Below are 115,343 nucleotides of genomic sequence, written 5' to 3'. Positions count from 1 at the left end.
CGAGTTCATCCTTGAATCAAAATGTATGCGGAATAACATTGCGCTTCTACGAACATACTGGGGAGCCAAAGACAAGGGCGTCGATTCTGGTAAAAAGGAGTTAATAGAGTTCACGCAAGCCGATAGAAGGAGTATGGCCCCTGCGCTCTTTCAGACGCTCAGTTTGCTTACCCCAGTGATTTCTTCCACGTTTGCGTCGATTGGCCGCATGTTTGAGGACATTCAGATTGGGAAAGACCCTTTATTTGGCCTGCTGATAATAGATGAGGCGGGACAGGCGGTGCCGTATGCTGCTTTGGGCGCCCTTGCTCGCAGTCGACGTGCAATGATTGTCGGTGACCCCTCTCAGATTGAGCCTGTGATCACAGGGGATGTTAAGGAGCTCCGCGCTGTCCTCGGTAAAAAAGTATTACTACCTTATAAGGGGGATATGGCTTCGGTCCAGCGACTTGCCGACGCCGTTAACCCCTATGGCCACCTGCGCAGCAACGGCGAGGATGATCAATGGATTGGCTGCCCGCTTGTGGTTCACCGTCGCTGCATATCACCCATGTTCGATATTTCAAATGAGATCTCGTATCAGGGCTCCATGCTTAACGAGACGGCTAGCCCAAAAAAGGATCTCGCTGACAGCTTTTATCTAAAGTCCTCACAGTGGATCAATGTTACGGGATTTGAACGTGGCAATCGCGATCATTATGTTGATGCCCAGGGCGATAGAGTGTTCGAGATTGTCAAGGACGCTTTTGATAAGGCCGTAGCTACGGCTGAGAAAAAAGCTTGCGAATCGGGCAAGTCCGAGGGAATTGTTATTCCAAGTCTCTATATTATTTCTCCGTTTAAAACCGTTGTCAGGGGGCTTCAGGACCGGCTGTTAAGTGCTAGGACTGAAGTGGCTGACAAAGATGCATGGCAATATTTCGCAAAGCATAATATTGGTACGGTTCATACGTTCCAAGGTAAAGAAGCCCATCAAGTGGTATTTGTCTTGGGGTGTGATACAAGGCGCAGTTGTGAGGGCGCAATCAAGTTTGTAAACCCAAATATCGTGAATGTTGCGGCAAGCCGAGCCAAGTATCGCCTCTACGTAATTGCCGACTATGCAGCGTGGAAGATTAACGAGAACGTTGCAACGATGAAGCGCATTCTCGATACGGCATGGGTTGTGCATTGGGAAAATTACCAGAAAACCGGCGCTATTGAGGAACTCAATGCAGCCAAGGATATGCTGCCGCGAGGAGAATCTCTTCCAAGGGAGACAGCTGGCGCGGACGAGGAACATATCAATGAAGACGACAAGAAAGATGACAATAAAGATGTTTGGTGCCCTGATGTAAACACCGATTCCTATTTGGACAACGTGGGCGAAGCGTTCAAAAGCTTTAATCTGGATGCAGAAGACTGTCGAATCATAGGCTTTTCTTCGCGCGAAGCTCTTCAAAGCGCATTCGCTGATTGCGAGTGCGACCAAAATGGCAAAAATAGGGTGCTTGAGAATATCGAGCAGGGGCTTCTTCTGTGCAAGATATTTGGCATTGGCAGTGTTGGCACCGATAGCGATTCAGATTGCGCATTTTGCCTGCTAATGTTCTGCCGTGCGGCGGAGAGATACTTGCGTTTGAAATTGCTGCCGACCTTGAAGGCCATTGCTCCCGATTATGTTGTTGCAAGAAAGCCACTCAAGGAGCTTGAGGGCCTTAACCTCGGTCAATACAAAAGGTTAATTGAAAAAAAGAGTGAGCTACTGGCATCCTCTGTTCGAGTTGAAAATGCTGAATTGACGCAGGCGTCAAAGGGGGACTGGTGGAGGACACTCGGCGAAACACTGGGTCGATTTACTGAATTTCGTAATAGCGCCTGTCACACCGACCGAAAAGAGATGGTTAGCGCGGGCGAGGTCTGGCTGGCGCTTCGATGCCTTTTCGTTGCTTTTCAGCTTGATGAATCTGGTCATAAGAGTGTGGAAATCATGCGAGAGGGTATTGCTTACGAAGCGGCTTTTGCGGGGGCCGAGCGTTTGCCGGTCTGTTACTCAATGGATCAGGCAAGCGCTAAGGGCTATGCCTCGATTTCGAAAATACTGAGAGAGGGTGGCTCAGGGATTAGGGCTGAAGATGCCAACACTATTCTGATGGAACAAGGGTATCTGCGACTTTTCGATGAAGGCGAAGAGAGCGTACAACAATGCAAAGTTCCGTCCGCTAAAGGCTTGGGGCTGGGCGCAGTCTTTGTGTGCGGAGAAAAGAACGGCGACGTATTCTACTACGCGCAGTATCCCCTGGCGAAAGCCAAAGAGATATGCGACCTATTTGAATCTAAGTCGTAATTTGGCCCAAGGCTAAGTGCGCTTTATGGTTTAACCCGCAATCTACCGCTATATAGCGGTAGATTGCGGGTTGCTTTTTATCTCTTTTCACTATTCTGCAGGTGTCAGTTGTTCGAAGGGAGATTCAAAGATGCTTGAGTCCGATTGTATTTATATTTGCGACGAGTCGAGTGAGGCGGATCTCACGTGCACGCTTTTGCAGATGAGGCAGATAGTTGACGAGGCAATTGATCTTGCCTATGAGCTCGAGGACTCCTCTGTTGCTTACAAGGGAGTTGTTGACGGCTTGTTGGCCACGTGGGAGTCGTTGTGCTACCGCAATGCCGCTGTCCATGAGCTTATTCAATCTGTTCTGCTTGAGCGTAATGAGATCCTGCGATTTGATGAATTACAGATGCGTAATGATGAAGTACCCGAGCGGCCAATATGCCGATAGCAACGTTTGTTTGTCTCTGAGGGCAACAGTCTTGTTCAATCCCTCGAAGACAGTGTTTTCTTACATTAGCTTGCGAACGTAGCCTTCTTTGAAAGGAAGATCATGAACACTTCTATCCAAATTTCGGCCAGCACCGTTGAAGCTTCACCCCGCACCGCCAAGGGCGAGGTCGTCAAGCTCGTGCAGGGCGCACCGCTTATTGTCGTTGCTGCGGTTGCCGTTGCCGGCATCGCCTCCGTCGCCGCTCCGTTTTGTGTTTGGAAGGGCGAGGTCGCGCTGTTTCTGAACGAGTCGTTCCACACCAACTGCTCAGTTTCTGCGATCGCGGAGTACGCGTCAGCGGCACCCGGATCCGATTGGGCGTCGCTGCTCGTGGCCGTGCTCATCGCGGCCTACCCTGCCTACCATGCCGTCTGGCGCGTTCGCGAGGGGTTTGGGCTCAGCTGCAAAGCTCCGGTGTTCAGCAGGCGCGTGTCGCGCTCTCTTGCCGCGGTAAGCGCCTGCCTGCTGCTGGCGATGCTGTTCATGGGCTATGGAACGAGTTGGCTCATCAACGGCAGCGCGATGGGTGACCAGAACCTTGTTGAGTCGGGGCACAATGTATGGACCGTTTCCATCATGATCATGCTGGGCTGCGCCCTGATGTGCCTGTTCAAGTGGTTCCTTGCCAAGGGCCCTGGCCGTAATTTCGGCAGCGGCTTTGCCGTCGAGCTTGTCCGCCTTGCCGACGTCCTGCTGAAGCGCGCGAGCTCGAACCTGGTGTTGTGCTACGTGGCCGAGCTGCTTGCCTGCCTGCTGGCGCTGGCCTTCATTGCCGTGGCCTATGTCGTCGCGAGCGTGGCCATCGCGCTTGCGTTCGCGGCCGTAGCCTTGGTGGTGTGCCTTGCCGGGATTCCCATTATCCTTGCTGCCTCGTGGCGCAGGTAGCGGGGCGATCATGCGAGTTCTTATCGCAGCGTGAGAAGAACTTGCAGAAATCGCAAGTTCTTTTCACGCGATGAGAAAAACTTGCAGATTGGCGCGAGGACGACGTCCCTCCGCGCGAGCGCGGTTTCGATATTGGTCATTAATGTGTCCGAACGATTGATTGGAGACAAAATGTATCCGGACTATGAGTGCAACAACTACCCCATGAGCGTTACGGATGAGGATGGTCCGTTCCTGATCATGGAGGCGGAGCTGTCTGGCGATGTCGAGCTCAATGATGAGTTTAAGAAAGACGCCAGCTATAGATATTCGTGTGCGACTGTTTCTGCGGCGATTGATCTTTGCAGGTCAATGACGGACGGCGATGCCGATCCTTGGTATGAAAGTTGGGAGAAGGCGGTTGAGCGTTATCCGCTCGAGAAATGCGAGGATGCGACAACGCTGTATTGGATTGAGCCGACCGATCCGCACAAGGCGCTGTGCGCCTTCCATCCCCATCCCGATCTTGAGCGGTACGTGGCTGAGGCAATTGGCGCCGTTGACACCTATCTGCTGGAGCGCGAGTACTGTCCCTTTGCGGTCAGCCACTTAGATCTAAAGGATGTTGACGTCCTGCTCAGCGCCGCTTGGGGATTGGCTCGAGTCCTTAAAGATATTTGGGGAACTTGCGACCCTGATGTTATGGAAAAGATTGAGGATGCTACGTACGGTGCGCATATAACGGTTAGGGACCTGATCGCGGGCGAAGAGGCAGCCAAAGCCAGCGCAAAGTCCGATGACAATTTCTAGCCGCCGCGCTGAATGGCGCGCCTGATTGACAAGCCGTCGGAAAAGTCCGGACAGTCTGCCAATCTCGGTCGCTACATCGTTCCCTTGCTCGCAGCGTAATGTTCCGCCTGCTTAAGGGCGTCCTCGTAGGCGCGCTGCTTTGCTTCGTACTCTAGCGCGTAGCGCTCCTGCTCCGCTCGCCCGGGAACAGGCACGGTCATGCTTCGCAGGTCCATTGGGGCAAGTTGCACAAGCGCGTCTCCGTGCGAGGTGTCCGCCAGTTTCTTCTGCCCCTCATCGGACGACAGGTATGCCAGGACAAACTGGGCAAGCAGCTCGTCCTCAAAGGTAGCGCAGAACATGGCGTCGCAGGGGACAATGCTCTCAAACAAAAGACCGCGCTCCACGGGGCGCTCAGAACCGACAGAAAAGTGGCCTGGCGTGATGAGGGCAAGCTTGAATGGAGGCCCGACGCGTGATATGAGAAGGCTCGCCTCGCGGGCGTCGATCGGTTTGGCCTTCCGAAAATCTTCGTAGTCTACACGGCTTACATCGTAGATATCTGTATCGGGGACACGCTCAAGTACATCTTCTGCGGCAATGATTGCGCCATCATGAAGATGCTTTAGCGACAGGTAGTAGCAGTCGTGCTGTTGGTAACTGTCTGTCGGATCTGATTCGGGCAGTTTGGTTACAACGCTGCGGGCGGTGCCGCGGTAGATTGGCGCTAGCGACCCAAGGGGGATGAACATTCTCTCGTCGAACGATCCGCTCTTTGTATTGGGTAATAGGGGATAGATGCCGTTGCCCTGATCCTCGAGCCGATGCCAATAGACTGGATTCTTTTGATCGCCGTAGGCTCGGTCGACGGAATCGAGGAGCTGGTGCAGAATCTCATCGGTCATTTGCTTGTCGTCAAAGCTCCTGCCGTCAAAAAGGAAATACGGATCATTGGGCTCGCCGTCGCCAATAAAGAGCAGCGCGCGACCCTCGGCCTTTTTGGCAATGGTGTTGGGAAGAAGCACAATGCTCTTTAGCAGGCCGAGGTCACAAAGAAGGCGACGTCCATCTACGGCTCGCGCCAGATTGAACAGACGGTCCGAAATCTGAATGACGGCCGTGGCATGGGACTGAGAGCAGGCAATGGATGCCGCAAGAAAGATGTAGTACCACTCAGTGACCGAAAGCAGATCGGGGATGCCTGCGCTGCGTTGCAGCTGCTTCGAGCGCGTTCTGAGGAAATCCAGGACTCGCGCATTTGCCGCATCGATAGATGCCGGGAATTGGGATAGCGGTCGTAGCTCGGGGGGCCTGCAGTAAATGAGTGCTGATTCGTACGTGTGAGAGGCTGCGTCCTGCTCGTAGTCGTATAAAAAGATATTCTCCTCGATGGCAGTAAACGTCGACGTCGGGACTTTGACTCGGTTTTTGCAAACGCAAGCGGGCACATAATCCCATTCGTCGGTTGCTTCGTTGTAAACGCGGTCCTCAAACTCAAACGAGGCGGCCGAAGGTCGCTTGAGGTCAATCCCCAAAACAGACCACGAGGGGCCATCGACGTGCTCGCTCGAAAACTCAAAATCGCGACAGCACAGTTCAATGAGCCTTTTCGTTCTCGACGAAGGCTGATATTTCTCGACCATATGAGACACAAGATCCGATAGATATCGGCTCATATATGGCTTGAGATCTTCGTTTAAGCGAAGAGTTGCAAATTCTGCTTTAGTTTTGAGCATGCGCACCTCCTGCATATTCCCTATATTGCGCGGTTCGCTGACTGGCCCGTCGCGGCTCAATTGCCTTCAGTCTACAAGAAGAGCAGTTGCGGCGTTTTTCAGACGGGGCACTCAAATGAAAAAGAAAAAAATCGAATGGTGCGTATGAGGCCGTACGCATTGGGTAATATTTCGCTAGATACTAACACTAAGAGATTTGCATATCTCCTAGTTGTATCAAGCTACAGTGGATAAACCAACTAGTTGTTTCAGCAACGAAAGGACAGTTAATGAACGGATACGACATGTACAGAATCGAGCCGGACGCCCCCAAGAAGCCAACGGCGATGAATATTTTCGGCATGATTCTGCAAACCGTCTTTGCGGTTGTACTCTACGTGGTCGCCATCGACATGATGTGCTTGCTGACGACGTGGCTCGGCGGGTTTATGTTCGAGATTAGCGAGAGCAACACGGTGATCCCGCTCCATTCATGGCGCCTGGTGGCGTTTAGGGTGTACTGGGTTGTGCTGGGCGCGGCGTTTGTTGCGGCGCTTGCCCACAAATGGATCGTGCTGTTAACGGGAGGGCGCGAATCCGACATGTGCGAGCTGCTCGGTGCAATCGAGAGCGCGGGCGCATTTGCATCCGTCGTCTGCGCGATCGTCTGTTTGCTGGGCTATACCGCGGCATTTGATTGTTGGGCTGGCGTCACCGGAAAGATGGCTTCGGATTCCCGTGCAAATGATTACCTGCTTTGGGCGGTTGTCTTAACCATCGGAACGATTGTCGAGTGGCGAATTGTCGAAGGGGTCCTTAACGCTCTATTTCCCGATGAGCACAAGTTCCACGGGCTTCGCTTTGCATCCGCCTGCGTGGTTACTCCTCTGCTTGCGCTTGTACCCACCACGCTGGTCATCATCGTGTGCGCGCTGGTGGTGGGCCTTTTTGCCGGGATTCTGTTTGCATCGCTTGCGATCCCCGTGGTTATCACGGTTATTGGCATTGCCATCGCTATGAGTCGCTAACCCACAACGCAATCCAAATATCTCGCATGAAGAAAGGAACGACCATGTCGGTATTCTCTAACGCTCAAAAGCTTCTGCTGCTTGCCATACTTACCGCTCTTATGGCTGGTGCCCTGATGTACGAAGTGTTGCATCCCACACTGTTTCCGCTGCTCAAGCAGGGCATTTTGCAGCTGCTCTACCACATTCCGGTCTTTACCCAGCCGGGCAACGTGATCTATCTGGAGTCGGCGACATCGCTGGCACTGTAGTGGTTTAAGGGCTCGGCCCACATCGAAGGAAAGAAAACCAATATGGAAAGGAAGGCGCCCATGACTCAGAAGCAGTATCGAAACATCGATCGCTACCAGGACTTGCTCAATCGAATTGCGCCTACGCGTCTGGTGGAGCAGACGCGTCAGAGTGTTATTGGCCACGAAGGAAGCTTGGAGGCCTTTGTGACGGCGCTGAGCTTTGAGGTCAACCGCTGCGTGATGTTGGCACGCGGCGCCGACCCGCGCGACGTTCTTTCGCCCGCTGCCATTTTGGTGATGGGCTCCACTGGCACGGGAAAGACCCACACCATCAAGGCCGTGGCGGATGCCGCGGGGCTCAAGCTGTTTGTGTTCGATGTCTCCACCATGACGGGCGAGGGCTGGCGCGGTGCCAGCATGAGCAACTGCCTGTCGCAGGTCGCGGACTATCAGGCTGCCAATCCCGGCGATATCTGTTTGGTGCTCTTTGACGAGTTTGACAAGGCAGTTCGTGCCGAGCCCGATGGGGGCGAAGTTGCATCAAGCTTTAGTCCATCGCAGTCGTTCCTTAAGCTCTTGGAAGGCGGGGAGATGCCGTTTGAATGCGATACCTCCAAGAGTGCGGCCATTAAGACGCTCAACCTCGATCAGGTTGTTTGCATTTTGGGCGGCGCCTTTATGGGCTTGGATGCTCTGGTGCGCAAGCGCCTGAGTGACAAGTCTGGCACCACGGTCGGCTTCGGATCCTCGTATGCCGCCGTGTGCACCGCCGCAAAATCGGCAAACGAGCTGCGAGACAGTGCGACCATCGAGGATGTTGAGACTTGGGGTATTATGTCCGAGCTGTGCGGGCGCATTGGCTCGGTGATTAACTTTAACGCCTTGAGCGTGGACGATCTGGTCCAGATTGCGTATGAACAGTACCTGCCCAAGTACAACAACATGATGGGAAATGGCGCCAAGATGGAGCTGATGGCAGATGCTGCTCGCCTTGCGGCGAAGCGCGCGGTTAAGGAAGGTGCCGGCGCGCGCGGCATGCTCCGTCAACTGCGTCCCCTTATGATGTACGCCTGGAGGGACATGCGGGAAGATACCTATATTTCCCGTGCGACCTTGGTCGTGAGCGACGGGGAACTTGCGGTTGCGTACGAGCGCTCTCATGAGCCGCGGGGCTTTTTGCAGGAAGAGATGGGGGAGAATTCGCCCTTTCTGAACGGGAGAGAGATTGAAGCCCTGGCGTTGGTAAGCGACTGGATGGAGCATGAGGACGAGGACGAGCATAAGCCGTATCAGCCTGAGTTTGCTTGGCTGGCGGATTTGGTGGACGGTTCGGCGCTCGACAAGATCGTGCAGGGCGGCAAGGCATTCGATCTTGCTGGGGTGTTGTTGCGCGGCGTTCCGTTTGATGGGCCGGAGCGCATTGCCGCCCACGAGCTGCTTAAGGCGTGCGCCTGCTACAACGACGTGCTCTATGCCGACAAGGAACAGTATCGCAACCTTGCTCAGGTGCTTACGCTCACCAAATTGGTGTACAAAAAATCGCCCGATTGCTTGCTGAGCCCGCTCGATGTGGTTATGAACGGCACGACTACGGGCAACGGTTTTCAGGGTCTTGGCGAGTGGGTCGATGCCATGAGCAGGTCCGAAAAGCCTTCGTTGGAAAAGTGGCAGTACCTGGCGGCCGGGGAGGCCCTGCGGATTTACGACCACTTTAGCAAGCGTCCCGACCAGGTAAAGGAGCTTGCCGCCGATGTGTCCCTGATGCGTGTCGCCCTCGCGGTGATCGACGCTGAGGAGCGCGAGGCGTTGGAATGCGATCTTGAGAAGCTGCTCGCTTCGTGCGAGTAGTCGCCGACTGCTTCTCTTTCCTTTCTTTTCTCAAGCGGCATAGATGCCATCGCTCAGCCGCCCTGCGTGAGTTTTTGTCCGCACGGGATGGTATTCAACACATGTAACAAAACAAGTGAGGGAGCGGCGGGGGAGAGCGAGGCGGTTTACAGAAATGAACATCCGTTATATGCGTTAGAAAAATAAAATTGTTCTTGCAACATACAAGCGGAGCGCATATACTGCAGTCATAGCGTATGAGATGGGGTCTCTAAAAGAGGCCAAGCACAGCAATTTGAGTTTATGTAGACGGGACTTGAGCATGAGCACCAGCAGTTTCTCCTTTAACAACGATAATAGTAGTTACATTAATCTCGAGACTATCCTTGGTTGCACTGTCGGTTCTCGCGCAGAGAACGGGCTTGTATTTCTAGATGAAGAGAAGCCATGCGGCGAAGAACTCGAGTATTTAGATGAGATTGAGCGCGAGCGGAACTATGAGTTTGGCTTTTGCGGAGATCAGTTTCATCACGATTCAATTCGCTCAATTTAATTACCCCGTTATCACCTCTTTTTAGCGGGGCAAGTTAGATCGACTATCTGTGTCAAACAACGGCTCACCGTGGGAAGGAATCGGCAATGAGCAAGAACATGAACAAGGACATGAACGGCAAGGCCTTGGGTAAGGCCAGGGCGGCTGGGCGCGTGGCGACGGTTGCTGCGGCGACGATTGCCATGACGGGCGGCTCGCTGCTGTCGCCTCTGACCGCGGCGGCGCAGGGTGCGGATGGCATTGGCGCCGCGGGCGCAACGGCTGCGGTGATGTCGCCGCTGACGAGCGCTGCGGCCGCCGGTACTGGCGCGGGTGCCGTGTCTGCAGCGCAAAAGGTCGCCGACCTGCAGGCTGCAGTTGATGCGGCGCGCGCTAAAGCTGCTACCGCCAAGGCCGATCTGGAAGCGGCTGCCGCTCCCTACGATGCTGCCGCCGTCAACCAGCAGCAGGCGCGGGGCGCCTATGACGCGGCCCGCGGTGCGAGCGATAGCGCGGCCTCCGCTGCTTCGGCCGAGCTGGAAAAGCAGCTGGGCGCTGCGCAGGACAAGGCCGATCAGGATGTCAAGGCGTTTGAGGACGCTCAGGCTGCGCTCGATGCTGCCAAGAAGGAGCTGGCGGACAAGGATGAAGCCCTGACTGCTGCCCAGAGGGCATCCCGTGATGCCCAGTCTGCGCTTGAGGCCGCACAGGCTGCTGCATCCGATGCTACGCCCGAGGCTGTAGCTGCCGCCCAGGCTGCCGCAGGGCAGGCTGCGAGTGACCTGGAACAGGCGAAGCAGCAGGTCGTTGATGCGCAGGCCAAGCTCTCGAATGCTCAAGACGCTGCCACTGCCGCCGCTGCCAAGCAGCAGGACGCGCAGGGCAAGCTTTCGGCAGCTCAGCAGGCAAAGGCCGCGGCAGATGCGGACGTGGATGCCGCGCAGACGAGCTATGACGCGGCCAAGGCCGATCTGGATCGAGCCGAGCAGGGCGCCGCGGGCCCGGAGTACGAGGCCGCCAAGGCAAAGGTGGCTGCTGCGTCCGAAGCGCTGACGGCCGCCAAGGCCGCGCAGTCGAAGTGCGAGAGCGAGCTTGCTGCCGCTGAGCAGGACGTTGCCGCCGCCGAGGGCGAGGTTCAGACTGCTCAGCAGGCAGTTGCCGATCAGCAGCAGGCCGCTGCCGATGCCCAGTCAAAGCTGGATGCCGCCGCTGCTGCCAAGACCGCTGCCGACGCCGCTCTTGACCAGGCCAAGACCGATCATGCCAGTGCGCTCACGGAGCTGGCCGATGCCCAGGCCAAGCTTTCGGCGGCCAAGGACGAGAAAGACGCTGCCGACAAGGCGCTCGATCAGGCGAAGGCCCAAAAGCAGCAGGCCGACCAGGCTGTGGCTCAGGCCCAGGCAAAGCTCGATGCCGCTCAGGCAACGGCGAATGCATCGGCGGAGAACTACCGCCAGGGTGCCATCGCATTCTTTAAGAGTGTGGGTGCCGACGATGCGGCGGATATCATCCTCAACTGCAAACTCGCTGGCTACAACAAGGTGGGCGAGGAAGTCGACGCGACGAGCCTGACCAATATGAAGCAGGCGGTTGTGTGGCTCAAAGCGTGCAACGAGTATCGCGCAAGCGTTGGCCTAGGCGAGCTCAAGGTGACATATGCCATGATGGCGACCGCCATCGCCGACGCGAACTTCTCCGATACGAAGGTCGCGCACGCTCAGCAGTTTAACGTGGGCGAGAATGTGGCGTGGAACTACGGAAGCAATCCGTTTAAGCAGTGGGTCGATCAGGAGAAGGCCATCTTTGATGCTGCCGCCGCCTCGCTGGGCGCGTCGGGCCTTACGGGAAAGGCCGCTTACGATTTCTATACAGCGCATAGCTCCCAGATTGATAACTACGCCGCACTGCACGGTGGACCAAACCCTTCGGTCGGACATTACATCAACGTGATCAACCCCGATTACACCGTGACGGGCATGGGCGTTTGCACGCGAGGGACGCTGTACGGGAGTACACAGGCGCAAACATTTGTATATTCTGGTCAATGGTATAAGCCGTATAACCTCAATCCGATGACGGTTGCAGAGTATGAGGCTGCGTTGAATGCGTGGTGTGACTCGTTGGCAAATCCCGAGCAGGGCGTGGATGCGGCACGCAAGGAGCTTGCTGTGGCGCAGGGCGTTGCCGACGATGCCGGCAGCAAGGTGAGTGCAGCATCGCAGGCCGTTGCAGCAAAGCAAACCCAGGTTGAGCGCGCTGCCGCTAACGTTGATGTCGCGGCAACCAAGGCCTCGGAGGCCCAGGCTGCCGTGGCGCAAAAGCAGGCTGCAGCTGACGCCGCCGCGCGTGCCGTCAGCGATGCCCGCGCCGATTTGAGCGCTGCCAACGCCGCTGTTGCGGCAGCGCAGGACGCCGTGGCCGCCAAGTCTGGCGAGCTCGACATTGCCAAGGGCAAGGTGGCTGCTGCCAAGCGCGCACTGGACGCCGCTCGTGCCGGTGTTGGCGACAAACGGGATGCACTTGCCGCGGCCCAGGATGAGCTAGCGGCGTACTCAGCCGATATCGCCGCTGCTCAGCGTGCGTTTGATGCGGCGTCGTCTGCACTCGAAAGCGCGCGTGCCAATCAGCGCGAGGCGGAGGCCGAACTTCTTGCCACCCAAGGCGATGCCGATCAGGCAGGCATCGATGCTGCTGCCACTCAGGTGGAGCTCGATATGGCGCAGCGGGCTGCAAGCGATGCCGACGCCGTCGTGGCAACGGCTCAGGCAAAATCTGATGCAGCTGCCGCCCGCGCCTCTCAGCTTAAGAATGCCGCCGCAGCACTTGCCAAGGCCACTGGGGACAAAGCGACTGCCGATGCCGCGCTCGATGCAGCGGCGATGGCCGTGAGCGATGCCGAGTATGACGTGGTGGAGGCTGACGATGCCGTGGTGGATGCGACTGTCGCGCGCGACGCCTCTGCCGCCGCGGTTGCCCGCCTGCGCAGAATCAATATTGCCGAAGCCATTGTCAACGGCAGCACTGACGATGCGGACGAGGTACTTAACGCCAAGATCGCTGCGGCCCACGATGCCGCCGAGCGTGCCGCGACCGCCAAGGCCGAACTCGATGACGCCGTGGCTGCGACGGATGCCGTGGCGCCGGCATACTTGGAGGCGCTCGCCAACTACACCGCCGCCAAGGTCGAGCTCGACCAGGCTATTGCCGAGCTTAACGCCGAGATCGCTCGCCAAGAGGCCGCCGACCGCGGAAACGGCGAGCAGACCCAGCCCGTCACGCAAGTGACGTACCAGGCCAAGCATGCGGAGGCAAAGACCGAGGCCACGACTTGGCAGACGGCGATGCCCGCCACGGGCGATGCGTCCGAGCTGCTGGGTGAGACCTTCGTGATCGGCGGCACGGTCCTGGTGGCCGCCGGCGTATTCCTGTCCGATAAGCGCCGCCAGCTGATCCGTTAGGGACAGGGAAGCGCGCTGTTTTTGGCGCGCACCGCAGGGGCATGGGCTCTGCGGCGCGCGCCGCCTTTTTCTTCAAGATTGATTAAGGAGGGATATATGCAAATAAGAGGAGAGGCCGCGATCGCCTGCGGATTCATGGCGGGTCTGGCAACGGGGTTGCTGTTCGATGGATGTTTCGACAGCTATATCAATCGATTCTGCGATTTTGGTTTTTCGAGAGGCAAGCCTTGGAAAACAGCGCCAGCTCGTCAAGAGGTGGCTGCGCCCATCGAGCCCCGCAGCGTGGATACCTCAAAAATCAAGGTAATCGTCACTAAGAACGGCAAGATTTACCACCGTTCTACGGGGTGCAAAAGCCTTCCTCAAAACGCCATTAAAACAAGCGTACCATTAGCGGCTGCACTCAAGCGAGGCAAGACGCCCTGCCCAACATGCTGCCCGCCAACAGTGTGCTCGATCTAGTTTTTTGGGTGTTTGATCCGTTTGGATGGAAGAACGAAGGGTAAGCCCTAAGGGATACAGATGCCGGCCCGGCCTGCAATTTCTTCCATTGATTTGTCCAGAGTCGCACAGCACGGAGGTGTTGTTTGATGTCTATTTTCGTTACCGGAGACGTTCACGGTGTTGCCGAGTATGGGGCGAGTCGCTTCTCGTCGCGCGTTTGGCCATTGGGTCGAACGCTGACGCGCGATGACGTTGTCATCGTTGCCGGCGACTTTGGCTTTATATGGAGCGGCTCGAACACCGACAAATACTGGCTCGACTGGTTTGAGTCCAAGCCCTGGACCACGTGTTTTGTCGACGGCAATCACGAGAACCATCATCTGCTGGCGGGGCTGCCAATGCGTGAGTGGAACGGGGGCCTCGTTCACGAGGTTCGCCCGCACGTGCTGCACCTGATGCGCGGCGAGGTGTTCGACATCACGGGGACCACGGTGCTCGCCATGGGTGGCGCCGCGAGCCATGACAAACAGTGGCGTCAGGAGGGAAAGACGTGGTGGCCCGAGGAGATGCCGAGTGAGCGCGAGATCAAACACTGTCGCGCCTCGCTCGATCGCGCGGGCTGGAAGGTCGACTATGTTGTGACGCACGAGGCGCCGGTCGATTTGGCTGACGAGCTGTGCATGGAGTGCAATCGCGAGTTCTACGACGATTCGCTGCAGGCCTTTTTGGGCGAGCTCGACGGGCGGCTCGACTACCGCACCTGGTTCTTTGGCCATTACCATGACGATGAATGGCGCGATGACAAGCATCGCCTTATCTACCAAGATATCGTGCCGATCGAAGCGCGATGTGCCGATGGGCAGGATGAGACGGCGAGTGACTATTTTGAGCAAGAGCGTTAGGAGGTCCCCATGATCTGGTTTACCAGCGATACCCACTTTGGGCACGAGAACATGCTGCGGCTCGCCGACAGGCCTTGGTCGACTGTTGGGCAGATGAACGACGCCATGGTCGCTAGCATTAATAGCAAGGTCGCTGCGGATGACGAGCTTTACATTTTGGGTGACTTCAGCTTTAAGATGACGGTCCAAGATGCCTACGAGTTGCGCAAAAGCATTGCATGCAAGCGCATCCATCTGCTGCCCGGCAACCACGATAAAGACTGGACGCAGCCTGCGGTGGCGGATGCTTTTATCGTCGAGCCGCCCATTTGCGTGCTCAAGATCGACCGTCAGAAAATCGTGCTGAGCCACTATCCCATGGTCGACTGGCAGGGTATGTCGCACGGCGGCTGGCATTTGCACGGGCATATCCACAGCTGTGGCGACGCGTATAACAAGTTCAACCTTCGGCAGGGGCTGCTGCGCTACGACGTGGGCGTGGACGCCAACGGCTACGCCCCGGTGAGCCTGGAGGAGCTCAAGTCGTGGTTTGCACAGGTAGACGAGCCGGTGTGTTGCGTTAAGTGGCCGTGGTGGGTCAACGCCACGGGCGACGAGCAGGTCGAGCGCGATCTCGAAACCTATAAGAGGGAAGTGGTGATCCGATGACGGTCTATGTGACGGGCGACGTCCATGGCGGCGCTGACATGCAAAAGCTGCGCGATTGGGATCTTGGGGAAAGCCTGACGAGCGACGACTATCTCATCATTGCCGGCGACTTTGGCCTTCCGTGGGATTTCTCTGCCGAGGAGTGCGCCGACATCGCTTGGCTGGAGTCGCGCCCCTATACCGTGCTGTTCGTCGACGGCAACCACGAACGTTTCGACCACTGGGCGGAGCGACCCATGGAGTTGTGGCACGGCGGACTGACACAGCGCCTGTCGGACACCTCGCCCATACGGCGCCTGACGCGCGGCGAGGTTTTTGAACTCGACGGCTCAACGGTCTTTACCATGGGCGGCGCCACGAGCGTGGACAAGGAATACCGCATTCCGTATTCCAGCTGGTGGCCGCAGGAGCTGCCGGACGAGCGCAACTTTGAGGAGGCGCGGACAAAGCTCGACGGCGTGGGCTGGAAGGTCGACTACGTGGTCACCCACACCTGCTCTACGCGCATGCTTTCGCCCACGCTTTATCCGGCGCCCGGCTGGAATTGCCCCGCCGTTGATCGGCTTACGGCGTTTTTCGATGAGCTGGAGGACCGCTTGGACTACAAGCGCTGGTACTACGGGCATTTTCATCGGGATGCCAACCCGGCCGAGCGCCATACCGTGCTCTACGACTGCATCGTTCGCCTGGGCGACGAACTCCAGCCCTGGGATGTTGCGTAGGGGTGGGGTGCCTGATTACTCAGCCGTTACGGTAATGTTCTCCCTGTGCTTGCGGATAACATCCCAGCTAAAATGCTCGACCAGCTGCTCGGCAGAGCGCGGCGTGGTGCCCGGCGCGATGCCTGTTTGTCCGGCGAGCCAACCCAGCAGCGCTTCGGGCGTGCCAAAGCGGGCGCGGAGTTCGCCCAGGTCCAGATCGCGGTCTCGTTTGGAAAGGCGGCGGCCGTCCGGTGCCATGAGCAGCGGAATATGTGCGTAGTGCGGCGTGGGCAGTCCCAACAGGTGCTGCAGATAGATCTGGCGCGGCGTGGACCCCAGCAGGTCGCATCCGCGCACGACCTCGGTGACGCCCATGGCAGCGTCGTCGACCACCACGGCTAGCTGATAGGCAAACACGCCGTCGCTGCGGCGCACCAAAAAGTCGCCGCACTCGGTGGCGAGTGCTTCGCATTGGGCGCCGTACGTGCGATCCACAAATTCGATCACGTCGTCTGCGAGGTCGTCGACGGTGGGCACGCGCAGACGTGTGGCCGGCGCGCGCAGGGCGCTGCGGCGGGCCACCTCCTCGGCCGAAAGACTTCGGCAGGCGCCACGGTAGATGGGCGTGCCGTCGCTCGCGTGCGGTGCACTCGCGGCGTGGAGCTCGGCGCGTGTGCAAAAGCAGGGATAGGTGAGGCCGGCGTATTGCAACTGGTGCAGGGCGTCCTCGTACAAGTCCAGGCGGTCGTGCTGGTAGTAGGGGCCTTCGTCCCACTCCAGCCCCAGCCAGGCCAGGTCGTCAATCAATTGAGCGGCAAGTTCGGGGCGCTTGCAGCGATCGTCCAGGTCCTCAATGCGTAACACGATGCTGCCGCCCTGGCTGCGGGCCGAAAGCCACGCGCACAGGCAGCTGAACACGTTGCCCAGGTGCATGCGGCCCGAGGGTGACGGGGCAAAACGGCCCACGACAGGCGCGGGGGCGGGGACGAGCTTGCTGTTGGTCGCCGTCGACGTGGCCACGGCGGGCGTTGCTATGTTGCATGCGTTGATATCCATGCGGACGAGTATAGCGCGGGGTGAGGTGAGGGGAGGCGTCGTCGATGCTCGCAAGTTGCCGCGGCCACACGTTGCGCGTGCCGGACCACCGGCTCGGCGCCTTAATCGTCGTCAATCAATCTAGCCCTCAAACGACAGAAACCCCGGCAGCTCTTCGCAACTGCCGGGGTTTCCGCGGAAAAGGGGGACATGATCCTCAAGCGGACGGCAAAGGGGCAAACCGTTTTCGCTCAACTGCTTTATGCCCCTCAACTGGCGGCTCAATCAGCGAATGCCGCGCCCACACAAAGCCGCTACACCTGTGATGGAGCTATGAAGTGGTATCTATTGCCGGAGCGGGCTATGCCAAGGAGTGTTCCAGATTACCGGCAGATAGGGAACGTCACCAGGTGCCGGCGGCGGGCGTGACTTTTGTCCCGTTTTGACGCTCCGCTGACTTAGATGTTCGTCACATGAACCCGCAAACGTGGGACAATGACGCTACTGGTACCACAGACAAAGGATGTGCCTATGAACGCCCCCGTTGCCCAGCCCTGTCGGCAGCGCCGCCTGTTTGCGCGGTTCGCTTCCGTCTGCGCACTCGTCGCGCTTGCGTTGTTGCTGCTGCCTGCCGTCGCGCACGCCGACGGCTACTCCATGAGCCAAACCTATATCGGTGCCACGGTTGAGGCCGATGGCTCGCTGACCGTTGTCGAGGGACGCCAGTTCGATTTCGACGATGACATTAACGGCGTGTATTGGGATATCAATACAGGCTCTAACCAGCAAGGCGGCTCGGTGGTCGTCAATGTGCTGAGCGTCGAGGAAGACGACACTGCGTTTAACAAGGTCGACAGCGCAAATAAAGGCGACGACGGCGTTTACACGGTGGAACAGTCCGACGACGGCGTAAAGATTAAGGTGTTCAGCCCTCACGAGAGCGGCGACAGCGCAATCTACTACGTGAGTTATTCCATGACCGGTGCGGTTATGAACTGGGCCGATACCGCCGAGCTCTACTGGAAATTCGTCGGCGACGGCTGGTCGGCGGACTCCGATGACGTCGAGATGGAGGTCTACTTTGCAAATGCCGCTGCCGGGACGGCTGCCGTCAAGGGCGATAACTTCCGCGCATGGGGCCACGGCCCGCTGACGGGCGACGTGTCGCTCGATGCGGACGAGCCCATGGTCACCTATACCATTCCCTGCGTGCACCAGGGCGAATTCGCCGAGGCACGCATCGCCTTCCCTAGCGACTGGGTGCCGCAGCTTGCCGCTTCGGGCGAAGAGCGCATGTCAACGATCCTGAGCGAAGAGAAGGAATGGGCCGACGAAGCTAACGCCCGCCGTGAGCACGCGCGTGCGGTTGCCAGCGCGATTGCCGTGGTGTGTGTTGTTGTGGCGGTTGCCTATACCGGTGTAATCGTGATGCTCAAGCTGCGCAGGCCCAAGCCCAAGCCGCTCTTCCAGGACGAGTACTTCCGCGATGTGCCCTCCGCCGATCATCCCGCGGTGCTTGCAACTCTTATGAGCTGGAACGACGTGCCCGATCAGGCATATATCGCCACGCTGATGAAGCTGACCGACGACCGCGTGATCAAGCTGGAAGAAGCGACCGAGACCAAGAAGAAGGGTCTGCTCCGTCGCGAAAAAGAGGAGCAGACGTATCGCATCACAGTGACCGACGAGGCCTGGAAGGCTGCCAAGAAGGACGGCATCGATCGCGACGTGCTCAAGGTCTTCTTCGCTGGCGTTAAGCCCGATAAAGACGGCGTCCGTTCGCGCACGTTTAGCGAGCTGGAGGAGTATGCCAGCGAGCGTACTGAATCTGTTGGCGACAAGCTCGAGGACTATCAGAGCACGGTTAAGGGCAAGCTGGAGGAGTGCGAGTTTATCGCATCGGATGGCACTATCGCGATGGTGGCCGGCCTGGTTCTCGGCATCATCATTGTCTTTGGCATTTTGGGCTCTCTGTTCTATACCGACTTTGCGGACGCCAATGTCGGCGCCGCTATGATCTCGATCCCCGTCACGATCGTGGGCTTTGTCCTGAGCTGCACCTTCCGCCGTTACACGCCGGAGGGCGCCGAGGTGGCGGCTCGCTGCAAGGCGCTCAAGCATTGGCTCGAGGACTTTACGCGTCTGAAGGAGGCCGTCCCCAGCGACCTGATCTTGTGGAACAAGTTTCTGGTGATGGGCGTTGCCCTGGGCGTTTCGAAAGAAGTGCTGCGACAGCTGGCCGAAGCCGTGCCTGCGGACCTGCGCAACAGTGACGATTTCTACGACAACTACCCCTGCTACTGGTGGTATTACCATCACTACGGCAACGAGTCCCCGCTCGATTCGTTCAACGATGTGTACCACGAGACCATCCGCGAGCTGGCTTCGAGTTCCGATAGCTCGAGCGGCGGCAGCGGTGGCGGCTTTTCCGGTGGCGGCGGTGGCGGCGTCGGCGGAGGCGGCGGCGGAACGTTCTAGCGAGCGCTTGCTTTGGGGTGGATCTTTCTGGGCGGTTGCCAGGGAAGATTCATCCCATTTTTGTGCATCGAAACGGGTCAAACTTTCCGCTGAGGACCTTCGCGCAAGGGGCAATGGACAAAAAATGCCAAATATGAGTACTGTTGCTGCGTTGGTCACATATGTTTGCACATAATAATGGGCTCCTAATGAGAGTACTTCTCGTTAGGAGCCCATTTTATTGAACATTTGGGGAGCTACGTCAGCTCATGCAGCTGGTCGTCATGCCTACAAGCGTCAAAAATGTCCCAAATCGCTGCTACTAAAAAGGTAACAGTACTCATATTTGATGTTTTTTGACCAGGGCTATCTACAAACCCCCTAGGCCACTCATTGGGGACAGACTTAAATGACTAGTTGTTGGGGATCAGTCATTGGGGACGTTCTTAAATGACTAGGTGTGGCTGCTTGGGCTAGGCTGTTAGGTCGAGTTCGTAGAGGAAGCTTTCGCGCGGCATGGCGTGGCGGCGTTCTTCGCGGTTGGCGCGGTGCGTGGCGGTGCGCTTAAAGCCGTGCAGCTCGTAGAACTTCCACGAGCAGTTGGAATCGGTGTACAGGTGTGCGCTGGTCGCCCCGCACGAGGACAGATGCGAGATTGCGGCGTCGAGCAGCACCGATCCCACGCCCAGGCCGTGGACGTCGGGGTCGACGGCGAGCAGCGTGACCTCGTTGTCATGCGGCAGTGGGCTTTTCTCGAGCAGGCGGTTGTTGGTTCGAATAGTGGCGCGCACAAACGAGAGATACTCGGCGCACGATTCGGGTTCTAACTCACGCATCTGCGACAGCAGTGCACGCTCAGTATCCATCCAATGTTCCCTGACGGCGGTGCCGGAGCTCTGTCCCGCACGCGCAAGCGAAATGCCGCGTGCCTCGCCATCTATAACTGCAACCTGCGAAAACGTCGAGGAAGAAAGGCAGTAGGCAAGGTCGCACGCGGCTTCGAGGCGGTTGTACTCATCGTTATCCGAATTGTTATGCCAAAGCTGCTGCAGAATCAGCGCGATGGCGTCGAAGTCTTCGGTGTCAAACGGTCGGTAGAGAACCCGCGAGACCATGGTGCCTCTTTCTATTGCGGATACATATCGAGCACAGTTCTACCACGCTATTGGCATCTAATTATGGTGCCCCTGTGTTCCATGAACTCACCGTGCCCGATGCCGTGTCCATCCCCTCCGCTCGCAAACTTTTTCTGCACAGCCGTGCGTTGCGGGGTGCATCGATGCGCTCGATGCGCTACATTGAATCAGTATTTTCAATGCCGCTGCGCGAGCGCTGCAGATCGACGTATCACCGACTCACAGAGCACGGCGGCGTACCAGACAGGAGGACTGCATGGGATCTGATGTGAAGATCGCACGCGCGTTGATCTCGGTTACCGATAAGACGGGCGTCGTCGATTTCGCACGGACGCTGGTTGACGACTTTGGCGTCGAGATCATCTCTACGGGCGGCACGGCTCGTGCCATCGAGGACGCGGGCGTTCCCGTAACCCCCATCGAGGAGTTCACGGGCTATCCCGAGATGATGGACGGCCGCGTCAAGACGCTGCACCCCAAGGTCCACGGCGCGCTGCTGGCCCGCCGCGATTCCGAGCAGCACATGCAGGAGGCCGCTCAGCACGGCATTAAGCTGATCGACCTGGTCGTCGTCAACCTGTACGAGTTCGAGAAGACCGTCGCTAACCCCGAGGTCACCTTCGCGGATGCCATCGAGCACATCGACATCGGTGGTCCCTCCATGCTGCGCTCTGCCGCCAAGAACGCCGCGAGCGTTACCGTCATCTCCGACCCGGCCGACTATGATGCCGTCCTGGCCGAGATGCGCGAGACCGGTGGCTGCACCACGCTTTCCACCCGTCGTCGCCTGCAGGTGAAGGTCTACCAGACCACCGCCGCCTACGACACGGCCATCTCCCGTTGGCTTGCCGCCCAGGCAAGCGACGTGGCGGACACTTCTGCCAAGCTCGAGATCTCGCTGGAGAAGGTCGACGACCTGCGCTATGGCGAGAATCCTCAGCAGAAGGCTACGGTCTACCGCTTTGCCGAGGGCTGCGAGAACACCGCGAGCTCGCAGTTCCCGCTCGTTGGCTCCGAGCAGATCCAGGGCAAGCCGCTCAGCTACAACAACTATCTGGATGCCGATGCCGCTTGGAACCTGGTCCGCGAGTTCGACGAGCCGGCCTGCGTGATCCTCAAGCACCAGAACCCCTGCGGTTCTGCCGTTGCCGAGGACATCACGGCTGCCTACGACCGCGCCTTCGCCTGCGATCCCAAGAGCGCCTTCGGCGGCATCATCGCCTGCAACCGCGAGGTTCCCTATGAGCTGGTCGAGCACTTTGCCGATCAGAACAAGCAGTTCGTCGAGGTCATCATCGCCCCGAGCTACACTGCCGAGGCGCTCGAGCGCATGGCCAAGCGCCCCAACCTGCGCGTGCTGGCTACCGGCGGCGTGGACCACGGCGCCCAGGTGGAGCTGCGCTCCATCGACGGCGGCATGCTGGTGCAGGAGGTCGACCACGTGACCGAGGACCCCGCGACCTTTACGTTCCCCACCGACCGCAAGCCCACCGACGCCGAGATGGCCGAGCTCGAGTTTGCCTGGAAGGTCTGCAAGGGCGTTAAGTCCAACGCCATCCTGGTCTCCAAGGGTAAGGCCGGCATTGGCATGGGCCCGGGTCAGCCTAACCGCGTTGACTCTGCGCTGCTTGCCTGCGAGCGCGCCGAGGACTTCTGCGAGCGCGAGGGCGTGGAGAAGGGCGGCTTTGCCTGTGCAAGCGACGCGTTCTTCCCGTTCCGCGACAACGTCGACGTGCTTGCTGCACACGGCGTGACCTGCATCATCCAGCCCGGCGGCTCCAAGCGCGACGACGAGAGCATCCAGGCCTGCAACGAGCATGGTATTGCGATGGTCTTCACGGGTGCCAGGCATTTTAGGCACTAGGGCTTTCCCAAGCACCCGACCTTGCCCCTCAAACCGTCGCTTGCGTACATTTAGTACGCGGCGCTCCTCTTTCGGGGCAATCTCGGGCACTTGGAAAACCCTTAATGGGATGTTGTTCTATCCCATTAAGTTGATCGGTCGCCTGACCATATCGTCAAAATAATCTCTGCAAAAGACGGTCGCTCCGTTTGGAGGGCCGTCTTTTTGGTATAAGAGGACGGAATGACTAACACGAAAGGTATGACCATGCCCCAGATTGATGATGCCGAGCTGTTTGGCAATGCCGAGGACCAGCGTGCGTACGAGGACTTTTGCGCCAATCAGGAGGCGGTCGAGAAGTTCACGCTCGACAAGCCCGCGCTTGTCTGCCGTTGGCGCATGTCCAACAAAAAGGTGCCCATGCTCAACCGCCACATTCGCGCGCTATCCGAGCGCCTGGTGCAGGGCGAGCCGCTTACCCATAACATGCTCAGCTGGGCCAAACAGCACGTTGAGTGGTCGCTTGCCGAAGGCGACTACACCGCACGCGACGGCGTGCTCATGCTGGTGATCGACATCAACGGCAACGCCGCCATGACGGTGGGGGAGTACGAGCCGCTCGCCGATACGTCGGCCAAGGCGCTGCGTGCCCGCTCTGCCGAGGCCCGCTCCGAGGCTGACGAAACTGGTGTGGCGCCCGAGCTGCTCGCCGCCGTCAACAACGGCGAGCTCGCCTTTGTGGCGCCGGCGGACGAGTTCCTGTGCGGCACGGCGACGCTCATCGAGCAGCTGGCCCAGACCAAGGGCATCCCGGTCACGCGCGTAGACATTCCCGCACAGCTCAAGGGCGCCTTGTTCCTGGTAAGCGACGAGCACGGCGTGGTGCCTGCCACCGACGCCGACGCCGCCGAGTCTGATGCCGCGACGGTCGCCTTCTTCGCCGACGGCTACGAAAAGCTTCGCGCCCGCCGCTAAATGATTATTCTGGGACGGGGATTAAAGAATCATTTTGGTTCCCGCCACCGCTGCGAGTGCGAGGCGGACAAAACGCCCCCGCTCGCGAACAGTTCTGTCACCTTGGCGACGTGCGTGGCGCGCACCTGCAGTTTCGCAGCCATAATGGTGGCAAGACAACCAAGAGGGGAGCGGAATCCATGGCGCTGATTTATATCGTTGAGGACGACGAGCCCATTCGTCGTGAGCTTATCGACATCCTTGCCCGCGCCGGGTTTGAAATCGAGGCCTGCGAATCGTTCGAGCATGTCTCGCGCGATATTCTCGCCGCCGCGCCCGATCTGGTGCTGCTCGACCTCACGCTTCCCGTCAAGGACGGCCAGCATATCTGCCACGAGGTTCGCCGCGAATCCGAGGTCCCCATCATCGTCCTCACGTCGCGCACGACCGAGATCGACGAGGTCATGGCCATGACGCTCGGCGCGGACGACTTTGTTCCCAAGCCCTATAGCGCCCGTGTGCTCGTGGCGCGCATCAATGCCTTGCTGCGTCGCACCGCGGCGGCGGGCGAGCGCAGCACGCTCGTCCACAAGGGACTGGAGCTCGACCTCGCACGCTCCATGGTCACCAACACGCAAACGGGCACCAGCACCGAGCTCACCAAAAACGAGCTGCGTATCCTCTCGCTGCTTCTGAGCCGCGCGGGCAAGATCGTTTCGCGCTCGGCCATCATGCAGGACCTGTGGGACTCCGACGCCTTTGTGGACGACAATACGCTCACCGTCAACATCAACCGTCTGCGCACCACGCTCGAAAAAATCGGCATCAAGGGGTATTTGACCACGCATCGCGGCCAGGGCTATTCGGTCTAGGGGCTGGTCATGTCGTTTGCCAAGTTCTTTAAAGACGCGCTGCTTCCCGTCGCCGTGTGGGCGTGCGGCGTGCTGCTGAGCTGCTTTGTGCTGACGGTCGCCGGCGCACCCGTTTCTATCGTGGTCGTGGCGGTCGGCGTGTCCTTTATCTTTGGTATGCTCGGCATCGTGATCGAGTACGCGCGCCGTCGTCGTTTTCTGCGCCAGCTGGAGCGTGCGGCTGAGGAGCTCGAGAGTCCCGCATGGGTGCAGGAGATGGTGCAATGCCCGACCTATGTCGAGGGCGAGCTCGAGTACGAGGTCCTGCGCCGGGTGGGCAAGGCGGCATGCGACGAGGTTGCCGAAGGCCGGCGTCAGACCGATGACTATCGCGACTATATCGAGAGCTGGGTCCACGAGGCCAAGCTGCCCCTGGCGGCGGCCCATCTGATTTTGGAAAACCTGGATGGCAGCGAAGACGACCTGTCGCGTGTGGATGACCTGGGTCGCGAGCTGGCTCGCGTGGAGCGCTATATCGACCAGGCACTGTACTACGCGCGCTCGGAAGTCGTGGAGCGCGACTACCTGATTCGTCGCTGGAATCTCAAGACCTTGGTGACGGGCGCGATTAAAGCCAACGCGCGCGAGCTTATCGCGGCGCACGTGGCTCCGGTGTGCGAGAACCTCGACTTTGAGGTCTTTACCGACGAGAAGTGGCTCGAGTTTATTCTAGGCCAGCTTATTCAGAACAGCATCAAATATGCGCGCGAGGACGGCGCAAAGATCGTGTTTTCGGGCGCGTTGCTGGACGAGGGCCTGGCGAGCGAACGCATCGAGCTTACCGTCGCGGACAACGGCTGCGGCGTGAGCGCGGCCGACCTGCCGCGCGTGTTCGAGAAAGGTTTTACCGGCGACAACGGCCGCACCACCAAGCGCGCAACGGGCATCGGCCTCTACCTGGTTGCGCGTCTGTGCTCCAAGATGGGTATCGATGTCACCGCGGCATCCGACTCCGGCGAAGGCTTCGTCGTAACATTCGCGTTTTCAACGAATAAGTTCCAATATTTCGAGTAACGCACGCGGCAGACGTCCGCCCAAACAAAACGTGCCACCCCAAACGGGGCGGCACGCCATCTTTTATCAGCCAACTCGCTGAAGTAAGGCTGCGAAGGCCGCGGGGCCGGGAGGGGTTTCCTAAGGGCATATCCCGCAGCCGCAACGCGGCGAGGACGTGCCCGTGGAAACCCCGCAGGCCCCGCGGCCGGTGGGAGCAACGCTACTTCACAACCAAAATGTCGCAGTCCGTATTGCGCAGCAGGAACGTCGAAATTGAACCCAGCAGCGCATACTTGATCGAGGACAGGCCGCGGGCGCCGCAGAGCACCAGGTCGGGCTTAACCACGTCGAGCATCTCGTCCTTGAGCGTCTCGCGAATGCGGCCGGCGCGAATCATGACCTCGACCTCGGGAATGTCGGGATTGGCCTTGGCCTCTTCGAGCTGCTTGGCGATGGAGTTCTTAAATGCCTCCTCTAGGCCGTTGACCAGGTCGACCGGATAGGAGCCGGCGCTCTCGAGTGCCGTGGAATCGATAACGTGGCCGATAATCAGCTTGGCGCCGTTGTTCGCGGCGACCTTGATGGCGCGTGCGAGCACAAAATCCTGCTGCTCAGTACCGTCGAGTGAAACAAATACCTTGGTGTAGCCCTCGTTCATGGTTTCCTCCTTGGTCTATCGCACGGGCGCGGGGCTCGTGCGTCGGGCGGGCGCGGGTGCGTTGACCGCCGGACACTTTATCTTGTTGCAGTTATACCCAAGGATTTCGGTTTAACTGCTCGCAATTCTGTGAACGGGCGAGTTTTTTGGTAAGGGTAGGCGCGGTCGCACCGCCAACGGTTGATAATGGGACATCGCCCGCATCGTCCGCAGAACATCTACCGGCGGGTGTCTAACGAGGGGGTCCCTTTGGATATTATCGAGCTTCTAAAATCTGCCTTCATGGGCCTGGTCGAGGGCATCACCGAATGGCTGCCCGTTTCGTCGACGGGTCACATGATCTTGGTGGACGAGTTCGTCAAGATGAACGTGAGCGAGACGTTCTGGAATATGTTCCTGGTCGTGATTCAGCTCGGCGCCATTCTGGCCGTCTGCGTGCTGTTTTTCCACGAGCTCAACCCGTTCTCGCCCAGCAAGGGCAAGGAGGGCCGTCGCGACACCTGGGTGCTGTGGGGCAAGATTGTGCTCGGTTGCATTCCTGCGGCGGCGATCGGCCTGCCGCTCAACGACTGGATGGAGGAGCATTTCTACAACGCTCCCGTCGTGGCGCTGGCGCTCATTGTGTACGGCGTGCTGTTTATCGTGATCGAGAACTGGCGCGCAAACAAGCGCGAGGAAATGGCCGTTGCCGGTTCGTTTGGTTCGCGTGCTGTGGTGTCGGGTGGACGTCCCGCCGGTGCGCACTTTGCGGCGCCCGCCACGGCTACCGCTGAGGATGAGGACGATGACGAGAACCTGGACTTTGGCTCCATCGCCACGCTCGAGGACCTCAGCTGGAAGACTGCGCTGGGTATCGGCTGCTTCCAGGTGCTTTCGCTGGTGCCCGGTACGTCTCGCTCCGGTTCTACCATCATCGGCGGCCTGCTTTTGGGCTGCACGCGCTCGGTGGCGTCTAAGTTCACGTTCTTCCTAGCCATCCCTGTCATGTTTGGCGCGAGTGCGCTCAAGCTGGTCAAGTACTTCATCAAGGGCGGCACGTTCGGCACCAACGAGATCGCCATCTTGGGCGTGGGCTGCGTTGTTGCCTTTGTGGTTTCGCTCATCGCCATCAAGTGGCTCATGGGCTTCGTCCGCCGTCACGACTTTAAGTGCTTCGGTGTTTACCGCATCATCCTGGGCATCGTAGTGCTCGCATACTTCTTCGTTCTGGAGCCGATGCTCGGCCTTTAACTTAGTCGACGCTGCGCGGCGGCCAGAGCGACAGCTTGTCATTCAAAGAGGGTGGCATGACCAAAAGGTCTATGCCGCCCCCTTTTCATGCCAATTTGTTCGCCCTGACCGTCGCTCGCTGCTGCTGCCATGACATCGGCGGTTTCGTGATTGTCAATAGATTGGTGCAAAGTAACCTGACCCCATTGCGCCAAATCCGCTGGGGCGGGCCTGACGGTGGCGCACGGAGTCGTGGTGTGATTTGCGTCGGTGTCCGCGCGGCTCGGTATACTGGTACGGCTCAAACTATGGCGCTGCCCGCAGGCGCGCCGTCCGTCAGATGAGGAGTCGCCCATGACCCAGCCCTTGCCCTGGGAAAAGAACGCCGCGGTACCCGTGCCGCCTGCGCCGGAACCCGTGCCGCTCGATGCATACACCGCCCCCGCTGCGCCGGAGCCCGAGCTCGTTCCGCTCGACATCTACGACGCCCCGGCTCCGGCGCCCAAACCTGCCAAGCCGCTCGTCGATATCGATAGCCTTAACCCCGCCCAGCGCGAGGCGGTCCTGACCACCGAGGGCCCGCTGCTGGTCCTTGCCGGTGCTGGCTCGGGCAAGACCCGCGTCCTGACCTTCCGCATCGCTCATATGCTCGGCGACCTGGGCGTTAAGCCTTGGCAGGTTCTTGCCATCACGTTTACCAACAAGGCCGCTGCCGAGATGCGCGAGCGTCTGGCGGCACTCATCCCAAGCGGCACTCGTGGCATGTGGGTGTGCACCTTCCATGCCATGTGCGTGCGCATGCTGCGCGAGGACGCCGACCTGCTGGGCTATACCGGTCAGTTCACCATCTACGATGACGACGACTCAAAGCGCATGGTGCGCGACATTATGCAGGCGCTCGGCATTGAGCAAAAGCAGTTCCCCATCAACATGATCCGCAGCAAGATCAGCTCGGCCAAAAACGCCATGATCGGGCCCGAGGACATGCTCAAATCCGCTGACAGCCCCAATGACAAAAAGGCCGCGCAGGTCTACTTGGAGCTGGAGCGCCGCCTGCGCGCCGCCAACGCGATGGACTTCGACGACCTGCTTGTGCGCACGCTCGAGCTGCTGCGCACCCGCCCCGAGGTGCTCGACAAGTATCAAGAGCGCTTCCGCTACATTAGCGTCGACGAGTATCAGGACACCAACCACGTCCAGTACGAGATCGCCAACCTGCTGGCCGCCAAGTACCAAAACCTTATGGTCGTGGGCGACGACGACCAGTCCATTTATAGCTGGCGTGGCGCCGACATCACCAACATCCTGGACTTTGAGCAGGACTTTAAAAACTGCAAGACCGTCAAGCTGGAGCAGAACTATCGCTCTACGGGCCATATCCTGAGCGCCGCCAATGCCGTTGTTCGCCACAACTCGCAGCGCAAGGACAAGCGCCTGTTTACGGCCGAGGGCGATGGCGAGAAGATTCAGGCTTTCCAGGCAAGCGACGAGCGCGACGAGGGTCGCTGGATTGCCGGCGAGATCGAGAAGCTGCATGCCAAGGGTACGAGCTACGACGATATCGCCGTGTTCTACCGCACCAACGCCCAGTCGCGTATCCTCGAAGATATGTTCCTGCGCGCGGGCGTGCCCTACAAGATCGTCGGCGGCACGCGATTCTTCGACCGCGCCGAGATCCGCGATGTCATGGCCTACCTCAAGATGATCGTGAACCCGGCCGACGAGATGAGCGTCAAGCGCGTCATCAACACGCCGCGCCGCGGCATCGGCTCCACTTCGATCCAAAAGATTGAGCAGCTGGCGCGCGACAACCGTTGCTCGTTCTTCCAGGCCTGCGAGATCGCAACAGCCGAGACGGGCATGTTTAGTGCCAAGGTGCGCAACGGCCTGTCGAGTTTTGTGGCGCTGGTGCGCGAGGGCCGTCGCATGGACGGCGAGCTCAAGGATGTCGTCGAGATGATTGTCGACAAGACGGGCCTGCTGCAGGCGTTCCGCGCCGAGGGCACCATGGAGTCCGAGAGCCGCGCCGAGAACATCCAGGAATTCCTGGGCGTCGCTGCCGAATTTGAGGAGACGCACGAGGATATCGAGGGCACGCTCGAGAGCTTGGAAGAGCTGCGTGCAGCCGGTGTTGCCGATGTGCCTGTCAGTGCCGAGCCCGAGCCCGTCGTGGTGAGTGCGCCCGCGCCCGAGCCGGGGCCGTCCGCTCCGGCATCCTCGTTTGAGGCACTTGTCGGCGCTCGTGACGCCGCGGGCTCCAATCCGCTCGATAGCCTAGCCGCCCCGGCGTTCTCGCCGCAGGATGCCTTGGCCGCCGCCATCGCGGGCAACGCCTATGCCGCACCGACGGAGCTGCCGGCGGGTGCTGTACATGCCGACGAGATCGAGCGCACCTATGGCCCGCTCACTTGCAAGGCGTTGCCGGCGCTCATGGAGTGGCTGGCCCTGCGCTCCGACTTGGATTCCCTGGCCGGCGAGACGCATGCCATTACCATGATGACCATCCACTCCGCCAAGGGCCTGGAGTTCCCGGCGGTGTTCGTGGCCGGCATGGAGGAGGGTATCTTCCCGCACGTGCACGACTTTGGCGGCAGCGATGACCCGGGCAAGCTCGAGGAGGAGCGGCGCCTGGCCTACGTTGCCATCACGCGTGCCCGTAAGCGCCTGTTCCTGACCTATGCGGCCACGCGTCGCACCTACGGCTCGACCTCTGCCAACCCGCGCTCTCGCTTCCTCAACGAGATTCCGTTTGAGGATATCGAGTTTAGCGGTATCGGTTCTGCCGGTTTTGAGGGCACGGGCTGGGAGAAGCGCGGCGACCGTCACGGCACCTTTGGCTCGGGCATGGGCTCGGATATGTATGGCGGCAAGGTGTTCGGTTCGCATACGCGCTCGACCGGCGGTTCCGGTTCGCGCGGCGGATCGAGCTTCGACGATTTCTTTGGTGGCAGCACCTATGGCACCGAGCGCCATCGCGGGGTTTCGCCCGACGCCGGCCGTGTTGCCTCGACCTTTGGTTCGGGCGCGCCGCGAGCTAAAAAGCCGTCGTCCAAGGTGTCGCCGACGGTGGAGCGCAAGGTCGATCGCGCCAGCGCGTCGCAGGACTTTGCCGCGGGCGATACCGTGAGCCACAAGACCTTTGGCACCGGTACCGTGATCTCGGTCGCCGGAGACATGATCGAGGTTCAATTCGAAAAGACCGGCCAGACCAAAAAGCTCATGAAGGGCTTTGCACCGATTGTCAAGCTGTCGTAATCCCGGCGGCCCCGGACAGGCGCCAAGGACAACGTCGCCTGCTCGGACAGTCCTGCGCAAGACGGAGGCCACATTAAGTGGCCTCCTTTGCGTGCGGAACTCGCGATCGACGTTGTCCTTGCCGCCTGTCCGGGGCCTTGGGTAGCGTTGCTTGCGAGCGTCGCTCTGCCTGTTCGCTTTTTGGTCTGGAGAGCCGGGTGGGCTGATATATGGATATGAGTAGGGGCTCTCCCGCACATGAACGAGGGGCCCCTTGTGCTTTGGCCTTTGATGATTGAACGTTTTATGCTGCTCAGCATCATTTCAATTAGTTACTAAAATGTTTATGAAATGAGGCAAGGGGCTCTCCCGTATGTGGACGGGGGAGCCCCTTGTTGCGTTTGGGTTGTTGTGGTGGCTTACAGGTGCGAGATGATCAGTTCCATTTTGCCTTCGAGGTCGATGGAGGTGACGGTGCTGGGGGCCAGCAGGTGGCTTCCCTTGTGGACTGCCTCGCCGCAGACGGTGCCTTCGCCGTCGATGACCGACAGACACATGAAGGGCCAGTGCTGGTCGAGGGTCTTGCTGCCGTTGACGCGCACGCGATCGACGGTGTAGCAGGGGTTGGACTCGAGCTCGGTCACGCCGTCGACCTCGGGCGCGGTCACGGTGCCGTCGGTCGGAGCCTGGACATTAAAATCGATGCAGTCGAGGCTCTGCTCAATGTGCAGCGGGCGCAGCTTGCCGTCGGTGCCGGGGCGGTCGTAGTCGTACAGGCGATAGGTCACATCGCTCGACTGCTGCGTCTCCAAAATGAGCGTGCCGGTCTTGATGGCGTGCACAGTACCGGAGTCAATCTGGAAAAAGTCGCCCTTGTGGATTGGCAGCACGTTGAGCATGTCATCCCAGCGGCCGTCCTCGATCATCTGTGCGGCCTCGGCGCGGTCATGCGCGCGCTGTCCGACGATGATTGTGGCGCCGGGCTCGCAATCCAGCACGTACCAGCACTCGGTTTTGCCCAGGCTGCCGTTTTCGTGCTCGGCGGCGTACTCGTCGTTGGGATGAATCTGGATCGAAAGGTCGTCCTTGGCGTCCAGAATCTTAATGAGCAGCGGGAACTCCTTGCTCTCGCAGTTGCCAAAGAGCTCACGGTGCTCGGACCACAGCCACGACAGCGTGTGGCCGGCATACGGGCCCTCCGCAATCTGGCAGTCGCCGTTGGGGTGGGCCGAGATGGCCCAGCACTCACCGATGGGGCCCTCGGGAATGTCGTAACCAAATACGGTTTCGAGCTGGCGGCCTCCCCAGATTTTTTCGTGGAAGATCGGCGTCAGTTTAATCAAATCGGACATGTTCATACCCCCATTGTGTTGCGCGGCCGCCCACTCCAAACGAGCCATAGTGAGCGCCCGTATGACTACAAAAACTTATGCCAGCGTTACGTTGTGCAGCTCAAAGCGGTCGCCTACGTTGTGCGAGATAGAATATTCAAACGCGGTGCCGCTATCCAAGAAGCCAATCTGGTTGAGTTCGAGCAGGGGAGAGCCGGGTTTGGTATCCAGGCGCTCAGCCTCTTCCTCAGTTGCCGCGACAGCGCGAATGGTGCGATGGAAGCTCGAAATCTTCAGCCCGCATTGCTCGCGGATAAAGCCGTAGACCGATCCGTACAGGTCCTTCTTTTTAAGGCCCGGGATCAGTTCGAGCGGCATATAGGTGTACTCGATGACGATGGGCTTCTCGTCGACCTGGCGCACGCGCACGATGTGATAGGCGAAGTCATCCTCGGCCATTCCCAGCTGGGTCGCAACCTCTGCCGGTGGATTGACGATCGAGAAATCGTAGACCACCGAGGTCACCTTTTCCCCGCGGTGCTCATACGAAAAGCCCTGGGCACGGTCGTTCTTGCCTTGAAAAAACACCTGGCCGGGAAGCCCCGCCGTGTCCTTGACGTAGGTGCCCGATCCGCGCCGGCTGGTAATAAGGCCTTCCTCGGTGATCTGCTCAATCGCTCGTTTGACGGTGATTTTGGAAACGCCATAGAGCTCACAGAACTCAACGACGGTGGGCAACTTATCGCCCGGTTTAAGTGCGCCGTCCTCGATGCTTCGACGGATATCTGCAGCTATCGCCTCGTATTTGGGAATCATGCAATCCTCCCTTCATATTTGCGTCGATATTTAGAAAGTATACCTACTTAAAAAGCATCCATATGGCTTTCATGAAAGAAGTTCGATAAAGAAAAATGAAAAAGACGCTTTACATAGAAAATTAGAGCGCTATGGTTATAGACAACAAGCGAGATGCATTGGCGTTTCCTTGTACTGTTTGAGGACGGTTTTGTTTTGGCGGGTTGGATATCGGTATGACCGGTGCGCGCCCGCGCCGGATAACCTGCCAGAGCAAACCCGTCTCCAACCGGAAGCTCTAAGACACGAAAGCGAGGACTTTGATGGCTCAGTATCAGCTGCCCAGCGACTTCTTCTTTGGCGCCGCTATGTCCGGCCCGCAGACTGAGGGTCAGTGGAACCAGGGCGGCAAGCTCGAGAACCTGTGGGACACCTGGTCCATCCAGGATCTGGGTTCGTTCTACAACTGCGTTGGCTCTTATGCCGGTAACGACTTTATGACCAAGTACCAGGAAGACTTTCGCATTCTGAAGGACTTGGGCCTGGATACCTATCGCACTTCCATCCAGTGGAGCCGTCTGCTCGATGCCGACGGCAACCTTAACGAGGAGGGCGCCGCGTGGTATCACGAGCTGTTCCGCGCCTCTCGCGAGGCCGGCCTGGAGCCGTTTGTCAACTTGTACCACTTTGACATGCCCACCTACCTCTTTAACCGCGGCGGCTGGGAGAGCCGTGAGGTCGTCGAGGCTTACGCGCATTACGCCGACGTCGCCTTCCACGAGTTTGGCCAGGAGATTAAGTACTGGTTCACCTTTAACGAGCCCATCGTCGAGCCCGAACAGCGCTATCAGGAGGGCGTGTGGTTCCCGCAGCTCCACGACTTTAGCCGCGCCCGCACCGTGCAGTATCACATCTCGCTGGCACATGCGCTGGCCGTGGCCAACTATCGTCGCGCCTATGACGAGGGCGTTATTCGCGCCGATGCCAAGATCGGCATGATCAACTGCTTTACCCCGGTCTACACCAAGCAGAACTCCAGCGAGGCAGACCTTGAGGCCGTGCGTATGACCAGCGGTATCAGCAATCGCTGGTGGCTCGACCTTATTACCAAGGGTGAGCTTCCCGCCGACGTGCTCGACAGCCTGGCCGAGGGCGGCGTTAAGCTCCCGTTCCGTGCCGGCGACCAAGAGATCCTCAAGCAGGGTGTTGTCGACTGGCTCGGCTGCAACTACTACCACCCCACGCGCGTTCAGGCGCCGGCGAGCAAGATCGACCAGTACGGCCTGCCGCACTTTGCCGACGAGTATGTGTGGCCCGACGCCGTTATGAACGAGAGCCGCGGCTGGGAGATCTACCCGCAGGGCCTCTACGACTTTGGCATGGACTGCGCCAAGAACTACCCCGATCTTGAGTGGTTCGTTTCCGAGAACGGCATCGGCATCATGGACGAATACAAGAACCGTGACGCCGAAGGAACCATCCAGGATGACTACCGCGTCGACTTTGTGCGCCAGCACCTGGAGTGGGTTGCCAAGGCAATCGCCGAGGGCGCCAAGTGCCGCGGATACCATTATTGGGCCGTCATCGATAACTGGTCTTGGGCAAATGCCTTTAAGAACCGTTACGGTTTTGTCGAGGTCGACCTTATGGACGGCTACAAGCGCCGCCTTAAGAAGTCGGCAGCTTGGCTCAAGCAGGTCGCCACGACCCACGTGGTTGACTAGCGACCGGGCGAACGCCCAGACCGTGCGCCGCCGCGCGCAACACATGGCACATCTGGTGGCAGAGGGCGACAGGCCACCGTGCGTATAGGAAAAGGCCGGATTTGAAAGTTAGGAGCAATCATGGCCAGTGACAACGGAAAGAGCTTCCTCGACAAGTTTGCCGAGGTCTCTGCGAAGGTGGGAAACCAGGTTCACCTGCGTTCCCTGCGTGACGCCTTCGCGACCATCACGCCGCTCTATATCCTTGCGGGTATCGCGGTTCTTATTAACAACGTCGTGTTCCCTCTGTTCCCGCTCGATGCGGCGGGCCTTGCCAATCTTCAGACGTGGGGTTCGGCAATTACGCTGGGCACCCTCAACGTCTCTGCCATTATCTTGGCCGGATTGATTGGCTACAGCCTCGCTAAGAACAAGCGTTTCGATAACCCGCTCGCTTGCGTGGTCGTCGCCATCTCTGCTTTCGTCATCATGATGCCGCAGCAGATCACCGCCACGCTTGCCGCCACGAGCCCGCTGCTCACCGACAAGATCACCTCCGCCGAGGTCACGGGCGCCCTTTCGACTGCCAACACCGGCACCAACGGTCTGTTCTCGGCTATTATCATCGCCCTGCTTTCCGTCTCGCTCTTCATCAAGATTTCTGGCGTCGAGAAGCTCAAGGTTAAGCTGGGCGAGGGTGTGCCTCCCGCGGTCTCCAACTCCTTCAACGTCATGATCCCGATGCTGCTCAACCTCGCAATCTTCGCTCTTGCCGCAGCCCTGCTCGCCGTGTGCGCCGGCACCGATCTGTGCGACATCATCTCCACGTGCATCTCCAACCCGCTCAAGAGCATCATGAACGCCGGTCCGTGGGCTGTTATCCTCATCTACACCCTTGCTAACCTGCTGTTCTGCGTTGGTATTCACCAGTCCACCATCTCTGGCGCTACCGTCGAGCCGATCCTGACCATGCTCATCGTCGACAACATGGCTACCTTTGCCGCCGGTGGCACCATCCAGCCCGATCACTACATGAACATGCAGATCGTTAACAGCTTCGCCCTCATCGGCGGCTCGGGCTGCACCCTCATGCTTCTGCTCGACACGCTCCTGTTCTCCAAGAACAAGGCTTCCGAGACCGTTTCCAAGATGGCTATCCTGCCTGGTCTGTTCAACATCAACGAACCGGTTATCTACGGTTACCCCATCGTGTACAACCTGCCGCTCATGATTCCGTTTGTCCTCCTTCCCGATCTGTTCATCGGCATCACCTATGGCCTTACCTGCGCAGGCATCATCAGCCCCTGCATCGCCCAGGTGCCCTGGACTATGCCTCCCGTCATCAATGCCCTGCTCGCTACGGGCTTTGACTGGCGCGCCGGCGTGTGGCAGGCTCTCGAGATTGTCATTGGCATGGCCGTCTACCTGCCCTTTATGAAGATTTCCGAGAAGGCAATCGCCAAGCAGGAGGCTCTCGCCGAGTAGAACGCCTAACGTTCGTCCCTTTCACCTTTGCGGGCGCCGGTACGCGGTGCCGGTGCCCGCAGCTCTCTCCCTTGCGTAAAGATGCAGGGGGGTGGGAACAATAGCCGCAAAGAGTGAAACCAGTCGTCGTCTGCGCGCCGCGCAGTTATAAGGAGGAAACCATGAAGAAGATCATGCTCTGCTGCAATGCCGGTATGTCCACGAGCCTGCTGGTCCAGAAGATGCAGGCCGAGGTCGCGAACCGTGGCTTGGAAATTGAGATCGAGGCTCGCCCCATGAACGAGGCCCACGATCACCTGGACGAGTGCGACATGTTGCTGCTTGGCCCGCAGATCGGCTACACCAAGGGCGATTTTGAGAAGGAGGCCGCTGGCCGCTTCCCGGTCGAGGTCATCAACATGGTCGACTACGGCCGCATGAACGCTGCCGGCATCATCGACCACTGCGTCAGCGTGATGGGCTAGGTGCAGCATATGGAGGATATGAACGAGTTGCAGATGACCTGCTTCGAGATCATCAGCTACGTCGGTACCGCCAAGAGTATGTACATCAATGCCGTGCAAAAGGCCAAGGAGGGCGATTTTGACGCTGCCGAGGAGCTTATCAAGCAGGGCGACGAGGCCTATAACGGTGGCCACGATGTCCATATGGGGCTCCTTAAAAAGGAGGCCAACGGCGAGCGTAACGGCGAGGCCCCGTTGATTCTGCTGCATGCCGAGGACCAGATGGCCGGCACCGAGACCATGCGCGTCATGGCGACGGAGCTCATCGAGATCCACAAGCAGCTGCAGGCGCTTCAGGCCTAGTCGGCGTTATCGCCGCGATGGACCGTGCAGTCCAACAGACAATACAGTCCCTTTCACGGGCGCCGGGAGCCTCCGCCTCTCGGCGCTCGTTGTTTTTGGCAAAGGTTTACGCGGCCTGTTGGCTGGTACCGCGTGTTTCCCCAGATAAAACCTACCAAACAAACCTGTCCCTTTTTGGTAGGTTTTTGCCTTGGGAGCGGTACCATACAGGCAATGTTTAAACGAGAAAGGTGGGCTCCCATGGAACCTAAGCAGTACTATATCGGCATTGACGTCGGCGGCACTTCGGTTAAGGAGGGCCTGTTCGACGAAGACGGTAACCTGCTTGCCAAGGCCAGCGTGCCTACGCCTCCCATCGTTGACGCTGCGGGCTTTGCCGCGGTGACCGAGGCTATCGACCAGGTGGTTGCCAAGGCGCAGATTCCGCGTGCCTTTGTGGCGGGCATTGGCCTGGCTGTTCCGTGCCCTATCCCGGCGTCGGGCGATGCCAAGGTCAAGGCCAACATTGCCATTAACCTGCCCGAGCTTAAGATCGCCATCCAGGAGCACTGCCCCGACGCGGTCGTTAAGTACGAGAACGATGCCAACGCCGCTGCCATGGGCGAGGCCTGGCTCGGCTCTGCCAAGGGCGTGCAGAACGTCGTGATGGTCACCATCGGTACCGGCGTGGGCGGCGGCGTTATCGTTAACGGCGACGTGGTGTCGGGCGTTGTGGGTGCCGGCGGCGAGATTGGCCACATGTGCCTGAACCCGGCTGAGGAACGCACCTGCGGCTGCGGCGGCCATGGCCATCTGGAGCAGTATTCCAGCGCCACCGGCGTGGTGAGCAACTACCTTGCCGAGTGCGAAAAGGCGGGCGTCGAGCCCATCGAGCTGACCGGCCCCTCCGATTCCAAGGACGTGTTCCAGGCCTGCCGCGAGGGCGACAAGCTCGCGCTGGCCGCGGCCGATACCATGGCCGACTATCTCGGCCGCGCACTGGCGCTTATTGCCAACGTGGTTGATCCCGAGATGTTCCTCATCGGCGGCGGCGCCTCCGCCTCGGCCGATGTCTACCTCGACAAGGTTCGCGAGCACTTTAAGCAGTACGCGCTTTCCGCCTCGCGCGAGACGCCCATTAAGGTCGCTTCGCTCGGAAACGACGCCGGCATCATCGGTGCCGCCTACGTAGCCCTGCGCGCCGCCGGCAAATAGCTGGTGCAAGGGGGACAGGTTACTTTGCACCAACATGGTGCAAAAGGGACAGCCTTGGCCCCCGTGCCTGCGCCCCAAAATATGCCGTGGCCCTTCCGTCTGCGAAGGCTCGGCATCGGCGTGCTACCATAGCTACGTCCAAGTACACATATCAAGTGGAGGATATCCATGGCAAACGTTCTTGTCTTTGGTCACCAGAACCCCGATAACGACGCCATCATGAGCGCCGTCGTCCTGTCCCAGCTGCTCAACCAGGTTGAGTATGCCGGCAACACCTACGAGGCCTGCGCCCTTGGTCAGCTTCCGGCAGAGTCCGCCAAGCTGCTCGCCGACGCCGGCATTGCCGAGCCCCGCGTGATTGAGTCCGTCGAGGCCGGTCAGCTTGTCGTCCTCACCGACCACAACGAGTCCGCCCAGTCCGTCGCGGGCCTTAAGGACGCCACGGTCTTTGGCGTCGTCGACCATCACCGCATCGGCGACTTCGAGACCGCCGGCCCGCTGCATTACATCTGCCTGCCCTGGGGCTCCAGCTGCACCATCGTCACCAAGCTCGCCGGCGTGCTCGGCGTTGAGCTTTCCGACGTACAGGCCAAGCTGCTGCTCTCGGCCATGATGACCGACACGCTCATGCTCAAGAGCCCCACCACCACCGATGTCGACCGCGCCGTCGCCGCCAAGCTCGGCGAGCAGGTGGGCGTCGACCCGGTCAAGTTTGGCATGGAGGTCTTCCTCACCCGTCCGTCCGGCTCCTTCACTGCAGCCGAGATGGTCGGCAACGACATCAAGATGTTCGAGCCCGCTGGCAAGAAGCTGCTCATTGGCCAGTACGAGACCGTCGACAAGAGCCGCGCACTCGGCATGATCGACGAGATCCGCGAGGCCATGCGCGCCTACGCCGCCGAGAAGGGCGCCGACGGCATTGTCCTGTGCATCACCGACATCATGGAGGAGGGCTCGCAGGTCCTGCTCGAGGGCGAGACCGAGGCTGCTCAGAAGGGCCTGGGCATTGCCGATGAGTACGACGGCGTCTGGATGCCGGGCGTCCTCTCCCGTAAGAAGCAGGTCGCTGCCCCCATCATGGCCGCCTGCTAGGTTTAGTTGACCGAACGCCACGACCGGATCGCGGACGCCCCGCGCTCCGGTCGTTTTTTGTGCACGGCGCCGCGTCGTCTCCCGGACAGGCGTGCCCGTGCCGTTGAGCAAATAATGTTCAACCTGTGGTTCCGCTTTTCGGCCACGCCTGCGTGCTTGTCGCGCAGGGTAGGCTAGATGCAAGCGTAATACGTTAGAGCGCGGCGCCGCCACTTGGGCGGGCCGTGCTTTTTTAAGACGGGAGCTTTCCCGTGAAAGGAGCCGCCCATGGCAGCACCCGAGCAGCTGTTCAACGTTCGTGAACGCAAGCGCTTTGAACGTCACGACATCTGGGAGCGCATCGCCGAGAACGGCACGATTTCCGCCGCGGTTATGGTCATCGCCGCCATCGCCGCCGTCATTTGCGCCAATACCGATGCCTACGAGGCCATCCATCACTTTTTGGAGACCCCGCTGTATGTGGGTCTGGGGCATTTGACGGCTGGCCTCACCGTTGAGCTTTTCGTCAACGACTTCCTCATGGCGATTTTCTTTTTGTTGGTGGGCATTGAGCTTAAGTACGAAATGACGGTCGGCGAGCTCAAGAATCCGCGTCAGGCCATGCTTCCCATGCTGGCGGCCGTGGGCGGCGTCGTCGTTCCCGCCTGCATCTACCTGATCTTTAACCATGCCGGCGCCCGCAACGGTTGGGCCATCCCCATGGCAACCGATATTGCCTTCGCGCTGGGCGTGCTGTCGCTTTTGGGCAATCGCGTGCCCAACGGCGTGCGCGTGTTCTTCTCGACGCTCGCCATCGCCGACGACCTCATCTCCATCGCCGCCATCGCCATCTTCTACGGTCAGAGCCCCAATCCGTTTTGGTTGGGCGCCGCCGCGCTTGTGACCTGCGCGCTCGTGTGGCTCAACAAGACGCAGCATTACCGCCTTGCCCCGTATTCGGTACTGGGGCTGCTGCTGTGGTTCTGCATGTTCAAGAGCGGCGTACATGCCACGCTTGCTGGCGTCATCTTGGCCTTTACCATCCCGGCCAAGTGTGGCGTCAAGCTCGATAGCCTCACCGATTGGCTGGGCGAGTGCCTGCCGCTGCTCGATGACCGCTACGATGATGAGGCACACATCCTGGGCCAGCATGACTTTACCGTCTCGACAACCAAGGTCGAGCGCGTCATGCACCGCGTGACCCCGCCGCTTATCCGCATGGAGCGTCTGATCTCCACGCCGGTCAACTTTGTGATCCTGCCGATCTTTGCGTTCGTAAACGCTCAGGTTCGCTTAGTGGGCGTGGACATGAGCACGCTGCTCACCGACCCGGTGACGCTCGGCGTGTACTTTGGCATGCTGCTGGGCAAGCCGATCGGCATCTTTGGTATGACGTTTGCCCTGGTTAAGCTTAAGGCCTGCGAGCTGCCGCACAATGTCAACTGGCACATGATTGCCGGCGTGGGCATTCTGGGCGGTATCGGCTTTACCATGTCGATTCTCATCAGCGGCCTTGCCTTCCCGACGGCCCAGTTTGAGGTTCTTGCAGCCAAGGCCGCTATTCTCGCCGGTTCGGTCACCGCAGCCGTGCTCGGCATGATCTACATGAGCGTGGTCTGCAAGCATCTCTCGCCCAAAGACGAGTAAGAGCGCGAAAACCGGCTCCAGAACCGATTCGGGCGCGTTCAAAATGCGGATTCGGGCGGTGCTTGCCGCCTGCCAGACACGCCAGTGGTCAAAAAACGCCGTTTGTGAGTACTGTCACAAACGGCGTATCATTTTAGGTGCGGAAAATAATGAACAAAGTTATAAGAACTGTACGTTAATGAGTGACCATCGAATTCCAATTTGGCGCTAGCTGACGGTGATTAGGAAGTTTCAAGTCGAGTTTTGCCGATTTCGACCAAGAATCGCTGCTACTAAAAAGGTAACAGTACTCATATTTGCCCTTTTTTGGCCACAAGCCCTAAAACAAGCCTCGCCAAGGTCGGGAAGCGGGCCAAATCGCCGGCCTCGAGGCTTATTCCACCGTTCCGTAGACGGCGCCCCAGCCGTGGGCGGCCAAGGCGGAGTTGAGCTGGTCGCAAAGTGACTGGCGGTCGTAGTAGCCGGGCGGCAAAAGGTTCACGATCTCCATGAGGTCGGGCGCCAGGTCCAAGATTTCGGCCTGTACGATCAGATCCAGGCGGTCGATGGCGTGGCGGTCGTAAAACAGTCCGTCGACCAGGCGCTGCAAGTCGCCGAATTCCTCGGCCTGAAACGATCCGTACTCCATAGTGCCTCCTTGGGCGCCCCACGCCGGCATGCGCGGCGATTCGTAATTCATTGCGATGAACTTAATCTATCACGGCTTCATACCGTTGCGGCGGTGGCGGTCTATACTTAGACGAACTGCAACGTACCGCTTCGCGAAAGGTCGCACCCATGCAGACGATCTACCAGAAGATGGAAACCACCGAACTCGATGCCGCCATCGAGGCGCTTAAAGCCGAGGTTGCCGAGGTCAAGGCCAAGGGCCTGGCGCTCGACATGGCGCGCGGCAAGCCGTCGCCCTCCCAGGTGAACATTTCTCGCCCCATGCTCGATATCCTCAATGCCGATGCCGATCTGCACGACGGCAATGTCGACTGCTCCAACTACGGTTGCTTCGAGGGCATTCCCTCGGCACGCAAGCTGGCGGGGGAGTTCCTGGGTTGTCCTGCCGAGCAGACGCTCGTACTGGGCTCATCGAGCCTGCTGATCGAGCACGATATCGCCGGTATGTTCTGGCGTTGCGGCTCGTGCGGCAGCGACCCTTGGGAGGCTTACGAGGCAGCGCACGACGGCAAGAAGGTCAAGTTCCTGTGCCCCGTTCCTGGCTACGATCGCCACTTTGGCATCACCGCCGACTTGGGCATCGAGAACGTCCCCGTCGCGATGACCGACAACGGCCCCGACATGGACGAGGTTGAGCGCCTGGTTGCCACCGACGACTCCATCAAGGGCATCTGGTGCGTGCCCAAGTATTCCAACCCCACGGGCATCACCTTTAGCGAGGACACTGTGCGTCGCCTGGTCGAGATGCCCACGGCCGCGCCCGATTTCCGCATCTTCTGGGACAACGCCTACTGCGTGCACGACCTGTACGACGAGACCGACGAGCTCGCCAACATCTTCGATCTTGCCCGCGCGGCGGGCACCGAGGACCGCGTGGTGGCCTTTGCCTCGACGTCCAAGATCACCTTCCCGGGTGCCGGCATCGGCTTTATCGGTGCGAGCCCCGCGGTCATCGCCGAGTTCTCCAAGCGCCTGAAGGCCGGTCTTATTAGCGCCGACAAGCTCAACCAGCTGCGTCACGTGCGTTTCCTTCCCACCATCGAGGCGGTCAAGGAGCACATGAAAAAGCATGCCGAGTTCCTGCGCCCGCGCTTTGAGGCCGTTGAGCGTAAACTCACCGAGGGCTTGGGCAACACGGGTTGCGCCACTTGGACTCATCCCCATGGCGGCTACTTTGTGAGTTTCGATGGCCCCGAGGGCTCGGCCCAGAAGGTCGCCGCGCTTTGTGCCGACCTGGGCGTCAAGCTCACGCCGGCTGGTGCCACCTGGCCTTATGGCAAGGATCCGCGCGACACCAACATCCGCATCGCGCCGAGCTATCCCACGGTCGAGGACCTGGAGGCTGCGCTCGATGTGCTGGTGCTGGCTGTCAAGCTCGTCGCTGCCGAGCTTGCGCGTACCGAGCGCGCCTAACGCGTAGGGCCCCGCAAGTCCGCGCCTAGTACTATCCGCACTTTCGATACGTAAAGGAGCGTATACATGGATTTGGGTATTTCCACCAACCCCACGCCAGAGCTCTACACCATTAAGGTGACCGGTGAGATCGATATCTCTAACGCCGATAGCCTGCGCAATGCCATCGACCTGGCGCTCGAGCAGCCCACTGAGGCCGTTGAGCTCGATTTTGCCCAGGTGAGCTACATCGATTCGACAGGCATTGGCGTGCTTGTGGGCGCCGCACACCACGCAGCTGATCATGGTAAGCGTTTTAGCTGCGTCAACGTGCAGCCCCCGGTGATGCGCGTGGTTCAGCTGTTGGGTGTCGACCAGGAGATTTCGATCACCGCTGCATAATCTTTGCCCCCAAAAGGGCGTGCCGTTTGGCATATGTTTGTGATGCGCTCGGACGTTTTGGCGTCCGGGCGCTATACTTGACCGAATGAATAGACGAGTTCCGGCCGAATGGCGCGGTGCGGGCTCGACTCACATCGAGCCTTGGAGGTATGTGTGTTTGGTATTGGAGAGGGTGAGCTCGCGATCATCGTGGTCTTCGGCTTTTTGCTGTTTGGCCCGGATAAGCTCCCGCAGATGGGCCGCACGATCGGCCGTGCCATCCGTCAGTTCCGCGAGACGCAGGAAAAGATGACGGCCGTTGTTCAGTCCGAGATTATCGATCCGGTGAGCGAGGCCGCGTCGGCCCCGGTCAAGCCCAAGAAGACTGCTGCGACCGACGACGATTCCGATGCGGACGAGGATGCCGCCGAGACGGCAGCGCCCGCCAAGAAGGAGACCTTTGCCGAGCGTCGCGCCCGTCTTGCTGCCGAGAAGGCCGCAAGCGAGGGTGCTGCTGAGGGCGAAGGCGCTGTTGATGAGGCCGAGGGTACAGAGCCTGCTACTGCCGTCGAGCCCGAGCCTGCTGCAGAGCCCGAGCCCGAGCCGGCAGAGCCCACGACGGCTGACCTCTACGCCCGCCGTCCCCGCAAGCGCAAGGCTGTCGTCGACCAGCTCGCTCGCGAGCTCGAGGCCGAGGACGCTGCCGAGACTGCTGCCGCCGATGCCCCGAAGGGAGGCGATGAGTAATGCCTATCGGACCTGCGCGTATGCCGCTCTTCGATCACCTGGGAGAGCTCCGTCGCCGCCTGACCATCGTGGTCGTGTCGGTGTTTGCCGCCGCCATCGTGCTGTACTTTGCCACGCCCGTGGTGCTCGATATCCTCGAGGATCCCATCCGCTCGTTTGTGCCGGACGGTAAGTTCTACATCACCACCACGCTCGGCGGCTTTGGACTGCGCTTCTCGCTGGCCATCAAGATGGCCGTGGTCATGTGCACGCCCATGATCATCTGGCAGATCCTGGCATTTTTCCTGCCGGCACTGCGCCCCAACGAGCGCAAATGGGTCGTACCCACGGTGCTCGCCTCGACGGTGCTGTTCTTCCTGGGCGCCATCTTCTGCTACTTCGTCATTATTCCGGCGGGCTTTGAGTGGCTCATCGGCGAGACCTCGGCCGTCGCAACCGCGCTGCCCGACCTGGAGAACTACGTCAACATGGAGCTGCTCTTTATGATCGGCTTTGGTGTGGCGTTTGAGCTGCCGCTCATCATCTTCTACCTGTCCGTCTTCCATATTGTGTCCTATGCGGCCTTCCGCAGCGCCTGGCGTTACGTATACGTTGGCCTGCTCGTGGGCTCGGCTGTGATTACGCCCGACGGCTCGCCCGTTACGCTGGGTCTCATGTATGGCGCCCTGCTCTCGCTCTACGAGATTTCGCTTGCCATCGCTCGCGTGGTCATTACCGCGCGCGAGGGCAAGGAGGGCCTGTTCGTGAGCCGTCTGGACCTGTTCTCGGACGACGAGGAGTAAATCGGTATGCACGAGGTTGGCATTGTCAACGGCATGCTCGATACAGTGATTCGCGCGGCGCGTGGGGCGGGGGCCTCGCGCGCCGTTTTGGTAACGCTTCGTATCGGGGATATGACCGAGGTCGTGCGCGAGGCGCTCGACTTTGCGTGGGAGACGTTTCGCGATGAGGACCCGCTCACGCGCGGCTGCGAGCTTGCCGTGGAGGAGGTCCATCCACAAAGCGAGTGTCTGGACTGCGGCGAGGTTTTCGACCACGATCGCTTCCACTGTCGCTGTCCCCAGTGTTGTGGTGCCAACGTGCGCCTACTGCACGGCCGCGAGCTCGATATCGCAAGTATCGAAATCGAAACCCCCGACGATTAGCCCGCCAGCCACCTGGGAACGGGGTATAAAGGGGCCAAAGTAAGGAGCGCTAAGTATGGCCGAGAAAACGATTGATATCGCGTCGCCGATTCTGTCGCGCAACGAGCGCCTGGCAGATCAGCTGCGTCAGCGATTTGAGCAGACGAACACCTACGTGATCAATGTGCTGTCGAGCCCCGGCTCGGGTAAGACCACCACGATTCTGGGCACCAACGAGCGCCTGCGTGACAAAGCCGGCCTGCGCTGTGCCGTCATCGAGGGCGATATCGCCTCGGATGTCGACGCCATCACCATGAAGGAAGCCGGCATGCCCGCCATCCAGATCAACACGGGCGGCCTGTGCCACCTCGAGGGCAACATGATCATGGAGGCCGTCGACGCCTTCGACCAGGCCGTCGGTCTGGAGAACATCGACGTCATCTTTATCGAAAACGTGGGTAACCTGGTCTGCCCGGTCGACTTTGACCTGGGCGAGAACCTGTCCATCATGATTCTCTCGGTGCCCGAGGGCGACGACAAGCCCATCAAGTATCCGGGCATCTTCCAGCACGCCGGCGCGCAGCTGCTCAACAAGGTCGACGTGGCCCCGGCTTTCGATTTTGACATGGATAGGTATACTAAGACACTCGATGACCTCAATCCGCAGGCGCCGCGGTTTGCCGTGAGCGCGCGCAAGGGCGAGGGCATGGATGCCTGGTGCGATTGGCTCATCGGGCAGATTGAGCAAGCAAGGGCGTAAGTCGGCCGCCATAAGCGCGGGCGCAGCCGCAGAGATATGAGATAGGAGCCTCTTTTGAAGCTCATCATCGCCGAGAAAAACGACGCCGCGCGTCAGATCGCCGAGCGGCTGTCCACGGACAAGCCCAAAAAGGACAAGGTGTACAACACCGCCATCTACCGTTTTGAGTGGAAAGGCGAGGAGTGCGTGACGATCGGTCTTGCCGGTCACATCCTCGCGCCCGATTTTTGCGACAGCGTGCTGTTCGATAAAAAGCTGGGCTGGTATTCGGTTACCGAGGACGGCGAGATGCTGCCGGCCGACATGCCCGATGGCCTGGCTCGTCCGCCCTACGACACCAAGCGCAAGCCGTTCCTTGCCGACGGCATTTCCATCAAGGGCTGGAAGCTCGAGAGCCTGCCTTACCTCACCTGGGCGCCCGTCATTAAGCTACCGGCCGAGAAGGAACTCATCCGCTCGCTCAAGAACCTCGCCAAAAAGTCCGACAGTGTCATCATCGCCACGGACTTCGACCGCGAGGGCGAACTGATCGGTTCGGACGCCCTCAACAAGGTGCGCGAGGTTGCGCCCGACTTGCCGGTCGCCCGCGCCCAGTATTCTTCGTTTACCAAGGCCGAGATTACGCAGGCCTTCGATAATCTTGTCTCGCTCGACCAGAATCTGGCCGACGCCGGCGAGAGCCGCCAGCACATCGACCTCATTTGGGGTGCGGTGCTCACGCGCTACCTGACGCTCGCCAAGTTTGGCGGCTTTGGCAACGTGCGCTCCGCCGGCCGCGTGCAGACGCCGACGCTCGCTCTGGTGGTCGAGCGCGAACGCGAACGCATGGCGTTTGTGCCCGAGGACTATTGGCAGATTCGCGGCATGGGTGCCGCTCAGGGTGCTGCCGAGGATGACCGCTTTAAGATTGCGCACAAGACGACACGTTTTACCGACAAAGATGCTGCCGAGACGGCGTACGGCCACGTCGACGGCGCTACGACGGCAACCGTCGCCGCGGTGACCAAGCGCTCCCGCAAGCAGCAGCCGCCCACGCCGTTTGCGACGACCTCGCTGCAGGCTGCCGCCGCGGCCGAGGGCATCTCACCTGCACGTACCATGCGCATCGCCGAGTCCCTCTACATGGCGGGCCTCATCAGCTATCCGCGTGTCGACAACACCGTGTACCCTGCGACGCTCGATCTGGGCGCCGTGGTGAGCGACCTGGCAAAGATCAACCCGGCGCTGGCGCCCGTGTGCAAAAAGGTACTCGCCGGCCCCATGAAGCCCACGCGCGGCAAAGTCGAGACCACCGACCACCCGCCCATCTACCCCACGGGCGAAGGCGATCCGTCCACGCTCGATGGCGGCCAGCGCAAGCTCTACGACCTCATCGCCCGCCGCTTCCTGGCAACGCTCATGGGGCCCGCGACCATCGAGAACACCAAGCTCGAGCTCGACGTCAACGGCGAGCCGTTCGTGGCTTCGGGCGACGTGCTCGTGACCCTGGGCTTCCGCGAGGCGTATCCGTATGGACTTAAGCGCGACGAGCAGATGCCGCCGCTGGAGCAGGGCGATACGGTCGACGTTTTCGACATTAAACTCGAGGCCAAGCAGACCGAGCCGCCCGCGCGCTACAGCCAGGGCAAGCTCGTGCAGGAGATGGAAAAGCGCGGCCTGGGCACCAAGTCCACGCGCGCGAGCATCATCGAGCGCCTGTATGCCGTGCGCTATCTCAAAAATGATCCCGTGGAGCCGAGCCAGCTGGGCATCGCCATTATCGATGCACTGTCGCAGTTTGCCCCGCGCATCACGAGCCCCGATATGACCAGCGAGCTCGACGGCGACATGACCCGCGTGGAGCGCGGCGAGGACACCGAAGAACATGTCGTGACGCACTCGCGCGCGCTGCTGGCCGGCGTGCTCGACGAGCTGCTCAAACATACGCAGGAACTGGGCGACGCCATCAGCGACGCCGTCACGGCCGATGCGCGCGTGGGCGCTTGTCCCAAGTGCGGCAAGGACCTGGTTATGAAGACGAGCGCCAAGACCCGCGGCAGCTTTATCGGCTGCATGGGCTGGCCCGACTGCGATGTGACCTATCCGGTGCCGAGCGGCGTCAAGGTGAGCCCGCTCGAGGGCGAGGCGGCCGTGTGCCCCGAGTGCGGCGCGCCGCGCATTAAGTGCCAGCCGTTCCGCCAGAAGGCCTTCGAGATTTGCGTGAACCCCACGTGCCCCACCAACTACGAGCCTGACCTTAAGGTGGGCGAGTGCAAGGTGTGCGCCGAGGCCGGACGCCATGGCGACCTGATCGCGCACAAGAGCGAGAAGAGCGGCAAGCGCTTTATCCGCTGCACCAACTACGATGACTGCGGCGTGAGCTATCCTCTGCCGGCGCGCGGTAAGCTCGAGGCGACGGGCGAGACCTGCCCCGAGTGCGGCGCCCCCATCGTGGTGGTCAACACGGCGCGCGGTCCGTGGCGCATCTGCGTGAACATGGACTGCCCGACCAAGGAGAAGAAGCCCGCCCGCGGCCGCAAGACCACAACCAAGGCGAGCACGGCGAAGAAGACAGCGGCGGCCAAAAAGACGACGGCTAAGAAAGCCACTGCCGCCAAGAAGACGACCGCGAAGAAGTCAACTGCGAAGAAGTCGACTGCCAAAAAGACCGCTGCCGACAAGTAGCCGCACGGTCGAAACATCACCTAGAACAAAAACGAGCGAGGACCTCAAGATCCTCGCTCGTTTTTTATCCGGCAGTTAGGGACGTTCCTTTTCTGCCGGGCGGCGAAAGAGTGCGCCCAACGACCAGCCGTTTAAGAGCGCCCCCGATACATAGTTGTCGGAACCTGGTCGTCTGTTGATAAAAAAGAAACCGCTAACGGACAAAATGGCGCCTTTTGCGGATTAGTTGCTGTGCCGGAAAATAAATTGTCAGAACCAGGCGATAATTAAATTGCCGCGGCTGTCGTTACATATGACACGTGACAGGAGGACATGATGAAAAAAATGCCCAAGTTGTTGTTAGCAATGGTTGTCCTATTTTTCGCCACCGGATTTATTTTATTGCCCTCCGCAAATGCTTCTGAGTATTTGACGCCCGCCGACGCATGCTTCGATTTGAATGATGGGCCGAAACAAGAACGTACTATCGAGCTGTCAGATGGCTCTACAGGTGTTTTTGGGATAGAGAAAGAGCAAGCTGATGTTGCCCCGATTTGGGACGGCTACTACAACGCTACTGATGGGAATTGGAAGGTTTATTTCTATACTGGAGTGCTCGATGCTGAGTACTGGATATCAATCAAGAACTACAACATTACATCGTGGTGGGGCCATAAAGCATCTTCCGTTGGCGGTGCCTTATCGAATTTCAGTAAGAGTTTTTCTTCCAAACGAACAAAGTGGAGCTTTCTTTTTACCGGAGTAGGCGGTATGGCGTCTGCGACTTATACTCTTGGAGCTGAAATAAATGGCTCTCGGCTGCATACATATCTAGCGTGATTCAATATGGGCGTGTTGGGCAAGATCAACATTGGCGGAGAGGTTTCCCTCCTGGCAATAGTTCTGGTTGAGATCGGGATCGTCGCTGCGGTGATCTATCTCGTTTGCAAGTTGATAAAGGCTCTCAAAAAGGTTATTGAACGAACCAAACAAGAGTAGGCGGTCAGTCCGCTCGATTTCGAATCCATTTCAGCGGGTGCCATCCTCTCTGTCTGCTTATCTGTGGGCGGAGAGGATTTTTCTATGACTGAGACCGCATCAGCGCCAAATCCACGCCTATCCACGACCCGTCACCTGGGGACGTTCCTTTCCAGCCGGTGCTTGGGGAGACTCCTTGCCACCCGGTCGTCGTGGATGTTCTTAAACGACTAGCGATCGGGGACAGCCCTTGCCGATTGGCCGGTTTGCCGTCCGGGTTGGCAAGGACTGTCCTTTTCTGCCGGCAGTTTAGGAACGTCCCCAACTGCCGCCTCAGGTAGTCATTGGGGACGTTCTTTAATGACTAGTCGTTTAAGAACGTCGCATGCGACTAGTTCACCTCGACAGGCTTAGCGCCGGGATAGCGCTCCTCAAAGTCTAGGCGGTACTTATTGTCATTGGTGCCCGCCACGTTGTCGCGCGCCAGCGGCGCCACGATCTCATTCTTGTGGTCCGCAGGCTTGGCGTATTTCAGGCTGATCTCCCAGGCATCACAGATTGCGTCAATGCGGTGATCCAGGTCGTCGTACAGGGCGATGATATCCTTCCAGGAGCTGTAGTTCTTGGAGCTCGTCGGGACGTCCAGGTCCTCGACGATGTCGTAATACTGCTCGATGGTGTCCTCCGTGCGCTCGGCGACGTCGGCGAGATTTTGACGGGTGGTTCGATCCTCTTCCAGATAGTTGCCGTTGAAGTTCTGCGCGCAGCCACGGACCTGGCTGTCGAGATCTTCGAGCAGGTCGTAGTATTCGCTCAGGCGACGGTAGAGGTTCTGCTCGGAGAGCGTTGCTTCGCCGCCATCCTCGTCGTCATCGTCATCATCGTCGTACAGGCTGTTGGGATTGCCGAGAGGCTTTAGGTCATCGTCGTCGACGTCATGGTGCAGCTTAGCTACCTCGGCAGTCGTCTGCGTGGCGGCGTTGTCGAACGGTCTGATCGCAAAGAAGATGACCAGGGCGATGATGATCGCCACCAGCACAACGATAACGGCGATAAGCGGCCCGGTGCCGCTCTTTTTGGGAGCGGGGGTCTGTGGCGAAGCGGGCGCGTATGCGGGAGCCGGCTGCTGTTGGGGCGAGCCGCTCGCGACGGGTATGCGCTGCGTGGTCTCGACGGCCTCGGTCCTTGCGGCGGGGTCGGGGCTATAGGCGAGGGGGTCGTCCGCCTTGGCTTGCGGCGTATCAAGGGAGCCGGTCTGCTCAAAAGCGGGCTGGCTATCGCTCGCGGCTGTTTGCTCAACGGGTGCACCGCACGAGGTGCAGAACTTGGCATTATCTTCAAGAAGCTTGCCGCACGAGGCGCAATACCGAGACATTGCCACTCCTTTCGCCACATTTCAATGCAATACGACGATTATACCCACTGCCCCAAGAAGCCGGCAGTTAGGGACGTTCCTTATCTGCCGGCAGTTTAGGAACGTCCCTAACTGTCGGCTAATCGTTGGGGCGCGCCTGTCCCTGGGGTATCATGGCTTGGTTGATATATCCGCATTTACGCGCCTTGTAGGAAGGGGCTGCGTCCATGGCTTTTGAGCCCGCTCAACATAGCTTTATCACGCTCGAGGGCGTCGACGGTGCCGGCAAGTCCACGCAGGCGCGCCTGCTTGCTCGCGCGCTCGAGCTCGCTGGCCACCAGGTTGTGAGCCTGCGCGAACCGGGCGGCACCGCCATCAGCGAAAAGATCCGCGCCCTGCTGCTCGACCCCGCCAATATGGCGATGGGCGATACCTGCGAGCTGTTGCTCTACGAGGCCGCGCGTGCCCAGCTGGTGCACGAGGTCATCGCGCCCGCCCTCGCTGCCGGCAAGGTGGTCCTGTGCGATCGCTTCTACGATTCCACGACCTGCTACCAGGCGTTTGCCGACGGCCTCGATCGCCAGATGGTGCGCGACGCCAACAACCTGGCCGTCGCGGGAACGCACCCGGCGCTCACACTCGTCTACCACATCACGCCCGAGCAGGCGGCGCTACGCATGGCAGCCCGTGGCGCGGCAGATCGCATGGAGGCTAAGGGCATGGCATTCCAGGAGCGTGTCTACGAGGGGTTTTGCGCCATTGCTGCCGAGGAGCCAAACCGCGTAAAGCTCATCGACGCCACTACGACCGTCGAGGTAGTTTTCGAGAAGACGGTCGAGCAGGTTCGCGCGTACGGTCTCGATATCCCCCAGGATGCTGTCGCCGCCGCGCTTGCCAAGGAGGCCGAGTAACATGGCCCCCGCTCAGGCAAGCCTGCTGGCCAAGCTCGACACCCAAGAGCGCGTGCGCGACTTTTTGACCAATGCCGTCGCCAGCGGCCGTGCATCGCACGCCTACCTGTTTTTGGGCGCGCCCGGCGCGGGCAAGCTCGATGCCGCGTGGGCGCTCGCCCAAGCCTTCCTGTGCGAGCAGGACGGCTGCGGCGCATGCGACAGTTGCGTGCGCGTCTCTCGGCATACGCATCCCGACGTGCACTATTACACGCCCGAGAGCGCCACGGGCTATCTTATTGCCCAGACCCGCGAGCTGCTCGATGACGTGCCGCTGGCACCCATTCGCGCCAAGGCCAAGGTCTACATCATCGACCGTGCCGAGCAACTGCGCGCCAACACCGCCAACGCACTGCTCAAGACACTCGAGGAGCCGCCCGAGGGCGTTATGTTCATCTTGCTGGGCACCTCGGCAGACGTGATGCTGCCCACCATCGTGAGCCGCTGCCAGTGCGTGCCGTTTCGGCTGGTGTCGCCCGCCGTCGCCGCGCAGGCCGTGAGCCGCGCCACCGGCCAGGACCCCGCGCGTTGCCGCATGGCGGTCGCCGTGGCGGGAAGCCCCACACGCGGCATCGAGTTTCTTAAGAGCGCCGAGCGCCAGGACGCCCGCCGTCAGATGGTCCGTGCCATCGACTCACTCATTGCCGCCGACGAGGCCGACGTGCTCAGTCGCGCCAAGTCGCTCATCGTCGCCGTCAAGGCGCCGCTCGCCGAGGTCAAGTCCACGCAGGAAAAGGTACTCGAGCAAAATGCCGACTACCTGTCGCGTGGAGCATTGAAGCAGCTTGAGGACCGCAACAAGCGCGAACTCAACGCGCGCGAGCGTTCGGGTATCATGGAAGCGCTGGCGAGCGCGCGGACGCTCATGCGCGACGTGCTGCTGACACTTCAGGACGAGGCGGCCGACGTGGTGAACGAAGACGTGCGTGACACGATCGGTCGGCTTGCCGCTGCGACGAATGTTGCGGGTGCCACCCAGGCGCTCGAGGCGGTCGCAACCGCCGAGCACAACATCGCCAGAAACGTTACTCCCCAGCTGGCCATCGAGGTCATGCTGTTCGATATCAGGAAGGCACTGAAATGCCGTTAGTCGTACCCGTTAAGTTTACCTACGCCTCGCGCGACCTGTGGTTTGACCCGCAGGACCTGGATATCCTCGAGGCCGATTATGCCATTTGCTCCACCGAGCGCGGAACCGAGATCGGCTTGGTTACGGCCGATCCCTTCGAGGTGCCGCAAGACGAGATCGGTCAGCCGCTCAAGCCCGTGCTGCGCGTGGCGAGCGACATCGACCTGCAGCTTGCCGACGATCTTGCCATCCAGGGCGACGAGGCCATGGTCGATTTCCGCCGTCTGGTCAAAGAACTCGACCTCGAGATGAAGCCGGTGGGCGTCGAGTACCTGTTTGGCGGCGAGAAGGCCGTGTTCTACTTTGCGGCCGAGGAGCGCGTCGATTTTCGCCAGCTCGTCAAGGATCTGTCCTCGACGCTGCACATTCGCGTCGACATGCGCCAGATCGGCGTGCGCGACGAGACTCGCCTGGTGGGCGGCTATGCCCAGTGCGGCCAGGAGCTCTGTTGCACGCGCTTTGGCGGACAGTTTGAGCCCGTCTCGATCCGCATGGCAAAAGAGCAGGACCTGCCGCTCAATTCCTCCAAGATCAGCGGCGTTTGCGGCCGCCTGATGTGCTGCCTGCGCTATGAGTTCGAAGCGTACAAGGACTTTAAGAGCCGTGCGCCCAAAAAGAAGACGCTCATCGATACGCCGCTCGGCAAGGCGCGTATTCAGGAATATGACACGCCGCGTGAGCAGCTGGTGCTGCGCCTGGAGAACGGCAAGGTCTTTAAGGTCAACCTGGCCGATATGACCTGCTCGGAGGGCTGCAAAAAGAAGGCCGCCGAGCAGGGCTGCAACTGCCGCCCCGACTGCGTGACGCGCGACGTGCTCGAGCGCATCGAGTCGCCCGAGATGCGTCTGGCGCTTATGGAGCTCGACCGCGAGAACGGCGTCGACGTGGGCGATGGCCTGTCGAGCGCCGACCGTCTGGCCGGTACGTCGATGCCCAAGCGCCGTCGTCGCGATGCTGAATCCGATGCTCGCGCCGGTCAGGGGCAGGGCGAGGGCCGTGGCCGCGGAAAGGGCCGCAGCAAGGCCGAGGCGCCTGAGGTCGAGGATACCGCCGGTGGCCGTCGCCGCCGCAAGCGTGCGGGCTCTGCCGATGCCGGCGAGGCCGCAGCCGCCGGCAAGAACGGAGCTCGCGAGCGCGAGGTTCAACAGCCCCAGCAGCAAAACCGCGGCGGTGGCATGAACCCCACGCGCCGTCGTCGCCGTCATCTGTCGAGCGAGGAGCGCGAGGACGCCTTCCGCGCCGCAGCTGCTCGCGAGGCTGGTGCCGCTTCCAAGGGCGCCTCGGCCTCCGACGCGCCTGCCGACAAGGGCGGCAAGTCACGTGGCGAGGAGGAGCGCGCGCCGCGTTCGCGCCGTCGCCATTCCTCGGGCGCGCAGCAGAAGCCCTCAGTGCCCTCCGTTGCCGATCAGGTCTCGGATGGCGAGGTCAAGGTCACGCGCCGTCGTCCCGGAGATGGCGGGGGAGCGGCTGCCAAGGCTTCGCGTGGCGCCGCTCGCGACGAGCGCGAGCCGCGCGAGGATCGCGGTGGCGAGGGCTCGGCCGACCAGGGTCAAAAGCGCCGTCGCCGTCGCCGTTCCCGCAAGCCGCGCCAGGATGGTGGCGAGGGCTCGGCCCCGTCTTCGTCTGCACCACAACCGCCTGCCGGCGAATAACGCCCGCGAGCGGATTTAACCAGCCTTGCCCCAATCGCGTCGGGGTACCATAGCGCTGAATCAACAACCCTCCCTGCGATCGAACGTAGGGAGGGTTGTGTCGTGAAGAGACATTTGAATGTGTTGGGATGCCTGCAAGGTGCCGGCGCCCTACCGTTTGCGGACGGATTGCTACCGTTTGCCGAGCGGGCGGCACGCGAGGCGCTCGAGGCATTGTCGCCAACACGATGTGCCGGCTGCGAGCGCGCCGGTGCGCTTATTTGCCAAGACTGCCTGGCTGCGCTCACGCTCATCGACCCACGGCATAGCTGCACCCGATGTGGCGCCCCGTTTGGGGATTTGCTGTGCACTGAGTGTTCGGTCGAGGGCACGTCCTCGGCAATGGCGGAGGCACTCGACCGGTGCCTGGCGTGCTCCGTCTATGCGCATCCGCTGCCGCGCATCATTAAAGCGTACAAGGACGCGGGCGAGCGACGCCTGGCGCCGTATCTGGCGGAGCTGCTCTACGACACCGCCCTGCATGCCCAGGTCGTAGCGCCCGAACGCTTGGGAGGTGTGCTGTCCGGTGCGGATGCGGTGGTGTTTGTGCCTGCGACGGCGGCAGCGTTTCGGCGGCGTGGCTTTGATCATATGGAGGCCATTGCGCGCCCATTTTGCGAGCTGTCGGGTGTTCCCCTGCTCGATGCCCTCGTCAAGTACGGGCATGGCGACCAGCGCGAACTCGGTCGTGAGGAGCGTCGCGAGCGTGCCCAAGGCATGTACGAGACGGTTGAGGACGTGCACGGCCGCCGCTTACTGCTTATCGATGACGTTATCACCACGGGCGCGACCATGGCAGCAGCCTCGGCGGAGCTCAAGCGTGCCGGCGCTGCGGCAGTCGATGGCCTTGCTATCGCACGTGTTTGGTAGGGGTGGTTTTGTGGCAGTGAAGATTGAGCGGCGCAACGAGCCGACAGGCGAACAGCTAGCGGCTTCCGTAATCCTAACAGGCGCTTCAGCGCTGCGCATGATGCGCGCCGAGCGCCGGCAGATGGGCTATATCAGCTGGAAGGACCTTAATCTCGATGAAGAGCGCCGTGTGCTGCGCACGTCGTCGCCCTCGACCGAGGATATCTATCTTCCTGACTTGGTGCGAATTGGAGCCAAAAGTGGCGAGGTGCAAGAAGATCTGTGCTTGCTGGTGGGATCTGCGGCGCAGCGCCGCCGCATGCCTGGCGTAGGCTGGTCCGTGTGTTCCAGGTTGCCCGCAGGCTCGATTCTAGAGGTGGAACCGGGGGTGTACAGCCTATCTCCCGAGGCCCTTTGTGTTGCCGTTGCGCGCGAGGTCGGCTGCATCCAGGCGTTTGCCCTGGCCCAGGAGCTGTGCTCCAAGATTTCACTGAGCGATCGCGGGAAGTATCTGCCTCCCTACACCTCGCCTGTTACGAATAAACTTGCAAAGGACAAGGACCAGCCAGCAGACGTGGGCTACTTTGAAGTCGAGCCGGTGCTGATGCCCGATCGTCTGGCAGATTGTCTCGCGGTATACAAGGGGAACACGGCCAAACAACTGCAGCGTCTGTGTCCCTATCTTTCGGAAAACCTGCGCTCACCCATGGAGTGCATCATGCTCGCTTTGTTTTCGCTTCCGTTTTCCTATGGCGGTTTTGCCTGCGGTCCCTTTAAGACCGACTACAAGATCGAGTTCGATGACCGCGCGCAGGCAATCTCGGGGATGCCTCATGCAGTTTGCGATGCGTATCAAGAGGCAGCCCGGTTTGACCTGGAATACAACGGTGAGCTGGGCCATTCGTCTCGCGGTGGGCGCATTCACGACGAAAAGCGTAATACGGGCTTTATAGCTATGGGGATCGAGGTCGCAACGGTCAATAACGAGATGCTCTGCGACATGGAGGCGATGGAGGCACTCGCATGGCGCATATACCAACGCATGGGCAAGCGGTACCAAAACCGCGTGGAGGCTCGTCGGAAGAAGCAAGACGCGCTGCTGAATACGCTCCGAGCATGTTTTGGGCTTAAGCCAGCATAGATGTTGGTTTTGAGAGGGGGTCTGTTTATAGGTGCTGTGCAAAAAGTGGCAAAAATGAGTACTGATACAAAATTAGTAACAGCAAAATCTGATATTTGCGGATCGAGAAACGGTAAAAATCGCGAAGATAATAAACAAATGTGGGAAATCAAGGCGCTAAGCAGGGCTAAATGAGCTCGAAACCGGCTCACGAGGTGGAAAATCGCTGCTACTAAATTGGTAACAGTACTCATATTTGCCGTTTTTTGCACACGGCCCCTAAAACGGGCGTCTCGAGGCTCCCCATAGGGGGCGACGAGCTCAATCTGGCCACGTGCAGCCCGTCCTGACCTGCGAAATCTGTACTCGCGATGCGAATGACGCCCCTAACCTTAAACTTTAGCTTGAACTTAGCTATAATGCGCTACGTTCCTACCAGGCTGTGGTTGCGGACGGACGAAATGCCCGTCCTAGTCCAAGACAGACGCGGTCAAAGGGATCCACGTAAGCGACCGCGTGCGCGCGGCGCGATCATGGCGCGTCCTAGATGTAAGCCGCACCGTCCGTTCTACTTTCTTTGGGGCAATACCGCCTCGCGGGCGAGCGGGCCAGTCGTGAGGGTGGCTGCGGCCTCCCGAGCAAACACCCCGGTGCGCAAGTGTGGGGTCAAATACCAGGTCAGCTGGTGGGAACAACCCGATATTCCGCGCAACGCACGGATCGTATACGACACAGAAGGCAGGGTAGTGGACATGGTGAGGGGCAGCTTGATGCACGCGGCTCGGTTAGGTGCTGGGACCGCAGCGGTCATTGCCGTTTTGGGCCTGAGCGGATGCGCGTTCAACCCGCTGTCTACGTTCACGACTCCCACGATCGACCAGATCGAGTACGAGACCGTCACGCCGGCGGTGTCGGACGATGCCCTGGTCACTCCCGGAACCCTGACGGTCGCCCTCGATACTTCCGATGCGCCGCAGGCAATGCAGGGCGCCGACGGCGAGCTTACGGGGTATGCAGTCGATGCTGCCCGCGCCCTCGCAAGCCGCATGGGCCTTAAGGTCGCCTTTGTCGATGCGTCCTCGGCAGGTTCCGCGCTCGGCGACAAAAAGGCTGATATCTTTATCGGCGAGATCAACTCCACGGACGGGGACGTTAGCTCGCTCGGCACCTGCCTGTACGATGCCGCTTCCGTGTTCGGTAAAACCAGCGATGGTGGGTCGCTAAGCGTTTCCACCGATACCCTTAACACGTCTACTCTGGGTGTCCAGATGTCCTCGGCCTCGCAGGAGGCGCTTGCTAAGCAGAGCATCACCGCCAACCAAAAGACCTACTCCAACATCAACGAGTGCTTTGAGGCGCTCGAGTCTGGCGAGGTCGACTATGTGATCTGCGACTCCACAGCCGGCGGCTATCTTGCACGCCTGATGAGCGAGGTCTCCTATGTCGGTGCGCTCGAGGCGCCCTCGACGCTTGGTGTTGCGGGCCTCTCGTCCAATGACGAACTGTGCCGTGCCGTGAGTGATGCCCTCGACGACATCACGGTCGACGGCACGCTCGAGGCGGTTCACTGCGTCTGGTACGGCCAGATTCCCTACGACCTCACCACTAAGACGGTTTCGGGCGCTAACGTGCAGCCGGGCGACTCTGAGTCCAGTGAGACCACGTCCTCCGGCAGCGAGTCCTCCGATTCCAACAATGAGACCGCATCCTCCGAGGACAAATCGTCCAGCCAGGAAGGCACCATCACTGACGACGACATTAACAAACTTAATAGCTAGTTATTGCTAGGGGTGGTGTCTCCTATACGTTGGAAAGGACACCTCTTCACGGTTTCAACACGCACTGCCGGGTTTCCCCAATAGGGGAGCCCGGCTTTTTTATCCCTATAAAACCAGCAGGTCAAAGCCAATTTTCGGGACCAAATAAAAAGTCGCCGACGCCCTCCCATAGCGCACTTTGCCACAGAAAAGTGCGAGACTTCGGTATGCGGTATTAAGCAATCGTTATTCGGGTCTTTAGGAATCCGCGTGATTAAATGCACGGCAATGGGTACATAGCCAGTACAGTAAGTCCCCGAGGCAGATTGGAGCCACGTATGGATATCAAGGTTTCTGGACGCAAGACGACGGTAACCGATGCTCTGCGTGCGCATGTGGATGAGAAGATCGGCGAGGCGCTCAAGGTTTTCGATATCGAGCCCATGACAGTCGACGTCGTGCTTCGTTATGAGAAGAACCCCTCGAACCCCAACCCGGCAATCGTCGAGGTCACGGTTCGTGCCCGCGGCTCTGTGATTCGCGTTGCCGAGCACGGCGCAGATATGTATGCCGCCATCGACCTCTCCGCCGATAAGGTTACCCGCCAGCTGCGCAAGTTCAAGACTAAGGTCGTGGACAACCGCCAGGGTGGTGCCAGCGCCGCGGATGTCGCACCGGTCGAGCGCGTCGAGGATCTGGCCGACCTGCTGCTGCCCGAGGAGGAAGACGACCTGCTCGTCCGCGAGAAGGTTATCGACGTCACTCCGATGACTGAGGAGCAGGCGCTGGTGCAGACCGATCTGCTCGGTCACGACTTCTACGTGTTCGAGAACGCGACGACCGGCCTTATCAATGTGGTGTATCACCGTAAGAATGGTGGATATGGCATCATCAAGCCCCGCATCGAAACACTTGACGAGTAAAATACGTTAACTTGCATGAGTTAACGGCTGGCGGCCATCCCATGCGGGTGGCCGCCTTTTTACGTAAGGAGTCGCTTTGATGGACAAGGCCGCATCCGCCGGTCATTCGGACCGTTGCCGCATCGTCGTCGATACCTGCTGCGACTTTAGCCCCGAGGTCGCCGCGAACCTCGATGTCGATATCCTGGGTTTCCCCTTCATTATCGATGGCGAAGAGCGCACGGACGACATCTGGTCGAGCATCACACCCAAGGAGTTCTACGACCGTATGCGCGCCGGTGCCCGCGTGTCCACCTCGGCTGTGTCGCTCGGTCGCTATATCGAGTTCTTTACCGAGTGCGCCAAAGAGGGTACGCCTACGGTCTACCTGTGCTTTACCTCGGCGCTGTCGTCGAGCTACAACTCCGCGTGCCAGGCGGCGGACGCCGTGCGCGCCGAGTATCCCAACTTTGAGCTGTACGTGGTCGACAACGCTCTGCCCTGTGCGACCGGCGAGCTCTTGGCGCTTGAGGCCGTGCGCCAGCGTTCGGCGGGACTGACCGCCAAGCAGCTGGTCGACTGGGCAAACGAGGCCAAGACCTATGTCCACGGTTACTTTACGCTCGAGAGCTTTGACGCGCTGGCTGCCGGCGGCCGCATTCCGCCCGCGGCGGCACAGCTCACGGCAAAGCTCGACGTCAAACCCGAGCTGTCCTACGACCTGGCCGGCTCGCTGTCGCTGATCGGCGTCAACCGCGGTCGCAAGAAGGCGCTCAAGTCCATCCTCAAGTCGTTCCGCGAGAACTATGTGCCCGATCGCACCATGCCCATCGCCATTATGACGGCCGATGCCGAGAAGGACGGCGACTGGCTCGAAGCTGCCATCCGCAAGGAGGAGGGCTGCGCCGACGTCACGATCATTCGCAGCTCCGTGGGTCCCACCATTGGCTCGCACGTGGGCCCCGGCATGGTGGCCTGCGCGTTTTGGGGTAAGAACCGCGCCGACAAGGCGTCGCTTTCCGATCGCATCGCCCGCCGCGTGCGCGGTCAGTAGGCAAGTAACGCGTCCGTAATCGCCCTCGACTCACAGCTCAAACGCTGGCACCGAGTATTCAACCTGGTAATAACACCCAACCTAAAAGGAAAGGTTTCATGGCAAACAAGCTCTCTGTCGCATTTATCGGCACCGGAATCATGGGTGCCCCCATCGCCGGCCACATCCTGGATGCCGGCTATCCCGTCACGGTCAACAACCGTACCAAGTCCAAGGCCGCCGCGCTTATCGAGCGCGGTGCCGTTTGGGCCGATACGCCGGCAGATGCCGTGGCGAACGCCGACGTCGTCTTTACCATGGTGGGTTATCCCTCCGAGGTCGAGGAGCTCTACCTGGCGGGCGACGGCCTGCTCGCGTGCACTAAGCCCGGCGCGGTCCTGATCGACCTCACCACAAGCTCGCCCGAGCTGGCGCGCGACATTGCCGAGGCCGCCCAGGTTTCTGGTCGCATGGCGTTTGACTGCCCCGTCACCGGCGGCGAGTCGGGTGCTATCGCCGGCACGCTTACGGCTATCGTGGGCGCTACCGAGAACGACATCGCGCCGGTCCGCGACATCCTTGCCACCTTCGCGGCCAACATCTGCTGCTTCGACGGCGCTGGCAAGGGCCAGGCTGCCAAGCTCGCCAACCAGGTGTCGCTGGGCGCCTGCATGGTCGGCATGGCCGATGCGCTGGCGTTTGCCGAGCTGAGCGGCCTTGATCTGGAGAAGACCCGTCAGATGATCCTGGGCGGCACCGGCAAGTCCGGCGCCATGGAGAGCCTGGCGCCCAAGGCGCTCGATGGCGACTACAAGCCCGGCTTTATGGTCGAGCACTTCATTAAGGACCTGCGCTTGGCGCTCGCCTATGCCGACGACCGCGAGCTCGCGCTGCCCGGCGCCGACGTTGCCTTTACGCTCTACGACATGCTCGACGCCATCGGTGGTGCCAAGCTGGGCACCCAGGCCATCACGGTTCTCTATAAGGAGGAGGCCGACGCCATCGCCGCCGGTCTGGACTGGTCGCAGTATCGTCCCGAAGAGCACGGTGCTCACGAGGACGGCTGCGGTTGCGGCGAGCACGGCGACGACCATGAGTGCGGTTGCGGCCACCATCACGGCAAGGACCACGAGTGCTGCGGCGGCCACGGCCATGACGACGGCCACGAGTGCTGCTGCGGCCACCATCACGGGGAGTAGCGCCCATGAACTGGACGTTCGTGGTGCTTGCGCTGGTGCTCTTTCTCTTTGCGATCTACATCGGCTTTTTGTGCGGCCAGTGGGCCTGCGAAAAGCGCGTCATCACCAAACGCGACTACTGGATCGCCAACTTTGCAGGAGCGGCGGCAGTCGTCCTGCTGACCTGGGTGTTCTCGCTGTTCCCGCTGGTGCAGTTTGCGCCGATCGGCTGGCTCGGCGGCTTTATCGCCGGCCTTAAGATGAGCTTTGGCGAGTCCGTCGGTCCGTGGCGCAAGCACGACGAGGTCTTTAACGTCAACAAAGCCCATCGTGCCGCCGCCGACGCGGGCGATGCCGAGGAGCGCCGCCGTGCGCGTCGCAATGGCGCGGCCGACCGACAGCTCATCTCGATCACCGATGACAGCAAGGGTGCCGACAAGCACGCTAAGAAATAGTAAGAAGAGGTAACTATGGCAGAAAACAAAGACGAACAGCTCACCGACGAGGAGCTGGCACAGCTTCAGCTGGCAGAGGAGAACGAGAACGCCGTCGACCGCCTGGTCCAGGAGCTCGGCTGCCCCACGCGCCGCATCCGCCAGTTTGCCGCCCGCGTGCTGCACTTGCTTGCCGAGCGCGATCCGCAGCGCGTCGTGCCCTGCGTGCCCGCGCTGATCGAGGCGCTCGATCGCCCCGAGGCGCAGACCCGCTGGGAGGCCCTCGATGCCTTGGCGGCGCTCGCCACCACCTGCCCCGAGCAGCTGGGCGATGCCTTTGAGGGCGCCGAGACCGCGCTGTTCGACGAGATTTCCTCCACGCTGCGCTATGCCGCCTTCCGCCTGCTGTGCGTGTGGGGCGCCACGAGCGTCGAGCGTTCGCGCGAGGCTTGGCCCATCCTGGACGAGGCCATCCAGTGCTACCACGGTGACCTTGAGTATCGTGACATGCTCGGTTGCCTGTACGAGTTTGGTCAGGGCGAGATCGACGCCGAGGTTGCCGAGAAGCTTGCGCTGCGCCTTAAGTTCGATGCCGAGAACGGTAAGGGCAGCTATCTCAAGGCCCGTTCGAGCGAGATTTGCGAAATGCTTGTTAAACGTTTTGGCCTGGATCTCTCCAAAAAGAAGAAGCGTGCTAGCGTAAAAAAATCTGACGACGCCGAAGACGAGGAGTAACAGATTATGGCGCACGATGTAGTCCTGATTCCCGGTGACGGTATCGGTCCCGAGATTACGCAGGCCATGCGCCGCGTGGTCGAGGCCACCGGTGTCCAGATCAACTGGAACGTCCAGGAGGCCGGTGCCGGCGTCATGGACGAGTTTGGCACGCCGCTGCCCCAACATGTGCTCGATGCGGTCGCCGAGACCAAGGTTGCCATCAAGGGCCCCATCACCACGCCGGTCGGCACGGGCTTCCGCAGCGTTAACGTCGCCCTGCGCAAGCACTTCGACCTGTACGCCTGCGTGCGCCCCTGCCTGTCGCAGCCGGGCGACGGCTCGCGCTTCCGCGACGTCGACCTGGTCATCGTGCGCGAGAACACCGAGGACCTCTACGCCGGCATCGAGTTCGATGAGGGCGCTGCCGAGGTCGAGGAGCTCTCGCAGCTTGTCGAGCGTTCGGGCCAAAAGACCTTCGCCGCCGATTCCGCGATCTCGATCAAGCCGATCTCCATCGCCAAGAGCCGCCGCATTGTGGAGTATGCCTTTGAGTATGCCCGCCGCTGCGGCCGCAAAAAGGTGACGGCCGTGCATAAGGCCAACATCATGAAGGCGACCGACGGCTTGTTCCTGCGCGTAGCGCGCGAGGTGGCCTCCAACTATCCCGATATCGAGTTCAACGACAAGATCGTCGACGCCACCTGCATGGGCCTGGTCCAGAACCCCAACGACTTCGATGTCTTGGTGCTGCCCAACCTGTACGGCGACATCGTGAGCGACCTGTGCGCCGGCCTGGTTGGTGGCCTGGGTATGGCTCCGGGTTCCAACATCGGTGCCGATTGCGCCATCTTTGAGGCAACGCACGGCTCCGCGCCCGATATCGCCGGTCAGGATATCGCCAACCCCACGGCCGAGATCCTCTCTGCTGCGATGATGCTCGATCACCTGGGCGAGAACGATGCTGCCAATCGCATTCGTGCCGCCGTCTCCGCCACGCTCGACGAGGGCGAGCAGGTTACCGGTGACGTGCGTCGTGCCCAGACCGGCTCCGTTGAGGGCGCTGTGGGCACGCAGGCCTTTGCCGATGCCGTTATCGCGCACCTGGCCTAAGGTATGCACGCTGCAAACGCCTAAATAGTACTTAAGTGTTTGCGTATAACCTAAGAATCAATACGCCCGGCGCCTCGTCGGGCGTATTCTATTGGGGACTATGTTTCCTAACAAGGAGTAATTGATATGGGTCTGATTCAAAAGAAGGACGAGAAGGACGAGATCGACGGCATCCAGATCATCGAGCGCGGCGAAGGCCCCGACGGTGACGAGGACGAGAAGATCGATCTGGTCGCCGGTACGTCTGCCGAGCACATTGCCGCCGGCACGACGGCCGAGGAGGAGGACGCCCGACTGGAGGCTCAGATTGCCGCGGATGCCGCTGACGAGAACCTCATGCCCGAGGAGCAGGACGAGGACGACGACTCCGACGTGGACGACCACGCTTGCAAGCACAAGAAGACGATGATTGCCATCTTTGTGGTCGCCGTCGTGATCGCTGCCGTGGTCGGCTTCTTTATCGGCAACGGTGGTTTTGGCGGCAAGGGCGTCGGCTCGGCGACCCTGACCGAGGACAAGCTCGATTCGACCGTGGCAAGCTATAGCTACAACGGCAAGAAGAGCGACATCACCGCGCGTGAGGCCATCGAGAGCCAGTACAGCCTCGACACCGTCAAGGATAGCGATGGCAACTACACCGCTCCTTCTGCTGACGTCATCCTGTCCTACGTGCGCAACCAGATTCTGCTGGACGCTGCCGAGGACGAGGGCGTTACCGTTTCTTCCAAGGAAATGAAGCAGTACGCCGAGGATTCCATCGGCACCTCCGACTACAAGACCATGGCCACGCAGTACGGCGTGTCCAAGGACCAGGCCAAGCAGATCGTCCGTCAGTCCGCGACGCTGCAGAAGCTCTACAAGAAGAAGGTGGGCGATAGCTCCGCAAGCATGCCGACCGCCCCGACCGAGCCTGCTGACGGCAACGAGGAGACCGCGAGCAAGGACTACGCCGACTACATCATCAACCTTGCCGGCGATGAGTGGGATAGCGAGAAGGGCACCTGGAAGGACGCCGATGGCACCTACGCCAAGGCATTCGCCGACGATGCCTTTACGGCCGATAGCGCGACCTATAAGCAGGCAATGACCGCCTATTACACCGCTTACCAGCAGTATTCTTCGCAGGCTTCGAGCGCCAGCTCCAAGTGGACCGAGTACGCCAACAGCCTGTACGCCAAGGCCAACATCAGCATTTACGGCCTGTTTGCGTAAGATCTGCCTGAGCTTACCGATCGCGTAGCCGAACTATCTGAATAAGCCCGCTAGAACGATATCCGTTCTAGCGGGCTTATTACGTCGGAGGTACCGGTAGTTAAATAATCTCAATTAATCTTTAAGTCCAAAGAGGTTATCGGCTTCATCGTCAGGCATATATTCTAGTACATCGCCCGGTTGGCAGTCGAGTGCCCGGCATATCGCGTCAAGAGTTGAAAAGCGCACGGCAGAAACCTTGCCCGTCTTGATGCGCGACATATTGACCTGGGAGATGCCCACGCGTTCCGCAAGCTCTTTGGATGAGATCTTGCGTTCGGCGAGCATGCGGTCGAGCCGCAGAATAATCATGGATTCCCCCTAGAGCAACTCGTCATCTTGTATTTGCAGGATACACCCGTACTGGAAGACGCTGGCAATCAGGCTAATAATCAGGCCTGCAAAGACCATAGAGAGGTCGAGGTGCTGGCCGCCAAGCGCATCCGTAAAGTTGCCGCCAAATCCTGAGAGTATCAGCCCCGTGACTATGGCACCAAGAAGCTTCACAGCAACGCCGCCAATAAGGAACAAATGTCCTACTTGACGTAGTATGCGGATGCATTCGAGGTCAAAGGGCCTGCCCGCCTTTTCAATGGCGGAGAAAAACCTGTATGCGCTTAGCACAATGGCAAGCGCAAGGCATGTCATCATGGCGCTCCCTATGGCAGTATGACCGTCGTGCGCGACAAGCATAAGAGGGGTCTGTTCATTGGCGCCGACGAGAGCGAGAGATGGCCCTTCGCCGGCATTAAGCTCTACGGATTGGAGGCAGAACCCTTGGGAGAGGCTAGGCAATATGAGTAGAAGCTCGATTGCAATGACTGCGAGAAGTCCCAGAGCGAGCGCTACGGCGGTGCAGATTGTGGCCCATTTGCAGATGTGAGCGAGCTTCCTCAGATCGGCTATTGCCTGTTCGCGGTTGATGGGTTCATTCGATTTGGATACGTTCCAGCGGATCATAGCTCCTCCAACCAATGTCTAGGATGATATTTAAATCTTATAACATACTTAATGATAAACGATAAACAATTACAGATTAGAGTAAGTTATGTTTGTAAGACGAATAGCGAGAGCTTATGGCATATTTAGGGAGTGAGAGTTTGGCACGTGGGGGATGGACGAGTATCGAAATTTCCCGCAACCGCGCAAGTGCTTCATCGGGTCTCCCTAATTCATATGGAAAAGGAGCTGCAAACGATTGGAAATAACCGCTGAGCGGTCGAAAACTACCGTTCACCGATAATTTCTAAACTGGTTCTAACTGGTATTAAGTCAAAAAGACCAATTCACAAATCTTCACAATGACCTGCATTTTTTCTACATGCTTTTTTGGCCACCCTGCGTTGTTTAGACACAGAAAAGGTTCCGATCTTTCGTCAAAGTATTTCGAAACGATTTCAAAACCGCAGGTAGAAGTGTTAACGAGCGGTAAACGGTCGATTTATCGCCGTGAGCGGTGCAAAAACGTTTACTGCGTGAATCAGCGAAAGCGACCTCTTCTGTGATGATATAGTGACAACAACACGTCACGTGGTTACTACCAGTTGAGAGACCACTGGTCTTCAAAGAACGCTTTCCAAGAAGCTTTAAGGGCGTCCGCCCGCTGGCTTCCGAAAACATCGGACTCAGATCGTACACACCTTCGGAAGGGAAATTTGAATGGTTGGCTTTATTCTTACCGGTCATGGACAGTTCGCACCCGGCCTCGCAAGCGCTATCGCTATGGTCGCCGGTGATCAGCCCGCTTTTACCGTCGTTCCTTTCGAGGGCGACCAGGCTGCTTCCTACGGTGAGGATCTCCGCGCCGCTATCACCGCCATGCGCGAGGAGTGCGATGGCGTGCTCGTCTTTACCGACCTGCTTGGTGGTACCCCGTTCAACCAGGCAATGATGATTGCCCAGGATGTCGACAACGTCGAGATTCTGACTGGCACGAACCTTCCCATGGTTATTGAGCTTCTGTTCCTCCGCGGCAACGCTACGCTCGCCGAGCTTGGCGAGCAGGCCGTGACCGTTGGCCAGACGGGCATCACCGCCCAGACGGTCGCTTCCGTCGCTGGTGCCGAGGAAGAGGATATCTTCGGCGACGAGGACGGCATCTAATGGCCGATTTCGGAGCCAGTGTTCTGAGTTCCTCGGTCGCTCTTTTGGGCCTGCTTGTCATCATGGGCTTGATTTACACCATCTGGTCGCAAATCAACATGAAGAAGAAGCAGAAGTACTTCAAGGAGCTGCACACGGAGCTCAAGCCGGGTCAGGAGGTTCTTTTCGCCGGCGGTATCTACGGAACCGTCAAAGGCATCGAAGGCGAAAAGGTCCAGATCAAAGTCCGATCCGGTGCCGTCGTAGATGTTTCGCGTTACGCGATTCAGGAGATTAAGTAACTGTCGTCAGCAATCAACGAAAGGAAGCTGATCAACATGGCAGAACCCAACATTCTTCTTACCCGCATCGATAACCGACTGGTTCATGGTCAGGTCGCGACCCAGTGGAACTCCACCCTGGGCTCCAACCTCATCCTCGTCGCCAACGACGATGTGTCGACCAACACCATGCGTCAGAACCTCATGAAGATGGCCGCTCCCGCCGGCGTCGCTACGCGTTTCTTCTCCCTGCAGAAGACCATCGACGTCATTGGCAAGGCGAGCCCGCGCCAGAAGATCTTCATCGTGGCCGAAACACCGGAAGACGTGCTTACGCTCGTCAAGGGCGGTGTGCCTATAAAGAAGGTAAACATCGGCAACATGCACATGTCGGAAGGAAAGCGCCAAGTCGCCACCTCCGTCGCAGTTAACGACGAGGATGTCGCTGCGTTTAAAGAGCTGCAGGAATTGGGGGTGGAGTTGGAGATCAGGCGCGTTCCGAGCACGCCTGTTGAGGACACGAGCAAGCTCTTCTCGTAATCCTCATGATCCACGTTGTCAGGAATGAAACCCTGACATTCTGTACGTGAAATCCAAAGTGCGTACATACATTTTGAAAGGAGGAGCAAGATGGAATACTCGATCATCCAGGTCGCTCTGGTCTTCATCGTCACGTTCGTCGCGGCAATCGACCAGTTCAACTTCCTCGAGTCTCTCTATCAGCCCATCGTCACCGGCGCCGTCATCGGTCTTATCCTTGGCGACCTCAACACCGGTCTTCTCGTGGGTGGTACTTATCAGCTCATGACGATCGGCAACATGCCGATCGGAGGCGCTCAGCCGCCTAACGCCGTCATCGGCGGCATCATGGCAGCCATTCTCGCTATCGCTACGGGCCTCGAGCCCAACGCGGCAGTCGGCCTTGCCATTCCGTTCGCTCTGCTTGGTCAGCTCGGCGTTACCCTGGTCTTCACGCTTATGTCGCCGCTCATGTCCTCTGCGGACAACATGGCTCACAACGCTGACACCAAGGGTATCGAGCGTCTGAACTATTTCGCCATGGCTCTGCTCGGCCTGATCTTCGCCGTCGTCGTCACCCTGTTCTTCATCGCTGGCGCCACCATCGGTCAGACCATCGCTTCCGCCATCCCGACTTGGCTGCAGACCGGTCTCTCCGCTGCAGGCGGCATGATGCGCTTCGTCGGCTTCGCCGTCCTGCTCAAGGTTATGATGAACCGCGATATGTGGGGCTTCTTCCTCATGGGCTTTGGCCTCGCGCTCATCACCGTTGCCAACGATTCTCTGGCAACCCCTGCTCTGCTCATCCTCGCTCTCATCGGCTTCGGCATCGCTTTCTGGGACTTCCAGCAGCAGACCGAGCTGAAGGGTGCAGCTGTTTCTGACGGAGGTGACTTCGAAGATGGCATCTAATGAGTATGTGATCCCGGAGCACTACGAGGATCTCACTCCTGCTCCGCAGCTCGACCAGAAGACCCTCAACAAGATGGCCTGGCGCTCCTGCTTCCTGCAGGCCTCGTTCAACTACGAGCGTATGCAGGCCGCCGGTTGGCTCTACTCCATCATCCCCGGTCTGGAGAAGATCCACACCAACAAGAACGACCTCGCGGCTTCCATGAGCCACAACCTGGAGTTCTTCAACACTCACCCGTTCCTTGTCACCTTTGTTATGGGCATCGTGCTTTCGCTCGAGCAGAACAAGGTTGACATCCCCACGATCCGCGCCGTCCGCGTCGCCGCAATGGGCCCGCTCGGTGGTATCGGTGACGCCCTGTTCTGGCTGACGCTCGTGCCTATCACGGCCGGCATCACCTCCAACATGGCCATCAACGGCAACGCCGCTGCGCCGATCATCTTCCTGGTGATCTTCAACGTCGTCCAGTTCGCTCTGCGCTTCTGGCTCATGAACTGGTCCTACAAGCTTGGCACCAGCGCTATTGACGCTCTGACCGCCAACATGCAGGCCTTCACGCGTGCCGCTTCCATCATGGGCGTCTTCGTCGTCGGTTGCCTGGTCGTCACCATGGGTGGCACCCAGATCAACCTCCAGATCCCCAATGGCACCACCCGTGGCCTCTCCGCTACTACCGTGATCGTCTCCGAGAAGGAGGCCGAGAACTTCACCGGTATGGAGGGCATCGATACCGAGACCGCTGAGGCCGGTACCATCGCCATGACCGATAAGGACGGCAACGCCCTCACCGCTTCCGATGCCGACGGCAACGATGTCGAGTGCGGCGTCACCGATCTGGGCAACGGCATGGAGTCCGTTACCTACGGTACCGTCACCGAGGATCCGGTCAACTTCTCTGTTGCCGACACCCTCAACACCATCGTCCCCAAGCTCGTCCCGCTTATGCTTACGCTGCTGCTTTACTACATGTTCGCTAAGCACAGCTGGACCCCGACCAAGGGCATTCTCCTGCTCTTCGTCCTTGGCATCCTGGGCGCTGGCCCGCTTGGTCTCTGGCCGAGCATCTGGTAAGGCTCTAGCTTGAGGGGTGTGTCCCTACGCGGCTCACACCCCGACCCCTTAAGCCATGTGTATGTTAAAAGCCGCGTGCTCGAAAGAGCGCGCGGCTTTTGTTTTCTTGATGATTCGGGTGTGGCAGACAGATAATGCTTAACACCCTAGGTAGTTAGCCGAATTCGAGCAAAAGGGAGGATAGGATGGCGATCGGAGCGCGTAAGCAACCGCTGTACGATCAGCTGGTCGATATTCTGACCGAAAAGATTGACCATGAATATCGCGCCGGTGACATGATTCCTTCCGAGCGCGAACTTTCGGAGCGCTATGGTCTCTCGCGCACTACGGTACGCCTGGCTCTGCAGGAACTGGAGCGTTTAGGACTGGTGGTTCGGCAGCACGGTCGCGGTACCTTTGTGACCGACCGTTCGGCAAAGGCAACCAATCTTATGCAGTCCTACAGCTTTACCGAGCAGATGCGCGCGATGGGTCGTGACCCCGAGACCACGATTCTCGAGTTTTGCGAGATGGAGGCCGATAAGAATCTGGCCGAGCATATGGGATTGCGTATCGGTGATCGCATTTTTAAGCTCAAGCGCCTTCGTTCTGCCGACAACATGCCCATGATGGTCGAACGCAGCTATCTACCGGTTCGTCAATTTCTGTCCCTAAAGCGACCGCTGCTGGAGCGTAAGCCGCTTTACGATGTGATTGAGCAAGACTTTCAGCAAAAAATACGTGTGGCCGAAGAGGAGTTCTATGCGAGCATAGCCCGTCCCACCGATGCCCACCTTTTGGAAATTGTCGAGGGCTCGCCTGTGCTCGATTTGGTTAGGACTACGTATAACGAGTCAAACGAGGTTGTGGAGTATACGCTCTCGGTTGCTCGTGCCGATCAGTTTAAATACAAGGTTTACCACCAGCGTAGCGACTAGTGTTGGCATCGTTTCCATATGATGATTCTTTGTATTTAACTGGTTACTACCAGATAACCAACCGAAGTGTATAATTGCACGTCAGAGGATTACTTCTAGAGAGAGGTATTAGAAATGTTCGAGAAGAGTGTCGAGGAGCTCACCGAGCTCGGCGCCCAGATCACCACGGCTGAGATTGCTCAGCAGCCCGAGCTTTGGCGTGATACGCTCAACATCTATCGCGAGAACAAGGAGGCCATCGAGGCCTTTCTGGCCGAGGCTCGCGCTATGGGCGAGGGCCGTCTGTCCGTTGTCTTCACCGGTGCCGGTACGTCCGACTACGTTGGCGATACCTGCGCCCCGTACCTGCGTCGCGCTGGCAACACTGATCTCTACGACTTTAAGCCCATCGCCACGACCGACATCGTGAGCGCCCCGCGCGACTTCCTGCGCGCCGAGGATCCCACGCTCGTGGTTTCCTTTGCCCGCTCCGGCAACAGCCCCGAGAGCCTTGCCGCCGTCGCCGTTGCCAAGGAGCTCGTCCACAACGTCAAGTTCCTCAACATCACCTGCGCGCCCGAGGGCAAGCTCGCCGTCGAGTCCGCCGATGATCCCAATGCGCTGACGCTGCTCATCCCGCGCGCCAACGACAAGGGCTTCGCCATGACCGGCTCCTACACCTGCATGACCCTGCTCTCTACCCTCATCTTTGACGAGGCTTCCGACGAGCAGAAGGCCGAGTGGGTCGAGACCATCGCCAAGATGGGCGAGGAGGTCATCGCTCGCGAGTCTGAGGTTGCCGACTACCTCGCTGGCGACTTCAACCGCGTGACCTACCTTGGCTCCGGCTCCTTCGGTGGCCTTGCCCAGGAGAGCCAGCTTAAGATCCTCGAGCTTGCTCACGGTCTGGTCGCTACTTCCTATGACACCTCTATGGGTTATCGTCACGGACCCAAGTCCTTCGTCGACGACAAGACGCTCGTCTTCGTATTCGTCAACAACGACGCCTACACCCGTCAGTACGACATCGACATCCTTAACGAGATCGGTGGCGACGAGATCGCTCAGCACACCGTTGCCGTTCAGCAGGATGGCGCTACTGTCTACGAGGGTGAGTCCTTCACCTTTAAGGGCTATGAGGCACTCCCCGAGGGTTACCTTGCTCTGCCGTTCGTGATGTTTGCCCAGGCAATCAGCCTGCTCAACTCCGTGCGCGTGGGCAACACGCCCGATACGCCGAGCCCCACCGGCACGGTCAACCGCGTGGTCAAGGGCGTGACGATTCACCCCTTCACCGCTTAATCGCGTCCCCCTGTAAGGGCGCCCGTCCGCTCATAACGGCGGGCGGGCGCTTTTTGTTTTACGTGAGCTGGGTATAAGCATCACCACAGTCAACTGCTTTAGAAGCAAGGAGTGCATATGAGCACGTACGCAATTAAGGCTGACAAGTTCTTCTTGCCGGCAGGCCCGCAACTGGGCGGCTATCTTATGGTCGAGGATGGCGTCTTTGGCGCCTGGCAGGCCGACGAGCCCTCTTGCGAGATTAAGGATTACACGGGATCGTGGATCGCACCGGGTATGGTCGACACCCACATCCATGGCTTCTATAACCACTCGACTACCGATAACGATCCCGAGGGCATCGATATCAGCTCGACCGAGCTCGCCCGTCGCGGCACCACCAGCTGGCTGCCCACGACGTTCACCGATGGCGTCGAGCAGATTAAGGACGCCTGCGCCGCCATCGCCCAGGCGGACGAGGGTCGCGGCCCCGACTTCTGCGGTGCCCGTATCCAGGGCATCTACCTGGAGGGCCCTTTCTTTACCATGAAGCACGTGGGCGCGCAGAACCCCGCTTATCTGATCGACCCCTCCGAGGAGGTCTTCGATCAGTGGCAGGAGGCTGCGGGCGGTCGCATCGTTAAGAGCGCCATGGCGGCCGAGCGCGACGGTGCCGCTGCTTATGCGGCTGCTCTGAACGCCAAGGGTGTGGTGACCAGCATCGGTCACTCCGACGCCACCTACGATGAGTGCATCGCCGCCATCAACGCCGGTGCCAGCTGCTTTACGCATACCTATAACGGCCAGCGCGGGCTGCATCACCGCGAGCCCGGTGTCGTGGGTGCAGCCATGTCCACGCCCGAGACCTACGCCGAGATCATCTGTGACGGCAAGCACGTAAACCCTGCCGCCATCAAGGCACTGCTGCAGGCAAAGGGCTGGCAGCACACGGTGCTCATCACCGACTGCCTGGGTTGCGGCGGCATGCCCGAGGGCAGCTACACCAGTGGTGGCATGGACGTCATCATGAAGGACAACCTGTGCTGGCTCGCTGACGGCAAGAGCATTGCCGGCTCGGTGCTCACGCTTGCCCAGGGCGTCAAGAACATCGTCGACTGGGGCATCGCCAGCGCCGATATCGCCATTCGCATGGCAACCGAGGTGCCGGCTCGCTCTGCACACATCGAGGATAAGTGCGGCAGCATCATGCCGGGTCGCGACGCCGACTTTGTCGTGTTCGACCATGAGCTCACCCTCGTCGAGACGTATGTCGGCGGCCAGAGCGTCGGCAACGCCTTTACCGAGTAACGATAGAAAAAGACGGCGGGCCCGAATCTGCTCGGACCCGCCGTATGGGTTAAACGCTCAAAAGCACCTTCACAGTTACAGCTTGTTAGCAATCTTCTTTGCCGTGCGCTTAACGCCGGCCACAAGACCTCCCGCAGGATGCTCCTTCTCGTAGGCTAGGCGCTTCTCGCGCTTGGCGTACTCCTCGACGATGATGTCGCCATACTCGTCTTCGATCTTGTCGAAGAAGTCGACGGCGCCCTTAATTTCCTCAGCGGTCGGGTGTCCCTTTTGGACACCGCCGGCGAGCTTGAACGGTCCCCACGTATCAAAGCCGGGGCAGCCGTAGACACCCATAAAGATGGCCTGCCTCATGCGGCAGATGCCATCGATATCCTTGCCGTACCACTTGTTTTTGCCACCGTAGGTCATAAGGCCAAACACTTTGTCCTGCGGCTGCAGCACGTTTGTGAGCACGCGTGCCATGTCCTTGTCGATCTCGGAGTAATAGATGCCCGTGGCGACACCGATCAGATGATATTCGTGCAGGTTGGGATACTCGTTTTTGCCGAGCGCCTCGACGTCGAGGGTATCGATCTCGGGGTGTGCCTCGACGATGGCGTCCACGAGCTTTTTCGTATTGCCGTGATGGCGCGAGGCGTAGAGGATGATGGTTCGCATAAGAAGGCCTTTCAGCTGTAATTGCATCAATGTCTGTATGGTACCCCGTTGCATGGCTGGGATACCGGACGCATCGATGAACGTGCGGGTTTGTCCTTTGGTCAGGGCCGAGACGGGTTATTGCGAGCAAAATGCAGTTGTCCGAAAGGATGGGTAATGGAATACGCTCTTTCCAACGATTCGATTTCTATTAAGGTTTCCACGGCTGGCGGCTCGTTTACCTCGATTGAGGCCGGAGGTCGAGAGTACTTGTGGCAGGGTGATCCTGCAGTGTGGTCCGGCCAGGCGCCGGTCTGCTTTCCGATTTGCGGAGGCCTGCGCGATGGTAGCGCCATGACGTTTGCCGGGCATCATGTAAAGCTCGCTCGCCACGGGTTTGCGCGCAAACAGGAGTGGAAGCTGCTGAGCCAGAGCGAGAACGAGCTGGCGATGTGCCTGGCTTCGGAGGATAACGCCGCGCTGCTGAGCGATTATCCCTACCCGTTTAAGCTCGTCGCCCGCTATACGCTCGAGCGCGCTGCCGTGCGCGTTTCCTATGAGGTGACCAACGAGGGCACCGAGGACATGCCGTTCTTTATCGGTGGACACCCCGGCTTTAGGTGCCCGCTCGACGACGGCGAGGCCTATACGGACTACGAGCTGCGCTTTGAGAAAGATGAGGCTGCGGAGCTTTGCACCGCCGTACCCTCGACCGGATTGATTGATGTAGCTAACCGTTCAAAGAACCCCATGGTGGGAAAGACGCTGCCCCTATCGCACGAGCTCTTCGATTTTGCGGAGACCATCTTTGACGTGCTCGAGAGCCGTCAGGTCACGCTTTCCAAAAAGGGCGAGGACAAGGGCGTCCGCCTGAGCTTTGAGGGTTTCCCGTATCTCATTGTGTGGAGTAAGCCCGAGGGCGATTTTGTGGCAGTTGAGCCCTGGGGTGGCCTCTCGACCTGTTCCGATGAGGATGACGTGCTTGAGCACAAGCGCGGCTGCCTTATCGCCAAGCCTAAGGAGACCGTCGTTCGCTCGTTCACGATTGAAATTCTGTAATTCCGTTTTGTCGACTCGTATCGCGAGGCACTAGGAGCCTGCGAGATAAGGAGCTAAAAATGATCCTCACCGTTACGATGAACCCGTCTGTCGATACGCGCTATCAGCTCGATGAGCTCGTTATCGACGACGTCAACCGTGTGACGCCCGAAAAGACCGCCGGCGGCAAGGGCCTCAACGTGGCCCGTGTGCTGGGTCAGCTGGGCGACGACGTCGTGGCAACCGGTCTGCTCGGCGGCCACATGGGCGCTTACATGGCTGAGCTCATGGACGCCAACGGTATTAACAACGACTTTGTGCCCATCAAGGGCGAGACCCGCATCTGCCTCAATATCCTTCATGCCGGCAACCAGACCGAGCTGCTCGAGAGCGGCCCGACAATTGCCCCCGAGGAGCTCGATGCCTTTACCGCCAAGTTTACCGAGCTTGCGAGCAAGGCCGACGTCGTCACCATCTCGGGTTCGCTGCCCCGCGGTGTCGAGGCAGACTACTATGCCAAGATCACGGGCATTGCCGAGAACGCCGGTGCCAAGGCGTTGCTCGATACCTCGGGCGCTTCGCTCGAGGCCGCCCTTAAGTCCGAAATTAAGCCCGAGCTGGTCAAGCCTAACCTGACCGAGATCAACGGCCTTTTGGGTACGAGCTTTACCACCGACGATGTGGACGAGCTCCGCGCCGCGCTCGCCTCTGATGCCCGCTTCTCCGATATCCCCTGGGTCGTCGTGTCCATGGGCGCTGCCGGCTCCGTTGGCTTCCACAATGGCCGTGCGTTCCGCGCAAAGACGCCCGATATCCCTGCCGTTAACGCTACGGGCTCTGGTGACTCCACTATCGCTGGCTTCGCGCATGCCATTGCTGCTGGCGCGGACGACGAGACGGTGCTGCGTACCGCCAACACCTGCGGCAAGCTCAATGCCATGGATCCCATGACCGGCCATCTGGTCATGGACCGTTGGGACGAGGTCTACAACGGCGTTGTCGTGACCGAGCTGTAAAAGCCTGGGCGTCGGCCCCGGCATTGCTTGCTAGCTCATGCCGACGACAAGTGCGGTAGCATTATGCTGGGGCGCGACGCCGAGTTTGTCGTGTTCAATCCCGACCTTACCCTGGTCGAGGCGTATGTGGGTGGCAACAGCGTCGGTAACGCGTTTGCCGAGTAGCCGCCAAAGAAGCGATCCGAGAGGGGATTTAGATGATTTACGGTGCATTGGGCGATATCGAGGAGTACCGCGGAATTCTCAAGGGCCTCGACGTGCTGATCGACTGGCTCGAGGAGAACGACCCGGCAGAGCTCGAGGTCGGCAGCCATCCGATTCTGGGCGACAAGGTCTATGCGAACGTCATGGCTCCCACGACGCGTCCCGAGGCCGAGGCTCACTATGAGACGCATCAGCGCTATCACGACCTGCAGATCGACGTCGAGGGTCGCGAGGCCTTTAAGGTCGCCACGGGCAGCCTGACGCTGGTTCAGGAGTTTGACGAGAAGGACGACTACGATCTGGTCGATTCCGACGCTTCGATCGCCGGCGATCTTGCCGACGACAAGTTTGCGCTGTTCGTTGCCGGCGAGCCTCACATGCCCACGCTCGAGTTCCCGGGCGATGGCGCACAACCGATCAAGAAGATCTGCTTTAAGCTGCTTGCCGACGCCTACTGGGAGGAGTAGCGAGCTGCTCGGCTGAGTTGTTCGTCTGATGGCGTGATTCCCCTAGGGAAATCACGCTAGGACCCCGCCAAACGGGTTTTCCCTAGGGAAATCACGTTTGGCGGGGTTTTCTGTTTTTGAATAGGGAAGCCTCATTTATTTGCGAAGAACATCGGCTAGCCGCAGGATTGAAATCATCGACCGATAAGTGAGTTCCACTTTTTCGCCCGCAAGCAGTCGTTTCGAGCCAATCTCATCTAGCCCCACAAGCCGAGAAAACAGCGGGCCGCTCATCGTGCCATCGTCAATTGATTCCCTTATGGTCTTCAAAACGTCCGTATCATGAAGCGATGCCGAGCTGTAGGGGGCAACACGAGCGGAACTCTCAATTAACGACGAGACAAAAGGATGGAGATGCTTTGGACATAGTCCATCAAACACCACATCCCCATTGTCGTTCGAGCTGACCAGGCGCCAAGTATAATGATCGACCCAGTCATCCCCGTCATATATGGCGTCCATGAGCAACTTCCCGTCTAGAGAGAGAAACCTATTTGGACATCGGGGCGCAAGACCGCAATCCATATCGGACCTGCAGCAGCTCCAACCCAACGCACCACATAGGTTCCCTTTCGTACATGTGTATCAATCTGCTCTGAAATGCCGGTGAATGCAATTCCAGACCCGTTTGTCGGATAGCAATCGACGTATTTTTGTTTTCCGCTCACAACCTTGTATAGATATATCGTTCCAGCAAAAGAGAAGGGATCGTTCGCAATTTTGTCCGGAAGAACTTGCCACCTCAAAATCCCGCTACCAATATGGTCAAGCTTGACCGTTCCGCCGTCCCCCTCAAAAGTGGCAAGGGGATTTACCCCAGACTGGGAGTCGGCATCGCCCTCCTTAGCAGTTATCAGCAGGTTGCCCGTATAAGACTGCTGAGGCTCACCTTCAGGACAGGCAGCCTTGGCCCAAGAAGGGCCACTCAGGCAGAACAGTCCGAGCAGCATCAATACCAACAAAAGAAAACCCTTAGTTCTTTTCATCTATATCCCCAATGTCTCTCGACATTTGTATATTGTGACCATTTTAGATCTATATGGCCAATTCGAGCCCTCATCATGGCAATTGTTGCAGCTGGGTTTCTTTTCATTAAGATTTCACTTTGGTAAATCCCCGCCCCTAAGCATTAAACCCGAAGTCCACCGAGTGGGCCGCTGTTGACGTGGCGATGCTTGGATTGGCACACACGCACTCAAAATCGAAAACAAAAAAGCCGCCCGAAGGCGGCTATCTTGTGCAATGGAGCCAGCGACCGGGCTCGAACCGGTGACCCCCGCTTTACGAGAGCGGTGCTCTACCAACTGAGCTACGCTGGCGGCCATGTGGTGACGCAACTGAGGCGTCAACGGCTGTCTATGATACGGGACATCGCTCATCCGCGCAAGTGTTCTGACGGCTTTTCTCACTTTAAATGCACTAATATTAGAGGCGTGATGTCTGCAGTGCCCATTTGTTACTTGACCTGCTGTTGAGTTGGTGGTCGACGTCCCGCTCGTATGGGTCTCAAACAGAATGGGGCAGCCATGGCTCAACCCAAGATTCTTCTTACGCGTATCGATGACCGTTTCATTTACGGGCAAGACGTTGAGCTGTGGAACGAAGCCGTGGGTTCCAACCTTGTCCTAATCGTCAACGATGAGATCGCGGCGGATTCGCGCCAATGGGCACCAATGAGGGTGGCGGTGCCAGAAGGCGTTTGGACGCGGTTTTTCTCGGTGCAAAGGACTATCGACATCATTCATACCGCAACGCCGCGTCAATGGATCTTGATCATAGTGGCCTCACCCGCCGATGCGCTCGCGCTGGTTAAGGGTGGTGTGCCAATAACCAAGATCAGCATTGGCCATATGCAGGCAGGGGAGGGCAAGCGCTCTGCAACGCCTACCATTGCCGTAGACGATACGGACATCGCCGCCTTCAAAGAGTTGCAAAAGCTCGGCATAGAGCTAGAAATCCGCTATCTCCCCAGTTCCGCCCCCGACCCCATTGGCAATCTGTTCAACTGATCCCTTGGGGACGGAGGAAAACGGATCATTTTGCCCTTGCGAGGGACGCGCGCGATGCCGCCTGTCAAAAACTATGCCCATTTACTACGTTTGATTGGCTATCGTCGAGCATGTCGAATTTGAGATAAACAAAACCGCAGGTATACTGCTCACAAATGTAACAAAAACCGGTGCATGGTCGAGCATCCCGGGCTAAACGTAGTAAATGGGCATAGTTTTGATATGTCACTCATACAGTCACAGAAAAAACGAGCCTAAAAGATGAAAAAGCGCCCGCTGGCGGTGGTGCCGGCGGGCGCTGCTGTGCGATATGTCGCGTTGCGGGCTTAGTGCCTCATAAAGTGGTATTCGATCACATTGCTGTAGGGATGGCCCGGGCCCACAATGCCCTGCGGGAACAGAGGCTGGTGCGGCGTGTCGGGGTACATCTCGGCCTCGAGGGCAAAGCCGGCGCCCCAGCCATAGTTGGCATCGTCCTTGGCGTGCTCGTCGCCCAGCCAGTTGCCGGTGTAGAGCTGCACGCCCGGGGCAGTGGTGTAGTAGTCCATCTCACGACCGGTCCACATCTCCTCGACGTGCATCGCGCGGCGCAGGTTGCGGCCGTACTGATAGCCATCGATGCACAGGCAGTGATCGTAGCCACGGGCCTGCTTGATCTGCGGGTCGTCGGCCTCCATGCCGGGTGCGACGGGGCGAAGCTCGCGAAAGTCAAACGGTGTTCCCTCGACCGGAGCAATCTCGCCGGTGGGGATGTTCTGCTCGTTAATGGGCAGGTAGTGGGCGGCGTTGGCGACAAAGAAATGTTCGCAGTCCATGCCGGCGTTATGGCCTGCAAGGTTAAAGTACGTGTGGTTGGTCATGGACACGTAGGTGGCGCGGTCGCTCTCGCAGCCATAATCGATGCGGAAGACGCCGGTGCGCGTAACGGTAAACACGGCCGTAAAGGTTCGGTTGCCGGGCAGGTCCAGCTCGCCATCCTTAAGCGAGGTGGTCATGCGCACGGCGTTATGGACCTCGTCGAGCTCAACATCCCACACACGTTTGTGCAGGCCGTGCTCAAGGTCGCTGTGCAGGTTGTTGGCGCCCTCGTTGGCGGGCATATGCCAGTCCGTGCCGTCGATGGCGATCGTGGCGCCAGCGGTGCGGTTTGCCACAGGGCCGATGGTCGCGCCAAAGCAGGCGGGGTTGTCAAAGTAATCCTCGAGCTTATCGAAGCCCAGCACCACATCGCGCACGTTGCCGGGAATGTCGGGCACATCGATACCAAGCACCGTGGCGCCATAGTCCATAATGCGAACGCAGATCTCGGGCCCGTCGAGGGTGTAACGATGAACGGGGGTACCGCACGGCGCGGTGCCGAAAAGCTCGGAAGTGATCATTTGGTTCCTAACATCGAGGTATTTCCGACAAACTGTAGCGCGAACAGGCGAGATTATCACTACACCCCACTAAAGCTGGGGGTAATTTTCTCAAAAAAGTGATGATTGGAGCTGTGCGGGCGTTCATTTTTGACGCGTACGAGTCTGATACAATTTGTTCGTTACTGTTTGAATGATATGCGCGCAAAGAACGGCGAGGATTCATCGTGATTAAGGCAGAGCGACAGGATAAGGTTCGTCAGCTGCTCGAGGAGCAGGGCACGGTCTCGGTCAAAGAGATTTCGGATGCGTTGGGCGTTTCGGACATGACGATTCGCCGCGACCTCGAAGAACTTGCGAGCCTAGGCGAGATTGAGCGCGTGCACGGCGGAGCCCGCAGTGCACAGGGCCGTCCGCACGCTATGTTGCGCCATGAGTATTCGCACAGCGAAAAGCGCACTAAGCATGCCGAGGAAAAGCTGCAGATTGCGCGCCGTGCTGTGGAGCTTATCGAGGAGGGCTCGACCATCTTTTTGGGCACGGGCACCACGGTTGAGCAGATGGCCTCGATGCTGCCGACGTTTCGCCTGCGCATTGTGACCAATTCGCTTTCGGTGTTTAACCTGCTCGAGGCGCGCGAAGACTGCGAGCTGTGCCTCGTGGGCGGTATGTACCGTCGCCGCACCGCCGCTTTTGTGGGACCAACGGCCGAGGATACCCTGCGCGCGCTGGGCATCGATGCGGCGTTTATCGGCGCCAACGGCATCTTGGACGGTGACGTGTCTACGTCCAACATGGACGAGGGCCGTATCCAGCAGCTCGCCTTTAGCAAGGCCGACTCGCGCTACCTGATCGCCGACTCCAGCAAGATCGGCAAGCGCGACTTCTACACCTTCTGCCGCCTGGACAATTTGGACGCTGTGGTGTGTGAGCCGGGTATCGCCGCCGAGGACCGCACTGCCATCGAGGAGCACACGCAAGTCATTTGCTAGCGAGTGCCGCCGTGCTAGACCAGGCGGGCGTAGTCCTGTGACTGGTGAAAGACGTGGGCGATATAGATTGTTTCGCGCTCAAACTTGTAAAGACAGGTGTAGTTGTTGACGGGAAACGATCGGTAATTACGTGCCGCCAGCTCTTGCATGTGTGAGAGAGGTCGTAGGAGCGGCTGCTCGCGAAGCAAATCAAGTTGATATTCAAACTCAGTGACAAAATTGCCCGCTGCGCGCGGATTCTTGAGGATTTGGGCAAGGTATCCGACGATACTCTCGTACTCATATCGCGCGCTTTTGAGTATTACGACGTTATAGGCCATATTTGTCTCGTATCGAGGTCGCGAAGGTGTCATAGTCGCTATAGTCGCCTTGCGATATCTCGTTTTCTGCCAGCATTATACGAGACAGCAGCTTGGCTTTGGCGATTTCGTCTTGCATGAGGCGATATTGGTCGCTGCTGATGCAGTGCATGGCCTCGTAGCCGTTCTTGGTTACGGTGACGTCGTGCTCGGACTCAACAAGCGCGGTGAATGTGGCAGTGTCCTTCATGTCTCGGACGGGCACACAGATGGGCATAGGTATCTCCTTCGCATTGGGACATAATTGTACCACGCCGTATCGAATAGTCGGCATCGTTGAATTGTCTCAATCTGTAACAGGTAGACGTCCAAAACCGGGTTTAGTGTTACAGATCGAGACGGTGAGGCATAGCATCCGTTATGCGTAAAGCTCGGTATTACTGTATGTCTCAACCATTGCAATGGTCGGTATTTTTGTAGCTATAAGCTCATTTAAAGCTCGGTATTTTTGTATTATTAGATATATCTGAAGGTCGGTATTTTTGTAAACTAGCACGTAAATTATGCTGAGGTGAGATTATGTTTAAACGGAAGGCATATGATCGTCTGCAGGAGTGGAAAGAACGCTCGCAAGGGCGCACTGCGGTGCTTATTGAGGGTGCAAGACGCGTTGGCAAAACGACGCTCGTCAAGTGCTTCGCGCAAAATGAATACAAGGATTATCTGTACATTGACTTTTCGGCTGCTAGCAAAGCCACGCTCGATATATTTCTGAACCATCGTGAAGATGTCGATCTTTTTTTACGCATGCTTCAGCTGCAGTATGGTAAGGCCCTCGAACCGAGAGAGTCGCTGGTCATTTTTGATGAAGTGCAGCGGTTTCCCATCGCGCGCGAATACATAAAGCATCTTGTAGAAGACGGCAGATTTGATTACATCGAGACAGGCTCTCTTGTCTCCATCAAAAAGAATGTCGATAGCATTGTCATACCGTCAGAGGAAGAAAGGATCCCTCTCGAGCCCCTCGATTTTGAGGAGTATCTTTGGGCGACCGGAAAAGATCTTTATGCAGAAGAGATCCGTAAAGGGCGCGAATCTCGGACCGCGCTTCCGGACGGCGTTCATGCGACGTGCATGAGATTATTTGATGAGTATATGCTTGTCGGTGGTATGCCTCAGTCGGTCGACTCCTTTGTGGCAGAGAATGATTTTAGAGGATGCGACAGGGTTAAACGGCAGATTATCGCACTGTACAGGGAGGACATTGCCAAGTTTGGAGGTTCGGACGCTAGACGTGCGCGGGCGGTTTATGACGATATTCCGGGTCAATTATCTGCGGCAAATAAACGGTTCAAATTTGACAGCTTGGAGAAGGGGTCCCGTTTTGAGACATATGAGTCGGCGTTAATCTGGCTTGAGGATGCGCGACTGATTAACCGTTGCTATTTATGCAGTGATCCGAGCGTGGGTTACCGCCTGCACGAGGACGCGTCTTCGCTTAAATGCTATATGGCGGACACGGGATTGCTCGTGAGCTTGGCGTTTGATGATGGTCCGGACCTTATGGATGTTCATAGAGACATTCAATTTGGAAGAATTTCAATTAATAAAGGAATGCTAATCGAGAACATCGTGGCGCAGCAGCTTAAGAGTCTGGGGCATTCGCTTTTTTATTACAGCTGGCAGGAGCCTTCCAAAACAGAGGGGAGTCGGCCCAGAACGCGTGAAATTGATTTTCTTGTTTCGCGCGGCTTTGAAGACGCGGCTGGAAAACCGCGGGTCACTCCTGTTGAAGTTAAATCTTCCAAATCGTATTCAACAATCTCGCTTGACGATTTCGGCAGACGATTCGAACGACGAGTCGGAGAAGAGATAGTTCTTCACCCAAAACAGCTCAGGGCTGAAGGGCATAGGATATATCTACCTCTGTATATGACGATCTTTATCTGATCGACGGCATGCGGTCCTGTGGCTCATTGAACCGCAGGACCGTGTATCGTTGGGGGTTTATTGTGATAATGCGCGCAAGCTAAGCCGGGGATCGAGTTTTCGGGATATGTCGGTGAAGTTCCGTCACCGCGGACTGGGTGTCCGTGCGCCCGACGAGGTCGTTGCGTGCCTAGAAGCCCCGAGCTCCAGAAGCCGTACGCTTGTTTCGGGCGTGCTGGTCGAATGCTCCAGCGTGAAAGACCTACGGGTGTAGCTTGCTCGGCCTGTTTGTCTCGATCTGTAACAGTTAGGACTGAAAAACTCGGCTACGTGTTACAGGTTGAGATTTTTAGGCTAGGTCTAATCTATTCATCTCGATCCGTAACAGGTAGGGGAGAAATAACCCGCCAGATGTTACAGATTTAGATTGAGAGGGTTGGCTCGTGCGTTCATCTTGATCTGTAACAACTAGGACCCAAAAACTTAGCTAGATGTTACAGATTGAGACTGAGAGGATTGCCCTGTGTGTTCATCTCGATCTGTAACAGTTGGGGCCGAAACCGCGGGTCAGATGTTACAGATCGAGACAAACGGCTCCCGGTCCGCCCAAACACAAAGGCCGGGGGCGGCGCGCCGTGTGACGTGCCGCCCCCGGCTGAGAAATGGGGACAAGTTATGTGAGCAGGGCAATTACGCCAACTGCAAGCCACTAGTCCAGACGACGGGTCTGCGCCACGTGCTTGTACCAGTAGGCGCTTGCCTTGGGCGTGCGCTTCTGGGTTTCAAAGTCTACGTAGAAGAAGCCGTAGCGCTTGTTGTAGCCGTTGGTCCAGGAGAACTGGTCCTGCAGGCTCCACAGGAAGTAGCCGCCCACGTTGACGCCCACCTCCATGGCCTTAAGCAGCCAGCGCAGGTGCTGCTCGATGTAGTCGATGCGCGGCTGGTCGTCCACAAAGCCGTCCTTGTAGGGGTCCTTGTAGCCCATACCGTTTTCGGTAATGAAAATCTGCTTGTAGTTGGGGTAGCGCTGTTTAATGTAGACGAGCAGATCGAACAGACCCTCGGGATAGATGATCCAGTCCCAGTCGGTGGTGGGGATGCCGGGCTTGTTCACATGCTCGCCAATGCCCTTGACGCGCCAGCGGCCGGTGCCCTTCTCGCCCGTGCCGTTGTGGTGCAGGTCGTTCTCGCCGTCGTAGGCCTTGAGGAAACGGCACTGGTAGTTGTTGACACCCAGGTAGTCGTTGTAGAGCGCGGCCTCGCGCATAATCTCGAGGTCCTTGTCCAGGATCTCGATGGTGCCGCCCGAGACGGCAGCCAGGCGGTTGGCGCACTCGAGGGTGTCGGGGGCATAGTCGCCGCGGAAGGTGGCGTCAAGCAGGAACTGGTTTTGCAGCACGTGCTCGTTGTTGGCGGCCTTGATGTCGGCGGGGTCGTTCTCGTTGAGCGGGTACTTGAACTCCAACGACTGAATGACGCCGATCTTGCCCTTAAAGCCGCCGTTGTGGAAGGCCAGCACAGCCTTGGCGTGGGCAAGCATCATGTTGTGCTCGCACTGGAAGGCCTCGGCCAGATGAGCTTTGACGCCGCCGGGGAAGGTGCCCTCGATGTAGGTGTTGGAGGCGTCAGCCCAGATCTCGTTAAAGGTGAACCAATAGGTCACCTGGTCAGCGTATTCCTTAAAGCAGAAGGTGGCAAAGTCCACAAAGGCGTCGATGGTCTCGCGATTGAGGAAGTCGCCCTTCTCAAAGAGGGGCAGCGGCGTGTCAAAGTGATGCAGCGTGACAAACGGCTCAACGTGGTGCTTGTGGCACTCGGCAAAGAGATCGTGGTAGAACTGCACGCCCTCGGGGTTTACCTTGCCAGTACCCTCGGGGAAGATACGGCTCCAGGCGATGGAGAGGCGGATGCCGTTGATGCCGAACTCCTCGCACAGCTCCAGATCGACGGGGTACTGGTTGTAGAAGTCGGAGGCGGGGTCGGGGGAGAAACGGCCCTGGGCCTCCAGGAAGTCGTCCCAGGCGACCTTGCCCTTTCCGTGGGTGCGGGTCTCGCCTTCTACCTGGTAGGCAGCGGTGGCGCCGCCAAAGACAAAGTCCTCGGGAAACTGCGCGGGCGGGTTGGTGACGCTGGCAGGGTTAACGGACATGATGATCCAATCGTTTAAATCGAAGGGCCAGCCGGTCTTGGATAGTCGGCTGGCCCTAAGCGTTACTTACTTCGACAGCTGCTCGCTCACAAAGGCGAGAGACTTGTCGCCGTTCTGGGAGAGCTCGATGTATTGCTTACCGCGGCAGGCGACGCACTTGTTGCCCACGCGCTCGCAGTCCTTCTGCAGGTCGGCCAGGTAGCTGGCGGCCTGCGGGGCCAGGACGACCAGGTCAAAGTCGGGAAGCATGTCCACGTGGTTGCCATAGGCATCGGCGGCGGTCTCAAGATCGATGCCGCGCTCCTTGGCGGCCTTGGCCAGTGCGTTGGCGAGCAGGCCCGAAGTGCCGCCGCCCTGGCAGAGCACGAGTACGCGCTTGCCGTTGAGGTCGCTGGCGGCCGTAGCTTCGGTGGCGGCAGCAGCGGGGGCAGCGTCGGTCTTTACGACCTCGGCAGCGGCGCCGGCGGCAACACTCTTGGCGTCGGCCTTACCCTGGAAGGCGTCGTTGAGCTTGGCGGCCTTCTCGGCGTTCTTGGCGGCGAGCTCCTCCTGGGAGATCTCGGCCTCCTCGGCGCACTTCTGGGCGTCATAGGCACGGAAGAACGGGTAGTACAGGGCAAAGTCGATGACTAGGATGATGGCGAGCATCACAAAGGCGAGCGGCTGGAAGCCCAGGCCCATGATGGTGCCGATGGGGCCGGGGACGGTCCAGGGCAGGGTGTACATAAAGCCGTTCATGCCCAAGAAGTCGATAAAGACCTTGAGGATCCAGATGTTGGCGATCGGGGCAAAGACAAACGGGACAAAGAAGACGGGGTTGAGCACGATAGGCGCGGCGAACAGCAGCGGCTCGTTGACGGCAAAGCACACGGGGACGATGGCTGCTTTGCCGACGGCGCGCATCTCCTGGGACTTGGCCAGGAAGCAGAACATAAAGACCAGGACGAGCGTGGCGCCGGTGCCGCCCATGCAGACGACGAAGTACTGGGCTCCCTGCGTCAGGACGGCGGTGGCGTGCTCGCCGGCCTGGAATGCAGCCAGGTTGTCGGTCATGTTGGCAACGAGAGCGGCGGCGATGGCGGGCTCGACGATCGAGGGGCCGTGGACGCCGACGAACCAGAAGAGGCTCATAGCGCCGTAGATCACAGCGAGGCCGATATAGCCGTCGGCGGCGGTGAACAGGGGCTGGAACACCTGGATGACGCCCTGGGCAAAGCAGAAGCCAAAGGCAGCGCGGAAGACGATGTCAAAGACCCAAAAGACGGTGATGCAGACGGAGAAGGGGATGATGTCCTTAAAGGTCTGCGAGATGTTGGGCGGAACCTGCTCGGGCATCTTGACGGTGATGTTGCGCTTAATGAAGAACTTGTAGATGATGCCGGTCACAAACGCAGCGATAAAGGCGGTCAACAGGCCTTTGGAACCAAGGTAGGTGGTGTTGAAGCCGCTGGCAGCATCCGTGGCGATCGTGTCGCTCGAAAGGAGCAAGAAGCCGATGATGGCTGCGCACATGCACGAGATGAAGTTGATCTGGTTGTTCTTGGGTAGATCGCGGTTCTGGGCGTCGGCGAAGTGCTTGGTCGTGGTGGCGGCGCAGGCGATGGCCAGAATGCCCATGGAGTAGTTGTAGCACTTCCACAGGGCGTTGTTGATGTCATCGGGCCAGTAGAAACCCCAGATGTTGGGGACCGAGGCTACCAGGCAGAAGATGGACGAGAAGATGATGATGGGGATGACGGAGATAAAGCCGTCGCGGATCGCCTTGAGGTACTTGTTGCGGGCGATCGCGTTGAAAAAGGGCTGGCCCTTTTCGATGATGGCGATGAGTTGCTCCATGCAATGCTCCTAAGAGTCGGTGGGTTAGCAACGATGGTAGCTTTTGACGTTCGGTTGCCAAAATGTTGACGTTGCCATTTTGCGGCACAAAAAAAGACGCGAACCGGTGGCCCTTGTGCCTGTGGACCGTCGATTCCTTGCGCGTAAACGTTTGAGCCGCCCGGTGGCTCTGTGTTTGCACAATGGCAACGTTAACATTTGGGCGACAAAAGCCGCTCGGGGAAGCAGAATTGTCGGTGAACGGTAGGTTTTGGGTGGTAAGCGTATCGTTGGGGAGGCGTTGGATATACTTAAAGGTGTTCAAAATGACTGCGCAGGATGTCTTCAATGGCATCGTTGACATAGAAAGATCGACCTATGGCCGCTGTTAAAAAATCGGTTTCCGTTAAGGACGTGGCGCGTCTCGCGGGCGTCTCGGAGCAGACAGTCTCGCGTACGGTGCACGATTCGCCCAGCGTGCGCCTCGAGACCAAGGAGCGCGTGCGCGCCGCCATGCGCGAGCTGGGGTATCGCCCCAATTTTGCCGGTCGATCGCTGCGCCGCGGCAAGTTTAAGACCGTCGGCGTCGCCATGTTCAACATTACCGGCACCGGCAACCTCGACCGTATGGAGGGCTTTGCCGCCGCGGCCGACAAACATGGCTATGCCATCACCCTCACTAAAGTAGACGGGCATCCGTATACCCTCGAGAGCGCATCGTCGCGCATGAGCGCGCTGCCGGTGGATGGCATGGTTGTGATCATGAATCGCATGCCGGCGGACTTTGGCACCTTCGAGCCGCTGCCCGGTATGCAGACGGTGCTCGTTACCATGCTGGAGCACCCGCTCTGTTCAACAGTCGATAACGACCAGTTCGATTGCTCGCGCCAGGTGGTCGAGTACCTGCTGGAGCAGGGGCACAAGACCGTGCACTTTATCTCGTGCCCCGAGCGCTCGCTTTCGGGCATGCGTCGCGAGGAGGGCTGGCGCGAGACATTGCGCGCGCATGGTATTGAGCCGCCGCGACTCGTCCGTGGCGATTGGACGGCACAGAGCGGATATGCCGCCGGCCAGGTGCTTGCGGACGATTCGAACTGCACAGCCATTTATGCTTCCAACGATGCCATGGCCTACGGCTGCATTCGCGGGCTCGAGTCGCGCGGGAAGCACGTGCCCCAGGACGTAAGCGTGGTGGGTGTTGACGATAGTTTGGGCGATATCGTGCCCGATCGTCGCCTGACTACGGTGCGCTTTGACAACAAGCGCGTCGGCATGTGGGCGGTCGACAAGATTGCCGGCGCCGAGGGCGCTGCACCCGGTGTGGAGCACATGCTGTTTCCGGGTGTGCTCGTCGAGGGCGATACGGTGCGCGATATACGCTAGGGTGCGGACCTGTTTGGGTTGCCGCTAATTGTGTTTGAGAATGTTCAGATTGGTTTAAAAACCGTTCACGGGTGAAAAGCAACCGTTCATAGCTCGAAATTACGTTTTGCGCTGTTCTTTTTTGTTTGAATGTTAATGTTCCTGCCATACACAGCGCAGCGCGTATGCCCGGACGCGATGCTCTCCGTTGGTTCATATGTGAAAGGAACGCAATATGGCAACCAAAGAAGAAATCTCGATGGTTGGATTTGAGATTGTCGCATACGCGGGCGACGCCCAGACCGATCTGCTTGCAGCGCTCGATGCTGCTCGCGAGGGTGATTTTGAGAAGGCCGAGCAGCTGCACAAGGATGCCAGCGATGCACTTATCGGCGCCCACGACACGCAGACCAAGCTGCTTTCGCAGGAGGCCGGCGGCGGCGAGATGGAGATGACCTTCATCATGGCTCACGCTCAGGACACTCTCATGACCACCATGATCCTGGAGAAGCAGACCCGCTTTACCATCGATGCCTATAAGCGCATCGCCGCACTCGAGGCTAAGCTCGCCTAACGAGCTCTCACAACCAAGTCCCCTTCCAAAAGCTCTGCCGCTACCCGCGGCAGGGCTTTTCTGTTTACCCGGCACTTGGGGACGTTCCTTATCTGCCGGCAGTTTGGGACACTCCTGCCATGCATTCGATCCTTTGAGGATGGAAGAAACCGGGTCATTAGGTTTGCTGCGGTGCCGACTCGGTCTGTCGGTTACAAAACTATGCCGGTTTACTACGATGAATCGCATTCTTTCAACTATGGAAAGAACAGCGTTATCAAAGCCGCAGGTAGAAAGCTTGTCATTTTCTGCTAATAGCAAATGTGGTCGGTCCTATCGGTTTTATCGTAGTAAACCGGCATAGTTTTGAAATGGCACTATTCGACTAGCAGCGTTATGGAGCTTCTGCACGCCCTCCCGTTCGGTTTTTCGATGGGTGGGTATACTTTCCACCGCAATACAGGCCGGAATGAGGAGGCATCCAAATGCCGGATAACGGGTCAATACAAAAAAGAGACGCGCACGAGATGGCTCATGGGCGTCCTGTCCAGATAACCGAGCACACGACGGTAACCGAGCTGCAGCCCAGCCTGTCCGATGTCGTGTGCGCAAACAAAAAGCTGCAGATTGGCTTTATCGTTGCACTCGTGGTACTGGCGCTGCTGTCGGGCTTTGTGGCTCGTCCGCATTTTGCCGATACCAAAACATGGGACTCCACCATCGAGGTCATCGACCAAAAGAAGGGCAACGTTTTGGCGCTCACGACCTCGTGCGTGGCGCTGTCTGCGGGCATTACCGCGCTGCCGGGTGATACGGGAACGCCGGTTGCCGAGCAGCTCGCGCAGCTTTCGGGTAACTTGGGCATCGTGCTTGCCGTGCTCTACCTAGAGAAATATTTGCTCACGATTTTGTGGTCGGTTGGCTTGGGCATCTTAATCCCGTTTGCGCTGGTGCTCTTTGCGGTCTCGCTTGGCATTCACGGACGCTGGAGCACGAGCGCTGTCCTGCGCCGCGTGGCGACCCGCGTGCTGGTGGTTGCCGTGATCGGCATGGCCTTGGTGCCTGCAAGCGTATGGGTGTCGCAAAAGGTCGACGAGACGTATCGGGTGAGCATCGAAGCGGCCGAGCAAAAGGCGGCCGACGCTGCGGGTGCGGCAGACGGCAATAGCTCCAAAACGAGCAAGAAAAAGTCCGAGTCCACAGAATCCAAGAACGTGCTTGAGCAGCTTGCCGACGGTGCCTCGGGTCTTGTCGCGTCGGTGACCAACGGCGCCAAACAGATGACCGATGAGATTGTGCAACAGGTGACCGATCTGATCGAAGGCGTCATCGTGATGATTGTGACTTCGTGCGTTATTCCATTGCTGGTGCTCGCGGCGTTTCTGTGGCTGGGGCACACGCTGCTGGGGATCGATATTTCCGGCCCGGCGAACTATTTAACGGGACGTTTTCTGAGCGCTCCGTCCAAACATGCCAAGAAGAGCGGGCAGTCTGAGTAGGCGGCAAAGCGATCTTTGGAAGATCAACCGTAAGAAGGGCGGCCGAGACACGTTCTCGGCCGCCCTTTTGTTTGTTGAAGACATGGTCGCTACGTCTGCGCCGGGCTCAAACGGTCGGCAATCAACCGTAAACGGTATTTGTTCAAAAAAGAACAAAGTTAAACAAATAATGGTTGCAACCTATGTTCGAATGTGTTCAAATAAACATGAACAGTGAAGAACCGCACATTCAGATGCCCGGACCTGAGCGCGATTCAACACTTCCAAACAGAAACTACGCACCTGCGTATCTCTCAAGGAGGATGTCATGAGGGTTGTAATCGCTTCCGATGCCGACGGTATGTCGATGAAGGAGTCCATCAAGGAGATGCTCATCGCTGACGGTCACGAGGTCGTCGACTATTCCGAGACCCCTGCTGCGGACTTTGTCGATTCCGCGACCGCCGTTGCCAAGGACCTGCTGGAGCACAAGGATTCCCAGGGCTTCGCATTCGATAAGTACGGCGTCGGCTCCTATATGGCCGCCGTCAAGATCAAGGGCATGGTCGTCGCCAACATTTCCGACGAGCGTTCCGCCTACATGACCCGCGAGCACAACGGCTCGCGCATGGTCACCATGGGCCCGGGCGTTGTGGGCACCGAGGTCGCCAAGAAGATCGCCCGCGAGTTCCTGCGCGCCCAGTACGCCGGCGGCCGTCACCAGATCCGTGTCGACATGCTCAACAAGATGGCCTAACGAGAGCCACCGAGAACTCGAACTTCTATCTCAACTTGTGAATTCAGACGAAAGGACGTTCTGATGAAGAAGACCATCGCAATCGGTTGCGACCATATCGTTACGGACGAGAAGATCTATCTGGCCGACCGCCTGGAGCAGGCTGGCTACAAGGTGCTCGACTGCGGCACCTACAGCCACACCCGTACGCACTATCCCATCTACGGTAAGGCCGTGGGCGAGGCTGTTGCCAGCGGCAAGGCCGACTTTGGCGTGGCCCTGTGCGGCACCGGCATCGGCATCACCAACGCCGTCAACAAGGTTCCCGGCGCTCGCTGCGCCCTGGTTCGCGACATGACCTCTGCCCTGTATGCCCGTCGCGAGCTCAACGCCAACATCGTGGGCTTTGGCGGCAAGATCACCGGCGAGTTCCTGATGGCCGATATCATGCTTGCCTTCCTGGAGGAGCCCTACGAGAAGACTCCCGAGCACGACGCCCTGATTGCCAAGATCGACGCCTGCAATAAGGCCGACGCCGAGGCTCAGGCTGACCCGCACTTCTTTGACGAGTTCCTCGAGAAGTGGGACCGCGGCGAGTATCACGACTAAGGGGGTTCCGGCGTTTTAACAAACGCCGGACCGGTCGACGCTGCGAAGCCATCTGGCGGGCAATCTGCCGCTCAGCTTCGACGGCATGACCAGAAGGTCAATGCCGTCTCGCTTCACGGCACCTTGCCTCGCCAGCTGGCTTCTCGCTGATGTCTGAGTGACCTGTGGGGTTACCGCTGTTGTTGCGAAGCGTTCTGGTATGGCAAGTTGCTCCGATAACACGTTTGCTTGCTTGGCTTGAGTGCTTCGTTTTGGCGGCCCCCGGCATTCTGCAGCTTTTCAATTGACGGCTCGCGTTTCTGTGAGGGGGCGCGGGCCGGTTTTCTATCAGCCCCACTGACTTGGCGGGCTGTCGTAAGAAAGGGAAGGCTCCTATGGAGTTTGTTCTTGATAACGGTTCTATCCGCGTAGCACTGAGCACGGCTGGCGGATCGTTCACTTCTATTGCGGCCAACGGCCGTGAGTACCTGTGGCAGGGTGACCCGGCGGTCTGGTCGGGCCAGGCACCCATTTGTTTCCCGATCTGCGGCGGCCTTCGCGACGGTCACGCAATGACCATGGGCGGCCGCGAGGTTAGGCTCGCCCGCCACGGCTTTGCGCGCAAACAGGAGTGGAAGCTCGAGGAACAGAGCGACAACATGGTTGCACTGAGCCTAAGCTCTGCCGACCATGCCGAGCTGCTCGAGCAGTACCCGTATCCGTTTAAGATCGTTGCTCGTTACACGATCGATGCGGCAAAGGTGGCCGTGTCGTACGAGGTGACCAATGAGGGCACCGAGGACATGCCGTTCTTTGTGGGTGGCCACCCCGGCTTTAAGTGCCCGCTCGACGAGGACGAGTCCTATGACGACTATGAGCTTCGTTTTGATCAGCGTGAGGCCGCCGAGCTCTGTACTGCCGTTCCCTCGACGGGCCTGATTGATGTTGAGCATCGCAGTAAGAACCCCATGATCGACCAGAACCTGCCGCTTGCCCACGAACTCTTCGACTTCGCGGAGACCATCTTTGACGTGCTCGAGAGCCGCGTGGTTACGCTGACCAAGAAAACCGAGGACAAGGGCGTGCGCCTGACGTTCCCCGATATGCCATACCTGATTGTGTGGAGCAAGCCCGAGGGTGACTTTGTGGCCGTGGAACCGTGGGGCGGCCTGTCTACCTGCTCCGATGAGGACGATATTCTGGAGCACAAGCGTGGCTGCCTGGTTGCCAAGCCGGGGGAGACCGTCATTCGCGGTTTTGAGATCGAGATCCTTTAACGAGTTATCGTATGTTTGGGGCGGGTCATGCCGCCCCGGAACAGGAGTTCAATATGATTCTGACCGTCACCATGAACCCGTCGATTGATACGCGCTATCAGCTCGACAAGCTGATCATTGACGACGTTAACCGCGTCACGCCCGAAAAGACCGCTGGCGGCAAGGGCCTCAACGTGAGCCGTGTGCTGCTGCAACTGGGAGACGACGTGCTCGCGACTGGTCTGCTTGGCGGCCACATGGGTGCCTATATGGCCGAGCTTATGGATGCCGACGGCGTCAAGAACGACTTTGTGCCCATCGCCGGTGAGACGCGCATTTGCCTGAATATTCTGCACGAGGGTAATCAGACCGAGCTGCTGGAGAGCGGCCCGCAGATCGCCCCGGCCGAGCTCGAGGCCTTTACGGCCAAGTTCGCCGAGCTCGCGGCGAAGGCGGACGTTGTGACGCTTTCGGGCTCGCTGCCGCGTGGCGTCGATGCCGGCTACTATGCCGAGCTCGTCAAGATCGCCGAGGAGGCGGGCGCCAAGGTGCTGCTCGACACCTCGGGTGCATCGCTGGAGGCAGCGCTGGAGTCCGACGCTAAGCCCGAGCTCGTAAAGCCCAACCTGACCGAGATTAACGGCCTACTGGGTACGTCCTTTACGACCGATGATGTCGATGCCCTGCGCGAGGCGCTTGCCGCCGATGGCCGCTTTGCCGGTATTCCCTGGGTTGTCGTTTCGATGGGCGCTGCCGGTTCGGTGGGCTTCCATGAGGGTCGCGCGTTCCGCGCCAAGACGCCCGCGATTGCGGCTGTGAACGCAACGGGTTCCGGCGACTCGACCATCGCCGGTTTTGCGCATGCCATTGCTGCTGGTGCCGACGACGTCACGGTGCTCAAGACCGCCAATACCTGCGGTAAGCTCAACGCCATGGATCCCAAGACCGGCCACCTGATCATGGACCGCTGGGACGAGATCTACAGCAACGTTGAGGTCGTAGAGTTGTAGCGGTTGCGACTCCTAATAGAATGATCGTGGATAATCTCCCGCTTTTGGTGCCCATACGAGTTCAAAGTGGGGGATTTTCCACGCTCGAGTCATTAGTTGTTGGGGACGTTCTTGTTTGACTAGTCGTTTAAGAACGTCCCCAATGACTACACTCAAAAACGGCGCCCGTCGGCGATGTTGCCGGCGGGCGCCGTTGTCTTGAAGACGAAATAGTCCGTTTTCCTCCGTCCCCAAGGGATCATTACAGTGAGTCGATAAAGCGCTGCTGGGCGGCGCGGCCGGCTTCGTCCCACTTAAAGACGCCAGCGTTGTCGAGCACGTGGCCAAACACTACGCCGACCTCCTCGTGCAGGATGTCGATGGCGTTGTCCGCCGTAAGCTCGTCGGCGCGGCGGGCATAGACGTCCTCGGCCCACGCGGCATGGCTGCGGCAAAGGTCGTCGCCCTCGAGCGCTGCGGCAAGGTCGTAGCTGGTATCGGCTTTGGCTGCCAGCAGGTGCTCGCGGACAGCGCCGAGCTCGGGAACCAGGCGCGGCGGAAGAATAGCCAGGCCCATAACCTCGATCAGGCCGATGTTCTCCTTCTTAATGTGGTGATACTCGGCATGCGGGTGGAAAACGCCCAGCGGATGCTCGTCGGTCGTGATATTGCAGCGAAGCGCCAGGTAGGCCTCGTAAATCTCGCCGCCGGCGTTGCCGCGGGAGTCGACGCGGCGGATGACGGGCGTCACGGTGTTGTGCGCTACGCCGTCGGCCGTGTGCGCGATAACGCCCGCAGACTCGTCGGTCCACTCGCGCCAGGCGAGGATAATCTTCTCGGCAGCGTCGAGCAGCTGAGCGCGGTCATGCGAGCGCAGGCGCAGCACCGAGAGCGGCCACTGCAGCACAGTGCCGGTGACCTGGTCAAAACCGGGCATGCTAAACTGCGAGACCTCGGCGGCATGCATCATGGGGAACTCGTGCGCGCCGCCCTGGAAGTGGTCGTGCGACAGAATCGAGCCGCCCACGATAGGCAGGTCGGCGTTGGAGCCGATGAAGTAATGCGGGAACAGGTCCACAAAGTCGAGCAGGCAGGTCAAGCCCTTGCGGTCGACGTGCATCGGACGATGCTCGGAGCTCATGGCAATGCAGTGCTCGTTAAAGTAGGCGTACGGGCTGTACTGGAAGCCCCAGCGCTCGCCATTAAGCTGAATGGGAATAACGCGTAGGTTCTGGCGAGCGGGGTGGGCGCCGCCGTCGGCTGCGGCGGAGCGTCCCGGGTAGCCCTCGTTTTCGATGCACAGCTGGCAGGCGGGGTACTTTTCGCCCGTGTTCTTTGCGGCGCCGGCGGCAGCGATATCGCGTGGGTCCTTCTCGGGCTTGGACAGGTTGATGGTGATCTCCAGGTCACCCCAGTTGGTGGGGGTGCTCCATTTGATGTTGCGCGCGATGGCGGCACGGCGCACGTAGCCGGCGTCGCAGCACAGGCCGTAGAACCAGTCGGTTGCGGCGCGGGGCTCGTTGACGCCCATACGTCCGTTGAACTCCTCGTTTACAACCGAAGGCCTCGGCATGAGCGCACCCATGATGCGCATGGCGATGCGGTCGCGGCCTGACGCCGTGTCCTCGGCGGCACCGTTGGTAACGGCGGCCTCGGAAAGCGCGGCAAGCGTGCCCTCCAGGTCAAAGTCGGGGAGTGTATCGGGGTGCAAGAGCGAAATCTTCTCGGTCTTGAGTGCCCAAGCCATGTCGAGTGCGGGGCCCGTGGCGCCGATGCACTCCAAAATGGTGTTGTATGCCCAGATCCGGTCGTCCTGGCCGATCATCGATCGGTGGATGGCGTACTCGATCAGGTTCTGCGCGGCCTCTCGCACGTCAGTCATTACAGCCATGCCGCGTAAGCCCCCTTGTCAGAGATGGCGTAGTGACGGGCAGAGCCCTCGCCCAGCCAGCCGTTCATCTTGGCAATGAAGGTGTCGACCAGATCGAGCGGCACGAAGGCCTGGATGGTACCGCCAAAGCCGCCGCCGTGGATACGAACGGCGCCACGGCCGTCGAGCACATGCTCGGCAAGAGCAAGCGCGTACATGGAAGGCTGCTCGGCACCCAGTTTGGCAACAACATTCTGCAGGTACATGGCGGAGCTGGCGCCGGACTCACGCGTCAGGACCAGGAACTGGTCAATGTCGCCGGCGTTCAGGGCCGCCCAGCGCTTATCGACCAGGCCGTTCTCGTACCAGTAATGAACGGCGCGCAGGCAGGCGCGGTCGCCCAGCTTGGCGCGCAGCTCGGGGAGCTTGGCGTCAAAGTCCGCCACGTTTACCTCGCACAGGCGTGCCTTGCCAAACTCGGCGGCGACGTCCTGCATCTCGCGCGGAACAGCGGCGTAGTCGTCGGTGGCTGCCACATGGTCGGCGCCGACCTTGACGAGCACGAGCGCATAGCCGTGATCCTCAAAGTTGAGTTCGAGCTTCTGGGTCTTAGGCTGAGCCTGGTCCTCAAAGTCCATGTAGGCGAGGCCGCCCAGGCACACGGCAGCTTGGTCCATCAGACCGCAGGGCTTGCCGTAGTAGTTGTTCTCGGTGCGCTGGCTCATCTGGGCGAGTGCGACGGGTTCAATGGCGGGCGCGCCCCAGAGCGTCTCCATGGCGCGGCCGTAAGCCGCCTCGACAGCGGCGGAGCTAGAAAGGCCGCCACCCGAGGGGACGGAGCAGGTAAAGGCAAAGTCGAAGCCCTGGGGCTCAACGCCGAGACCTGCGACCTCGTGGGCCATACCGCGCACGAGGCTTGCGGACGTGCCCTTCTCGGACTCTTGAATATCCAGCGTGTCGAGCGTGATCTCAAACGTAGGATAACCCTCGTCGGCGACGCGAACCTTGTTGGAATCGGTCGCCACGGCAATGCCGTCAACGGCGACATCGAGCGAGCCGGCGATAACGTGGCCACCCTCGTGGTCGGTGTGGTTGCCGCTGATCTCGGAGCGGCCGGGCGCGTGCACATAGAGAACCTGGCGGTCGCCGATGGGGCCAAACTCCTCCTCAAACAGCTTGGTGAGCGTGGCGAGTGTCTTTTCGTCGGGGGTGGTCATGGGAGTCCTTTCCTTGGCGCGCACGGGTGAGTTTTGCGTCGTTATGAGTACGTTAACAACTTGAAGCGGCATGAACCAAGTGTCCACGATACCGCACGTTACGGGCTATGTTAACGTACTCATAACACATCGCTTGTCACTTTTTGAGAATCTGGTAATCGGTAGAAATACAGCCGTGAACGGTACTGTCGTATGGACTTATAAAGCAGAAAAGATGCAGATAGAAAAAGTAGAGTACGTTAACATGCGTCCGACGATAGCGGGCCTCGGTGCAGGGCGTGTTTCTGCCCAGGCCGGCATTCACGCTATTCAGATCTCGCAAGGGTGAAGGTGATCCTGTGGCAAGGCGCCCGTCCAACGATACAGGTACGCGTCCGGTCTCCATGGCCGACGTCGCCCGCGCTGCTGGCGTTTCGCAGCAGACGGTTTCGCGCGTCGCCAACGGTTTGCCTAACGTCAACGAGCAGACGCGCCAGCGCGTGCAGGCCGCTATGCAAGAGCTCGGCTTTCGTCCGAGTTATGCCGGTCGCTCGCTGCGCGACGGCCGTTACCATTCGGTCGGCCTGTGCGTCAACGATGTCACCAAGTTTGGCAACCTCTCAATGATCGACGGCATCGCCAGCGCTGCTCGCGAGCATAATTGCGCCATCACGCTGGTCGAGATGTCCAAGACCGAGGAGTTTTCGCTTGCCGAGGCCACGCGTCGTATGGCCGCGCTGCCCGTGGACGGCATCATTATCGGCATGAGTCGCATGGCACCCGATTTTGAGACGTTTGATCCGTTGCCGGGCATTGGCACGGTCATCGTTACCATGTACGCGCATCCGCGCGTGACCACAGTCGATTCCGACCATTACGGCTGCTCGCTATTGCTTATGGATCACCTGTTTGAGCTGGGACACGATCAGATTCGCTATATTGGCGGCCCGTCGTTCTCGGTCGACGAGCGGTTTCGTCGCGCCGGTTGGCAGGATGCACTCGAGCGTAAGCACATTAAGCCGCAGGCGCCGCTCGAGGGCGATTGGTCTGCCAACAGCGGATACGAAGCCGGCAGATATCTGGCCGAGCACGACCGCACCATGACGGCGATTTACGCGGCAAACGACCAAATGGCAAACGGTGCCATCGCCGCGCTGCGCGATAGCGGCTTGCGCGTGCCCGAGGACGTGAGCGTGGTGGGCGTCGATGATTCGCTCGATGATTTTGTAGCACACAACGAGCTCACGACCGTTCGATTCGACTTGCATCAGCGTGGGCGCGAGGTGTTTGAGCATGCGGTTCCCGAGGCGGGTACGGTGGGCAAAACCGTTGCCATTCGTATTCCCGGCCAGCTCATCATTCGACATAGCACGGCGATACCGCGCTCATAGTTTGTGCTGGTAAACGGCGATTTATCGCATTTTAATAACAATCGGTAAGAATGCCGGCAGATAGCTGTTGGGATGCAGCCGAGTGCTATGATAAACGGGCTCTTTTGTCTATCTAGGAGGCTTTGCCTGATGGAGATCACCAAGGATATCCGCTACGTTGGCGTCGACGATCACGACATTGACCTGTTCGAGGGCCAGTACGATGTGTCCGAGAACGGTATGGCATACAACAGCTACGTTATCTTGGGCGAAAAGATCGCTGTCGCCGATTCAGTCGATGGCGGGTTTGTCGACGAATGGCTCGGTAACCTCGAGGCTGTACTCGACGGTCGCACGCCCGACTACCTGGTCATCCATCACATGGAGCCCGATCACTCCGCCGGCATCGCCGCCTTTATGGAGCGCTATCCCCAGGCACAGATTGTGGCAAGCATGGGCGCCTTCCGCATGATGGTTAACTACTTTGACACCGACTTCCCCGAGCGCAAGATGGTTGTCAAGGAGGGTGACGTGCTCGATTTGGGCGGCCACAGCCTAACCTTTGTCGGCGCCCCCAACGTGCACTGGCCCGAGGTGCTGTTCTCCTACGAGGCCACCGACAAGGTGCTCTTTAGTGCCGACGGCTTTGGCAAGTTCGGCGCCAACGACATCGAGGATCCGGAAGGGTGGGCCTGCGAGGCGCGCCGTTATTACTTTGGCATCGTGGGTAAGTTCGGCAAGTTTGTGCAGGCCGTGCTCAAGAAGGCCGCCGATCTGGACATCCAGGTTATCTGCCCGCTCCACGGCCCTGTTCTTACCGAGAACCTGGGCTATTACCTCGACACCTACAACACCTGGTCGAGCTATCAGCCCGAGGACGAGGGCATCACGATTGCCTATGCGAGCGTGTACGGCCATCTGAAGGCCGCCGTTGAGGAGCTCGCATCTGCGCTTGAGGCTCGCGGCCAGAAGGTTTCCGTCTTTGACCTGGCTCGCGACGACATGGCCGAGGCCGTTGAGGATGCGTTCCGCTACGACCGCCTGGTGCTCGCCTCCATTACCTATCAGGGCGAGATTTTCCCGTTCATGAGCACCTTTATCCACACGCTCGCTGAGCATGCCTACCAGAACCGCACCGTGGCGCTCGTCGAGGCTGGCTCTTGGGCACCTGCCGCCGCTAAGGTTATGGCCAAGGAGCTCGAGGGCATGAAAGACATCACGCTGACGCAGAATAAGGTGACCGTCCTGGGTTCGCTCAACGACGCTTCGCGCGCCCAGATCGAGGCCCTCGCTGACGAGCTGTCCAAGTAGCGATACGTTCACTTTCAACGCTCAAACCACCACAAAGGGGACAGGCACCTTTGTGGTGGTTTTTGTTTAAGCGCCGGCGATGACGAGATTTGGGCGGGCGTCGTCGACGGTCTCGGTGATTGAGGTGGCGACGGCATCATCGGGATCACGGTCCATCACGATGGTGTCGACATCGACAAGCTCGGCAAAGCGATACATGCCGCGTCCGTTGACCTTGCTGGCGTCCATGAGGGCCACGTTTTGACGGGCTGCGGCGATCATGGCCGTTTTGGTCTCGGCCATCTGCGGAAAGTCGGTCGTAAAGCCGCAGCCGGGAACAAAAGCGCCGGGGCACATGACGGCAAGGTCGGCATGGACCATTTGGAGCGCCTGCATAGTAAGTGGGCCGTACAGATAGCGATGACCTTTGCGCAGTGCCCCGCCCAGCATGACGACATCGACCGAGGGCATGCTCTCGTCGATGTAATCGGCGATGGTGATGTCGGCCGTGATAACGGTGATGCCGTTGCGTTGATCGAGGAGCCGGACAAACTCGAGCGCCGTGGTGCCCGAGTCGACGAGCAGCGTGTCGCCGTCATTGACGAGCCCGATGGCGCTTTGCGCGATGGCCTGCTTGGCGGCAACATTGACGTTGATACGGCGATCCTGGGTGGATACGGTCAGTCGCTTCTGGAGCGACACAGCGCCACCGTGCGTGCGGCGCAGCTTGCCGGACTCGGCGAGCGCGTCTAGGTCCGCACGGGCGGTAACGGAGGACACACCAAAGGTCTGGGCGATTTCTGCTACCTGCACCGAGGCGTTATGTTCGAGCATCTCCATGATGGCGGCGCGACGTTCGTCGGCAAAAGCTCGGGTTGTTGCATGGGCCATATTCGCTCCATCATCGTCTGAAATTTGCAGGAATTGTGTTGAGTCCATTTTCGTTCATTTTCTTTTTGAGTAAGAAAACACCTTTCGATTACTTATCTTTTCTATAAAAGAAAGATGATTCGCTTGAAAACTGCAATGTCGTATAGAGGGATCCGGCGCGAATCCCTTCCGTTTGCTTTTCAAAAACGAGTGTCTTGACCTGTGTGCCGGTGATATCTCATACGTGCGACGCCGTCGATTTTCATACAATGGGCGCAGCAAAACGCAAGGTAAAACGCCTTGTGATCAACTACGCCCGATGTCCAGATGCGGGCGAGGGAGAGGAGCAAACGCTCATGGCACTTGTTACCACCGAAAAGATGCTCAAGGACGCTCAGGCCGGCCACTACGCCGTCGGCGCGTTCAACGTCGAGAACCTCGAGTTTGTTATGGCCGTTCTGGCCGCTGCCGAGGAGACCAAGTCCCCCGTCATCATGCAGACCACCCCGGGCACCATCAAGACCGCTGGCCTGGATTACTTCTACGGCATGGTCAAGGCTGCCGCCGAGCGCGCTTCCGTGCCCGTCGCTCTGCACCTCGATCACGGCGATGGCTATGACCGCTGCATGCAGGCTTTCCGCACTGGCTACACCTCTGTCATGATTGACGGCTCGCACGAGTCCTTCGAGGACAACATTGCCCTGACCAAGTCCGTCGCCGACGCTGGCCGCGCCATGGGCGTGCCCGTCGAGGCCGAGCTTGGCAAGGTCGGCGGCAAGGAGGACGACGGTCCCGCGGTTGAGGGCGAGAGCCCCTACACCGATCCGGCCGAGGCCAAGGAGTTCGTCGAGCGCACTGGCTGCACCTCCCTCGCTATTGGCGTTGGCACCAGCCACGGCGTGTACACGAGCGATCCGCACATCGAGCAGTCCGTGGTCAAGGCCATCCGCGACGCCGTCGACGTGCCGCTGGTTCTGCACGGTACCTCCGGTGTGCCCGATGAGCAGGTTGCCGAGGCCGTGAAGAACGGCATCTGCAAGGTCAACTACGCCACCGAGCTGCGTCAGGCCTACACCAAGGGCTTCATGGCCTACATGGCCGAGAACCCCGCCTGCTTCGATCCCAAGAAGCCGGCCAAGGAGGGCATGCGCGAGATCACCGAGCTGGTTAAGATCCGCATGACCAACCTCAACTCTGTGGGCAAAGCAGAGTAACAGCAAGGGCACTCCGACTCGCTACATATCCCGGGGAGGGACGAGGGCTTAGTTCCCCAATCGTCCTCGGGCATGCAAAAAGCCTCGCTGCGCACTTCGTGCGGCGAGGCTTTTTGCCTCCTGCGGAAAGATTAGAGAACTAACCCCTCGTCCCTCCCCGGTTGACCTACTCGAGGTCGTCGCCCTTGTGGTGTTAGGTCTGAAAATAATAAGAAGCCTTCGCGCTGCGGAATGATTTTGGAAACTAAGTACGGGGACCCGCCCAAACCGTCCTGCTCAATCGCCCTTGTGGTGTTGGGGCTGAAAGGGTGGGACGCGTGGGTTATTTGGTTGTTAGGGTTAGTAGGTCGTTGGGGGTTTTGAGGTTGTAGGTGGCGTTTGGGATATCTTGGTGTGATCCCCATGCTGCTCGGGCAAAACTGACCCCTGCCGAAGTTGCGCATTGTTCGTCGTAGACGGTGTCGCCAACGTAGACGACGTTGCCAGGATTCGCGCCCGCACGTCGGAGATATTCGAGCATGGGTGCGGGTGCGGGTTTATGTTCGGTTGTGTCTTCGACAAGGATGATGTGCTCAAAATACTTATCGAAATCAAGGGGTGCAATTTCTTTTGCGTATTCGTCGCGCGCACGTGAGGAGACGATGCCAAGTTTGCAGCCGCTATCGGCGAGTGTTGCGATGACTTCAAGCAAACCTGGAAACACGCTGATGGTGCTTTTAAAGCTGGCGGCAACTTGGCACCAGCGATCCAACGTTGCCTGCGAGTAGATCCCAAGTTTCTCAAGGGCATCCTTGCCGGGTATGCCGAGGGCAAAGTCAAGCTCGTGTCGGGGAAGCGTTTTGCTGGTCTCTTCTTGGACAATCTGGACAAGCGATGACAGAACGCTTTCTTCTGTATCTGCCAATGTCCCATCAACGTCAAATACGATATGGTCAAAGTGCTTCATATGATTGCTCCTCTCTGTTGTTTGCCTGCAAGTTTGATGCAGTGACAGAAGAAGGGCTAGCGGGATTTCTGCCTGGTGCTATCGAGATTCTGCCTCGCTGCTCGATAGCTCGAAGGAGTGCATCCCATTTGTTCTTTAAATACCTGGCCAAGATGGCTTGCTGTCGCAAAGCCGCATTGGCGCGCGACTGTCTGGACCGTTCGCGTGGTGTGTGCCAAAAGTTCGCAAGCACGGTTTACGCGGTATGCGCGCAGATATGCCGCCGGGGTCGTTCCTGCGCAAGCTTCGATAATGCGGTAACACTCTCTTTCGCTTACGCCGGCTGCAGATGCCATCTGGGGCACATCTATAGCGGCTGCATAGTTTGCGCGGATAAAGTCCAGGATTGCCTTGAACTGTACGTCGCGGCTGGTCATCCAAGAGGCGCCGTCGGAAGAAAAGAGCGGTTCGGTCTTGGCGTTAATCTGAATCCAGAGCTCTGACAAACTATTTCGAAGCGCCATCTCGTTCTGCGGCTGTTGAAGGTCGTGGCTAAAGGAGCTCTTCAGCAAATCGATAAAGGGCATATCGTCGGGATTGGTGGGCGACCATTTGAGCACATCGACGCCTCGACATTGAAGCAATGGGTTGATGTAGCGCTTTTGGAGACGTCCCGCGGGATCGCCGAGCATCGACGGCTGAAAGATATGCAGCATTTGAATGGCTGGCGCCGAATTGGGTGATTGCAGCGTGCTGTGCAAAACGCCGCCGTTGATAAAGCCGGCGGACCCTTCCTCAAAGCGTACGTGCTCATGAGCCGCGTGCGTTCGATAGTCAATCGCTCCCTGCTCCATGTAGAAAAGCTCAACTTCGGAATGCCAGTGCCAGGGGACGGAATTGCCCGGATAGCGAGCGAATTCTGCGCGTTCGGCAATATAGGGCCAGTCTTCGGCGGTCTCGGGAAACGCTTCCTCGCGTCCTCCGCGGTGCAATTCTATGTGATCCATGTTTCGCATGGCATCAGTATAAAGCGCGATGGGCTTAGATTGCTCTTGCCTGTTCGGGGAACGCCTTGTCTAGGGATGCTTGGAGCTTTTCGAAGGAAGCTCGTAAGTTGAGGCTCTGATCGGCTGAGCGCTTGGTTTTTGTGGTGGGGGAGTCGAGGAGACCGTTTCTCTGTGTCGGGGGGAAGGAGAAAAGGTTTGCATGTTTTAGGGATGGCTGCTGTGCTGCGTCATTGGAAGAATACATGCTTATGCGGCCTCCTCGATGTCCACCAAAAGATTGCGCGCGGGGTTTGCTGCTAGGTCCCGTGCGTTGGCAGTATTATGCCGCGGCCGTCGCAAAGAAGCGCTAAAGAAAGGCTTAACCTGGTTTGGTGTAACCATGAAACCGCAGGTCAAGGCTATTGAGTAACACTCTTGAAAGGTTTTGAGCTTAAGGGCTTTCTAAGGTTTGTGGCGTAGACGTGGCGCGGACGTGCGGAGCGTGTGAATGCTCGCTGTTAGCGTTGCGGCTCTGCGGCACGCACCTGCTCGATGACCTTTTCCATCGTGGCGTCGATGCGGTCTTTTTTGAGATCGCATTCCCAGATGGTTATGGGTGTCCAGCCCATTTGAGTGAGTGCTGCCACGGCAGCGCGGTCGCGCTCGACGTTGCGACGGAACTTTGCCTCCCAAAACTCAACGTTACGCTTGGGCTGGCTGGGATTGCACTTGGGGCAGCGATGCCAAAAACAGCCGTTGACGAAGATGGCGATCTTGCGCCCGGGAAAGGCGATATCCGGCTTGCCGGGCACCTTCCATTCCAGACGGTATCCCGTAAGGCCTGCAGCCCGCAGACGCTGGCGTACGAGCAGCTCAGGCTTGGTGTTGGCGCGCTTGTTGCCCTTCATGGACTTTTTGATGGCGGCGCGACGGCGGACCAGTTCGCGCTCGTCAGCGGAGAGGTCCGAGGTATCGATGCCGTCGAGCAGACCTGGTTTGGGGCGTTTTTTGCTACGGCGCTTAGGTGCGCGCTTGGGTTTGGCGGTGGGTTTGTCGGCTGTGTTGGGCGCGGCGTCATCAGCGGAGCTTGCCTCAAGCCGGTCTTCCTTCAGCTCAATCAGGGCATCGATGAGCCCCTTGTCTGCGGGCATCCATTCCACCGTGGCAAGCGAGGTGCGCGGAATCCAGCGGATATCAAGCTGGCGGTCGTGCTTCTGAGGCTCATCGGATTCATCGGCGAGCGAGCAGTAGTAACACTCCATTGAGAGATGAAAATCGGGGTAGTCATACTCAACGGTGTAGAAATCACGCAGGTTGGTGACTTTTACCTGTAGCTCTTCCATAAGCTCGCGGCGCACGGCGTCTTCTGGCGTCTCACCGCGCATGAGCTTGCCACCGGGGAACTCCCAAAGTCCCTGCATGTCGCCATAGCCGCGCTGCACAGCCAGTAGCTCGTCGGATCCTTCCTTGCGAATGATCCCGGCGGCAACATGAACAGTCTTCAACAGGAGTCCTCTCTCAACATCAACACGTGGCAGACTACGCTTACCTTACGCAACGGTAAGGCAAGCGTAAGCCATATCGATGGTAGCCGACTCGGCTTCTTGCGACTATAGATGCCGTAGACTAATTGCAAGAAAGGACTCGGTATGCAAACCATGCAAGCAGCGACCCCGGTACTGGAGGTCGCGCATCTCGAAAAGGTATATGGAGCGCTGGGCAACGTGACCCGCGCGCTCAACGACGTCAGCTTTACCGTCAACCGCGGCGAATTCGTCGGTATCATGGGTGCCTCGGGCTCGGGCAAGTCGACGCTGCTCAACTGCGTGTCGACCATCGATGCCGCCACGAGCGGCACCATCCGCATCAACGGCCAGGACGTGACGCGCATGAAACAGGCCAAGCTTTCGCAGTTCCGCCGCGAGGAGCTCGGCTTTATCTTCCAGGACTCCAACCTGCTCGATACGCTCACGGCACGCGAGAACATTGCCCTGCCGCTCACCATCGCCCGCACAAACTCGGCCGAAATTTCGACCCGCGTGCAGGATGTAGCCGCGCGTCTGTCTATCAGTCAGGTGCTCGACAAGTATCCCTACCAGATGTCCGGCGGTCAGCAACAGCGCGTTGCCGCGGCTCGCGCGCTCGTCACCGACCCCACTATGATTATGGCCGACGAGCCCACCGGCGCCCTCGATTCCAAGAGCGCCCGCTTGCTGCTCGAGAGCCTGGAGGCGCTCAATCGCCGTCTGCGCGCCACCGTGCTCATGGTCACGCACGACAGCTTTGCCGCCAGCTACACGAGCCGTGTGCTGTTTATCCGCGACGGCAAGATTTTCACTGAGCTGCGCCGCGGCGACACCGACCGCCGAGAGTTCTTCGACCGCATTATGGAGGTCGTTGCCATGATGGGCGGTGAGGGCTCCGATGCTCTGTAAACTCGCTTGGGGCAACGTCCGCCGCGCCGGCCGCGATTACCTTGTCTACTTGCTGACGCTCACCCTGGGCGTCACGGTCTTCTATGCCTTCAATACCGTCTCGATGCAGGTCGACATTGCCGGCATCAAGGAGGAGGGACTGTCCGAGCTCATGGGCAGCATGCTCGGCTACCTGACGTACTTTTTGGCCGGCGTCATGGCCTTTTTGATGGTGTATGCCAACAACTTCATTATGAAACGCCGCAAAAAGGAGTTCGGCCTGTACCAGGTGCTCGGCATGCGCCGCGGGCGCGTCGCCACGATCATGGCGCTCGAGACCGTATTTGTTTCGGTCGGCGCGTTTGTCGCCGGCATTGTGCTGGGCGTGGGGCTCTCCCAGCTCATGACATTCTTTACCGCTTCGCTCTTTAAGACGCAGATCGCCGATTTTCACTTCTTCTTCTCGGTGCATGCGTTCAATCTGACCCTTGCCTGCATGCTCGTGATGTTTGTGCTCACGCTACTGCTGAACCTTCGCGCCGTGCGTCGCACCAGGCTCATTGAGCTCATGGGTGCCGAGCGTCGCAACGAGAGCATCAAGACGCGCAACCCCTGGATCGCGATTGCCATCTTTGCCGTGGGCGTGGCGCTTGTGGGCGTGGCCTATTACCGTCTGCTACGTGATGGGTTCCCGCTGACTGCGACGGACAGCAAGCTGCAAGAGGCCATGAGCCAGTTTGGCATTACGACCGCTATGGTTACAGTGGGTACCTTTGCGCTGTTCTGGGGACTCTCGGGCATGCTCATCAAGCTGCTGCAGAGCCTGCGCGGCGTGTACTGGCGCGGCCTCAACATGTTTACCGTGCGCCAGCTTGCGGCCAAGGTCAACACGGTGTGCTTTTCGATGGGCGTCATCGCGATGATTCTGTTTTTGGCCATTACCTCGGTGACCTGCGGTATGTCGATTGCCAACGTGATGAACGAAAACCTGGAGCGCTATAACCCTGTTGACGTGTCTCAGACGTATGTCTATTACACGCCCGAAACGCTCGACTACTACAAGGAGTATGTCAATCCGTCTGAGGCCGATCGCATGGTGCTGGCCGATGCAACGGTCGATTTGTACGCTGCATGGCATGGCGAGCGCAAGTCGGCGGACAACAACGACGAGACCGGCAAAAAGGTCAATATCGCCGATGTTGCCGGTGAGCATGTGCAGATCGATTCGTATCTGAGTTACCCGCTTGGCGGCTCGGGTCCCTCGGTAGCTGCAGGCGAGATGTGCAAGGCCATGGGCGAAAAGCTCCCCAAGGTGCTCGAGGGTAGCAATGCCGATGATATGGGCCTGTTTGTGACGCCGGCGAGCCAGTACAACAAGCTGCGCCAGATGATGGGCGAGGAGCCGGTGAGCATTGGCCGCGACCAGTACGTGCTTACGTGTGATATGGGCGGTGAGCTGGGCGACCTGTACACCAAATATATGGCCGGCGGCCATACCCTCACCTTGGGTGGGCATGAGCTCAAGCCCGCAACCGATAAGTCGGACAAGGACACGGCGGCCATCGCCAACTCGGGGCTCGGTAGCAATCCCGGTACCGTGGTCGTTGCCGATGAGCTGCTGTCCCAGCTTAATCTGCAGCCGTATGCCAGCAACCTGCTCGTTAACTACAAGCGAGGGATGGATGTTGCCGAGGCCGATGAGCTCATTAAATACACTATGCTCGACAACCTGCTCGTTGACGGCAAGGAGCCGGGTTCGTGGGGAGTCTTCATGACACGCTCCGAGCTATATACGCAGGCAGCGCAGATGAACGGCATGATTAGCTATCTGGCTATCTACATCGGCTTTGTACTGGTCGTTGCATGCGCGGCAATTCTGTCGATCCAGCAGCTCTCCAACGTGGCAGATGGCAGCCGCAGCCATCGCGTGCTGGCGCAGATCGGCTGTGACGACCGCCAGATTCGCCATTCGGTGATGGCACAGCAAGCGGTGTTCTTCCTGTTCCCGCTGGCAGTGGGTCTGGCGCACTCCTTTGTGGCGCTCAAGGTGATCATCGAGCTGGTGAGCACGTTTGGCAACATGAGCATCGGCGGCACGGTGGGCCTCACCTGTGCGATTTTCCTGGCAGCCTACGGCGGCTACTTCCTGGTAACGTACCTCATGAGCACCGGCATGGTGCGAGCTGCCATCGCCACCCGCTACAGCGAGTAGCAAGCGGGCAAAACCGTCGCATAACCACAGCGAACAAACGCCGCGAAGGGAGCCGGGCCCCCTTCGCGGCGGTTTTTTGCCCGCCTGATGCATCTCAAAACTAAGTGAGTAGACTTTTTTGGATCTGCCGAGCACATTGCGACAAACGCTCAACAAAACCGCAGGTCAGGGCGGTGGTGTTTTGGGGCGTGCTCGGCATCCCGCCAAAAGCCTACTCACTTGGTTTTACTGCTAGAAAACCGCCGCGAGGGAAAGTAGCTCCCTCGCGGCGGTTTTTTGCGTTTACCCAGATAAAACCTGCCAAAATAAACCTGTCCCTTTTTGGCAGGTTATCGCTTCCAAAAGTGGAGGATGAGCGTCGTGCGGTTTTGCTGTTCGGTTTTGACCAGGATGTTGTGGATGTGGGTCTTGACGGTGCCCACGGCAAGGAATAGCTCGTCAGCGATCTCTTGGTTCGATTTGCCCAGTACGACCAGACGCATAACTTCGGTCTCACGGTTGGAGAGCTTGTAGGCGTTGCGATAGAAGGGCATCTGCTCTTCGATGTGTCGATCAAGATCGCTGACGTTCTTTTCCTCGGGCGCCTCCTGCATGCGGATTGAAAGCACGTGGTAGGAGTAGATGATCAGCAGAATCGCAAAGTAGCAGGCAAAGACGTTTTCGCTAAAGTTGCGCTCGGACAGATATAGTTGCAGCCAAGAGGGCGCCAGACTCATGGGGACAATCAGAATGTTGTAGAAATCCTCGGCGACGATGCATCCGACCAGAATGGCGCCGATAATCAGGTGCTTTTGTTGGTTGTTAACGCGTGCCTTCAGCTCGACTTGTGTGCTCTTGCGTGCCGTCCAAAAGATATATAGCCCCACGAAAACAAGGAATACCTGACGCATCGTGTAGTAGAGCCATTGATGAATGGGGCCGTAGGGGACAGCGACGATAATCAGCAGCTCGCTCAGCAAGAACGTTGCGACGGGAATGACAAACTGCTTTTTTGAATGCTTGTCGAGCAAATCCATGGCAATGAGCCAAATAAAAGCCTGCGAAGCGGTCGCCACAAAGGTCCGCAACACAGGCATGGTAATTGAGTAATAGTCGCTGGCCGGAAAACTCTGGTTTTGCAGCGTGTATTCAAAAAAGAAAATCTCGGTCATCTCGATGGCATAGCAGATAAATACGCCGCTGCCATAGATAAAGAAGCGTCGACGGGACGAGGCATAGGCGGCAAGCGAAAGCACCGCCGTCACAATACAGATCACGAGTATCGCTAGGGTATAGAAGAACATCAGGGTGTTCATCTGTCACCGTCCCATCTCATTTATTCTATGGCCGAGCTCTGTATACCTTGTGGGATATAGACGTCTCAACCCTTCGTTTCATTGCGGATTAGGCGCCGAGATACAGCATAGCCGTATACCGTTCGCGGTTCTAGATGGTCAACCCCCTGCAAGCCAGCTACCTGCGGGTTTATATTGGTTTAGAGGGGGTGTAACTCCGTGAACGGTCTTTAATCCCGAATAAACTAGGTAAAAATTGCATACGGGTGAATGATGGTCTTGTCAACACGAGGCGTGATGTATGAGCGCCTCATAGTAATAGTCGGCAAGACCGGCGGAAAGGAAATCGACATGGCACTGCCTAAGGATTTCATCGACACCAACGACTTCACCAAAGAGCAGATCCTGGCTATCGAGGATCTTGGCCTGGCAATGAAGAAGGCCATCAAGGTTGACGGTTATTATCCGCACCTGCTCCGCAACAAGAGCCTTGGCATGATCTTCCAGCAGGTCTCCACCCGCACTCGTCTTTCCTTCGAGACCGCTATGACCGACCTCGGCGGCCATGCTCAGTTCTATGGCCCTGGCACCATCCAGCTCGGTGGTCACGAGTCCCTGGGCGACACCGCTCGCGTTATGGGCGACCTGCTCGACATCATGATGGCTCGCGTTGACCGTCACAAGGACGTCGTCGGCCTCGCCGAGGGCTCCGCTGTGCCCGTCATCAACGGCATGTCCGAGTTCAACCATCCCACGCAGGAGATGGGCGACCTCATGACCATGCTCGAGAACCTCCCCGAGGGCAAGAAGATCGAGGACTGCACCCTGGCCTTCATCGGCGACGCCACCCAGGTCTGCGTCTCCCTCATGTTCATCGCTTCCAAGGTCGGCATGAAGTTTGTCCAGTTTGGACCTAAGGGCCACCAGATCCCTGACGGCGGCCTGCACGTTGGCACCGTCGAGGAGCGCGCCGAGTTCGGCAAGCAGATGATGGCCATCGCCGAGGAGAACTACAAGGTCTCCGGCGGCTCGGTCGTCATCTCCGACGACATCGAGTGCATCAAGGGCGCCGACTTCATCTACACCGACGTGTGGTATGGCCTGTACGACGAGGAGGTCTCGGGCGAGAACTACATGGACGTGTTCTATCCCAAGTATCAGGTCACCATGGACATGATGAACTTCGCCGGCCCCAACTCCAAGTTCATGCACTGCCTGCCGGCCACCCGCAACGAGGAGGTCGTCGACGAGGTCATGGACGATCCCGAGCGCTCCCTGTGCTGGGTCGAGGCCGAGAACCGCAAGCACTCCATCCGTGCTCTCCTTGCCGCCCTGGGCAAGCGCACCCCGCTCAACGACGAGGGTGTCGAGTACTCCGCCAAGGCTGAGCTCCACGCCGCTCTCGAGGCTCTCGAGCAGCTCTAAGCCTCAAGGCTTCTAAAAGCACGTTTGCGGGCGGCGGATGCTCGTCTCCTGTCGCCCGCTCACCGAGGCCCAAGCAATTGCCTTAATACCTTAGGGCCTCGGATCTGTCCAAGACTGAGCGAAGGAGCTCATCATGAGCGACGGAAAGAAAAAGCTTTCCTTCTTGACGGTCATTTCGACCATCATCTGCGTCGTCTTCGTTTGCGAGGCCGCCGCTCCTGCTGCTGCCATTGGCAACCAGCAGTTCTTCTGGTGGATCTTCCTGATCCTGACCTTCCTGCTTCCCTACGGCATGGTTGTCGCCGAGCTCGGTACCACCTATGACGGCGAGGGCGGCATTTACGACTGGGTACGCGATGGCCTGGGCGACAAATGGGGCGCCCGCATCTCGTACTACTACTGGGTCAACTACCCGCTGTGGATCGCCTCGCTGGCTACGATGTTCCCCGACATTTTGGGCATGGTCTTTGGCGTCGAGTTCAACTTGATCGCCAAGATGGGTATCGATCTTGCCTTTGTGTGGATCGTCTACCTCATGGGCCGCTCCAAGGCGGCCGACTCCGAGTGGGTCCTTAACGGTGGCGCCATCATCAAGGTCGCCGTCGCCGTTATCGTTGGCGCTTTGGGCATTTGGTATGCCATGGAGAACGGTTTCGCGAACGACATGTCCGCTGCCACCTTCCTGCCCGAGCTCACCAACACCAACGCTCTCGGCTACCTGTCGATCATCATCTTTAACTTCATGGGCTTCGAGGTCATCTGCACCATGACCGACGACATGGCCGATCCCGCTCGCGATATCCCCAAGGCTATCATCGTCGGTGGCCTGTCCATCGCCGTGATCTACCTGTTCGCTGGCTTTGGCATCGGCGCTGCTGTGCCGGCCGATTCCATCGACCCCGACTATGGCATGATTGTCGCAGTCCAGACCATGGTGGGCGACTCCATGATCTTCAAGGTCATCTGCATCGCCTTCCTGATCACCCTGTTCGCCAACATGGCCGCCTGGTCCTTCGGCGTCAACTCCGTCGCGCGCTACGCTGCCGAGCACGGCAACATGCCCAAGGTCTTCGCCTCGATGATCTCGGATGACGACATGCCCAACGGCGCCAACCTGGTCAACGCCATCGTTGCCTCCCTGGTGCTGTGCCTGCAGCTCGTACCCATCGACGCCATCTCCAACGGTGTCTTCTGGATGCTCTTCGGCACCTCCGTCGTCTTCCTGCTGCTGACCTACATCCCGATGTTCCCGGCGTTCCTCAACCTTCGCAAGAACGACCCCAACCGCGAGCGTATCTTCACGTTCCCGTTTAAGGGCGCCATGATGAAGGTCATGCTGGCCATCCCTTGCATCGAGCTGATCCTGGCCATCGTTGCAACGCTGGTGCCGCTCTCTGCCGCTGAAATTGGCGACAAGCTCCCGATGATCGTTATCTTCATCGTGCTTCTGCTCATCGGCGAGGTTGTCCGCGTCGTCAGCGCCAAGGGCCGCGAGACCGAGTACAAGGGCCTCACTCCCGAGCTGGCAGCTCAGCGTCTCGCTGAGGAGGCCGCCGAGGCCGAGGAGAACTAGAGCACCCGGTTCTGGGGCTCCAACCCTCCTCGCGTACCAACGTGCGCTTCGTCGGGCTTGTCGCTCCCGACTCCGGGCACTCTAGCCTCTTCGGAGACGTGCCCAAGCGACAGGTTTGCTAACCATTCCCCGGGGTGGGTGTGAGCGATAGCTCCGGTAACCACCGCCCACCCCAATCTCTCTTCCGTATCCTTCGTGCGTTTTGTCTCCGCGCACTTGGTTACGTCGTCGCTTGCCGGTGCGATTCCGTGAAAACCGGCGTCGGGCGCCCCGACCTTTGCCGAGGAACGGGCGCCTACCATCTCTTGGTTTTAGGCTGCGGGCAACCCGCCCGCGGCAAGCGATCGTTCGATTTGGAGGAAATCTTATGCGTACGATCACCGAGTCCGAGTCCACCCCCAAGGCCGACGGCTTCTTTATGCCCGCTGAGTTCGCCCCGCAGGATCGCGTGTGGATGGGTTGGCCCCACCGCACCGACACCTGGGCCCACGGCGCCAAGCCGGCTCAGAAGCAGTATGCCGCCATCGCCCGCGCCATCGCCGAGTTCACCCCGGTTACCATGTGCGCCAACCAGGTCGACTATGCCAACTGCAAGGCCGTCTTCGAGGAGGACGAGAACGTCACCGTTATCGAGATGACCACCGACGACGCCTGGTTCCGCGACACCGCCGCCACCTACGTCATCAACGGCAAGGGCGAGAAGCGCGCCAACCACTGGCACTTCAACGCTTACGGTGGCCTTGTGGATGGCCTCTATTTCCCGTGGGACAAGGACGAGCAGATCGCCCTTAAGATGGCTGAGCTCTCCGGCTGCCGTCGCTATCGTCCCGATGACATGATCCTCGAGGGCGGCTCCATCACCGTCGACGGCGAGGGCACCCTTGTCGTGACCGACCAGTGCCTGCTTTCCCCGGGCCGCACCTGCTCTGCGGTTCTGGAGGAGGAAGAGGATCCCGAGTCCATCTGGCCCAAGTTCCACAAGAAGTTTGAGCCCTGGAGCGAGGAGCTTCGCGCCTATATGGACGAGCACCTCAAGGATTACCTGGGTGTCGAGAAGGTCATCTGGGTCAAGGAGGGCATCGACCCCGAGGAGACCAACGGCCACATCGATGACGTCGCCACGTTCATCGCTCCGGGCGTCATGGCCTGCATCTGGACCGACGATCCCGAGTATCCGTTCTACGAGCAGTGCCACGCTGCCTACGAGACCCTCTCCAACGCCGTTGACGCTAAGGGCCGCAAGATGAAGGTCTACAAGCTCTGCATGCCCGTGAACCCGCTGTTCATGGACCAGGCTTCCTGCGACACCATCGACGCCGACGAGAACGCCGAGCCGCGCGTCCCCGACGAGCCGCTGATCGCCTCTTACATGAACTACCTGGTCACCAACCACGGCGTTATCGTCCCGCAGTACGGCGACGAGAACGACCAGCTGGCCGTCGACACGCTCCAGAAGATCTACGACGAGGTCTGGGGCGAGGGCGTCTACAAGTGCGTCGGCGTCCAGTCCGAGCAGGTCGTCTTCGGTGGCGGCAACATCCACTGCATTACCCAGCAGGAGCCCTCGGCGTAACTCAGGCACGCCACCTTGGCGTTCACTCGTCGCTTACGTAGCGTCAGTACGCTACGCTCCTCGTTCGCGCCAATCTGGCGCACCTGAGCACGCCGAGTAAACGTCTGACTTTCCGAGCCGTGATGCTTCGGGAACCCAGCCGATCAATCGGACGGTCGGTGAATCGGACCATCTCGGGGCATTGATGGTCGGTTTATTCGATGTCTTGGTCGGTTGGGTTTTTCTTTGGGCACTCCGTTGCCTCCACTTCGGAGTGCCCTTTTCTTTGATTGAGTACGCGTCTGGCCTGGGATTTTTTGCGGGTTAGGCCAATTGTTCGCTTGAATTTCCCAGGTCAGACGCGTCTTCAATTGCCGAAAGTTATCGGTCGTGAACGCGGCCGTTTTGATCGGAGTATCTATGTACCAGCGTATCGTTATCTACACGCGCCTGTTCCGCGAGCGTTGGTCCAACAAATGCATCCTCTCCTCTCTCTGGGATGGCACCTGCACCGGTGACGCGGCCTGCAACCCTACCTTGGGCTGCGCCTTCGGTACAGATGCCATCCTTTTTGCTGTAGGGGGCGCGCGCCATGGCAGGTAAAAAGTTCTCCCTGATCGAGGTCATCCTTTCGGTTATCTGCGTCGTGTTTACCATCGAGGCGGCGGCTCCGGCATCTGCCATGGGTAACGTACAGTTCTTCTGGTGGATTTTCCTTATCATTACGTTTTTGCTTCCCTATGGTCTGGTGGTGGCCGAGCTGGGTACGGCGTTTGATTCCGAGGGCGGCCTGTACGATTGGGTTCGCTTGGGCCTGGGCGACCGTTGGGGCGCCCGTTGCTCTTGGTGCTACTGGGTTAACTTTCCGCTGTGGGTGGCAAGTATCGCCTGCATGTTCCCCAGTGTCATTAATGCGGTGTGGGGTATCGAGTTTTCACTCGGGATCCGAATCGCCATCGAGATTGTCTTTGTGTGGGGCGTCACGGTCATGGCAATGCAGCCGGTGGCCGAGGCAGATTGGGTCATGGACGGCGGCGCCGTCATCAAGGTGCTCATTACCGCTGTGGTGGGAATCGTCGGCATTTGGTTTGCCTGCAATAACGGCTTTGCCAACGATATGTCGTTTAAGACCTTCATTCCAGATCTGGGCGACACCAATTCGTTGACGTACCTATCGATTATCCTGTTCAACTTTATGGGCTTCGAAGTGGTCGCGACCTTTGCCAGCACGATGAAGAACCCGTCGCGTGATATCCCCAAGGCGGTTATTGCCGGTGGCGTGGCCATTGCGGCGATCTACATCATCTGTGGCATTGGCATTGGAGC

The 115,343-nt window shown here is 59.0% G+C and carries 103 protein-coding genes and 1 tRNA gene (2 of these 104 only partly in view); 78 read left to right on the top strand and 26 right to left on the bottom strand.

Features of this window, described 5'->3' with window-relative positions; all coding sequences use genetic code 11:
• The 4 genes from DW112_RS02870 to DW112_RS02855 all read left to right on the top strand — a co-directional run.
• Nucleotides 1–2,326, top strand: partial view of an ATP-binding protein gene (locus DW112_RS02870; protein ID WP_118328277.1) — the 3' portion only. Its footprint begins 2,300 nt before the window's first position; 2,326 of the gene's 4,626 nt are visible here — the last part of the coding sequence; the start codon falls outside the window, past its left edge; its stop codon occupies nucleotides 2,324–2,326.
• Nucleotides 2,327–2,456: 130 nt separating this feature from the next.
• Nucleotides 2,457–2,762, top strand: coding sequence for a hypothetical protein (locus DW112_RS02865; protein ID WP_117635630.1), 306 nt, complete (start codon nucleotides 2,457–2,459; stop codon nucleotides 2,760–2,762).
• Between the two features lie 102 nt (nucleotides 2,763–2,864).
• A complete protein-coding gene (locus DW112_RS02860; protein WP_117635629.1) occupies nucleotides 2,865–3,689 on the top strand; it encodes a hypothetical protein in 825 nt (274 codons plus the stop codon).
• Between the two features lie 171 nt (nucleotides 3,690–3,860).
• Nucleotides 3,861–4,478: a hypothetical protein gene (locus tag DW112_RS02855; RefSeq protein WP_118328276.1), complete on the top strand. Its 618-nt coding sequence runs from the start codon at nucleotides 3,861–3,863 to the stop codon at nucleotides 4,476–4,478.
• A gap of 71 nt (nucleotides 4,479–4,549) precedes the next feature.
• On the opposite strand, the gene DW112_RS02850 is transcribed toward DW112_RS02855, so the two are convergent.
• Nucleotides 4,550–6,253, bottom strand: a complete 1,704-nt coding sequence (locus tag DW112_RS02850; protein ID WP_147325179.1) for a hypothetical protein — start codon at nucleotides 6,251–6,253, stop codon at nucleotides 4,550–4,552.
• Nucleotides 6,254–6,462: 209 nt separating this feature from the next.
• On the opposite strand from DW112_RS02850, the gene DW112_RS02845 reads away from it, so the two are divergent.
• From DW112_RS02845 to DW112_RS02815, 8 genes are all read left to right on the top strand, one after another.
• On the top strand, nucleotides 6,463–7,200 hold the full coding sequence (locus DW112_RS02845; protein WP_117635626.1) for a hypothetical protein: 738 nt from the start codon (nucleotides 6,463–6,465) through the stop codon (nucleotides 7,198–7,200).
• Nucleotides 7,201–7,244: 44 nt separating this feature from the next.
• Nucleotides 7,245–7,451, top strand: coding sequence for a hypothetical protein (locus DW112_RS02840; RefSeq protein ID WP_117635625.1), 207 nt, complete (start codon nucleotides 7,245–7,247; stop codon nucleotides 7,449–7,451).
• 60 nt (nucleotides 7,452–7,511) lie between these two features.
• Nucleotides 7,512–9,281, top strand: a complete 1,770-nt coding sequence (locus DW112_RS02835) for an AAA family ATPase (RefSeq protein WP_158550986.1) — start codon at nucleotides 7,512–7,514, stop codon at nucleotides 9,279–9,281.
• Nucleotides 9,282–9,899: 618 nt separating this feature from the next.
• A complete protein-coding gene (locus tag DW112_RS02830) occupies nucleotides 9,900–13,250 on the top strand; it encodes a CAP domain-containing protein (protein ID WP_118328275.1) in 3,351 nt (1,116 codons plus the stop codon).
• A gap of 21 nt (nucleotides 13,251–13,271) precedes the next feature.
• Nucleotides 13,272–13,712, top strand: a complete 441-nt coding sequence (locus DW112_RS09860; protein ID WP_147349712.1) for a hypothetical protein — start codon at nucleotides 13,272–13,274, stop codon at nucleotides 13,710–13,712.
• A gap of 128 nt (nucleotides 13,713–13,840) precedes the next feature.
• Nucleotides 13,841–14,596, top strand: coding sequence for a metallophosphoesterase (locus DW112_RS02825; RefSeq protein ID WP_089572443.1), 756 nt, complete (start codon nucleotides 13,841–13,843; stop codon nucleotides 14,594–14,596).
• Between the two features lie 9 nt (nucleotides 14,597–14,605).
• On the top strand, nucleotides 14,606–15,244 hold the full coding sequence (locus DW112_RS02820) for a metallophosphoesterase (protein WP_117637087.1): 639 nt from the start codon (nucleotides 14,606–14,608) through the stop codon (nucleotides 15,242–15,244).
• Complete coding sequence (locus tag DW112_RS02815) at nucleotides 15,241–15,966, top strand: metallophosphoesterase (protein WP_117637086.1); 726 nt, start codon at nucleotides 15,241–15,243, stop codon at nucleotides 15,964–15,966. The genes DW112_RS02820 and DW112_RS02815 overlap by 4 nt, the downstream gene beginning before the upstream one ends.
• Nucleotides 15,967–15,981: 15 nt before the next feature.
• Here the strand turns inward: DW112_RS02815 and gluQRS are convergent, their stop codons facing one another.
• Nucleotides 15,982–17,001, bottom strand: a complete 1,020-nt coding sequence (gluQRS, locus tag DW112_RS02810; RefSeq protein WP_255413181.1) for a tRNA glutamyl-Q(34) synthetase GluQRS — start codon at nucleotides 16,999–17,001, stop codon at nucleotides 15,982–15,984.
• 510 nt (nucleotides 17,002–17,511) lie between these two features.
• On the opposite strand from gluQRS, the gene DW112_RS09930 reads away from it, so the two are divergent.
• Nucleotides 17,512–19,458 (top strand): DUF2207 domain-containing protein, encoded by a 1,947-nt coding sequence (locus DW112_RS09930; RefSeq protein ID WP_158551264.1) that lies wholly within the window; start codon nucleotides 17,512–17,514, stop codon nucleotides 19,456–19,458.
• 452 nt (nucleotides 19,459–19,910) lie between these two features.
• Here DW112_RS09930 and DW112_RS02800 read toward each other — a convergent pair whose 3' ends face one another.
• Nucleotides 19,911–20,552: an N-acetyltransferase gene (locus DW112_RS02800; RefSeq protein WP_118328274.1), complete on the bottom strand. Its 642-nt coding sequence runs from the start codon at nucleotides 20,550–20,552 to the stop codon at nucleotides 19,911–19,913.
• 277 nt (nucleotides 20,553–20,829) lie between these two features.
• Here DW112_RS02800 and purH point away from each other — a divergent pair, with 277 nt between their 5' ends.
• From purH to DW112_RS02780, 4 genes are all read left to right on the top strand, one after another.
• Nucleotides 20,830–22,437 (top strand): bifunctional phosphoribosylaminoimidazolecarboxamide formyltransferase/IMP cyclohydrolase, encoded by a 1,608-nt coding sequence (purH, locus tag DW112_RS02795; protein WP_117654896.1) that lies wholly within the window; start codon nucleotides 20,830–20,832, stop codon nucleotides 22,435–22,437.
• A 222-nt stretch (nucleotides 22,438–22,659) separates the two neighbouring features.
• The gene (locus DW112_RS02790; RefSeq protein WP_118328273.1) at nucleotides 22,660–23,391 is read left to right on the top strand and encodes a hypothetical protein; all 732 of its coding nucleotides are present in this window, start codon (nucleotides 22,660–22,662) and stop codon (nucleotides 23,389–23,391) included.
• Between the two features lie 179 nt (nucleotides 23,392–23,570).
• The gene (locus tag DW112_RS02785) at nucleotides 23,571–24,242 is read left to right on the top strand and encodes a response regulator transcription factor (RefSeq protein WP_118328272.1); all 672 of its coding nucleotides are present in this window, start codon (nucleotides 23,571–23,573) and stop codon (nucleotides 24,240–24,242) included.
• Between the two features lie 9 nt (nucleotides 24,243–24,251).
• Nucleotides 24,252–25,295, top strand: a complete 1,044-nt coding sequence (locus DW112_RS02780) for a sensor histidine kinase (RefSeq protein ID WP_118328271.1) — start codon at nucleotides 24,252–24,254, stop codon at nucleotides 25,293–25,295.
• Nucleotides 25,296–25,497: 202 nt separating this feature from the next.
• On the opposite strand, the gene DW112_RS02775 is transcribed toward DW112_RS02780, so the two are convergent.
• Nucleotides 25,498–25,935: a universal stress protein gene (locus tag DW112_RS02775; RefSeq protein WP_006235921.1), complete on the bottom strand. Its 438-nt coding sequence runs from the start codon at nucleotides 25,933–25,935 to the stop codon at nucleotides 25,498–25,500.
• A gap of 249 nt (nucleotides 25,936–26,184) precedes the next feature.
• Here DW112_RS02775 and DW112_RS02770 point away from each other — a divergent pair, with 249 nt between their 5' ends.
• Both DW112_RS02770 and DW112_RS02765 read left to right on the top strand, forming a co-directional pair.
• The gene (locus DW112_RS02770) at nucleotides 26,185–27,165 is read left to right on the top strand and encodes an undecaprenyl-diphosphate phosphatase (protein WP_117799806.1); all 981 of its coding nucleotides are present in this window, start codon (nucleotides 26,185–26,187) and stop codon (nucleotides 27,163–27,165) included.
• A gap of 333 nt (nucleotides 27,166–27,498) precedes the next feature.
• Entirely contained in the window at nucleotides 27,499–30,399 is a 2,901-nt protein-coding gene (locus tag DW112_RS02765) for an ATP-dependent helicase (protein ID WP_118328270.1), read from the top strand.
• Nucleotides 30,400–30,797: 398 nt separating this feature from the next.
• On the opposite strand, the gene DW112_RS02760 is transcribed toward DW112_RS02765, so the two are convergent.
• Together DW112_RS02760 and DW112_RS02755 are read right to left on the bottom strand one after the other, a co-directional pair.
• A complete protein-coding gene (locus DW112_RS02760) occupies nucleotides 30,798–31,730 on the bottom strand; it encodes a type I phosphomannose isomerase catalytic subunit (protein WP_369834907.1) in 933 nt (310 codons plus the stop codon).
• Between the two features lie 75 nt (nucleotides 31,731–31,805).
• Nucleotides 31,806–32,525, bottom strand: coding sequence for a GntR family transcriptional regulator (locus DW112_RS02755; RefSeq protein ID WP_117637077.1), 720 nt, complete (start codon nucleotides 32,523–32,525; stop codon nucleotides 31,806–31,808).
• A gap of 302 nt (nucleotides 32,526–32,827) precedes the next feature.
• Between DW112_RS02755 and DW112_RS02750 the strand changes: the two genes are divergently transcribed.
• The 7 genes from DW112_RS02750 to nhaA all read left to right on the top strand — a co-directional run bounded on the left by DW112_RS02750 (nucleotide 32,828) and on the right by nhaA (nucleotide 40,410).
• Nucleotides 32,828–34,228 (top strand): glycoside hydrolase family 1 protein, encoded by a 1,401-nt coding sequence (locus DW112_RS02750; RefSeq protein WP_118328268.1) that lies wholly within the window; start codon nucleotides 32,828–32,830, stop codon nucleotides 34,226–34,228.
• A 120-nt stretch (nucleotides 34,229–34,348) separates the two neighbouring features.
• A complete protein-coding gene (locus DW112_RS02745; protein ID WP_118328267.1) occupies nucleotides 34,349–35,692 on the top strand; it encodes a PTS sugar transporter subunit IIC in 1,344 nt (447 codons plus the stop codon).
• Between the two features lie 161 nt (nucleotides 35,693–35,853).
• Nucleotides 35,854–36,156: a PTS sugar transporter subunit IIB gene (locus tag DW112_RS02740; protein ID WP_118271091.1), complete on the top strand. Its 303-nt coding sequence runs from the start codon at nucleotides 35,854–35,856 to the stop codon at nucleotides 36,154–36,156.
• An 18-nt stretch (nucleotides 36,157–36,174) separates the two neighbouring features.
• On the top strand, nucleotides 36,175–36,498 hold the full coding sequence (locus DW112_RS02735; protein WP_117637130.1) for a PTS lactose/cellobiose transporter subunit IIA: 324 nt from the start codon (nucleotides 36,175–36,177) through the stop codon (nucleotides 36,496–36,498).
• A 240-nt stretch (nucleotides 36,499–36,738) separates the two neighbouring features.
• Complete coding sequence (locus DW112_RS02730) at nucleotides 36,739–37,692, top strand: ROK family protein (protein WP_233545844.1); 954 nt, start codon at nucleotides 36,739–36,741, stop codon at nucleotides 37,690–37,692.
• A 168-nt stretch (nucleotides 37,693–37,860) separates the two neighbouring features.
• On the top strand, nucleotides 37,861–38,784 hold the full coding sequence (locus tag DW112_RS02725) for a manganese-dependent inorganic pyrophosphatase (protein WP_118066282.1): 924 nt from the start codon (nucleotides 37,861–37,863) through the stop codon (nucleotides 38,782–38,784).
• Between the two features lie 267 nt (nucleotides 38,785–39,051).
• On the top strand, nucleotides 39,052–40,410 hold the full coding sequence (gene nhaA / locus DW112_RS02720) for a Na+/H+ antiporter NhaA (protein ID WP_118066280.1): 1,359 nt from the start codon (nucleotides 39,052–39,054) through the stop codon (nucleotides 40,408–40,410).
• Nucleotides 40,411–40,783: 373 nt separating this feature from the next.
• Here nhaA and DW112_RS02715 read toward each other — a convergent pair whose 3' ends face one another.
• Nucleotides 40,784–41,038, bottom strand: a complete 255-nt coding sequence (locus tag DW112_RS02715; protein ID WP_022093864.1) for a hypothetical protein — start codon at nucleotides 41,036–41,038, stop codon at nucleotides 40,784–40,786.
• 149 nt (nucleotides 41,039–41,187) lie between these two features.
• On the opposite strand from DW112_RS02715, the gene DW112_RS02710 reads away from it, so the two are divergent.
• The 8 genes from DW112_RS02710 (at nucleotide 41,188) to DW112_RS02675 (ending at nucleotide 48,966) form a co-directional block, all read left to right on the top strand.
• Nucleotides 41,188–42,492: an aminotransferase class I/II-fold pyridoxal phosphate-dependent enzyme gene (locus DW112_RS02710; RefSeq protein WP_118066278.1), complete on the top strand. Its 1,305-nt coding sequence runs from the start codon at nucleotides 41,188–41,190 to the stop codon at nucleotides 42,490–42,492.
• A 66-nt stretch (nucleotides 42,493–42,558) separates the two neighbouring features.
• Nucleotides 42,559–42,873 (top strand): STAS domain-containing protein, encoded by a 315-nt coding sequence (locus DW112_RS02705; RefSeq protein ID WP_089572422.1) that lies wholly within the window; start codon nucleotides 42,559–42,561, stop codon nucleotides 42,871–42,873.
• Between the two features lie 153 nt (nucleotides 42,874–43,026).
• Nucleotides 43,027–43,599 (top strand): twin-arginine translocase TatA/TatE family subunit, encoded by a 573-nt coding sequence (locus DW112_RS02700; RefSeq protein WP_158555265.1) that lies wholly within the window; start codon nucleotides 43,027–43,029, stop codon nucleotides 43,597–43,599.
• Entirely contained in the window at nucleotides 43,599–44,381 is a 783-nt protein-coding gene (gene tatC / locus DW112_RS02695; RefSeq protein ID WP_199574631.1) for a twin-arginine translocase subunit TatC, read from the top strand. Before DW112_RS02700 ends, tatC begins: the two co-directional genes overlap by 1 nt.
• Before the next feature lie 6 nt (nucleotides 44,382–44,387).
• The gene (locus DW112_RS02690) at nucleotides 44,388–44,744 is read left to right on the top strand and encodes a hydrogenase maturation nickel metallochaperone HypA (RefSeq protein ID WP_118328265.1); all 357 of its coding nucleotides are present in this window, start codon (nucleotides 44,388–44,390) and stop codon (nucleotides 44,742–44,744) included.
• 55 nt (nucleotides 44,745–44,799) lie between these two features.
• On the top strand, nucleotides 44,800–45,483 hold the full coding sequence (gene hypB / locus DW112_RS02685; RefSeq protein ID WP_117640380.1) for a hydrogenase nickel incorporation protein HypB: 684 nt from the start codon (nucleotides 44,800–44,802) through the stop codon (nucleotides 45,481–45,483).
• Between the two features lie 54 nt (nucleotides 45,484–45,537).
• A complete protein-coding gene (locus tag DW112_RS02680) occupies nucleotides 45,538–48,147 on the top strand; it encodes a DNA topoisomerase I (protein ID WP_118328264.1) in 2,610 nt (869 codons plus the stop codon).
• 315 nt (nucleotides 48,148–48,462) lie between these two features.
• The gene (locus DW112_RS02675; RefSeq protein ID WP_117654912.1) at nucleotides 48,463–48,966 is read left to right on the top strand and encodes a DUF5626 family protein; all 504 of its coding nucleotides are present in this window, start codon (nucleotides 48,463–48,465) and stop codon (nucleotides 48,964–48,966) included.
• 529 nt (nucleotides 48,967–49,495) lie between these two features.
• Here the strand turns inward: DW112_RS02675 and DW112_RS02670 are convergent.
• On the bottom strand, nucleotides 49,496–50,479 hold the full coding sequence (locus DW112_RS02670) for a zinc-ribbon domain-containing protein (RefSeq protein WP_118066270.1): 984 nt from the start codon (nucleotides 50,477–50,479) through the stop codon (nucleotides 49,496–49,498).
• Nucleotides 50,480–50,685: 206 nt separating this feature from the next.
• Here DW112_RS02670 and tmk point away from each other — a divergent pair, with 206 nt between their 5' ends.
• The 13 genes from tmk (at nucleotide 50,686) to DW112_RS02605 (ending at nucleotide 64,540) form a co-directional block, all read left to right on the top strand.
• Entirely contained in the window at nucleotides 50,686–51,369 is a 684-nt protein-coding gene (tmk, locus tag DW112_RS02665) for a dTMP kinase (protein WP_117629904.1), read from the top strand.
• 1 nt (nucleotide 51,370) lies between these two features.
• A complete protein-coding gene (locus DW112_RS02660) occupies nucleotides 51,371–52,498 on the top strand; it encodes an ATP-binding protein (protein WP_117629903.1) in 1,128 nt (375 codons plus the stop codon).
• Entirely contained in the window at nucleotides 52,489–54,189 is a 1,701-nt protein-coding gene (locus DW112_RS02655; protein WP_117629902.1) for a regulatory iron-sulfur-containing complex subunit RicT, read from the top strand. The genes DW112_RS02660 and DW112_RS02655 overlap by 10 nt, the downstream gene beginning before the upstream one ends.
• Before the next feature lie 102 nt (nucleotides 54,190–54,291).
• A complete protein-coding gene (locus tag DW112_RS02650) occupies nucleotides 54,292–55,098 on the top strand; it encodes a ComF family protein (RefSeq protein ID WP_233503119.1) in 807 nt (268 codons plus the stop codon).
• Between the two features lie 10 nt (nucleotides 55,099–55,108).
• Nucleotides 55,109–56,218, top strand: coding sequence for a hypothetical protein (locus tag DW112_RS02645; RefSeq protein ID WP_147351826.1), 1,110 nt, complete (start codon nucleotides 55,109–55,111; stop codon nucleotides 56,216–56,218).
• A 731-nt stretch (nucleotides 56,219–56,949) separates the two neighbouring features.
• Nucleotides 56,950–57,975 carry an ABC transporter substrate-binding protein gene (locus DW112_RS02640; RefSeq protein WP_233503126.1) on the top strand — a complete coding sequence of 342 codons (1,026 nt, stop codon included), beginning with the start codon at nucleotides 56,950–56,952 and terminating at the stop codon, nucleotides 57,973–57,975.
• Nucleotides 57,976–58,292: 317 nt separating this feature from the next.
• The gene (gene hpf, locus DW112_RS02635; protein WP_035137685.1) at nucleotides 58,293–58,877 is read left to right on the top strand and encodes a ribosome hibernation-promoting factor, HPF/YfiA family; all 585 of its coding nucleotides are present in this window, start codon (nucleotides 58,293–58,295) and stop codon (nucleotides 58,875–58,877) included.
• A gap of 79 nt (nucleotides 58,878–58,956) precedes the next feature.
• Nucleotides 58,957–59,910 (top strand): DegV family protein, encoded by a 954-nt coding sequence (locus DW112_RS02630; protein WP_089572413.1) that lies wholly within the window; start codon nucleotides 58,957–58,959, stop codon nucleotides 59,908–59,910.
• A gap of 98 nt (nucleotides 59,911–60,008) precedes the next feature.
• Nucleotides 60,009–61,088 carry an NAD(P)-dependent oxidoreductase gene (locus tag DW112_RS02625; protein WP_118328262.1) on the top strand — a complete coding sequence of 360 codons (1,080 nt, stop codon included), beginning with the start codon at nucleotides 60,009–60,011 and terminating at the stop codon, nucleotides 61,086–61,088.
• 5 nt (nucleotides 61,089–61,093) lie between these two features.
• Nucleotides 61,094–61,522, top strand: a complete 429-nt coding sequence (locus DW112_RS02620; protein WP_117766453.1) for a hypothetical protein — start codon at nucleotides 61,094–61,096, stop codon at nucleotides 61,520–61,522.
• A 15-nt stretch (nucleotides 61,523–61,537) separates the two neighbouring features.
• Nucleotides 61,538–62,236 carry a hypothetical protein gene (locus DW112_RS02615; protein WP_117635810.1) on the top strand — a complete coding sequence of 233 codons (699 nt, stop codon included), beginning with the start codon at nucleotides 61,538–61,540 and terminating at the stop codon, nucleotides 62,234–62,236.
• A gap of 6 nt (nucleotides 62,237–62,242) precedes the next feature.
• Complete coding sequence (locus tag DW112_RS02610; RefSeq protein WP_118328261.1) at nucleotides 62,243–63,328, top strand: isocitrate/isopropylmalate dehydrogenase family protein; 1,086 nt, start codon at nucleotides 62,243–62,245, stop codon at nucleotides 63,326–63,328.
• Between the two features lie 126 nt (nucleotides 63,329–63,454).
• Nucleotides 63,455–64,540: a hypothetical protein gene (locus tag DW112_RS02605; RefSeq protein WP_118328260.1), complete on the top strand. Its 1,086-nt coding sequence runs from the start codon at nucleotides 63,455–63,457 to the stop codon at nucleotides 64,538–64,540.
• A 114-nt stretch (nucleotides 64,541–64,654) separates the two neighbouring features.
• Here the strand turns inward: DW112_RS02605 and DW112_RS02600 are convergent, their stop codons facing one another.
• Nucleotides 64,655–64,891 (bottom strand): helix-turn-helix transcriptional regulator, encoded by a 237-nt coding sequence (locus DW112_RS02600; protein WP_117564746.1) that lies wholly within the window; start codon nucleotides 64,889–64,891, stop codon nucleotides 64,655–64,657.
• Between the two features lie 9 nt (nucleotides 64,892–64,900).
• The gene (locus DW112_RS02595) at nucleotides 64,901–65,539 is read right to left on the bottom strand and encodes a DUF2975 domain-containing protein (RefSeq protein ID WP_089572407.1); all 639 of its coding nucleotides are present in this window, start codon (nucleotides 65,537–65,539) and stop codon (nucleotides 64,901–64,903) included.
• 699 nt (nucleotides 65,540–66,238) lie between these two features.
• On the opposite strand from DW112_RS02595, the gene DW112_RS02590 reads away from it, so the two are divergent.
• The 8 genes from DW112_RS02590 to nagA all read left to right on the top strand — a co-directional run bounded on the left by DW112_RS02590 (nucleotide 66,239) and on the right by nagA (nucleotide 72,930).
• Nucleotides 66,239–66,682: a PTS fructose transporter subunit IIA gene (locus DW112_RS02590; protein ID WP_117564748.1), complete on the top strand. Its 444-nt coding sequence runs from the start codon at nucleotides 66,239–66,241 to the stop codon at nucleotides 66,680–66,682.
• A complete protein-coding gene (gene yajC / locus DW112_RS02585; protein ID WP_117583566.1) occupies nucleotides 66,682–66,963 on the top strand; it encodes a preprotein translocase subunit YajC in 282 nt (93 codons plus the stop codon). Before DW112_RS02590 ends, yajC begins: the two co-directional genes overlap by 1 nt.
• 36 nt (nucleotides 66,964–66,999) lie before the next feature.
• Nucleotides 67,000–67,482, top strand: a complete 483-nt coding sequence (gene agaV / locus DW112_RS02580; protein WP_089572404.1) for a PTS N-acetylgalactosamine transporter subunit IIB — start codon at nucleotides 67,000–67,002, stop codon at nucleotides 67,480–67,482.
• Between the two features lie 90 nt (nucleotides 67,483–67,572).
• Entirely contained in the window at nucleotides 67,573–68,373 is an 801-nt protein-coding gene (locus DW112_RS02575; protein ID WP_089572403.1) for a PTS sugar transporter subunit IIC, read from the top strand.
• A complete protein-coding gene (locus tag DW112_RS02570) occupies nucleotides 68,363–69,445 on the top strand; it encodes a PTS system mannose/fructose/sorbose family transporter subunit IID (protein WP_118328259.1) in 1,083 nt (360 codons plus the stop codon). The genes DW112_RS02575 and DW112_RS02570 overlap by 11 nt, the downstream gene beginning before the upstream one ends.
• Nucleotides 69,446–69,630: 185 nt before the next feature.
• Nucleotides 69,631–70,362: a GntR family transcriptional regulator gene (locus tag DW112_RS02565; RefSeq protein WP_117564750.1), complete on the top strand. Its 732-nt coding sequence runs from the start codon at nucleotides 69,631–69,633 to the stop codon at nucleotides 70,360–70,362.
• Nucleotides 70,363–70,476: 114 nt separating this feature from the next.
• Nucleotides 70,477–71,643 (top strand): SIS domain-containing protein, encoded by a 1,167-nt coding sequence (locus DW112_RS02560; protein WP_118066259.1) that lies wholly within the window; start codon nucleotides 70,477–70,479, stop codon nucleotides 71,641–71,643.
• Between the two features lie 117 nt (nucleotides 71,644–71,760).
• Nucleotides 71,761–72,930, top strand: coding sequence for an N-acetylglucosamine-6-phosphate deacetylase (nagA, locus tag DW112_RS02555; protein ID WP_022094606.1), 1,170 nt, complete (start codon nucleotides 71,761–71,763; stop codon nucleotides 72,928–72,930).
• A 75-nt stretch (nucleotides 72,931–73,005) separates the two neighbouring features.
• On the opposite strand, the gene DW112_RS02550 is transcribed toward nagA, so the two are convergent.
• Nucleotides 73,006–73,590 (bottom strand): flavodoxin domain-containing protein, encoded by a 585-nt coding sequence (locus DW112_RS02550; RefSeq protein ID WP_233524935.1) that lies wholly within the window; start codon nucleotides 73,588–73,590, stop codon nucleotides 73,006–73,008.
• A gap of 156 nt (nucleotides 73,591–73,746) precedes the next feature.
• Between DW112_RS02550 and DW112_RS02545 the strand changes: the two genes are divergently transcribed.
• From DW112_RS02545 to DW112_RS02530, 3 genes are all read left to right on the top strand, one after another.
• Entirely contained in the window at nucleotides 73,747–74,628 is an 882-nt protein-coding gene (locus DW112_RS02545; protein ID WP_117640366.1) for an aldose 1-epimerase family protein, read from the top strand.
• 59 nt (nucleotides 74,629–74,687) lie between these two features.
• Nucleotides 74,688–75,623 carry a hexose kinase gene (locus DW112_RS02540; RefSeq protein ID WP_117640365.1) on the top strand — a complete coding sequence of 312 codons (936 nt, stop codon included), beginning with the start codon at nucleotides 74,688–74,690 and terminating at the stop codon, nucleotides 75,621–75,623.
• A 197-nt stretch (nucleotides 75,624–75,820) separates the two neighbouring features.
• Nucleotides 75,821–76,294, top strand: a complete 474-nt coding sequence (locus DW112_RS02530; protein WP_117637052.1) for a YhcH/YjgK/YiaL family protein — start codon at nucleotides 75,821–75,823, stop codon at nucleotides 76,292–76,294.
• A 135-nt stretch (nucleotides 76,295–76,429) separates the two neighbouring features.
• Here DW112_RS02530 and DW112_RS02525 read toward each other — a convergent pair whose 3' ends face one another.
• From DW112_RS02525 to DW112_RS02515, 3 genes are all read right to left on the bottom strand, one after another.
• On the bottom strand, nucleotides 76,430–76,795 hold the full coding sequence (locus DW112_RS02525; protein WP_118328258.1) for a hypothetical protein: 366 nt from the start codon (nucleotides 76,793–76,795) through the stop codon (nucleotides 76,430–76,432).
• Between the two features lie 14 nt (nucleotides 76,796–76,809).
• Nucleotides 76,810–77,319: a hypothetical protein gene (locus tag DW112_RS02520; protein WP_117640364.1), complete on the bottom strand. Its 510-nt coding sequence runs from the start codon at nucleotides 77,317–77,319 to the stop codon at nucleotides 76,810–76,812.
• Nucleotides 77,320–77,576: 257 nt separating this feature from the next.
• Nucleotides 77,577–77,652: transfer RNA gene (locus DW112_RS02515), tRNA-Thr, on the bottom strand.
• 207 nt (nucleotides 77,653–77,859) lie between these two features.
• On the opposite strand from DW112_RS02515, the gene DW112_RS02510 reads away from it, so the two are divergent.
• A complete protein-coding gene (locus DW112_RS02510; protein ID WP_117637050.1) occupies nucleotides 77,860–78,342 on the top strand; it encodes a PTS sugar transporter subunit IIB in 483 nt (160 codons plus the stop codon).
• A gap of 326 nt (nucleotides 78,343–78,668) precedes the next feature.
• Here the strand turns inward: DW112_RS02510 and DW112_RS02505 are convergent, their stop codons facing one another.
• Nucleotides 78,669–79,721: an aldose epimerase family protein gene (locus DW112_RS02505; protein WP_118328257.1), complete on the bottom strand. Its 1,053-nt coding sequence runs from the start codon at nucleotides 79,719–79,721 to the stop codon at nucleotides 78,669–78,671.
• A gap of 206 nt (nucleotides 79,722–79,927) precedes the next feature.
• Between DW112_RS02505 and DW112_RS02500 the strand changes: the two genes are divergently transcribed.
• Nucleotides 79,928–80,692, top strand: coding sequence for a DeoR/GlpR family DNA-binding transcription regulator (locus DW112_RS02500; protein WP_233503117.1), 765 nt, complete (start codon nucleotides 79,928–79,930; stop codon nucleotides 80,690–80,692).
• A 14-nt stretch (nucleotides 80,693–80,706) separates the two neighbouring features.
• Here DW112_RS02500 and DW112_RS02495 read toward each other — a convergent pair whose 3' ends face one another.
• Both DW112_RS02495 and DW112_RS02490 read right to left on the bottom strand, forming a co-directional pair.
• Nucleotides 80,707–81,012 carry a type II toxin-antitoxin system RelE/ParE family toxin gene (locus DW112_RS02495; RefSeq protein ID WP_158549313.1) on the bottom strand — a complete coding sequence of 102 codons (306 nt, stop codon included), beginning with the start codon at nucleotides 81,010–81,012 and terminating at the stop codon, nucleotides 80,707–80,709.
• Entirely contained in the window at nucleotides 81,002–81,268 is a 267-nt protein-coding gene (locus tag DW112_RS02490) for a type II toxin-antitoxin system Phd/YefM family antitoxin (RefSeq protein WP_117640149.1), read from the bottom strand. Before DW112_RS02490 ends, DW112_RS02495 begins: the two co-directional genes overlap by 11 nt.
• Nucleotides 81,269–81,570: 302 nt before the next feature.
• Between DW112_RS02490 and DW112_RS02485 the strand changes: the two genes are divergently transcribed.
• A complete protein-coding gene (locus DW112_RS02485) occupies nucleotides 81,571–82,941 on the top strand; it encodes an ATP-binding protein (protein ID WP_117797502.1) in 1,371 nt (456 codons plus the stop codon).
• A gap of 106 nt (nucleotides 82,942–83,047) precedes the next feature.
• Entirely contained in the window at nucleotides 83,048–83,194 is a 147-nt protein-coding gene (locus tag DW112_RS09925) for a hypothetical protein (RefSeq protein WP_158549314.1), read from the top strand.
• A 435-nt stretch (nucleotides 83,195–83,629) separates the two neighbouring features.
• On the opposite strand, the gene lacG is transcribed toward DW112_RS09925, so the two are convergent.
• Entirely contained in the window at nucleotides 83,630–85,069 is a 1,440-nt protein-coding gene (gene lacG / locus DW112_RS02480) for a 6-phospho-beta-galactosidase (protein WP_117797501.1), read from the bottom strand.
• 66 nt (nucleotides 85,070–85,135) lie between these two features.
• Nucleotides 85,136–86,905, bottom strand: a complete 1,770-nt coding sequence (locus tag DW112_RS02475) for a PTS transporter subunit EIIC (RefSeq protein WP_118328256.1) — start codon at nucleotides 86,903–86,905, stop codon at nucleotides 85,136–85,138.
• Between the two features lie 357 nt (nucleotides 86,906–87,262).
• On the opposite strand from DW112_RS02475, the gene DW112_RS02470 reads away from it, so the two are divergent.
• The 7 genes from DW112_RS02470 (at nucleotide 87,263) to DW112_RS02440 (ending at nucleotide 93,867) form a co-directional block, all read left to right on the top strand.
• Nucleotides 87,263–88,267: a LacI family DNA-binding transcriptional regulator gene (locus tag DW112_RS02470; RefSeq protein ID WP_117629880.1), complete on the top strand. Its 1,005-nt coding sequence runs from the start codon at nucleotides 87,263–87,265 to the stop codon at nucleotides 88,265–88,267.
• 214 nt (nucleotides 88,268–88,481) lie between these two features.
• Nucleotides 88,482–88,820 carry a PTS lactose/cellobiose transporter subunit IIA gene (locus tag DW112_RS02465; RefSeq protein WP_089572387.1) on the top strand — a complete coding sequence of 113 codons (339 nt, stop codon included), beginning with the start codon at nucleotides 88,482–88,484 and terminating at the stop codon, nucleotides 88,818–88,820.
• Between the two features lie 464 nt (nucleotides 88,821–89,284).
• On the top strand, nucleotides 89,285–90,298 hold the full coding sequence (locus DW112_RS02460; protein WP_147330253.1) for a hypothetical protein: 1,014 nt from the start codon (nucleotides 89,285–89,287) through the stop codon (nucleotides 90,296–90,298).
• A 307-nt stretch (nucleotides 90,299–90,605) separates the two neighbouring features.
• A complete protein-coding gene (gene lacA, locus DW112_RS02455) occupies nucleotides 90,606–91,034 on the top strand; it encodes a galactose-6-phosphate isomerase subunit LacA (protein WP_006234830.1) in 429 nt (142 codons plus the stop codon).
• Nucleotides 91,035–91,097: 63 nt separating this feature from the next.
• The gene (gene lacB, locus DW112_RS02450; protein WP_006234831.1) at nucleotides 91,098–91,622 is read left to right on the top strand and encodes a galactose-6-phosphate isomerase subunit LacB; all 525 of its coding nucleotides are present in this window, start codon (nucleotides 91,098–91,100) and stop codon (nucleotides 91,620–91,622) included.
• A gap of 374 nt (nucleotides 91,623–91,996) precedes the next feature.
• A complete protein-coding gene (locus tag DW112_RS02445) occupies nucleotides 91,997–92,878 on the top strand; it encodes an aldose 1-epimerase family protein (RefSeq protein ID WP_117629878.1) in 882 nt (293 codons plus the stop codon).
• Between the two features lie 53 nt (nucleotides 92,879–92,931).
• Nucleotides 92,932–93,867, top strand: coding sequence for a hexose kinase (locus tag DW112_RS02440; protein ID WP_117629913.1), 936 nt, complete (start codon nucleotides 92,932–92,934; stop codon nucleotides 93,865–93,867).
• 241 nt (nucleotides 93,868–94,108) lie between these two features.
• Here DW112_RS02440 and DW112_RS02435 read toward each other — a convergent pair whose 3' ends face one another.
• Together DW112_RS02435 and DW112_RS02430 are read right to left on the bottom strand one after the other, a co-directional pair.
• On the bottom strand, nucleotides 94,109–95,737 hold the full coding sequence (locus tag DW112_RS02435; protein ID WP_233505705.1) for a UDP-glucose--hexose-1-phosphate uridylyltransferase: 1,629 nt from the start codon (nucleotides 95,735–95,737) through the stop codon (nucleotides 94,109–94,111).
• The gene (locus DW112_RS02430) at nucleotides 95,728–96,933 is read right to left on the bottom strand and encodes a galactokinase family protein (protein WP_117629876.1); all 1,206 of its coding nucleotides are present in this window, start codon (nucleotides 96,931–96,933) and stop codon (nucleotides 95,728–95,730) included. The genes DW112_RS02435 and DW112_RS02430 overlap by 10 nt, the downstream gene beginning before the upstream one ends.
• Before the next feature lie 383 nt (nucleotides 96,934–97,316).
• Between DW112_RS02430 and DW112_RS02425 the strand changes: the two genes are divergently transcribed.
• Nucleotides 97,317–98,303, top strand: coding sequence for a LacI family DNA-binding transcriptional regulator (locus DW112_RS02425; protein ID WP_117629875.1), 987 nt, complete (start codon nucleotides 97,317–97,319; stop codon nucleotides 98,301–98,303).
• 129 nt (nucleotides 98,304–98,432) lie between these two features.
• The gene (locus DW112_RS02420; RefSeq protein WP_118066251.1) at nucleotides 98,433–99,593 is read left to right on the top strand and encodes an FprA family A-type flavoprotein; all 1,161 of its coding nucleotides are present in this window, start codon (nucleotides 98,433–98,435) and stop codon (nucleotides 99,591–99,593) included.
• A gap of 66 nt (nucleotides 99,594–99,659) precedes the next feature.
• On the opposite strand, the gene DW112_RS02415 is transcribed toward DW112_RS02420, so the two are convergent.
• Complete coding sequence (locus DW112_RS02415) at nucleotides 99,660–100,463, bottom strand: DeoR/GlpR family DNA-binding transcription regulator (RefSeq protein ID WP_118066249.1); 804 nt, start codon at nucleotides 100,461–100,463, stop codon at nucleotides 99,660–99,662.
• Between the two features lie 335 nt (nucleotides 100,464–100,798).
• On the opposite strand from DW112_RS02415, the gene DW112_RS02410 reads away from it, so the two are divergent.
• Nucleotides 100,799–101,656 carry a class II fructose-bisphosphate aldolase gene (locus DW112_RS02410; RefSeq protein ID WP_022095149.1) on the top strand — a complete coding sequence of 286 codons (858 nt, stop codon included), beginning with the start codon at nucleotides 100,799–100,801 and terminating at the stop codon, nucleotides 101,654–101,656.
• 322 nt (nucleotides 101,657–101,978) lie between these two features.
• Here DW112_RS02410 and DW112_RS02405 read toward each other — a convergent pair whose 3' ends face one another.
• The 3 genes from DW112_RS02405 to vsr all read right to left on the bottom strand — a co-directional run bounded on the left by DW112_RS02405 (nucleotide 101,979) and on the right by vsr (nucleotide 105,072).
• Nucleotides 101,979–102,602, bottom strand: coding sequence for an HAD family hydrolase (locus tag DW112_RS02405; protein ID WP_118328255.1), 624 nt, complete (start codon nucleotides 102,600–102,602; stop codon nucleotides 101,979–101,981).
• Between the two features lie 56 nt (nucleotides 102,603–102,658).
• Nucleotides 102,659–103,588: an AraC family transcriptional regulator gene (locus tag DW112_RS02400; protein WP_158567555.1), complete on the bottom strand. Its 930-nt coding sequence runs from the start codon at nucleotides 103,586–103,588 to the stop codon at nucleotides 102,659–102,661.
• Between the two features lie 497 nt (nucleotides 103,589–104,085).
• Nucleotides 104,086–105,072 (bottom strand): DNA mismatch endonuclease Vsr, encoded by a 987-nt coding sequence (vsr, locus tag DW112_RS10050; protein ID WP_233545843.1) that lies wholly within the window; start codon nucleotides 105,070–105,072, stop codon nucleotides 104,086–104,088.
• Nucleotides 105,073–105,216: 144 nt separating this feature from the next.
• Here vsr and DW112_RS02380 point away from each other — a divergent pair, with 144 nt between their 5' ends.
• Nucleotides 105,217–106,002: an ABC transporter ATP-binding protein gene (locus tag DW112_RS02380; protein WP_117583535.1), complete on the top strand. Its 786-nt coding sequence runs from the start codon at nucleotides 105,217–105,219 to the stop codon at nucleotides 106,000–106,002.
• Nucleotides 105,992–108,193 (top strand): ABC transporter permease, encoded by a 2,202-nt coding sequence (locus tag DW112_RS02375; protein ID WP_118328254.1) that lies wholly within the window; start codon nucleotides 105,992–105,994, stop codon nucleotides 108,191–108,193. The genes DW112_RS02380 and DW112_RS02375 overlap by 11 nt, the downstream gene beginning before the upstream one ends.
• A 329-nt stretch (nucleotides 108,194–108,522) precedes the next feature.
• On the opposite strand, the gene DW112_RS02370 is transcribed toward DW112_RS02375, so the two are convergent.
• The gene (locus DW112_RS02370) at nucleotides 108,523–109,488 is read right to left on the bottom strand and encodes a response regulator transcription factor (RefSeq protein ID WP_118328253.1); all 966 of its coding nucleotides are present in this window, start codon (nucleotides 109,486–109,488) and stop codon (nucleotides 108,523–108,525) included.
• 330 nt (nucleotides 109,489–109,818) lie between these two features.
• On the opposite strand from DW112_RS02370, the gene ptcA reads away from it, so the two are divergent.
• The 4 genes from ptcA to DW112_RS02340 all read left to right on the top strand — a co-directional run.
• Nucleotides 109,819–110,892: a putrescine carbamoyltransferase gene (gene ptcA, locus DW112_RS02365; RefSeq protein ID WP_118328252.1), complete on the top strand. Its 1,074-nt coding sequence runs from the start codon at nucleotides 109,819–109,821 to the stop codon at nucleotides 110,890–110,892.
• 133 nt (nucleotides 110,893–111,025) lie between these two features.
• Nucleotides 111,026–112,465 carry an APC family permease gene (locus tag DW112_RS02360; protein WP_117785928.1) on the top strand — a complete coding sequence of 480 codons (1,440 nt, stop codon included), beginning with the start codon at nucleotides 111,026–111,028 and terminating at the stop codon, nucleotides 112,463–112,465.
• 367 nt (nucleotides 112,466–112,832) lie between these two features.
• The gene (locus tag DW112_RS02350; protein ID WP_089572369.1) at nucleotides 112,833–114,038 is read left to right on the top strand and encodes an agmatine deiminase family protein; all 1,206 of its coding nucleotides are present in this window, start codon (nucleotides 112,833–112,835) and stop codon (nucleotides 114,036–114,038) included.
• Between the two features lie 571 nt (nucleotides 114,039–114,609).
• Nucleotides 114,610–115,343, top strand: the 5' portion of a protein-coding gene (locus DW112_RS02340; protein ID WP_117654946.1) for an APC family permease. It continues 676 nt past the right edge of the window; 734 of the gene's 1,410 nt are visible here — the first part of the coding sequence; the start codon lies at nucleotides 114,610–114,612; the stop codon falls past the right edge of the window.

This window comes from Collinsella sp. AM09-41 (genome assembly GCF_003473245.1).
Taxonomy (GTDB): domain Bacteria; phylum Actinomycetota; class Coriobacteriia; order Coriobacteriales; family Coriobacteriaceae; genus Collinsella.
Note: the sequence above shows the minus strand (reverse complement) of the source record. Positions and strands in the feature narration are given on the sequence as shown.

Coding starts and splice junctions, on each gene's coding strand:
- DW112_RS02540 (WP_117640365.1), top strand. CDS start 74,688: ATGATCCTCACCGTTACGATGAACCCGTCTGTCGATACGCGCTATCAG.
- gluQRS (WP_255413181.1), bottom strand. CDS start 17,001: ATGGATATCAACGCATGCAACATAGCAACGCCCGCCGTGGCCACGTCG.
- DW112_RS02690 (WP_118328265.1), top strand. CDS start 44,388: ATGCACGAGGTTGGCATTGTCAACGGCATGCTCGATACAGTGATTCGC.
- DW112_RS02425 (WP_117629875.1), top strand. CDS start 97,317: ATGGCCGACGTCGCCCGCGCTGCTGGCGTTTCGCAGCAGACGGTTTCG.
- DW112_RS02715 (WP_022093864.1), bottom strand. CDS start 41,038: ATGGAGTACGGATCGTTTCAGGCCGAGGAATTCGGCGACTTGCAGCGC.
- DW112_RS02610 (WP_118328261.1), top strand. CDS start 62,243: ATGGCGCACGATGTAGTCCTGATTCCCGGTGACGGTATCGGTCCCGAG.
- DW112_RS02565 (WP_117564750.1), top strand. CDS start 69,631: ATGGCGATCGGAGCGCGTAAGCAACCGCTGTACGATCAGCTGGTCGAT.
- DW112_RS02640 (WP_233503126.1), top strand. CDS start 56,950: ATGGTGAGGGGCAGCTTGATGCACGCGGCTCGGTTAGGTGCTGGGACC.
- lacB (WP_006234831.1), top strand. CDS start 91,098: ATGAAGAAGACCATCGCAATCGGTTGCGACCATATCGTTACGGACGAG.
- DW112_RS02370 (WP_118328253.1), bottom strand. CDS start 109,488: ATGAACACCCTGATGTTCTTCTATACCCTAGCGATACTCGTGATCTGT.
- DW112_RS02740 (WP_118271091.1), top strand. CDS start 35,854: ATGAAGAAGATCATGCTCTGCTGCAATGCCGGTATGTCCACGAGCCTG.
- DW112_RS02865 (WP_117635630.1), top strand. CDS start 2,457: ATGCTTGAGTCCGATTGTATTTATATTTGCGACGAGTCGAGTGAGGCG.
- DW112_RS02670 (WP_118066270.1), bottom strand. CDS start 50,479: ATGTCTCGGTATTGCGCCTCGTGCGGCAAGCTTCTTGAAGATAATGCC.
- DW112_RS02765 (WP_118328270.1), top strand. CDS start 27,499: ATGACCCAGCCCTTGCCCTGGGAAAAGAACGCCGCGGTACCCGTGCCG.
- DW112_RS02400 (WP_158567555.1), bottom strand. CDS start 103,588: ATGGATCACATAGAATTGCACCGCGGAGGACGCGAGGAAGCGTTTCCC.
- DW112_RS02375 (WP_118328254.1), top strand. CDS start 105,992: ATGCTCTGTAAACTCGCTTGGGGCAACGTCCGCCGCGCCGGCCGCGAT.
- DW112_RS02750 (WP_118328268.1), top strand. CDS start 32,828: ATGGCTCAGTATCAGCTGCCCAGCGACTTCTTCTTTGGCGCCGCTATG.
- DW112_RS02430 (WP_117629876.1), bottom strand. CDS start 96,933: ATGACCACCCCCGACGAAAAGACACTCGCCACGCTCACCAAGCTGTTT.
- DW112_RS02735 (WP_117637130.1), top strand. CDS start 36,175: ATGAACGAGTTGCAGATGACCTGCTTCGAGATCATCAGCTACGTCGGT.
- DW112_RS02745 (WP_118328267.1), top strand. CDS start 34,349: ATGGCCAGTGACAACGGAAAGAGCTTCCTCGACAAGTTTGCCGAGGTC.
- DW112_RS02655 (WP_117629902.1), top strand. CDS start 52,489: ATGCCGTTAGTCGTACCCGTTAAGTTTACCTACGCCTCGCGCGACCTG.
- DW112_RS02730 (WP_233545844.1), top strand. CDS start 36,739: ATGGAACCTAAGCAGTACTATATCGGCATTGACGTCGGCGGCACTTCG.
- tmk (WP_117629904.1), top strand. CDS start 50,686: ATGGCTTTTGAGCCCGCTCAACATAGCTTTATCACGCTCGAGGGCGTC.
- DW112_RS02790 (WP_118328273.1), top strand. CDS start 22,660: ATGACTAACACGAAAGGTATGACCATGCCCCAGATTGATGATGCCGAG.
- DW112_RS02755 (WP_117637077.1), bottom strand. CDS start 32,525: ATGATTCCCAAATACGAGGCGATAGCTGCAGATATCCGTCGAAGCATC.
- ptcA (WP_118328252.1), top strand. CDS start 109,819: ATGGCACTGCCTAAGGATTTCATCGACACCAACGACTTCACCAAAGAG.
- DW112_RS02350 (WP_089572369.1), top strand. CDS start 112,833: ATGCGTACGATCACCGAGTCCGAGTCCACCCCCAAGGCCGACGGCTTC.
- DW112_RS02705 (WP_089572422.1), top strand. CDS start 42,559: ATGGATTTGGGTATTTCCACCAACCCCACGCCAGAGCTCTACACCATT.
- DW112_RS02520 (WP_117640364.1), bottom strand. CDS start 77,319: ATGAAAAGAACTAAGGGTTTTCTTTTGTTGGTATTGATGCTGCTCGGA.
- lacA (WP_006234830.1), top strand. CDS start 90,606: ATGAGGGTTGTAATCGCTTCCGATGCCGACGGTATGTCGATGAAGGAG.
- DW112_RS02615 (WP_117635810.1), top strand. CDS start 61,538: ATGGCAGAAAACAAAGACGAACAGCTCACCGACGAGGAGCTGGCACAG.
- DW112_RS02440 (WP_117629913.1), top strand. CDS start 92,932: ATGATTCTGACCGTCACCATGAACCCGTCGATTGATACGCGCTATCAG.
- DW112_RS02435 (WP_233505705.1), bottom strand. CDS start 95,737: ATGGCTGTAATGACTGACGTGCGAGAGGCCGCGCAGAACCTGATCGAG.
- nagA (WP_022094606.1), top strand. CDS start 71,761: ATGAGCACGTACGCAATTAAGGCTGACAAGTTCTTCTTGCCGGCAGGC.
- DW112_RS02415 (WP_118066249.1), bottom strand. CDS start 100,463: ATGGCCCATGCAACAACCCGAGCTTTTGCCGACGAACGTCGCGCCGCC.
- DW112_RS02545 (WP_117640366.1), top strand. CDS start 73,747: ATGGAATACGCTCTTTCCAACGATTCGATTTCTATTAAGGTTTCCACG.
- lacG (WP_117797501.1), bottom strand. CDS start 85,069: ATGTCCGTTAACCCTGCCAGCGTCACCAACCCGCCCGCGCAGTTTCCC.
- DW112_RS02845 (WP_117635626.1), top strand. CDS start 6,463: ATGAACGGATACGACATGTACAGAATCGAGCCGGACGCCCCCAAGAAG.
- DW112_RS02490 (WP_117640149.1), bottom strand. CDS start 81,268: ATGCCCATCTGTGTGCCCGTCCGAGACATGAAGGACACTGCCACATTC.
- DW112_RS02660 (WP_117629903.1), top strand. CDS start 51,371: ATGGCCCCCGCTCAGGCAAGCCTGCTGGCCAAGCTCGACACCCAAGAG.
- DW112_RS02725 (WP_118066282.1), top strand. CDS start 37,861: ATGGCAAACGTTCTTGTCTTTGGTCACCAGAACCCCGATAACGACGCC.
- DW112_RS02625 (WP_118328262.1), top strand. CDS start 60,009: ATGGCAAACAAGCTCTCTGTCGCATTTATCGGCACCGGAATCATGGGT.
- DW112_RS02445 (WP_117629878.1), top strand. CDS start 91,997: ATGGAGTTTGTTCTTGATAACGGTTCTATCCGCGTAGCACTGAGCACG.
- DW112_RS02675 (WP_117654912.1), top strand. CDS start 48,463: ATGAAAAAAATGCCCAAGTTGTTGTTAGCAATGGTTGTCCTATTTTTC.
- DW112_RS02800 (WP_118328274.1), bottom strand. CDS start 20,552: ATGGTCTCGCGGGTTCTCTACCGACCGTTTGACACCGAAGACTTCGAC.
- DW112_RS02505 (WP_118328257.1), bottom strand. CDS start 79,721: ATGATCACTTCCGAGCTTTTCGGCACCGCGCCGTGCGGTACCCCCGTT.
- DW112_RS02820 (WP_117637087.1), top strand. CDS start 14,606: ATGATCTGGTTTACCAGCGATACCCACTTTGGGCACGAGAACATGCTG.
- agaV (WP_089572404.1), top strand. CDS start 67,000: ATGGCAGAACCCAACATTCTTCTTACCCGCATCGATAACCGACTGGTT.
- DW112_RS02840 (WP_117635625.1), top strand. CDS start 7,245: ATGTCGGTATTCTCTAACGCTCAAAAGCTTCTGCTGCTTGCCATACTT.
- DW112_RS02550 (WP_233524935.1), bottom strand. CDS start 73,590: ATGCGAACCATCATCCTCTACGCCTCGCGCCATCACGGCAATACGAAA.
- DW112_RS02620 (WP_117766453.1), top strand. CDS start 61,094: ATGAACTGGACGTTCGTGGTGCTTGCGCTGGTGCTCTTTCTCTTTGCG.
- DW112_RS02405 (WP_118328255.1), bottom strand. CDS start 102,602: ATGAAGCACTTTGACCATATCGTATTTGACGTTGATGGGACATTGGCA.
- DW112_RS02475 (WP_118328256.1), bottom strand. CDS start 86,905: ATGGAGCAACTCATCGCCATCATCGAAAAGGGCCAGCCCTTTTTCAAC.
- DW112_RS02510 (WP_117637050.1), top strand. CDS start 77,860: ATGGCTCAACCCAAGATTCTTCTTACGCGTATCGATGACCGTTTCATT.
- DW112_RS02780 (WP_118328271.1), top strand. CDS start 24,252: ATGTCGTTTGCCAAGTTCTTTAAAGACGCGCTGCTTCCCGTCGCCGTG.
- DW112_RS02410 (WP_022095149.1), top strand. CDS start 100,799: ATGGCACTTGTTACCACCGAAAAGATGCTCAAGGACGCTCAGGCCGGC.
- yajC (WP_117583566.1), top strand. CDS start 66,682: ATGGCCGATTTCGGAGCCAGTGTTCTGAGTTCCTCGGTCGCTCTTTTG.
- DW112_RS02825 (WP_089572443.1), top strand. CDS start 13,841: ATGTCTATTTTCGTTACCGGAGACGTTCACGGTGTTGCCGAGTATGGG.
- tatC (WP_199574631.1), top strand. CDS start 43,599: ATGCCTATCGGACCTGCGCGTATGCCGCTCTTCGATCACCTGGGAGAG.
- DW112_RS02380 (WP_117583535.1), top strand. CDS start 105,217: ATGCAAACCATGCAAGCAGCGACCCCGGTACTGGAGGTCGCGCATCTC.
- DW112_RS02775 (WP_006235921.1), bottom strand. CDS start 25,935: ATGAACGAGGGCTACACCAAGGTATTTGTTTCACTCGACGGTACTGAG.
- DW112_RS02860 (WP_117635629.1), top strand. CDS start 2,865: ATGAACACTTCTATCCAAATTTCGGCCAGCACCGTTGAAGCTTCACCC.
- DW112_RS02760 (WP_369834907.1), bottom strand. CDS start 31,730: ATGTCCGATTTGATTAAACTGACGCCGATCTTCCACGAAAAAATCTGG.
- DW112_RS02570 (WP_118328259.1), top strand. CDS start 68,363: ATGGCATCTAATGAGTATGTGATCCCGGAGCACTACGAGGATCTCACT.
- DW112_RS02835 (WP_158550986.1), top strand. CDS start 7,512: ATGACTCAGAAGCAGTATCGAAACATCGATCGCTACCAGGACTTGCTC.
- DW112_RS02420 (WP_118066251.1), top strand. CDS start 98,433: ATGGAGATCACCAAGGATATCCGCTACGTTGGCGTCGACGATCACGAC.
- purH (WP_117654896.1), top strand. CDS start 20,830: ATGGGATCTGATGTGAAGATCGCACGCGCGTTGATCTCGGTTACCGAT.
- nhaA (WP_118066280.1), top strand. CDS start 39,052: ATGGCAGCACCCGAGCAGCTGTTCAACGTTCGTGAACGCAAGCGCTTT.
- DW112_RS09930 (WP_158551264.1), top strand. CDS start 17,512: ATGAACGCCCCCGTTGCCCAGCCCTGTCGGCAGCGCCGCCTGTTTGCG.
- DW112_RS02525 (WP_118328258.1), bottom strand. CDS start 76,795: ATGGACGCCATATATGACGGGGATGACTGGGTCGATCATTATACTTGG.
- DW112_RS02590 (WP_117564748.1), top strand. CDS start 66,239: ATGGTTGGCTTTATTCTTACCGGTCATGGACAGTTCGCACCCGGCCTC.
- DW112_RS02815 (WP_117637086.1), top strand. CDS start 15,241: ATGACGGTCTATGTGACGGGCGACGTCCATGGCGGCGCTGACATGCAA.
- DW112_RS02465 (WP_089572387.1), top strand. CDS start 88,482: ATGGCAACCAAAGAAGAAATCTCGATGGTTGGATTTGAGATTGTCGCA.
- DW112_RS02710 (WP_118066278.1), top strand. CDS start 41,188: ATGCAGACGATCTACCAGAAGATGGAAACCACCGAACTCGATGCCGCC.
- DW112_RS02605 (WP_118328260.1), top strand. CDS start 63,455: ATGGGTCTGATTCAAAAGAAGGACGAGAAGGACGAGATCGACGGCATC.
- DW112_RS02485 (WP_117797502.1), top strand. CDS start 81,571: ATGTTTAAACGGAAGGCATATGATCGTCTGCAGGAGTGGAAAGAACGC.
- DW112_RS02855 (WP_118328276.1), top strand. CDS start 3,861: ATGTATCCGGACTATGAGTGCAACAACTACCCCATGAGCGTTACGGAT.
- DW112_RS02830 (WP_118328275.1), top strand. CDS start 9,900: ATGAGCAAGAACATGAACAAGGACATGAACGGCAAGGCCTTGGGTAAG.
- DW112_RS02785 (WP_118328272.1), top strand. CDS start 23,571: ATGGCGCTGATTTATATCGTTGAGGACGACGAGCCCATTCGTCGTGAG.
- DW112_RS02575 (WP_089572403.1), top strand. CDS start 67,573: ATGGAATACTCGATCATCCAGGTCGCTCTGGTCTTCATCGTCACGTTC.
- DW112_RS02360 (WP_117785928.1), top strand. CDS start 111,026: ATGAGCGACGGAAAGAAAAAGCTTTCCTTCTTGACGGTCATTTCGACC.
- DW112_RS02460 (WP_147330253.1), top strand. CDS start 89,285: ATGCCGGATAACGGGTCAATACAAAAAAGAGACGCGCACGAGATGGCT.
- DW112_RS02595 (WP_089572407.1), bottom strand. CDS start 65,539: ATGATCCGCTGGAACGTATCCAAATCGAATGAACCCATCAACCGCGAA.
- DW112_RS09925 (WP_158549314.1), top strand. CDS start 83,048: ATGTCGGTGAAGTTCCGTCACCGCGGACTGGGTGTCCGTGCGCCCGAC.
- hypB (WP_117640380.1), top strand. CDS start 44,800: ATGGCCGAGAAAACGATTGATATCGCGTCGCCGATTCTGTCGCGCAAC.
- DW112_RS02470 (WP_117629880.1), top strand. CDS start 87,263: ATGGCCGCTGTTAAAAAATCGGTTTCCGTTAAGGACGTGGCGCGTCTC.
- DW112_RS02600 (WP_117564746.1), bottom strand. CDS start 64,891: ATGATTATTCTGCGGCTCGACCGCATGCTCGCCGAACGCAAGATCTCA.
- hpf (WP_035137685.1), top strand. CDS start 58,293: ATGGATATCAAGGTTTCTGGACGCAAGACGACGGTAACCGATGCTCTG.
- DW112_RS02495 (WP_158549313.1), bottom strand. CDS start 81,012: ATGGCCTATAACGTCGTAATACTCAAAAGCGCGCGATATGAGTACGAG.
- DW112_RS02560 (WP_118066259.1), top strand. CDS start 70,477: ATGTTCGAGAAGAGTGTCGAGGAGCTCACCGAGCTCGGCGCCCAGATC.
- DW112_RS02530 (WP_117637052.1), top strand. CDS start 75,821: ATGATTTACGGTGCATTGGGCGATATCGAGGAGTACCGCGGAATTCTC.
- DW112_RS02630 (WP_089572413.1), top strand. CDS start 58,957: ATGGACAAGGCCGCATCCGCCGGTCATTCGGACCGTTGCCGCATCGTC.